Genomic DNA, 111,520 nt, shown 5'->3' on the forward strand with positions numbered 1-111,520 from the left:
GAAGCTCCAGGAGACATATCAAGTAGGGCGGGACACGTGAAATCCTGTCTGAAGATCGGGGGACCACCCCCGAAGGCTAAGTACTCCTTGCTGACCGATAGCGAACCAGTACCGTGAGGGAAAGGTGAAAAGCACCCCGACGAGGGGAGTGAAACAGTACCTGAAACCGGACGCCTACAAGCAGTCGGAGGGTCCATGAGACCTGACGGCGTACCTTTTGTATAATGGGTCAACGACTTGGTCTCACGAGCAAGCTTAAGCCGGTAGGTGGAGGCGCAGCGAAAGCGAGTCTTAAAAGGGCGTCGAGTTCGTGGGATCAGACCCGAAACCAGGTGATCTAGCCATGAGCAGGATGAAGTCAGGGTAACACCTGATGGAGGTCCGAACCAACACCCGTTGAAAAGGGTCTGGATGACTTGTGGCTAGGGGTGAAAGGCCAATCAAACCTGGAGATAGCTGGTTCTCCGCGAAAGCTATTTAGGTAGCGCCTCGGACGAATACCTCGGGGGGTAGAGCACTGCATGGATGATGGGGGCCCACAGCCTTACTGAGTCTAAGCAAACTCCGAATACCCGAGAGTACTATCCGGGAGACACACGGCGGGTGCTAACGTCCGTCGTGAAGAGGGAAACAACCCTGACCTGCAGCTAAGGCCCCCAATTCGTGGCTAAGTGGGAAAGCATGTGGGACGGCCAAAACAACCAGGAGGTTGGCTTAGAAGCAGCCATCCTTTAAAGATAGCGTAACAGCTCACTGGTCTAGATAAGCTGTCCTGCGGCGAAGATGTAACGGGGCTCAAGCCACGAGCCGAAGCTCAGGATGCACAGCAATGTGCGTGGTAGCGGAGCGTTCCGTGATATAGCTCATTGTGTGTTTATCGAACGCACCACCGGTCCGAACGAGGGCACTGCCCTCAAGTAGCGAAGCGGTAGGGCGCGCGGTAGCGCACACAAAGAGCTTTCTGTGAAGCCGGGCCGTAAGGCATCCGGTGGAGAGATCGGAAGCGAGAATGTTGACATGAGTAGCGACAAACAGGGTGAGAGACCCTGTCGCCGAAAGTCCAAGGGTTCCTGCTTAAAGCTAATCTGAGCAGGGTAAGCCGGCCCCTAAGGCGAGGCCGAAAGGCGTAGTCGATGGGAACCAGGTTAATATTCCTGGGCCAGGAGGATGTGACGGATCGCAGGTGTAGTTCGGTCTTATCGGATTGACCGGGCTGCTGAGCGGTCCCTGGAAATAGCCCTCCATCAGACCGTACCCCAAACCGACACAGGTGGACTGGTAGAGAATACCAAGGCGCTTGAGAGAACCACATCAAAGGAACTCGGCAAAATGCCTCCGTAAGTTCGCGAGAAGGAGGCCCCGTCTGTAGGCAACTATGGGCGGGGGGCACAAACCAGGGGGTGGCGACTGTTTACTTAAAACACAGGGCTGTGCGAAGCCGCAAGGCGACGTATACAGTCTGACGCCTGCCCGGTGCTGGAAGGTTAAAAGGAGGAGTGCAAGCTCCGAATTGAAGCCCCAGTAAACGGCGGCCGTAACTATAACGGTCCTAAGGTAGCGAAATTCCTTGTCGGGTAAGTTCCGACCTGCACGAATGGCGTAACGATCTCCCCGCTGTCTCTGATGTGGACTCAGCGAAATTGAACTGTGTGTCAAGATGCACACTTCCCGCGGTTAGACGGAAAGACCCCATGAACCTTTACTATAGCTTCGCACTGGCATCAGGATTGTGATGTGCAGGATAGGTGGTAGGCATCGAAGCGGGGACGCCAGTTCCCGTGGAGCCAACCTTGAGATACCACCCTTCGCCATCTTGATGTCTAACCGCGGCCCGTTATCCGGGTCCGGGACCCTGCGTGGTGGGTAGTTTGACTGGGGCGGTCGCCTCCCAAACAGTAACGGAGGCGCGCGATGGTGGGCTCAGACCGGTCGGAAATCGGTCGTCGAGTGCAATGGCAGAAGCCCGCCTGACTGCAAGACTGACAAGTCGAGCAGAGACGAAAGTCGGCCATAGTGATCCGGTGGTCCCGAGTGGAAGGGCCATCGCTCAACGGATAAAAGGTACTCTGGGGATAACAGGCTGATGATGCCCAAGAGTCCATATCGACGGCATCGTTTGGCACCTCGATGTCGGCTCATCTCATCCTGGGGCTGGAGCAGGTCCCAAGGGTATGGCTGTTCGCCATTTAAAGAGGTACGTGAGCTGGGTTTAGAACGTCGTGAGACAGTTCGGTCCCTATCTGCCGTGGGTGTAGGAGACTTGAGAAGAGTTGCCCCTAGTACGAGAGGACCGGGGTGAACGATCCACTGGTGGACCAGTTGTCGTGCCAACGGCAGTGCTGGGTAGCTATGATCGGACAGGATAACCGCTGAAGGCATCTAAGCGGGAAGCCCCCTTCAAAACAAGGTCTCCCTTGAGGGCCGTGGAAGACCACCACGTCGATAGGCCAGAGGTGTAAGCGCAGCAATGCGTTCAGCTGACTGGTACTAATTGCCCGATAGGCTTGATCTGACCCGGTAACAGCAAGGCTCAAAAGCCAACGCTCTACCCCAGATCAGAAGCAATAGACCCGGAACAAGCAAAAGCCTGATGTTGTCGTTTCTTCTCCGGTCTGGTGGCCATAGCACGAGCAAAACACCCGATCCCATCCCGAACTCGGCAGTTAAGTGCCGTCGCGCCAATGGTACTGCGTCTCAAGACGTGGGAGAGTAGGTCGCCGCCAGACCTGAAAAGAAACGAACATCCCTCCAAACGATACAAAACACCCGGACGCGGGGTGGAGCAGCCCGGTAGCTCGTCAGGCTCATAACCTGAAGGCCGCAGGTTCAAATCCTGCCCCCGCAACCAGAAAATGCAAGTATATCAACGCACTAGCCTCGCATATCGCGGGGCTTACTGCGTTCCGCTTCCAGCCGTGGAAGCACCGTGGAAGCAGATGAACCCAAGTCGTGCTTGTGGCAAGCCGGCCACGATCCGCGATTTTGCGAAATCGTCGGGCATCTGCTGTCGCGGGCAGGGGGCATCGCCTCAGCGCGCCGGATGGTAGGCGCCTGTTGCGGTCTTGGTGGCAAGGCCAAGGGCCGTCATGCTGTCCAAGAGCGGTTGCACCGATGCGGCGCGGGTGCGTTTAAAGGTGCGGGCGAGTTCTTCTGGCGTGGCTTGGCCCAAAGCCGCCAAGGTGTCGCGCACGGCGGATGCTTGTTCGGGCAGGGTCTTGGGCCAGTCGGGTTTGGTGGCGGTGGGGGCGGCCGTGTCGCCCAAGTCTAGCTTGCCGGATTGGGCCGTGCTGCCAGCGCCGGTGGGGTTTTGATAGTCGGGGCGCAGACAGCGGATCAGGCCTGCGTCTTCTTCGGCGGCGCGGGCGTGGTTCAGCGCAACAAGCCGGTGCAGGATTTGATCGTCGGTCAGATCGGCGGGCCAGCCGTAAGCTTCGGCCACGGCGCAATCTATGCGGCTGTGAATGTCGTGCAAGAGGCCGATCAGGCCATCGTCGTAAATCTGCTTGTCCCTGCCTTCGATCTTGGCCCCAGCGCGGCGCAGGTCGAGGACGTTATACATCTGCGTCAAGGTCAGCTTGGGATGCACCTTCTGGCGTTCCTTGCGGTGGGCATCAAGTTCTTCGCCCAAGGCCCGCAGCGTGACGGTTTGCGCCTCGGTGGGGGTCGGGAAAGGGAAGGGGTCGAAACAGCGGGTGCCGTTGTAAACGGAGTCATTACCGACACCAAGCCAGCCGCCAGCGGCGATGCTCCATTGGACATGGAAGCGACTGGACAGCACTGACAAAATCCACGCGTCGTCACAGGCGATGACCCGTAGTTTTTGATCCGGTAACAATGAACCCGGCAAAAAGCTAAATGTGCGGTGCTTCGAGGTTTCAACGGTTGCAATGAAACGCGAAAGCCCCTTCTGAGCATTTCTAAGGTCTAAATTGTTTCGGCGATGCAGCCACCACTTCTCGCGCAAGTCTTTGTCACGATTTGCGTCTCTAAGGGGTTTCACAGTGTCCAATAGCCACTGAAATACGGCGGGTGCCGCGTTTCTGAGTTCGGCTTCGGACATCGGAAACGCATCAATTACATAGCGATCTAGCTGGCCCGTGATAAGTTGTTTGCCATTGCTATAAGGACGTAACAGCGAATTTGGCAAATCGCTGTGCGGTGAAATCTTCCGTGCTGTTGCTTCGGATACAACCATCCCTTCGCCATGTGGAATGACGCCCATAAAGCAAAGCTGGTGATTGCTTTGCAACTTCTTGCAGCCAGAAATGTCCGCGCCAGCTTGTAGATTGGCGAATATCATTCCGCGCTGCATATCCAGCAATACGTCTCGACCCTCGCTAGCATCGGCGATTTTGCCTCGGACGCCACGATGAACAAACGCCCTTCGCCAACAATATTATAATCAGTGCGTCGATTTCAGCAATGATCATTGCTTCTCCGCTCATTGTTTCGGCGTTCTACCTACTATACGTGAGCGAACGAGATGCGGGCCACAAATACGGCCGCTATCTTCGCCAGCAGTTTGAAAGCATTGCCCAGCAAGAAAGCAGCTTTATATCTTGGGAGAGCTGGGTTGAACAGGAGCGCAGAGCAAACGATAATTATCGTTACGATGTCCAGAGAAGTTTGGCGATCTTTATCTTGATCGGCACCTACTATGCGATCGCTTGCGTGTTTGGCTCTTCTGCGCTTATTAAGATGCTATTTGTATCATCATCGGCAAGCAAGTTCGCTTGCCCTTTTATTGGATTAGGCTATCTTGGGTATGCATGGGCTGTTCTCAAGTATTCTCGTTCTATGCCAAAGCCGGTCAGAGACATGATACTTGACTAGGCGAGCATATTGGTTATCGATCCGGGGAGAGCTTTCCCTATTTCATAACTGGTACTTGGTGGAGGCAATTGCTGTGCGCTGATCGGACTGTCGCCTTGGCGCTATACTACAACCCCTGATCTGCCACCGCTAATTTTTGGCACACGAGCTATCCAGGCATATGCGAGCGACAGCACGCGGCTGCTTTGTCCTCCCGCTGCAACTCGCTCAAACGGCAGCTTAGAAGAGTTGCCCTGAAGAGGGCGACCGGCCGTTTAGGGCCGGGTGAACAGGTTGTCCCGAGCGCGCCTTCCCATACGCTACGGCCGCTTCCTGCGCATAGCGGACGCTCGCTGGTAGAGCGCAGTCGAAAAAGGATCCCGTGCGCAATACTGTGCCTCCGATGGGCAAGATCCGTCCTTCTCCCGCCTGCGGCTCCGGAGGTGGGCTCCAGCAGCACCTCCGGAGCCGCGGGTGCCTTCGGGGTTCAGGGGCGGAGCCCCAGCGAACGGCAGCGCGTGGGTAGGGGCCGCAGGGCCCGGACCGCGAGCTGGTTAGTGAGTTACTGACCCCCGCAGCCTCGCGTGCCGCCCCCCCCCGGATCTGACCGCCGTAGTCCCATCGAAGAATCTTCGCCCATTTTCTTCCGCGCTGGACGCGTCAGAGGAATCTCCCGGCCTCCCTTCCGGAGGCCCCCATGTCCGATCCCCGTCCCGTCGTCGCCCGCTGCGAGGGCATGTTCCCCGCCGACCTCGCCCGGTACGAGGCCCAACGCACCCGCAAGGGCGGCGACCTCGGGCACATCGACGCCAGCCGCTCGCACCTGAACCGGCCCCTTCTCGGCGAGGCCGACTGGGCGAAGCAGGCCATGGCGGAGATCGAGGCGATGCGCGCCGAGAACTACGCCGACGAGCTTGAAGCCCTCCAGCGCCGCGGCCGCAAGAAGGAGATCCAGAAGCGGATGGTCGAGGGGCCGAAGGATCCGTGGCGCGCGAGCCGCCACGGGCCGCTGCGCGAGATCATCCTGACCGCCCACAAGGACTGGTTCAACGAGATCGTGTTCGACGGCAACCGGATGGACTTCGCCGCCCGTGAGCGGGCATTCGAGGACCGCGCTGTCGCCTGGCTCCAGCAGACCTTCGGCGACGACATCGTCCACGCCCGCGCCGACCTCGACGAGACGACCTACCACATCCACGCCGTGCTGGTGCCGCGGGCGGTGGTGAAAGTGAACGGCGCGACGCGCCGGATGCTGCAGCCCTCGATCCACCCGCTGATCGAGGACTATGAGAAGCTGCAGGACAGCGTTGGCGCGTGGTTCTCGGCGATCGGCCTCGCGCGCGGGGAGAAGCGCGCCGAGGCGATCCGCGAGGCGGCGGCGAAGGGCGACCCGATCCCGAAGAAGCGGCACCACTGCCGCCCGAGCGACTGGCGCCGCCGGCAGGAGGCCGAGGTGATCCGGCAGCGGGCCGAGGTCGAGGCCCGGGAGGCCGCGACGGCGGAGACCGCAGCGGCGCTGGACGCACGACGCGCCGATCTCGCTCACCACGAAGAGCGGCTCGCGGCCGAGGATGCGCGCCTCAGTGCGGTTGCCGCGACTCGGCGGGCAGAGGCGGGGCGGCTCGATCACCGGGTGGAAGCCGTGGTCGCGCGGGAGACGGTCGCAGACGAGAGGATGGCCGAGGCCGACGCGGTGCTCGCCGTCGCGGAGGGGCCCGGCGCGGGCGCCTTTGACATCGACGACGCCGGGGGCACGCCCATGCTGACCGAGCGGCCGGAGAACCCCTCGCTGCTCGCCCGGCTGAAGCGCCCAGTCGCCGGATCCGACCGTGGCCGCGCCCGCGCGGTGGCGGCGCTGGGGGCCGCCTGGACGCGCCTGCGCAAGGCGGCCGGGGAGGCCGCGGAGGCCCGCCTCGCGCGCGAGCACGAGGACCTGCGCAAGGCCGACGAGGCGCTGCTCGAGGTCGCGCGGACGCTCCCCGAGACGGCACGCGAGCGCATCGCGCGGGCACGCCCGACGATCGCCCGCAGCCTCACCGGCATTGGCCTTACCCTGCGCCGCCTGCGCGGACGCGACGGGGGTGCGCAGCGGGATGAAAGCGGGACCGGAGAGAAATGAATCGCGTCCCAGCAGACGCTTGCACGAATTCCGCAGAAGACTCCAGCCACGCTCCCGCGAATTTCTCTTACCGGTCTTCTTCCGCCACTCTAGCACCGGCCTCTGGAAAAGCTGTGCGGCAACGCCTCGCGCCCTCAATCAATCGTTGAGGCCGTTCTTTCGCTTCGTCACGCAGGAACACCCACCTGGTCCACTGTGGCTACCGTTGCGCCAAGCTGGCCGGTGCGGCACGATGGTGTGCAATCGAGGGGGCAGAATGTCCGGCTGGTGGGATTGGGTAGAGAGCGTTGGCAAGACCTATAGTGGCACGATCACCGTACTGGCGCTAGCCGTCGGCTTTGTGGCGATGATCTTCGCTGGACTCGCGCTGCGCCCGAAGCGTGGCCCGAGCGAAATCGACCTTCTGCGGGACCACCACGGCTGGCGCAAGCGTCTGGACGACCTGAACCCCGACTGGGCCGACGCGTGGTTCGCCGGAATTGCAAGGTTCAGCGGCTTCGCCAGCCGACTTTATGGCGAAAGGTTGCTTTCATGGCGGGCGTTCGACAAGGCGCTGATGATCGCATTCCTCTACCCGATTGCCGCGTTGCTCCTGGGCTGGGCGCTGTTCGATGCCGGACGCTTGGGGGAGAGCGAGTTTCTGCCCGAGGGGCTCAAACTGTGGCGGCGGACGCTCTTGCTGGTGGCGATAGGGCTTGGCGCTGGCGTGATGTATCTGGTCGCTCAGCATTACGGTAAAATCGAGGCGGCGATAAGCCGGTACTTAATGCCGTTGCAGAAGAGGTTAGACAACCTGCCCGTTCTTCCATCGCAGGCGGGGGGATTTTCACTGCGTGTGCTGGCGGGATTGGCTCCATCCGCTGCCCTCGCCCTTGCCGCTTACTTCGCCGTTGCCGGTGCCGGTGCCGCTGCCGTTGGCGTTGCCCTTAGCGTTGCCGTTGCCGTTGCCGTTGCCGTTTGCGTTGGTGTTGTTGGTGCCGCAGTCGTAGTCCTCGTCATCGCGGGAGCCGTTGGTGTTGCCGCTGTCGTGGCCGGTGCCCTAACCTTTGCCGGTAACGACTTACTCACACCCCCTGCAACCGTCCTGCTCTTTCTTGGCTTCCTCCCAATTCTCAACGCGCTAGCCGATTTCCTCTCCATCGCAGCCACCCGTGCTTTTTTGCGCCACATCGCCCCCGGTCCTGCCCGCCCACACGGCGCCTCGCTCCTTGCGGTGTTGGCAGGTGTCCTGCTCGACTTGGTCATCGCCGCAACCTGCCTTCTGGGCCTGCTCTGGGCGATCACCGCCGGCCTCGATCTCTGGGCGCATATGCGCCCCGCCTCGCTGCCCTTCGACTGGCGAGCCTATAGGGCGAGCCTCTGCGCGGGCGATCTGGAGCGGGGAACGATGCTGTGGCTGATGCTGCTCACTACCCTCGCACCCACCGCAGTGCATCTGGCCACAGGGCTGGGCGCGGTGCTCACCCGCACTGCCAAGATCGACCGTGAAATCCACGCTCTGCTCGGCCCCGCCGCCGAAAAGCTCGAAGCGAAGCATGGTCACGGAGTGTGGGCCATCGACGAAACCCGGCGCGGCCCCGAAGTTCTGAGCGAGGACGACTTGCATAAGCTCGATCTGCTCTACGCCCGCAGGAGTTTTGACAGCAAAGTCGTTTTCGCGCTCCTCCTGCTGCTGACCATGGCCGTGCTAGTGGCGGCCGTTGCATGGCTGCTTACCCCAGCCGCGGCGACAATTTGTGCGAGCCTCCCCGCACCCGCTTGAGCGATGCGCAGACCTTGTTTTGGTCGTCAGCCAGTCCAAGGAGACTACCCGCTGACACGCGCGCCAAAACCACAGAGAGCGACGCCTACGGCCCCTGTCCGCTAACTGACTCTGACCACCAGCGAAACTCGATAGCTTCAGCTAACGGCCTGCTGCGCAGAGCATTTACGCGAGCCGCCGTGTGCCGACCGCACCAGCCTCGCCGCCTGGCGCGGGATGTTTGAATCGCATTTCACGCACATAGTCACGTTCGTGGCCCTCTCGGTTCACCCGGGTCGAGCTTTTCTGCATGTCGGATCCAATTGCGACCGTGCCCAAGCGGTAGCGGCGCTGGGTGCCGCCTGGATGCGCCGGCGCAGGTCGGCCAAGGACGCCGCAGGCCCGCCTTGCGCGCGAGCATATGACCCGCGCAAGGCCGACGAGGCGCTGGTGGCGCGGGCGCTTCCGGAGGCTGCACGCGAGCGCATAGCGTAGGGCGCGCTCGATGATCGCGCGCTGCCTCACCGGCATCGGCCTCACCCTGCGCCACCTCCGCGGACGCGATGGGGGTGCGCAGCAGGACGAAAGCGGGGCAGGAGAAAAATGAACCGTTTTGCTGCAGTGGTTTGCAAGAAACTTTGTGTTTTTTTGCCCTGAATTATTAGGCCTTCGAAAGGCTCAGATCCAAGTCATCCGCGCCCCGACGGAAGCGATCTTCCGGATTGGTGGCACGGACCGACAACGCCATGCACAGGAGCACCGAAATGGCCATCACCCAGAAGCTCGAAATCGTGTCGAGCAACGCTACCAAATCCGCCGCCGCCCGGCCCACCCGCCTTCGTCCGACAGCGGCCCCGCGATCCGCAACCTTGATGGTCGCAGGATGCTGCACCCCCCCCCAAGCCTGCGCTTCGCCCCCGTCGGAGATCACGCAGCGGCTCGTTGCGGCTTCATATCCCTTTCTCGATTCGAGCCTTCCGCGGCGAACTGAGTTTCATTCCCGGCTGGTTCAGCCGTTCTTCCGAACCCGTCCAGGCATAGGCCAGCAGGCAGGGCGACAGGTCACCCGTCGTGATCCGGTGTTCGAGGCCCGGCCGGTTCAAGATCAGGGACCCGGGCGCATGAACCGCGGCGTCGTTCTCGGACCAGGCCCCCGCGACCGAGATGTAACTCTCCTCGATGTCCTTGTGGCTGTGCTGCGGATAGGTCGTGCTCGGCGCAAAGAGCACGAAGCCCAGGATCAGTCTCTCGGCACAGATCGGGCCTCGCGGACCGAGGATTTCGCAATAGGCATATTTGCGCGCGAGTGCCTTCGGAACCTTCTCGTAGCCGTATTCCCAGGTGAGCCTGCCTGCGACACGGGCCAGCGCCCTCGACATGCCCTGGACGGCACCCCTTTCTCCAAGATCGAGCGCGCGGCCGAGGTGGGCCGTGACCGGCTTCACCTCGGGGGGGCGATCATTGACCGCCGGGTTCGCTTCAACGATCAACGCCAAGGAATCCCGCACCCGCTTGCGGTGAGTGCGGATCGGGCGGCTCCCCCCGTCCGAACCCTGACGGTAGAGCGCATCGAACTCGTGGAGAAGGTAAAGCCAGTCAGGGCAGTCGTTCAGACGCAGCTGTTCTACGCGTTCGGATAAGGAGTGCATACCGCGCTCTCTCGGCAGGTCAGGGGGTGACCGGAATGACGATGCGTCCTCGGACGGTCCCGTCAAGGAACTTCGGGGCGGTCTCGATGACCTCGGAGAAGGGCAGTTCGGTCGTCATCTCCTCGAGCTTTGCCGGATCGAGATCGCTGGCGAGCCGAGCCCAGGCCGCAAGGCGGTCGGTTTTCGGGCACATGACGCTGTCGACCCCGGCCAGGGTCATACCGCGCAGGATGAAGGGCGCCACCGACGCGGGCAGATCCATTCCCGCGGCAAGACCGCAGGCCGCGACGACGCCCCGGTATTTCATCATCGAGAGCATGTTCGCCAGCACCGTGCTGCCCGCAACATCGATGCCGCCGGCCCAACGCTCCTGCCCCAGCGGACGGACCTTGCCGGTCAGTTCGTTGCGGTCGATCACCGACGCGGCGCCCAGACCGCGCAGATACTCCGCCTCGGAGGCACGGCCGGTGACCGCAGCAACTTCGTAGCCCTTCGCGGCAAGAAGTGTCGTCGCAACGCTGCCGACACCGCCAGCGGCGCCGCTCACGACGATCTCGCCATTGCCGGGCACGACCCCGTGCCGCTCGAGCGCCAGAACGCAGAGCATGGCCGTATAGCCCGCCGTGCCGATCATCGCCGCCTGCCGCAAGTCGAGGGGCGCCGGCAGCGGAACCAGCCAGTCGCCGCGGACCCGTGCCCGTTCGGCCAGCCCGCCCCAGTGTTTTTCCCCCACGCCCCAGCCATTCAGGATGACCCGGTCGCCGGGCTTGAAATCGGCATGGCTGCTTTGTGCCACCGTGCCCGTGAAGTCGATGCCCGGCACCATGGGGAAGCGCCGCACGACCGGCGCCTTGCCGGTGATCGCCAGCGCGTCCTTGTAGTTCAAGGTCGAATAGGCGACGTCGACCAGAACGTCGCCCTCGGGCAGCTGGTCCTCGGCAAGCTCCGTCACCGAAACGGACTGCGTATCGTCGGATTTCTCTATCAGAACGGCTCTCACGGCCTTCTCCTTCGGTTATTCCTGTGTCCGGGTCACGAAATGGCGACCGAACGTCCGGGTGAAACTGTGCAGCGGGTCGGGCCGCAGCTCGAGCTTGGCGCGCAGGATCGCGCCCTCCCATCCGATCCAGAACGCCTCGGCAAGGGCGTCGGGGTCATGATCCGCGGACAGCTCTCCGCAGGCCTGCGCCTCCCGGAAGAGCTGCGCCGTGCGTCTCTGCCATGTCTCCAGAACCCCGATGAGCGCAGCGCGGAAGTCGTCGGGCAGCGCCCCCATCTCCTGGCCCAGGTTGCCGACGAGGCATCCGCGCCGGAAGCCGTGGCGGGCCATGCCCTCTTCGGCCATCCTGGTGAAGAGGCGCAGCCGTGCCAACGGCGCGAGGCTTCCATCGAGGAAAGCCTGATCCAGAAGCCTGGCGAAATAGGTGTCGTAAGCTTCGATGAGTGCCAGGCCGAAATCGGCCTTGTTGCGAAAGTAGTGATAGAAGCTCCCCTTGGGAACTCTTGCTGCCTTCAGGATCTCATCGACTCCGACCGAAGAATATCCCTTCTCGGTCAGATGTTCGAGGCCGGCGCGAATAAGGCTTTGATGAGCGAGGGACGCATCCGGAGCGCCACGCGGACGTCCGCGGCGGGGCTTCTGGGGAACCGATGGAGGGGTGTCTGTCAGAGGCATCCAGAAATAATAGACGGTATGGTCTATTAAATCAAGTGCGGTTGTGAAGCGCCTGCCTCTGCGGTGTAAGCTAAAGAAATATATAGATAATAAAGAAGCAGCGCGAGGTCGGGAAACACGCGGGTTCTGACTTGGTAGCGGTTCGCATGGTTGTGCTGACGGTGCCGATCGGCTCGGCCCTCGCCCGGTGGACAGAATGGGCCGCTCAGGCGAGCCTCCTGTCAAAGGCGAACCCGGCAGAAGGCGGTACATGGAGTTTTCGCCGATCACGGCCCCCGAGGATGGCAGCTGATCGATCCCGATCACCACCCATTCCCCGATGGATTCCGAGGGCCGGAAGCGACTGACGTGCCAGACTGGCTCGCCTTGCCGCCGCCGAGACCTTCGAGCCCGGAGGCGCCCTTGGTTCTGACTTGCAGGATCGCCGGGCGACCCCTACTTTCACGCCATCCTGCAATCGGAACTGCCATCGCCATGGACCTGACCCTCGCCGCATTCGCCCCTTCGATCCCGGTGCGAGAAGGTCTGCCCCATGCCTGCCTCCGTTTCCGTCTCCGGCCTGTCCTGGTCCACGCCTGACGACGCGCCCCTTCTTACCGACCTCAACCTGACTTTCGGCCCGGAGCGCACCGGCATCGTCGGGCGCAATGGCGCCGGCAAGAGCACCCTCCTTTACCTGATTTCGGGCGATCTCCCTCCCGCTTCGGGGCTGGTGCGCGTCACCGGTTCCATCGCGATGATGCGGCAGGAGGCGATGGAGCAGCCGGATGACATCATCGCCGATCTTTTCGGCGTGCGGCCTGCGCTTGAATTGCTCGACCGGGCGGAGGCAGGGCTTGCGGATGCCGATGACCTTGGCGATGCAGACTGGACCCTGCCCGCGCGGATGGAGGGGGCGCTCCTGCGCTGTGGTCTGTCGGTCGGGCCGAAGACACCGCTGGCAACGCTATCGGGCGGCCAGCGCAGCCGTGCCGCCCTCGCCGCCCTGATCCTTGCCGAGCCGGACTTTCTGTTGCTTGACGAACCGACGAACAATCTCGACCGGGACGGGCGCAAGGCGGTGATCGACCTCCTCCGCGGCTGGACAGGCGGGGCGATCGTCGCCAGCCATGATCGCGAGCTTCTGGAGGAAATGGACGCGATTGTCGAACTCACCTCGCTGGGGGCGACCCGGTACGGGGGGAGTTACAGCAATTTCCGGCAGCGCAAGGAAACCGAGTTGGACGCGGCTGCGCGTGACCTCGCACAGGCGGAGAAGACCCGCTCCGACGCAGCCCGGCGCGCGCAGCAGGCGAGCGAACGCAAGGCACGCAAGGACAGTGCCGGACACCGGGCGCGGACGAGGGGCGATCAGCCCAAGATCCTGATGGATGCCGCCAAGGGGCGGGCCGAGGCGTCTGGCGGTGCGGGTATGCGCCTGCGCGAGGCCCGGCGCGAAGCGGCAGATGAGGCGGTGTCCGCCGCCCGCGATAGGATCGAGATCCTGCAACCCTTGCGCATGGACATCCCCCCGACCGGCCTCGCGCCCGGCAAGACGGTGCTGCGACTGGAGAGAGTGACCGGCGGCCATGATCCGGATCATCCTTCGATCCGCGAGCTGTCGCTGACCGTGACCGGTCCCGAGCGCATTGTCATTGCGGGGCCGAATGGCAGCGGAAAGACGACGCTTCTGAAAGTCATCACCGGGCAGATCGCGCCGCAGAGTGGCCTCGTCGAGCTTTCGGTTCCATTCGCCCTGTTGGATCAGCATGTCCAGCTGATGGACCCGGCCCTGTCGCTGCGGGACAATTTCCGCCGTCTCAACCCCGTGGCCGATATCCATATCGCGCACGCGGCACTGGCCAGGTTCGGTTTTCGCGCGGGAGACGCCTTGCGTTGCGCGGGAGAGTTGAGCGGGGGCGAGCGTCTGCGCGCCGGTCTGGCCTGTGCCCTCGGAGTCGCCCCGCCGCCGCCGCTACTGATCCTGGACGAGCCGACCAATCATCTTGATCTGGATGGTATCGCAGCACTCGAGGCTGCGCTGGCTGCTTACGATGGGGCGGTTCTGGCGATCAGTCATGATGCGGCATTCCTTGGATCGCTCGCACCGGACAGAACGTTTGATCTCGCGGCATGACCTCCTTGTCCGCACTGCCGACCGCCACCCCGGCTGGCAGGACAAGGAGCGGCGACCGGGAGAAGACCAGGGTCGCTGCGGGCATCCCGAACGGACAGACCGCCAGAGCGGGCAGGGGAGACCCTTCGCAGGGGCGGAAAAGGGCTGGCCGGCCGAGACCGATTGGAAATCCGCGGCGGGCGGCGGGCTCGACCGGGCGGGAGTTCGCATGGTGGGGTAGGCTCGTCCCCGAGGGCCGCCCGCCGACAGTGATCCCTCTTTCGGCGACGTGCAGCAGGATTTCGAAGGCGGGCGGGTGGGGGCGCCGAATGCCGGACCGGGCCCCGACCACGATCCGGCCCACCCGGCTCGGCTGCGCCCCCACGGGATCGGCCTAGGCCGGCACGGCCACCCTCTGACCGTCGGCCCGGTGCAGGACCTCCATCCTCACCGAATAGATCTGTTGAAGCCGCTCGGCCGTCATCAGCTCGTCGGGCGGGCCTTCGAGGACGACCTGCCCCTGCTTCAGCGCGACGATGTGATCGCAGAACTGCGCGGCCATGTTCACCTCGTGCAGCACCACGACCACGCTGCGCCCCTCCTCGCGGCACATGGTGCGGACGAGGCGCATCACCTCGACGGCATGGGCGATGTCGAGTGCCGAGATCGGCTCGTCCAGAAGCAGCGTCGAGGCCTGCTGCGCCACCATCATCGCAAGCCACACCCGCTGGCGCTCGCCGCCCGAAAGCGTGTCGACCAGCCGCTCGGCAAAGCGCGCCACGCCGCATTCGGCCATCGCCCGTGCGACGATGATTTCGTCCCGCGGCCCGAAGCGGCCGAGTGCGCCGTGCCAGGGATAGCGGCCGAGCTCCACCAGCTCGCGCACCAGCATCCCCTCGGCAGGAGGCGTGGTCTGGGGCAGGAAGGCGAGGCGGCGGGCATAGTCGCGGGCGTTCCAGCCCGCCAGCGCGCGGCCCTCGAAGGCGACGGCGCCCCAGGCCTCGATCTGGCGCGCCAGCACCTTCAGCAGCGTCGACTTGCCCGAGCCGTTGTGTCCGATCAGGCCCGTGACCCGGCCCTGCGGCAGATCGAGGCTGATCCCTTCGAGCAGCCGCCGGCCGGGCACGTCGACGGAGAGATCTCGGATCGAGAAAAGGGTCATCGGTTGGCTCGCATCAGTAACCACAGAAGCCACGGCGCCCCGATGAGCGAGGCGAAGAGGCCGAGGGGCAGTTCGTAGGGAAAGCCCGCCACGCGCGCGCCAAAATCGGCCAAGAGCATGAGCAGGGCGCCGATCAGGGCCGCGCCGGTGACGTGATGGGCGGGGCGGGCCAGACCTGCGCGGCGCGCCATGTGCGGCGCCATGAGGCCCACGAAGCTGAGCGGGCCCACGAGCACGGTGGCCGCGCCGGTGGCGAGCCCCGCAAGAAGAATAAGCGCGACGCGGGCCCGCCGGAGCGGCAGGCCGAGGCCGCCCGCCACCCCGGGGCCGAGCGGCAGGATCGCGAGCCAGCGCGCCGTGGCGAGCGCCGCGGCCCAGAGTGTCAGCGCCACCGCGGCAAGAGCCAGCGCTCCGGGCATCAGCACCGCCGAGGACGAGCCGCTGAGCCAGGCCAGAACCGCCCAGGAGCGCGCGTCGCCCGAGGCCATCATCGCCGACAGCACCGCCGAGGCCAGCGCCGAGACCGCGATGCCGGCGAGGAGGATGCGCTCGGCCGGCATCTCGCGGCGCAGGAGATAGGCCGCGACCAGGGCCAGCGCGATCACGCCGCCCGCCATCGTTGCGCCGTGGAGCAGGGGTGCCGTCGGTGCCGCGACGAGATAGATCGCGAGGGCATAGCCCAGAGCCGCGCCGCCCGAAACGCCCAGAACCTCGGGCGAGGCCAGCGGGTTGCCCGTCAGCCGCTGCAGAAGCGCGCCTGCGGTGGCCAGCGCCGCGCCGGCCGAAGCGGCCGCGATGAGCCGGGGCAGGCGCATCGGCAGGAAATCCGCAAAGCTCTGCGTGTCGAGGATGACCCAGCCGCCCGGAACGCGGCCGATCCAGACCAGGGCCAGGGAAACCGCGACGAGCGTTGCCGCGAGCGCGAGGAGCACCGGTCGCGGACGGGCGAGGCGGACCGCGGGACCCTCGGCCGCCTCGGTGCCGGGCGGGGTGGAGCCGCGCAACCGCGGCAGGAGCCAGATCAGGAGCGGCCCGCCGATCAGCCCGGTGAGTGCGCCGGTCGGGAACATCTCGCCGCTTGCCCCCGCCACGGTGAGCACCACCCCGTCGCAGAGCGACAGGAGCAGCGCCCCGATCAGCGACGAGAGCATGAGCCGCTCCGGGATGGTCCGGGCGCCCAGACTGCGCGCGAGGGCCGGCCCCGCGAGGCCCACGAAGCCGATCAGACCGAGCTCGGCCGAGACCGACCCGGCGAGGATTACCGCCACCGCGATGCCCGCCAGCCGGACCGCCGCCACCCGGAGCCCGAGGCTCGCGGCGCCCTCGGCCCCGAGCGAGAGCACGCGGAGCGGACGCGCCAGAAGCGCCGCGGCAAGACCGCCTGACGCCAGCACCAGCGCCAGCGCCCGCACGCCCGACCAGTCCTGCTGCACCAGAGAACCGCCGTTCCAGATGACGAGCGACAGCAGATATTCGCCCTGCGCGAGGGTCAGGGCGGTGGCGATGGCGCTTGACGTGAGGCCCACCAGCATGCCCACGATCACCATCGTGACCGGCGCGAAGGCCCGCCGCGCGCCGACCGCCAGAACCAGCGCCGCCGCCAGCGCCGCCCCGGCCATGGCCACCGGCCAGCGCCCGTCGACGAGCAGGGTAGGCGCGAAGATGGTGGAGAGGACGAGGGCCAGTTGTGCACCCGACGAGATGCCGAGCGTGGTGGGATCGGCCACCGGGTTGCGCAGCACGGTCTGCAGGAGCGCGCCCGACAGGCCGAGCGCCGCTCCGGCCAGAAGCGCGACGGTTCCGCGCGGCATCAGGCCGAAGGCCAGCAGGATCTGCTCGAGGCTCATCGCCTCGGCCCGGAAGGGCAGGGATGGCCAGGAACCCGGGGGCAGGAGGCCCACCGCCGCCCAGGCCCAGAGCGCGGCCGCGAGGAGGCCCACGCCCGCCAGCGCCAGCTGCGCGGGGCGGCTCACAGCCGCAGCTCCGCGGGCCGGGTGAGCGCCGCGCCGAGCAGCCGGGCGAAGCGCAGCGCCGAGGGCAGGCCGCCGAAGGCATTGACCTCGGGCAGCTGATAGACCCGGCCGCCCCGCACCGCGGGCAGCGCCTGCCACAGCCTGGAGCGCGCGAGCCCCCGCCGCGCCTGCACCGGGATCTCGCCCGCGATCACCACGCGCGCCTCGGGCAGGCGCGCAAGCTCTTCGATCTGCACCGGGGCGAGAAAGCTGAACCGCGTCTGCCCCTCCCAGCCGTTCGCGAGGCCGAGCCGCGTCGCCACCGATCCGAACAGACTGTCGAAGCCGAAGGCGCGCAGATGGCGGGCGTCGCCGATATTGACGAGGCAGATCGGCCGGTCCGCCATCGGGGCCAGATCCGCGGCCACGGCATCGAACCGGGCCTCGGCCGCTTCCTCGGCCCGCAAGGCCGCGCCCGGATCGTCGATGGCGCGGGCCAGGTCGTGCAGCGCCGCGAAAGTCTTGGGCAGCGGCGGCTCGCCCCGGATGTAGAACGGCAGGTTCAGGACCGGGGCCAATTGCGTGAGGCGGGCCTCGTAGCGGGTGTAGTAGGGCGAGGTCAGGATGAGATCCGGGCGCACGAGCTGGAGCAGCTCGAAGTTCGGCGCGCCCCGCAGGCCCAGATCCACCACGCCCTCCGGCACCGGCGGCTCGGGCGCGTCCTTGCGGAAGCGGATCAGCTCGCAGGCGGCCACCGGCATGTGCCCGAGCGCGATGGCCGTCTCGAGCATGGCCCAGTCGATGGCGGCAAGGCGCGTCCCGGCCGGGGGAGCGGCCCGCAGGGACGAGGCCGCCGCCAGCGCGAGGCTGGCGGCGGCGAGGAAGCTCCGTCGGCTGAGGGCGCCGCCTCCTACCACTTGTAGCTGATCTTGGCCGAGATCGTCCGGCCCTCGCCGTAGTAGCAGCCGAAAGAGCCGCAGTTGGCGAGGTAGACCTCGTCGGACAGGTTGTTGAGGTTGATCGAGGCGTCCATGTTCTCGCGGCTGTAGCCCACGGCGAGGTCGAGCAGCGTCACGGACTCGAGCGAATAGAGGTTGGCCAGATCGCCCTCGCGCTCGCCGATGTAGCGCAGGCCGCCGCCGAGGCTCACGCCGTTGTCGAAGGCCTTGTCGAGCCAGAGGCTCGCCAGATGGCGCGGCGCGTTGGGCATCTCGTTGCCGTCGTTGGCGCCGCTCGGATCGACCTGCTCGGTGTCGTTGTAGGCGTAGCTTGCGCGCAGGTTCAGCCCCGGTGCCAGCTCGCCCACCGCGCCGAGTTCGAGGCCGGAGGACTTGACCTCGCCGACCTGACGACGGCCCTCGGCCCCGCCGAGATTCACCGTCAGGTTCTCCTGCCGCAGATCGTAGATCGCCGCGGTGAAGAGCGCGTTGAAGCTGTCGGGCTGATATTTCACGCCCAGCTCCCATTGCTTGCCGGTCGTCGGCTCCAGCTGCTCACCCGCGCCGTCCACGCCGATCTCCGGGTCGAAGGAGGTGGAGTAGTTGGCATAGACGAGCGCGCCGGGTGCGATCTCGTAGCCGAGGCCCGCGCGGCCCGACAGCGCCTTGTCCGACTGGTCGATCTCGCCTTCGCCCGCGAAGTTCGTGTAGGTGGTGCCCTCCTGCTTCGACCAGTCGTGGCGCAGCGCGAACGACCCGCGCCAGCGCCCGGCGGTGATCTCGTCCTGCGCATAGAGCCCGATCTGGGTCTGCGTCACGTCGGGCGTGCTGACATACCAGGGCGCGCCGGTGGGAACACCGCCATAGACAGGATTGCGCCAGTCGAGGTCCGTGACGCCGCCTTCGGCGTTGTAGAACTCGGTGACGGTGTCGGCATCGTATTTGCGCAGGTCGAGCCCGAAGAGCAGCTTGTGCTCCATGCCGCCGGTCAGCACCTCTCCGGCAAGCCGCGAATCGAGGCTCAGGCCGGTGGTGTTCTCGCGCTGATAGTTGGCGCCCCGGGTGATCCCGGTGCCGCTGGCGTCGATGCCGGTCACATAATGGCCGGTATATTCCCAGTCGAACTTCTCGTAGCGGAAGCCCTGGCTGAAGGTCCAGCCGCTGTCGAACTCGTGGCTCAGCTCGTAGCCGATGTTGAAGATCTGGCGGTCATGGTCGTCCCAGCCCGGCTCGCCGGTGTAGAGCTCGCGCAGATACTTGTCGTTCCCTTGCCCGGTGAGCGCGAAGGGAATGCCCGGCGGCGAAGTCGGCGCGTCGTCGGTATAGGAGGAGATGATGTCGAGCGTGGTGCGGTCGGTGGGCTTCCAGCGGGCGGCGAGGCCCAGATATCCGCGTTCGAGGCCGATCTCCTCCACCTGGCTCTCGTAGTCCTTGACGATCCCGGTCGCGCGGAACGAGAGCGTGTCGCTCACCGTGCGGTTCCAGTCGAAGAAGCTCTGGCGCGAGCCGTTGTCGTCGAGGCCGACGCCCAGTTCGCCGAAGTCGAAGCCCTGCGCGCGCTTCTGGACCTGGTTGATGATCCCGGCCGGCGAGCCCGCGCCATAGAGCGAGGAGTTGGGACCGTTCAGCACCTCGATCTGCTGCAGCGCGAAGGTCTCGTAGGCCGGGGCGCCCATGTAGCGCAGCTGCCGCAGGCCGTTGACATATTGCGAGCCGCGCGCCTCGAAGCCGCGGATGGTGGGGCTGTCGAAGCGCGGATCGACGCCGTAAGGGTCGCCGAGCACGCCCGGGCTGTAGCGCAGCGCCTGCCCGAGGGTTTCCGCGCCCTGATCCCTGATCTGCTCTGCCGTCACGACCGAGACCGACTGGGTCGTCTCGGCCACGGGCGTGTCGGATTTGGTGGCCGACTGGTTGTAGTCGGCCTTGTAGCCATCGGCCTGAGTGGTGACGTCGGTGGTGGCCGTGACCACGATCGCGTCGAGCTTGATCGCCTCCTGGGCGAAGAGGGCGGCCGGGGCCAGAGCAATGGTGCTCGCGCCTGCGAGCAGCATCGACCGGTGTTTCGTCTTCATGGGAGCCTCGCAAGACAGAGAGCAAATACTCACTCGCTTGAGCAGATGCTCTGGCTTGCTGGGGGCTGGATACAACTTTTCCCACGAGAGTCCAGCCCGTGGGCCGCCGGCACAGCCCCGGTGCCGGGCCTGTGCTCCTCCGGCAACGGCCGTCAGGGCTGCCGTCGGCACAGGGGAGAAACCGGAGGCGCGCAGGGGAAGGGGGAGGCCACCCGGATGCACCCTCCGCGCCCCGCGGGACGGGTGGCTGGTTCCGCGGATGAAAACCGTCTAGAAGCTGGCTTTCGCTTGTTCGATTGCTGTGAGGCCGCGTGACCCGTAAGCCCTTGACCCTGACCGGCAGCGCGCTCGCCGTTCTGCGTGCCCTTGTCGAGCGGGGCCCGTCGACACGTCCGCAGCTGGGGCAGGACCTCGGCCTCTCGCGGCCCACCATGTCGGCCGCCATGGCCGAGCTGATGGAAGCGGGTCTGGTCGAGCCGATCGGATCGGTGCAGGGCGGGATGGGCCGCCGGGCCGTCGAGTATCGGGTGGCCACCCATGCCGGGCATGTGATCGCGGTGGATGCCGGATCGACCCATATCCGTCTGCGGCTCTCGACGCTGGACCGCCGGCTGCTGCATGCGAGCCTGCATCCGCTTCCGAACAGCCAGTATTCGCTGACGCCCCAGATCAGCAGCGTTGTGGCCGATGCCGTGGCCGAGGCGCTGGAGAAGACGGAAGTCGACTGGGGCCCGCTGCTGGCCATGGTCATCGCCATCCCGACGCGGGTCGTGGGCCCTGAAGGGGATACCGCCGCCACCGATCAGGAAGTGATCTTCACGAATTTCACGCCGCCGCCGCAGGTCGACTGCACGCTGGTGAACAACGTGAACTGCGCCGCAGTGGCGGAATATCACTATGGTGCGGCGCGCGGTCATCAGACCTTCGCCTTCCTGCAGGTGGGGGTGAAGATCGGCTTGGGGCTCATGCTGAACGGCCAGATCCTGCCCGGCGTCAATGGCGCGGCGGGCGAGATCGGGCATATCACCTTTCCCTTCGCGCCGGGCCTGACCCCGGTGCCCGGCGAGGCGGAGCGCTACATCGGCACCGAGGCCTTCATGGCCCGGGTCCGGGCCGACTGGCCCAAGGGCTCGGGCCGGCCGCCGGCCGATACCTACGAGCTTCTGGCCCGTGCCGGCGAGGGCGACGCGGCCGCCCTGCGCCATGTCGAGGGCCATGCGGCCGAGATCGGGGCCGTGATCGCGATCTGTGTCAGCGTGATCGATCCGGGCCTCGTGGTGCTGGGCGGCGGCTACGGAGCCTCGCCCCTGCTCAGGCCCAAGGTGGAGGAGGTCGTCCGCCACCTCGCCTTCCCGGCCGAGATCACCACCAGCACTCTCGCGGCCGAGGCGACGGTTCTCGGGGCCGAACGTCTGGCCGTGGACCGCGCCGTCTCTGTCCTGCTCGGCCTGCCTGCCTGAACCCTCCGCGCGCTGCTCCGCAAGAAAAGGCTTGCTTGCCCGACTTAGTTTGTTAGGCTGCCTAATAATAAGGGTCAGCCGGCGAACGCGCTGACGGGGTCACGACAGGAGAGATCAATGACCATGAGGACAACCGCCGCCAGCCTCCTTGCGCTGGCCCTCGCCTCCGGCGGGACTGCGGCCGGCGCGCAGACCCTCGAATACTGGGTCTATTCCGATTTCGCGCAGGGTGAGGCGCTGGCGCTGCAGCAGGACTTCATCAAGGAATTCCAGGAGTCTCATCCGGGCGTGACGGTGAACATCGTCGGCAAGGGCGATGACGATCTGACCGCCGGTCAGATCGCGGGGGCGGCCAGCGGCAACCTGCCCGACGTGTTCATGAACGCGGTCGGCGTGGGCGCGCAGCTGGTCGATGTCGGCGCTCTGGCGAACATCCACGACAAGTGGATGGCCATGCCCGAGGAGTTCCGCGCCCAGTTCAACAAGGGTGCGGTCGAGAATTGCGCGCCCCGCCCCGAAGAGATGTACTGCATTCCCTACACCGGCTATGGCACGCTGCTGTTCCGCAACCTGACGGTGCTGGAAGAGGCCGGGATCGACACTTCCGCCCCGCCCGCCGACTGGGCCGACTGGCTGGCGCAGATGGAGAAGGTGAAGGCCGCGGGCAAGTTCGCCATTCCCGATCAGGCGCTGGTCTTCAACTCGATCGCCGAGATGTATGGCGTGACGGGCGATGTCTCGACCTGGGGCATCGACTGGGAGAGCAAGACCACGCGGATCGACCCGGCGGTGATGACCTCGGTGCTGGAGAAGTTCGTGGCGATGCAGCCGCTGACCTCGGGCACCAGCCGCAACGATCAGGCCACGAAGGATCTGTTCGTCACCAATCAGCTGGCTTTCCACACCATCGGTCCGTGGGTGAACCCGACCTATGTCGAGGCGGTCGAGAACTCGGGGCTGAAGTACGATTTCGTGCTGATGCCCGGCGAGACCGCCGACAAGCACGGCGGTATCAAGAACTTCGAGATCGTGGGCGTCGCCCCGGGCGAAAACCTCGATCTGGCCTTCGAATTCGCGACCTACATCACCGCCAAGGAGCAGATGGCCCGCTGGGCCAAGCTGCTGTCGCGCTACAATTCGAACGATGCCGCGATGGCCGAGGCCGATGTGGCAGCCCTGCCGCTGGTCGCCCGGTCGGTTGCGGCGGTCGAGGTGACGATGGATGTGAGCCCGCCCTATCTGATCCAGCCGGTTCCTGCCTGCTACCAGTCGACGGTGGTCGATTATGTGTCCGCCACCGCCGATGGCGAGTTCACGCCCGAAGAGGGGGCGGCGGAGATGATCGCCGAGCTGAACGACTGCCTCGCCGGCTGACCCCGTCCGAACCGAGCCCCCTGCCGCCCCGGCGGCGGGGGGCGCCCGACGCCCCGCCTCGGGGCGGATGCTCCTTCATGGGGAAACGATGCGAGTCCTGCGCCACCACCTGCCCCACTTCCTGATGATCGCACCGTTCCTCGTGCTGTTCGGCGCCTTCTTCCTCTATCCCATCCTCAGCGGGCTCTATTACAGCTTCCACGACTGGAACGGTGTGCGCGAGCCGGTCTATGTCGGGCTGGAAAACTACACGAGGCTGCTCGGATCGCGCGACTTCTCGCGCGCGATGTGGAACCTGTTCCAGTATATCGTCATCACGGTGCCGCTGGGGCTGACGGTCGCCTTCTGCCTTGCGCTGCTGGTCGACAGCTTCACCGGGCGCTGGGCCAACTTCTTCCGCAACGCCTATTTCCTGCCGGTGGTGCTGCCTGCCTTTCTGGCGGCGACGATCTGGCGCTGGATCTACGCGCCGAACTTCGGCCTCCTGAACATGATGCTGGGCTGGGTCGGGGCAGAACCCGTCAGCTTCCTCAATGACACGAGCACCATGCTCTATGCGCTGATCGCGGTGGATGTGTGGGTTTCGGCCGGCTTCAACATGGTCATCATCCTGGCGGGGCTGAAGAACATTCCCGCCGATCTCTACGAGGCCGCGCGGCTCGACGGCGCCAGCAAGCTGCAGCAGGTCATCCACATCACCCTTCCGATGCTGGCGCCGGTGCTGTTCTTCGTGCTCACCTATGCCGTCATCTCGGCCATGCAGGTCTTCGACACGCCCTGGCTGCTGACCGGTTCCTCCTTCTCCGAATATGGCGGACGTCGCGGGGCGCTGCTCTTCCCGGTCATGGACATGATGGGGCGTGCCTTCGGCGGCGTGCAGTTCGGCCTCGCCTCGGCCTACGGCTTCCTGCTGACCATCGCCATCATCGCCGTCACCGCCCTTCTCTTCGCGGTCCGCACATGGAGCAATCGCCGATGACTTCTGCAGCCGCTGCGCGGATTTCGGTCTGGACCGTCCTGAAATGGGCCATAGCCATCGCGATCGCCGTGATCACCATCTTTCCGATCTGGTGGATGATCAACGTGGTCTTCTCGCTGCCGGGCGAGCCGGTCGCCATCAACCCCCGGCTCTGGCCCACTTCGCTGTCGGCCGGGCTCGAGAAGATCGAGATGATCTTCACCCAGACGGGCTACCTGCGCGCCTACGGCATCTCGCTGGCCTATGCGCTGCTCACGATCCTCGGCGTCCTCTTCATAGGCTCGCTCGCGGCCTTCGAATTCGCCCTGTTCGACTTTCCGGCCAAGGGCCCGATCTTCGGCATCGTGATGCTGTCGCTGATGGTCCCCACCGCGGTGACCATCATCCCCACTTACCTGCTGACCTCGAACCTCGGCTGGCTGAACTCGCTGCAGGGGCTGGTCGTCCCCGGTCTCGCCTCGGCCTTCGGCCTGTTCATGCTGGTGCAGTTCATGCGCGCCATTCCGAAGGACATGATCGAGGCCGCGCGTCTGGATGGGGCCGGGCATTTCCAGATCTACTGGCATGTCGCGCTGCCGCTCTGCCGCAACGCGCTGGTCACGCTGGCCATCCTGACCTTCATGCAGACCTGGGGCAATTACATGTGGCCGCTGATCGTGACCACCTCGCCCGAGATGTACACGGTCGGGCAGGTCGTGGGCATGTTCAACGCCCCCCTCTCGCACCAGACGGTCGATGTCGTGATGACCGCCAACCTTCTCGCCGCCGTGCCGCCGCTGCTGTTCTTCCTCATCTTCCAGCGGAAGATCGTCGAGGGGATCGCGATGTCGGGCACCAAGGGCTGACCCGGAGCTAGACGAACCCATGGCCTTTCTAGAAATCAGATCCCTCTGCAAGAGCTTCGAGTCCTATCCCGTTCTCAAGGATATCGACCTGTCGATCGAGAAGGGAGAGTTCGTGGTCTTCGTGGGCCCCTCGGGCTGCGGGAAATCCACGCTGCTGCGCATGATCACCGGGCTCGAGACGCCCACCTCCGGCACCATCGCCATCGAGGACGAGGTCATCAACGACGTCGATCCCGCCCGGCGCGGCACCGCGATGGTGTTTCAGTCCTATGCGCTCTACCCGCATATGACGGTGTTCCAGAACATCTCCTTCGGGCTGCGCATGTCGCGCAAGCCCAAGGCCCTGATCCGCGAGCGGGTCGAGAAGGCCGCGGCCATCCTGCGGCTGGACAAGCTGCTCGACCGCAAGCCCGCCCAGCTGTCGGGCGGCCAGAAGCAGCGCGTCGCCATCGGGCGGGCCATCGTGCGCGAGCCGCGGGTCTTCCTGTTCGACGAGCCGCTCTCCAATCTGGATGCCGAGCTGCGCGTGCAGATGCGGGCCGAGCTTCTGGAACTGCACGAGCGCCTCGGCACCACGATGATCTATGTGACCCACGATCAGGTCGAGGCGATGACGCTGGCCGACAAGATGGTGGTGATGAGCGGCGGCAGGATCCAGCAATACGGCCGCCCGCTGGACCTCTATGACGATCCCGACAACAGGTTCGTGGCGGGGTTCGTGGGGTCGCCCAAGATGAACTTCCTGTCCGCCACCGTCACCTCGGCCGGAGCAGAGGGGCTGCGGGCCGATCTGGCGGCGGGCGGGGCGGCGGCGTTGCCCCTGACGGCGGCCCTCGCTCCGGGCGCCCGGATCGACATCGGGATCCGGCCCGAACAGCTCTCCGTGGTCCCGGCCGGCCAGGCACCGTCTGCCGATGCGGTCTCGGTCGCGGGTCGGGTCGCGCTGATCGAGGATCTGGGCGCGGAATCCTATCTGCATCTGCATCTGGCCGATGACAGCCGCATCGGCGTGCGGACGGCGCGTCACGCCGCACATCTGGGCGAAGAGGTGCGGGTTGCCGCCCCCGCCTCGGGCGTGCTCGTCTTCGACGAGGCCGGCGCGCGCCTGCGGGGCCGGGCATGAGCCTGACCGCATATTCCGAAGCGGCCGCTCCGGTGGTGGGCGTCGACATCGGCGGCACCAAGACCGAGATCCGTCTGGCGCGCCGGGACGGGACCCGGCTGGTCAAGCTGCGCGAGACGGTTCTGCCCAGCCACAGCTGGCGCGGGGCGTGCGTGGCCGAGGATGCCGCGAACTTGCTTGCGCAGGTGCATCTTCTGATCGGGGACGAGCCGATCGCGGCGCTCGGTGTGGGCGCGCATGGCTGCGACGACGATGGCGAATGCGAGGCCCTGGCCGCGGCCCTGCGGGCGCGCAGCCCCCTGCCGCTCAGGGTGGTGAACGATGCCGAACTGATGCCGCTGGCCATGGGCCGGGTGGGCCAGATCGGGCTGGTGGCGGGCACGGGCTCCATCGCCGTCTGCCGCGATGCCGAGGGGCGCATGATCTCGGCCGGCGGCTGGGGCTGGCTGATCGGCGACGACGGCAGCGCCGCGGGCCTCGTGCGCGAGGCGGCCCGCGCGGTGGCCGTGGCGCTCGATGCCGGCGCCACGACGGAGGATCCGCTGATCCGCCTGATGTATGCGTCGCTGGGCCAGCCCGACCTGCCGCGCCTCGGCAGCACGCTGGCAAGCCTCGGCTCGGCGGCCGCGATCGGCGCCCATGCCCCTGCGGTCTTCGATGCCTGCGACGAGGGTTCCCCCCTGGCCGCCGCCGTCATCCGGGCGGGGGCCGAGGCGCTGGCGGAGCTGGTCATGAACCTGCAGGTGCGGGGCAGCACCGCCTCGCATGTGGTGGCCGGCGGCAGCGTGATCGTCTCGCAGCCGCCGCTCTGGCGGGCCTTCGCCGCCGCCGTCGCGCAGCGGTCGGAGGGGCAGATCACCCCGCATCTCTTCAACGGTCATCCGGTCGAGGGGGCCTGCCGCCTCGCCGCCGATCTGGTGACGCCCGCCCTTTCCTGAGACATCGACAGCAGAGGAACTCACCCATGAGTTACAGATCCACCATCGCCCGCCAGCCCGAGGCGCTGGCCGACACCCATGCCACCGTTCTGGACCAGCTCGGCGCGGCAGACCTCTCGGGCCTGCTGCGACCGGTGATCGGCGTGACCGGCATCGGGGCGAGCTTTGCCGCCGCCGTCGTCGGGGCGGCCGAACTTCAGGCGCGGGGCCAGCGCGGTGTCGCGATCCGGGCCTGCGATCTGGCCGCGGGCCATGATCTGGCCGATACGCTGGTGGGCCTCTCTGCCGGCGGCCGCAGCATCGAGACGGTGACGGCCTTCCAGAAGCTGCCCTCGGCCAAGCGCATCGGCATCAGCCAGGACGGGGCGGGGCCGCTGGCGGGCGTGTCCGATTTCCACCTGACCATCCGGCAGGGCGCGGATGCGACGCCTTCCAGCGTCGGCTATACGGCGACGCTCCTCGGCATGGGGATGCTGTTCGACCGTCTGCTCGGCGCCGACGGCACCGGCTTTGCCGATCTGCCCGCCGTGGTCGAAGAGGTGCTCTCCCAAGCCGCGGACAAGATGGCGCGCATCGGCACGCAGTTCGCCGACCGCCGGGCGATCGATTGCGTCGGTGCGGGCGCGGCGCTCGGCACGGCCGACGGAGCCTCGCTGCTGATCCGCGAGGCGGCCCGGCTGCCCGCCTCGGCCTACGACACCCGGCATTACCTGCACGGGCCGCTGGAGGCCATGGATGCCACGACCGGCGTCCTGATCATCGGCGACGGCCGCGAGGTGGAGCTGGCCCGGCAGGTGGAGCGGATCGGCTGCCCGGTCGTCCTCGTGACCACCGACAGGTCGGTGCAGGATGGCGATGGCCTGACCGTGATCCATGTGCCGCGCCGCGACAATCTCATCGCGCAGGGCATCGTCGATATTCTTGCGCCGCAGCTGATCGCTGCGCAATTGTCCGATGCGGCGGGGCTGACGGATGTGAAATTCCGCTACCGCATGCAGGACACCAAGGTGAAGACCGACGCGGCGGCCTGAGCCGCTTCTCTCCCCGGCGGAACCACCGCCGGGGCCTTTCAGACAGGACCGATCATGACCATCATCGACGACTTCCGCTCGGACACCGTGACCCGCCCCGGCCCGGAGATGCGGGCCGCGATGGCTGCGGCCGATGTGGGCGATGCGGTCTATGACGATTGCCCCACCACCCTGCGGCTCGAGGCGGTGGCGGCGGAGCGGCTGGGCAAGGAGGCCTCCCTGTTCTTCCCGTCGGGCACCCAGTCCAACCTCGCCGCGATCATGGCGCACTGCGAGCGGGGCGACGAGTTTCTGGTCGGCCAGCAGGCCCATGCCTACCGGCATGAGGGCGGCGGGGCGGCGGTGCTGGGCTCGGTCCAGCCGCAGCCCCTGCCCAATGCCCCCGATGGCCGCATCTCGCTCGATGCGCTCCGCGAGGCGATCAAGCCCGACGACTTCCACTTCGCCCGCACCCGGCTTCTCGCACTGGAAAACACCTTCAACGGTCAGGTGCTGGATCCGGCCTATGTGCAGGCGGCGACGGCGCTGGCGCGGGACCATGGCCTTGCCACCCATCTGGATGGCGCGCGGCTGATGAATGCCGCCGTGGCGAGCGGGCAGTCCGCGGCCACGCTGGCCGCCCCCTTCGACACGGTCTCGCTCTGTCTCTCCAAGGGGCTCGGCGCGCCGGTCGGGTCGGTTCTGGCCGGTCCGCGCCTGGTGATCGAGCGCGCGCGCCGGATCCGCAAGATGCTGGGCGGCGGAATGCGGCAGACCGGCGTGCTGGCTGCCGCGGCCCTCCATGCGCTCGACCGGAATGTCGACCGGCTGGCCGAGGATCACGCCCGCGCGGCGCGGCTGGCCAAGGTTCTGTCCCGCTATCCCGCGCTGGGCTCCGGGCCCGTGCAGACCAACATGGTCTTCATGGCGCCGGACGGGATCGATGTCGCGTCCTTCAAGAGCTTTCTGTCGGCACGCGGCATTGCCATGGGCGGCGGCTACGGCGTCTTGCGCTGGGTCACGCATCTCGATCTGGACGACGCGGCCCTCACGCGCGTCGCCGAGGCCTGCGAAGCCTTCTTCGCCGGAGAGTGATCCGGCAGTCGCCCGGGCCAGCCCCCGACTCGCGCCAAATCCGCGCGCCCCGGTGTCGACGGTCGATCCGTCGGAGCGCCGAGGACGTCGCGTGGGTGTGTTTCGTCTCCCATGCAGGGCGACGCGCCAGCCTAAGGCCGTGAGGCCCGCCGGTCCGGCCCATGGCTGCGGTGCTGCCGAAGGCTCAGGCGCCGGGGCGGATCGGTGCGTAATGGATCTCGCCGCGGGGCAGGCGCAGGCTGCGCTCGGCGGTCTCGTCGGTGACCAGATGGCCGATCTCGTCGAGGCGGCAGATCGAGACCCGGCTTTCGGTGCCGATCTTCTCGGAGTGGCACAGCATGATGCAGTCGCGCGACCGCCGCATCATGGCGCGGGCGACCTCGGCCTCGTGCAGCGCGTAATCGGTGGCGCCGCGGTCGGCATGAAGCCCCACCGGCGAGATCACCGCGTAATCGGCGAGGAAGCGGTCGATCTCCGACAGGGTCATCTCGCCGTAGGTGGCGGGCACATCCGCATGGGGGCGGCCGCCCAGAAGCAGCGTGTCGCAGGTCTGGGCAGGGCCGGTGAGCCGGGCGATCTCGATCGAATTGGTGATGATCCGGAAGTCTCCCACCCGCGCGAGCGCCCGGGCGAAGGCACAGGTGGTGGTGCCCGCATCAATGAAGACGGTCGAGCCGCGCGGGATCAGCGTGGCGGCCAGCGCGCCGATGGCCGCCTTCTTGCCGGCATGGGCGACGAGCCGTTCGGAGAAGGCGGGCTCGGGGGCGATGTCGCGCTCGACCGCAGTGGCGCCGCCATGGACGCGCACCAGAACGCCCTCCTGCTCCATATCGAGAAGATCGCGGCGCACGGTCTCGCGCGAGACGTCGAACATCCGCGCCAGCTGGTTGGTGAAGACACGCCGCTCGACGGCCAGAAGCTCCAGAACCTTGGCATGTCTTTCGTAGGACTGCATCTGCGGCGGCCTCTCGTTACCTGCGACGGACCCTAGCAGGCTCCACCGGATTCGCCACGCGAATGTGGGAATTTTGTGGCATTCGGGACGCGATGTCGCGGAATCTGGCGAAATGCATGCGCATCGGCTGCGCGCCTACCGGCCAAACCCGCTCATTCCACAGGCTTTTTGCGAATTATGAGGGTTTGTGTGCGTTTTTCTTGACATAGGCCAAGCTGCTTGTGGAAGCTGGGGGCAGATCAGGGCGAAATGCAAGACCGAGGTTGGCACTTATGAGCGAATTGGGCGATGCTTTGCGTTTCGCGAATGACACGGCAGACGAGGCGCGCCGCATCGCGCTGAAGCATTTCCGTCAGGCGCTCGATGTCGAGAGCAAGGCCGATGACAGCCCCGTCACGCTGGCCGACCGCGCGGTCGAGGCGCTGATCCGCGACCGGATCATGGCGGCCTTTCCCAACCATGGCATCTTCGGCGAGGAAGAGGCGCCGCTCCGGCCCGACAGCGACCATCTCTGGGTCGTCGATCCGATCGACGGCACCAAGAGCTATGTCACGGGCAATCCGCTGTTCGGGGGGCTGATGGCCCTGCTGAAGGACGGGGCGCCCTGCCTCGGGCAGATCGACATGCCCGCTCTGGGCGAACGCTGGAGCGGGATCGAGGGGCAGGCCACCACCTTCAACGGCCGTCCCTGCCGCACCAGCGACTGCCGGGACCCGGCCGAGGCCTTCGCCTATACGACCGATCCCATGCTGTTCACGGGCGCCGATGCTCAGGTGCTCGAGATGCTGCGCCGGTCGGTGCGGATGCTGCGCTTCGGTGGCGATTGCTATGCCTATGCGCTGCTGGCCTCGGGGCACTGCGATCTGGTGCTGGAGACCGGGTTGCAGCCCTATGACTACCTGCCGCTGGTGCAGGTCATCCGCGGGGCGGGCGGCGTCATCACCGACTGGCAGGGGCAGGCGCTCGGCGTGGGCTCCGCAGGCGAGGTGCTGGCCGCGGCCACGCCCGAACTGCACCGCGCGATGCTGGACAGGATCGAGAGGCTGCGGGCCGGTCAGGCGGCCTGAAGGCAGCGATCCCGGATCAACCGGGGCCTGCCGTCATCACGACGAACGACAGACCAACAAGGAGTGCACGACATGGACAGACGGAGTTTCCTTCGATACGGCGCACTGGCGGGCACGGCCCTCGGCGCGGCGCGCATCAACCCCGACTTCTTCTTCAGCTCCGCCTTCGCGCAGGAGTCCCGCCCGCTGGTGTTCCTCTCGGCCGAGAACATCACCGGCAACTGGGACCCGACCGCGCATACGACGCTGTCGCAGACCAATATCGAGGGCTTCGTCATGGGTTATCTGACCCGGGCCCCGATGCGCCCGGAAGAGCCCGACAAGGTGGTCTATGAACTTGCGACCGAGATCACCGAGCTCGACGCCCACCGGCTGCAGATCAAGCTGCGCGACGGTGTCACCTTCCATGACGGCAAGCCCTTCACCGCCGAGGATGTGAAGGCGACCTTCGAATACGGCGCCAAGCTCGACCGCCCGAAACAGGTCTATCCGGGCGGCCCGGAGACCTTCTCCGTCGAGACGCCCGACGATCATACCGTGATCGTCGACACGTCGAAGGGCGGCTACGGCGCCTCGCTCTTCATCTTCCTGGCCTCCTATCTGCCGATCCTGTCGGCCAAGGACGTGGCCGAAGGCCCGAAGGGCCCGCTGTCGCAGCGGCTGAACGGCACCGGCCCGTTCCGCTTCGTCGAACAGCGCGGCAACGACACGGTGATGGAAGCCTACGACGGCTATTTCCGCGGCGCGCCGAAGGTCACCGGCGTCACCTTCTCGTTCGTGGGCGATGCGACGACGCGGATGCTGTCCCTGATGAACGGGCAGGCCGATGTCATCGAACGGCTGGAGCCTGAGCAGGTCGAAACCCTGCAGGCGCGCGACGACATCAAGATCTCGCGGCTGGTCTCGGTCGAGAACAAGTATCTGTGGTTCCGCTGCTCGAAGCCGCCCTTCGACGACTGGCGCGTGCGCAAGGCCGCCTGCCATGCCATCGATCGCAGCATGATCATGGAGATCATGGGGTCGGCGGGCGAGGCCTCGTCGAACTTCGTCTCGCCGATCAAGTTCGGCTATATCGATCTGGAGAACTACCCCGAATACAATCCCGAGGAATGCCAGCGCCTGCTGGCCGAAGCGGGCTACCCGAACGGCGAGGGCCTGCCCGAGCTGGAATATATCACCTCGACCGGCTTCTATCCCAAGACCAAGGAATATGGCGAGCTGATCGCGGCGCTTCTGCAGGAGCAGGGCTTCCCGGTCACGCTGAACGTGATGGAGGTCGCGGCCTGGAACGAGCGGCTCTACGACCGGCCGGGCGGCGGCCCGGGCCATATGGTCGATTGCGGCTGGTCCACCGGGTCTCCCGAGCCCGATCTGGTCCTGCGCACCCACTTCCACTCCACCGCCAAGCGGATCTGCGGCATCGTCGATCCCGAGATCGACGCCGCCCTCGATGCGGAGCGTGACGCGCCCTCGCTCGAGGCGCGCAAGGAGAGCCTGCAGACCAACCTGATGCCGATGCTGGCCGACAAGGCGCCGGCGCTGAGCCTCTTCACCTCGGTCCTGATCCACGGGATGCGAGCCAATGTGGAGGGACTGTTCATCTACCCGGATGGCCAGTCGGACGCCTCGCAGACCACGCTCGGCTGATCGGCCGGCCGGAGCCCCCCTGACGTCTCCGGGGGCTCCGGCCATCTACGGAACTGCCACGCATCCGGGAGCTTGCCGATGTTCATCCTACGATTCCTCGCGCGGCGACTGGGGCAGGGCGCGATCATCATCTTTCTGGTCTCTGCCCTGATCTTCACCCTGCTGCGCGTCGTTCCGGGCGATCCGGTCCGGCTGATGGTGGGAGGCATGGCCCCCGACACGCTGGTCGAGGAGATCGCGGCCGAGATGGGGCTGCGCGATCCGATCTACGTCCAGTTCGGCCGCTACATGGGGAAGGTGCTGCAGGGCGATCTGGGAGAGTCCTTCGTGCGGCCGGCCAGCGGTGCGGCCGTGGGCGGGGCGAGCTTCGACGACGCCACCCGCGGCGAGCGGGCCAAGGTGCTGGACCTGATCGCCGAAACCGCGCCGATGACGCTGCAGCTCGCGGTGCTGGCCATGGTGTTCGCGCTCATGGTGGGGGTGCCCATCGGCGTCTGGGGCGGGCTCTATCCCGGGCGGCTGCCCGACCGGCTGGCGCTCTATACCTCGTCGCTCTTCGTGAGCCTGCCCAACTTCTGGCTCGGGATCGTTCTGGCGCTGCTTCTGTCGGTGAAGCTGAACCTGCTGCCCGCCATCGGCTATCGCGGCTTTTCCTACACGATCCTGCCTGCGCTGGTGCTGGCGGTCGAGATCGCGCCCTTCATCATCCGCACCCTGACCGTCTCGGTCGCGGGCGTGATGGGCCAGACCTTCATCGACATCGCCCGGGTGCGAGGGCTGTCGCGCAACCAGATCGTCTTCCGCCATGCGCTGAAGAACTCGGCGGTGCCGCTGCTGAACCTGCTGGGCGTGCAGTTCTCGATGCTTCTGGGCGGTGTTCTCGTGATCGAGTTCATCTTCGACTATCCCGGCCTCGGCCTCCTGACCATCAATGCCGTGATGCAGCGCGACTTCCCGCTGATCCAGGGCATCGCAATCGTCACTGCCGCCGTCTTCGTCCTGATCAACATCGCCGTGGACCTTCTGGCCACCGCCATCGATCCGAGGCTCGATTACTGATGACCAGCACCGACCTGCCCCTCGCCATGGCCGTCCCCGCGACCGGGCGCCGCGTTTCCACCCGGATCTGGCAGACCGCCTTCGCCTCGGTCGAGTTCAGGATCGGGCTTGCCGTCTTCGTGCTGCTGCTGGCGGCGGCGCTGCTCTATCCGGAACTGAGCGGCATCGACCCGTCCAAGATGAACATCCGGGCCAAGCTGACCCCGCCCATCTTCATGGGCGAGGGCTGGAGCTGGGCGCATCCTCTGGGCACCGACCAGCTCGGCCGCGACATGCTGGCGCGCGCTCTGGTGGGGTTGCGTTATTCGCTGCTGATCGGGGTCTCGACCACGGTGCTCATGCTGCTCGCCGGCGCGATGATCGGCCTCTTCTCGGGTTATTTCGGCGGGCGCACCGATACCGTGCTGATGCGGCTGACCGATGCGCAGCTGTCGATCCCGATGATCATCCTCGCCATCACCATCCTCGGCGTGTCGCGGCCCACGATCCCTTCGATCATCCTCGTCCTCGGACTGGCGGGCTGGCCGGTCTATGCCCGGGTGATGCGCTCGACCGTGATGTCGGAGCGCCGGAAGGAATATGTGCGCGGCGCCATGGTGCTGGGGGCGACCGACCTGCGGATCATGTTCACCCTGCTTCTGCCGCTGGTGCTGCCGCCGATGGCCTTCGTGGCCGTGCTGGACATCGCGCGGATGATGATCTTCGAAAGCGTGCTGGGCTTTCTCGGCCTCGGCGTGCAGCCGCCCACGCCCACCTTCGGCAATGTCATCGCCGACGGGCGCAAGTATCTGATGAACGCCTGGTGGATCGCCACCATGCCCGGCGTCTTCCTGGTGCTGACCCTCACCAGCATCAACCTGATGGGGGCCGCGCTCGAACGCGCCCGGAACTCGATCTACGGAGGGGCGTGAGATGGCCTTGGACATGGGCGCGGCCCCCGAGACCCTGCTGAGCGTGCGCGGCCTGAGCGTCGCGGCCGGCGACAGGCCGATCCTGACCGACATCTCCTTCGATCTGGCGCCGCGCTCGATCCTGTCGGTGATCGGGGCCACCGGATCGGGCAAGACCGTGCTGGCCCGCGCGCTGGCCAGCTGGCTGTCGCCGCCGCTGCGGGTGACGGGCGGCAGGATCCTGTTCCGCGGTCGCGACCTCGTGGCCGATCCGGCCCATGCCCGCAGCCTCGCCGGGCGCGAGATCGCCTATGTCGGCGGCAATCCGGCCGGTGCGCTCGATCCCACCATGACGGTGGGGGCGCAGCTGGTGGAGAAGCTCCGCGCCGTCCGCCCCGACATGTCCGCCGACGAGGCCCGGAAAAAGGCGATCCGGCTGCTCGAGGCGGTGCATATCCCCTCGGCGCAGCGGCGCTTCCACGAATATCCGTTCCAGTATTCCGGCGGCATGATGCAGCGGGCGATGATCGTCGACGCGCTGATCTCGGATCCGGCGCTGCTGATCGCCGACAACATCACCCAGCCGCTGGATGTGACGGTCGCCGCGCAGATCCTCAAGCTGATGCGCGAACTGAATGCGCAGTTCTCGACGGCGATCCTCTTCATCTGCTCTTCGCTGCCCGTGGCCTGCGACGCCTCGGACGAGGTGATGGTGCTGCACGAGGGCCGGGTGGTCGAACGCCAGACCCCCGCCGCGCTGGTGGCAAGCCCCGGGCACACCTACACGCGCGAACTCATCGCGGAACTTCCCACGCTCTGGCAGGGCGGCGAGAACGGCGCGAGCCGGCCCACCGACCGGGAGCGGCGCGCGATCATGTCGGTCCGGGGGCTGGCCAAGGCCTACGAGGTTCGCGCGCGCGGGCAGGCCGGCATCTCGCGGGTGCAGGCGGTGCGCAATGTCGATTTCGACGTCTTTCCGGGCGACAATTTCGGCGTGGTGGGCGAATCCGGCTGCGGAAAATCCTCGCTGATGCGGCTTCTGACGGGGCTGGAGCGGCCGGATGCGGGCTCGGTCTTCTTCGAGGGCGAGAACGTGGGCGCCGCCAGCCCCAAGCGCCTGCGCGAGCTGCGCCGCAGGTTCCAGCTGGTGCTGCAGGATCCTTACGGTTGCCTGCCGCCGCAGTCGCCCATCGGGGCGATCCTCGAGGAGCCGCTGAAGATCCACCGGATCGGCAATGCGGCCGACCGGCGCGACCGCGCACGGGCGGTGATGGCCGAGGTGGGGCTGGATGACGGTCTCTACCGCTCGCTGCCCACCGGGCTTTCGGCCGGCCAGCGCCAGCGGCTGAATGTGGCCCGGGCGATGATCCTCGAGCCGCGGCTGCTCATCATGGACGAGACGCTCTCGGCGCTCGATCAGACCGAACAGGGCAAGCTCTTGGATTTGTTCGACAAGCTGCAGGCCCAGCACGGCTTCACCTACATCTTCATCTCGCATGACCTCACCATGGTGCGGCGGGTCTGCTCGCGGATCGCGGTGATGTATCTCGGCGAGACGGTGGAGGTCGCGCCCAACGAGCGGCTGTTCTTCGATCCGGGCCACCCCTACAGCCGCGCGCTTCTGTCGGCAGCCCCCACGCTCGAGGAGCGCCGCTACCGGCCGGAGGACTGCCTGCTCGAGGGCGAACCGCCGAGCCCCATCGACCTGCCCCCGGGTTGTGCCTTCGCCAGCCGCTGCCCGCACGCCTTCGACCGCTGCCGGATCGAGAATCCGGCGCTGCGCGCGCGGGGCGGTCATGCGCTGGCTGCCTGCTTCCTGAACCCCGAGCCCGACATCGGCCTGCACGAGACTGTCACGGAGACGCCCCATGTCTGAGACCCAGAGCCTTTCCCGCATCGACGCGGATCTTCTGAACGCGCTTATGGAGAAAGTGTCCGAGTTCGGCTCGACCGGCGACGGCGGCATCGACCGCCCGGCGCTGACCGACGCCCACCGGGACGCGCGCGACTGGTTCCGGTCCGAGCTCGAGGCGCGCGGCTATACCGTGCTCGTCGACGCGATCGGCAATCTCTTCGGGCGGATCGATCTGGCAGGCCCTGAGGCGCCGCTCGTGATGATCGGCTCGCATCTCGACAGCCAGCCCAGGGGCGGGCGCTTCGACGGCGCCTATGGGGTGATTGCCGCGCTCGCCGCCATCGAGACCTTCCGCCGCGATGGGGGCACGCCGCGCTGCAACTATGTCATCGCCGACTGGATGAACGAGGAGGGGGCACGGTTCCAGCCGAGCCTCCTCGGCTCGTCGGTCTTCGCGGGCCTCATCGAGCTCGACTGGGCGCTCGGGCGGCGCGACCGGGAGGGGCGGAGCGTGGGCGAGGAGCTGGTCCGCACCGGCTACAAGGGCACCGACGCGGCGCCGCGCCCGGATCTCTATCTCGAACTCCATATCGAGGGCGACGCCAAGATGGAGACGGCGGGCGCCCGGATCGCCCCGTTCCTGCGGCACTGGGGCGCGCTGAAGGTCCGGATCGAGGTCACGGGCGAGCAGAACCATACCGGCCCCACGCCGATGGAAGACCGCAAGGATGCGGTTCTGGGCGCGGCCTATATCATCGCCGAGGTGCGGCGGCTGGCGGATGTGGCCGAAGACACGCTCTTCACCTCAGTGGCGCGGGTCGACATCTCGCCCAATTCGCCGAACATCGTGCCGGGCAAGGCGGTCCTGTTCTGCGAGCTGCGCGCGCCCGAACCGGCGATGCTCGACTGGTCGGAGGCAAGCCTCCGCGCCGCTCTGCCCGCGCTCGCTGCGAAGGCCGCCACCCGCGCCGAGATCGTCTCGATCGACCGCCGACCGGCCGGGAAGTTCGACCCGCGCCTCGCCCGGCTGACCGAACGCGTGGCAGACGACTTCGGCCTGCCCCGGATGCAGCTCGACACGATCGGCGGCCATGACGCCGTGGCGCTGAACGCGATCCTGCCGAGCATCGTCTTCGCCGTGCCGTCGGTCGGTGGCGTGATCCACCGCAACGACGAATATACCAGCCCCGAGGATCTGGCGGCGGGCGGCGACGTGCTGACCGACATGGTCCGCCGCATCGACCGCGCGGGCGCCGATCTCGACCTCGCGCTCGGGGCGAATGCATGACGGGGGCGCTGGTCAGCAGCGAGATGATGGCCCGCGCCGCTGCGGCCGCAGGGCTGTCGGACGAGGCCGACCGCCCGGGGCCCGCGCCTCTGGCCTCGCCCAGCTATCTGGCCCTCGAAAGCGCCTCGATCCTGACCGACGGGGGCGTCTTTCTCAAGGTCATGCATCCCGAGATGCGGCAGGACTTCGACCTCGGGGCCGCCATGGCGCTGGCCCGGCAGGCGGGTGAGGCGGGGATCGGCCCGCGCGTTCTCTGGGCGGATCCCGCGCAGGGGGCCATCGCCATGGAGGCGCTGACCGAGGCCGGGGGCTGGCGGCGCGCGATGCAGGTCGATCTGCAGGAGGCGCCGGTGCTGGGCGCGGCCATGTCCGCGCTGAAGGCCCTCCATGCCACGCCCGCGCTTTCCTCGCGCTTCGATCCCTTCGCGCAGATCGACGGGCTGATCGCGGACTATTCCCGCCTTGGCGCGCCGCTGCCCGAGGATACGGGCTGGCTGCGTCGCCTGATCGGCGCGGCTGAGCCGGTGCTACGGACGGGGGCGGACCTTGCGCCCTGCCGCAACGATGGCGCGGCCTCGAACCTGATGCTGGGGCCGGGGGGTGCGGTGAGGCTCGTCGATTACGACCGGGCGGGCATGAACGACCCGCTCTACGACGTGGGGGCGCTGCTGGCCGAGACGACCGATTTCGAGCGCGAGATGCAGGCGGGCTTTGCTGCCTATGCGGGGGCCTTCGACGAGGTGGCCTTCGCCCGCGCCCGGCTCTGGTCCTTCGTCGACGACATGCTCCACGCGCTCTGGTCGCGGCTGAAGGCGCGGACCTCGGCCCGGGGCGGCGTCGAATGGCTGAAATACGGCGAATGGCGGCTGATGCGGCTGCGGATGGCGCTGAACCATCCGCAATACGAGCAGAAGATCCGGCTGGCGGGAGGGGCGGCATGACCAGAAAGACGCTGGGCGAGGCCTCGCATCCGATGGAAGAGGCCATCGAGGCGGTGATCCGCAAGGCGCCGCTGTTCCGGGGCGGGACGGGCATGGTCTATGGCCCGGTCTCGGGCGGGATCAGCAACGAGAACTGGCGCGTGACCGCCTCCGACGGCAGCGGCGACTGGTTCGTGAAGATCCCCGGCAACGGCACCGAGATGTTCATCGACCGCAAGGCGGCCTTCGAGGCCTCGCAGCGGGCGGCCGCCGCCGGGCTGGGCCCGCGCGTCTACGGCGATCTGGCGGAGGAGGGGGTCGAGATCAACGATTTCATGTCCGACCGCCGCCCCGCCACCCACAGCGACTTCGCCGAGCCCGCCAAGCGGCAGGCGGCGATGGCCGCCTATCGCACGCTGCACGGTCTCGCGCCGCTGACCGCGACCAAGACGGTCTTCGACATGATCGACGAACATGCGGCACAGGCGGCCGATCTCGGCGCGCCGCGCTTTCCCGACCATGACTGGATCACGCTGAACGAAGCCATGGCGCGCGAGGCGCTGACGGCCTCGGGGCTCGATCTCGTGCCCTGTTTCAACGACCCGATGCCGGGCAATTTCATGGTGGGGGCGGATGGGTCGATCCTGCTGATCGACTACGAATATGCCTCGATGAATGACCGCTGCTACGATTTCGGCCTGTTCTTCGGCGAGATGTTCTTCACGCCCGAGCAGGAGCTGGAGCTGATCGAGACCTATTTCGGCGATGTCCGGCCCGAGATCGTGTCGCGCGTCATCGTCCACAAGGCGCTGGCGGATGTGAAATGGGCGCTGTGGTCGATGGTTCAGCTGCGGGTCTCGCGGCTCGCCTTCGATTTCCACAAGTATGGCATGTGGAAGCTGATGCGGTTTCGCCAGATCACCGGCCATGCCGACTGGCCGAAACATCTGCGTACGGTCTGACCGGGCAGGACGGTTCCGATCCGGGTGCCACCGCCGGTCCGCAATCGGACCGCCCGTCCGCTGGTCGCGGAAACGGCACCCCGAGGCCGAGGTCGGCGCGATCCGGGATCGCTTCACATGCGCAAGATGGCGGGGTCCGATACCGTTCAGAAGGAAAGCCCGCTCAGGGCAAACGGGCGGTGCCGCGAGGGACTTTGGTGCGTGTGGCGGCGAAGATGACCTGTGGATGCCGATGGGAGAAGCCGGGCGCTCCGGTCCGGTAAGGTTCCTCAGGGCCATGCAGAGGAGCCGTCCTGCAGAAGGCGACGGTGGATGTTCCGGGTCCCGGTGCAGCGATCCGGCGACGCAAGGGGCATCCGGCTATGAACGAGGCCGTGCCGTCGAGCCCAGCCAGCCCCAGCCAGATCGGCCCTCAGGTTGCTGACCGGCCGCGGGCTGTTCTTCCCGTCTGCACGCGCCACGCGGGTCTGCCTCTCTCTCATCTGCATCATGCCTCGGTCTTCACCTTTCGGTCACCGGCGTGACGTAGAAGTCTGCGTCGAACGCAAGGGGAACATCTGCTATGGCGACTCTCGGGCAACGACGTCAGGATCCGATCTGCGACAGGTGTCCGAGCGGCAGGGGATGAGGCCATGCGCGCTCTGACCGAGGCGGAAATCTACGGCATTCTCCAGACCGCGATCCTGGCACAGGCCGCCGCGGAACGTCCGGATGAAGCGCGGTGGCTTCAGGCGCTTCTCACGCAGACAGCCCTGCCCTGCATGTCCCGGCTCCATCTGCCGGGACTGGCCTGGCTGACCCTGGCCGACGAGGTCTGACGGACGAGGCGCCGTGAGATGCAGCCGCGGTCCAGCGATAGGTCCGGAGGGGTCCTCAACGGATGCAGATCCGCCCGAGGAGGGCCGATCGGAACGATCAATGGGCCTGTTCAGCCCCGAAGGCGCATGACTCGGACGGCCGAAGGATTGGGCGGCGTGCAGGGCCTCGGTGACGGCGGGGTGACCATGGTGCGCCTTACAGGCGCCATCGCCGACCCGGTGCCGATCTCCCCGTCGTCGGTGATCCGGCCCGGCAGTTCGGATCCCCGCGCCATCCCGGGTTCGGCGCGGGAGGCCGGACTGCGCCGGAACCGCGCAGGCTGTCGTGGCTCTCCCGGGCGAAGCCGCCTCTTGGGCCTCCGTCACGCCATCTCGCCCTCCACCCACCAGCCGCCGGAGACGACCCCGCCCATCGCCTCGAAGAGCCAGATCCGTTCGCCCTCCTCCAGCTCCACCGCCCAGTAGTCCCGCGCGCCGCTGCGCCAGTCCGGCTCCTCCAGCCACCATTCCGGCAGGATCCGTTCGGGGCCCTCCGCCCGCACGATCCGCCGGTCGCGTCGGCGCCAGCAGACGCGGTGCGGAGGCGCGCCCACAACCTCGACCGGTTCGGGAGGGAACAGGATCAGCGGCCGCCGCCCCGGCGGCTCGGGCCAGGGGCCCGCCGCCTCCGACCAGGCCGCCGCGAGAACCAGCGCGGTTTTCGCGGGCACATGGCTCTCCGCAGGATGGAGACGCGTCACGCCCTCCGCCCCCAGCCGCGCCCCGAGCCTGCCCACGACATCCGCCAGAACCTCCGCCGGCCGCCCCGCCGGGCCACGCCCCTTGCCGGAGGCCACCGTCAGGAGTTCGGTCTCCACCGCCGAAAGCCGCAACATGTCGATGCCGAACCCGGCATCGATCTGGTCGATTTTCAGCGCGAGCAGCGGACGGATCCGCTCGGGCGCGCAGGTGGTATGGGCGAGGCCGACCTCCACGGCCGGCACCTGTCCGTCCGACCGGAAGGCCTGCAGCCGCACCCGCCGGGCGCCGCGCCCCTTCTCCTTCAGCCGGTCGCAGAGCGGTCCCAGCAGCCGGTCGAGCCCGGCCTCGACATCCTCGCGCAGGCCGATCGGATCGGGCAGGGTCAGCCGGACCGCGAAATGCAGCGGCGCCCCCGCAGGCGAGACCGGTTCCGGCTCGAGCCCGAGGGCCTGATCGATCCGTCGGGTCACCTCTTGGCCGAAGCGGCGGGCGAGGGAGGCGCGCGGCAGGTCGAGGAGATCGCCCACCCGGCGCAGGCCGAGCCGCGCCAGCGACTGGACGGTGCCCTCCGACAGCCGCAGGGCCGCGACCGGCAGCGGCTCCAGCGCGGCCCGCAACGCGCCCGGGGCCGAGATCAGGCCGAGAGGGCCCCCGCTCGGCGGGGCGAAGGTCCGCCGCCGGGACGCGCGGGAGCGGGTGGCATGAGCCTCCTGCTCAATGGCATCGCCGTTCAGGTTGCCCTGTAGTGCCCGCCCGGCATGGCGCGCCAGCGCCCAGGCCGCGCCCGGCGTGTCGGCCACCGCGGCCCGCACCGTGAGGCCCAGCCCCGCACAATCCGCCTCCACCACGCCCAGCACCTTCTCCTCGCCGCCGAAGAGATGGGCGCAGCCGGTCAGGTCGATCATCAGGCCGGCCGGAGGCTCTTCGGCCACCCAGGGAGAGAATTTTCCCGCCCAACGCCGCAGGGCGGCCAGGAAGGCGGCCTCGCTGGCCGGATCCTCTGACGCGGTCATGAGATGGGGGCAGATCGCGGTGGCGTCGCGAAGGCCCTGGCCAGGGCCGAGCCCCAGCGTCTCGGCCTCGGCCGAGACGGAGACCAGCACCTGCGCGCCCTGCCGGTCGCCCACCACGGCGAAGGGCGGCGGCAGGGTGTCCTTCCGCCGCCGCAAGAGCCGCTCGGCCCCCAGCCGGGGAAACCAGAGAGAGAGAATCCGTCGCCGCGCCATGTATGGTTCCTGTTTCGTTCAGGATAGCTCAGGCGTGGCAGCGGAGTCGAGTCACCGAAAAAGTAGAAGGGGCCTAATGAAGCCCGAGCGATCGGCGGAGAGTGCTTGTCCGCCTCTGCCTCAGAGCGGGGCCGGCTGCAAAGTTTGCAGCGAAGGCAGTCCTGTCCGCGGCAGCGCCGGCGAGCGGGGGCTCGATGTCCCCCGAGCCGGCTCCTTCCGGCCGGTCAGCCGCAGGCCAGCCGCACGATCCGGCCCGCCTCGTTCGTTTCGACCGTCAGCCGGGCCGGGCTGAAGTCCATCGTCACCATATCCCCCGGACGCACGACGCGCACCGGCTGGGTGAAGCGGATCGTCTCGAGAACCTCGGCCGGCTGCCCCACGAGCCCGGTCAGCCGGACGGCGCCGCAGCTGTCGGTGGGCAGGACGATCTCGGGTTCCTTCCTGCCGCAGGCGGTCAGGCTGGCGGCGGCGGCGAGGAGAAGCAGGGTGCGGCGCATGTCGAAAGTCTCCGGTCGAACGGCGCGCAAGCTAGTCGCCCCGGCCGCGCGAGACAAGGCGGGCCGCGGCCGCGCCGATGACGCCTCCGTGAGGGAAGCGCCGCTTCCCCCGGCGCCGTCCCCTCCGCCGCCGCGTCCCGGGAGTTTCGGCCTTTCGCGCGGGCCGCGTTTCGGGCAGGAAGGGGAAAACAGGAGCGATCATGTCCGACCCCCGCGCCCCCCGCCTCTGCGTGCTGATCGACGCGGACAACGTGCCCGCCAACTATGCGGAAGCGATCTTCGAGGAGATCGCGGCGCTGGGCGAGGCCTCGGTGCGGCGGATCTACGGCGACTGGTCGGCCATGCGGCTCAATGCCTGGGCGAAGAAGGTGGCGGCCCTCGGGCTCGTCGCCGATCAGCAGTTCTCCAACACCAAGGGCAAGAACGCCTCCGACATCGGTCTCGTGATCTCGGCCATGGACTTCCTCCATTCCGGCCTCTTCGACGGGTTCGTGCTGGTGTCTTCCGACAGCGACTTCACCCGCCTCGCCGCCCGGATCCGCGAGCAGGGGCTCGATGTCTACGGCATCGGCGAGAAGAAGACGCCCGAGGCCTTCCGCATGGCCTGCAAGCGGTTCATCTATGTCGAGAACCTCGGCTCGGATGAGCCGCCCGCACGCGAGCCGCGCCCGGCGGACGAGCCGCAGCAGCCGCCCGCGCAGCGCGGCCGCGAGAAGGAAGAGCCGATGAAGGCGATCCCGCTGATCGCCGCCGCCATGCGGGCCATCGATCCCGAGGGCGAATGGTACAGTCTGGGCCAGATCGGCCAGTTCATCACCCAGGCCAACCCGGACTTCGACACCCGGACCTACGGCTCGGCCAAGCTCTCCGACCTCATCAAGAAGATCAGCCGGTTCGAGGTGAAGCCGGGTCCCGGCGGGCAGCTTCTCGCCCGCGACATCGCCTGAGCCGCAAGGGCGCCGCCGCATCCAAGGAAGCGGCTCCCCGACAGGCCTGAGGGCAGGGGCCGGCCACGCCGCTGCCGTCCTTGACCCCTGCCGCGCATCGTCTAGGGTGCGCGGCATTCCGCCACTCAAAGGAGCAACGCCATGGCCCAGCGTCTTCACCTCGTCTTCGGGGGCGAGCTTGCCAGCCCCACGAAGAATGTCTTCAAGGATGTGAAGGCCATCCATATCGTCGGCATGTTCCCGGACTATGCCTCGGCCTTCGCCGCCTGGAAAGCCGAGGCGCAGCGGACCGTCGACGATGCGCATGTGCGGTATTTCATCGCCCATCTCCATCGCCTGCGCGACGAGGAGCAGCCGGCCTCGGCCACCGAGGAACTCGGGAACTGACGCGACACACCATGGCGAACGCCTTCGGCCTCTCGCTCGGGACTGCCTTGCGGCGTGACCCCGCCGAGGGGCCGGTGCGGCCTCAGCGCCCGCTCGGGCGGCTGATCTGGCTGCATGCGCCGACGCGCGACTCGGCCCGGCCCATGGCCGAGCTGGGCCGGCGGATCATCCTCGACGAGGGCTTTCCGGTACTGCTCACCACCCATGTCCCTGTGAGTTCGGGCGGCATCCTCATCGTGCAGCCGCCCCCGCCCGACACGCCAGCCGCCGTCGCGGCCTTCCTCGACCACTGGCGGCCCGATGCGGCCTTCATGGCCGAGGGCGAGCTTCGGCCGAGCCTCATCAACTCGGCCTTCGACCGGAACGTGCCGCTCGCGCTGGTCGATGGTGCGGCCCCGCGCATCCTGCCCGGCCGCGAGAGCTGGTGGCCGGGGCAGATGCGCAACCTCCTTGCCAAGTTCCGCCACATCTTCACCCTCGACGAGGCCGCCGCCCGCGCCTTCCGCAAGGCCGGAAGCTCCTCGCACGTCACGCAGGTGGCGGGCCGGCTCGAGGAGGGCAGCCTCGCGCTGCCCTGCACCGAGGCCGAGCGCGCCGCGTTGGCGCGGCTTCTCGCCCCCCGGCAGGTGTGGCTCGCCGCGGGCCTTCCCATCGAGGAAGAGGCCGCCGCCATCGCCGCGCATCACGCGGCGCTCAAGCTCGCGCACCGGATGCTGCTGATCGTCGTGCCGCAGGAGCCCGACCGCGCCGCCGCTTTCGCCGCGCGCTGCGAGGCCGAGGGCTGGAAGGTCGCCCGCCGCGCCGCCGACGAGGAGCCGGACGCCGACACCGAGGTCTTCGTGGCCGACGGCATGGCGGAGCTCGGCCTCTGGTATCGGCTGGCGCCGGTGACATGGCTCGGCGGCAGCCTCAGCGTGGGCTGCGTGCTGGACCCGCTCGAGGCGGCCTCGCTCGGTTCGGCCCTGATCCACGGCCCCCATTTCGGCCCGCATGGCGCGACGCTGGCCCGGCTCTCGGCGGCGCGCGCCTCCCTTCCCGTGGCCTCGGCCCGCGGCCTCGCAGAGGCGCTGGCGGATCTGCTCGCCCCGGATCGGGTGGCGCGGCTGGCCCATGCCGGCTGGGCCGTGGCCTCGGAAGGAACCGAGGTCACCGACCGGATGGTGGCGCTCGCCGGACGCCTCGTCGAGCGGGAGGCCTGATGCGCCCGCCCGCCTTCTGGTTCACCCCGCCGGACAGTCCCGCTCTCGCGGCCCGGCTGCTCGCTCCGCTCGGGCAGGCCTATGCCGCGGCCACCGCGCGCAGGCTCAGGGCACCCGGCCATCGCGCCGGTGTGCCGGTGATCTGCATCGGCAATCTCAATGCGGGCGGCACCGGCAAGACGCCCACGGCCATCGCGCTGATGCAGCGGCTCGCGGCGCGCGGGATCGAGGCCCATGTCGTCTCGCGCGGCTATGGCGGGCGGCTCGAGGGGCCGGTCGAGGTCGATGCGCGCCGCCACCGCGCGGCCGATGTGGGCGACGAGCCGCTCCTGCTCGCGGCCTTCGGGCGCGCCTGGGTTGCGCGCGACCGGGCGGCGGGCGTGCGGGCGGCCGAGGCTGCGGGGGCGCAGGCGATCCTGCTCGACGACGGCTTCCAGAACCCGTCCGTGGTCAAGGATCTCTCGCTCATCGTGGTCGATGCGGCGGTGGGCTTCGGCAATGGCCGCTGCCTGCCCGCGGGCCCGCTGCGCGAGCCGGTCGAGGCGGGCCTTGCCCGTGCGGACCTGCTCCTTTCCATCGGCGGGCCCGAGGCGCAGCGGCGCTTCGCGACCGACTGGCCCGCGTTGCCGGTGCCGCGCCTGACGGGGCGGCTCGCGACGCTCCAGATGGGGATGGACTGGCAGGGCGCGCGGGTGCTGGCCTTCGCCGGTATCGGGCGGCCCGAGAAGTTCTTCGCCTCGCTCCGCGCCGAAGGCGCCGAGCTTCTGCGCGCCGAGGCGCTCGACGATCACCAGCCCTTGGGCGAGGCGCTGATGAAGCGGCTCGAGATCGAAGCGATGGCCCTCGGGGCGCAGCTCGTCACCACCGAGAAGGATGCGGTGCGCCTGCCGCCCTCGTTCCGGCAGAAGGTGCTGACCCTGCCGGTCCGGCTCGAATTCGATGACGCAACGGCGCTCGACGCGGCCCTCGACCGGCTGGGTCTCGCGGCCCGGAGCTGAGCGGGCTGCCTCATTCCGGGCCGTCCTGCCGCTACGGCAGCCGGATCAATGCCGCCGTCTCCTCGATCAAAGACACCGTGCCGCCCGCACGGGCGCGGCCCGAAGCTGGAGCATCCACCGCGTCCTGCACTCGCGATAAGGACGGATCGGTATCGTCGGCTGCAAGCGGACAACGGGCACCGGGCGGTCGCGCTCCTTGAGAGAGGAGGCGAGGGACGGCCTGCCTAGTCCTGATCCGCCGGTTCGCCCAGCACCTCGGCCCGATGCTCGCCGAGCCGCGGGGCGGGGCGGGCGAGGGCCAGCTCCGCCTCGGAGAAGCGAAAGGGAGAGCGCACGCCCGGCACGCCGCCGGGGGCGATCTGCATGCCGCGATGGCGGATCTGCGGATCGGCGAAGACTTCGGCCATGTCGTTGATCGGGCCCGCAGGCACGCCCTCGGCCTCGCAGGCGGCCAGAAGCTCCGCCTTCCGCCAGCCCGAGGTGACAGCTGTCAACGCGCGCGTCAGCTCGGCCCGGTTCGCCACCCGGTCGGCATTGGTGAGGAACGCGGGCGCCGTGGCCAGCCCCGGCAGGCCCAGAAGCGTGCAGAGCCTGCGATATTGCGCGTCGTTGCCGGTCGCGATGATGATCCAGCCGTCGGCGCAATCGAAGACCGCATAGGGCGCGAGGTTCGGATGTTCGTTGCCCATCTTCCGCGGCGCGACGCCGGTCGCGAGGTAGTTCATCGCCTGATTGGCCATGATGCCCGCGGCCACATCCATCAGCGCCATGTCCACCTGCTGCCCGCGCCCCGTGCCCGCGCGCTGGTGCAGGGCGGCGAGAATGGCGGTGGCGGCATAGATCCCGGTGAAGATGTCGGTCACCGCCACGCCCACCTTCTGCGGCTGGCCCTCGGCCGCGCCGGTGACGCTCATCAGCCCCGCCATGCCCTGGATGATGAAATCGTAGCCCGCCCGGTGCGCGTAGGGGCCGTCCTGCCCGAAGCCCGTGATCGAGCAATAGACGAGCCGCGGGTTCACCTTCTGCAGAGACGGCCAGTCGAGCCCGTATTTCGCGAGCCCGCCCACCTTGAAATTCTCGATCACCACATCGGCATCGGCCACGAGCCGCCGGACGGTCTCCTGCCCCTCGGGCGTGCGGAAATCGGCCGTCACCGACCTCTTGCCGCGGTTGGCCGCGTGGAAATAGGCGGCCGAGCGGTCGCCCTCGCGCTCGATAAAGGGCGGGCCCCAGCGGCGGGTATCGTCGCCTTCCGGGGCCTCGACCTTGACGACATCCGCGCCGAGGTCCGCCAGCACCTGCCCGGCCCATGGGCCGGCCAAAATCCGGGCCAGTTCGACGACCCGGATCCCGGCAAGCGGCGCGCTCATCCCTTGGCGAGCTCCGCGTCGATGATCTTCTTCAGCTCCTCGTAGCTCATGTTCGAGTGTTTGGTGCCGTTGATGATGAGCGAGGGCGTGGCGGTGATGTCGTCGGCCTGACTGTTCTTCTGGAAGGCCGCGACCATCGCCTCGGCCTTGGCCTGATCGTTCATGCAGGCGTCGAGCGCCGCATCGTCGAGCCCTGCTGTCTTGCCGATCTTGCGCAGGTTGGTGGCCACCTGCGCCGGGTCGTTCGTCACCCATTCCTTCTGCTGTTCGAAGATCAGGTCGGCGATGCCGAAATAGCGCATCTCGCCGCCGCAGCGCGCGACCATCGCGGCCCAGAGGCCGTAGCGGTCGAAATAGACCTCGCGGAAGGTGAAGCGCACCTTGCCCGTGTCGATATAGTCGCGCTTGAGGGGCGTCAGCACCTCCTTCTCGAAATTCGCGCAATGGGGGCAGGTGAAGGAGGCATATTCCACGATCGTGACCGGCGCATCCTCGGCGCCCATGGACATGTCCTCGACCGCCGCCGTGGTCTGGGCCGCACCGGCTTCCTGAGCCGAGGCCGCCATCGGGGGCAGCTGCGTCTGCCCGGCGTCGCGGCTGCCGTTCCAGAGGGCCACGCCCGCGACCGTCGTGAGTGCCAGCGCCGCCAGCCCGAGTTTCTTGACCATTCCGTGCCTCTTCATGCTTTTGAGCGTGATAGGAAATTCTGGGCGAGCCGTTCGAGGGCCGCCTTCAGCCCCTCGTCCTGCACCCCGTCCGCGGTCTCGGCCGCCCGCGCCTTGACCGCCGGATCGACGGGCCGCGGCGTCGGGGGCGCGGGATCGAACAGGGCCTGACCTTCGGCGAAGCCCGAGGGCGCCGTCTGGGTGAGCGTGATCCGATGGATCGCCGCATAGCCGTAGCAGGCATTCACCCGCTCCTTCAGCGCCGGCAGCTGCATCTGCACCAGTGGCGCATGGGCCGAGGAGACGAGGATGGTGAGGGTCGCCCCGAAGCCCTCGCGCGCGCCGTAGCCCACCTTCACCGGCCGGGTGATCCGCGCGAGATCCTCGCCCGCCACCTCGGGCCAGTGGGTGAGCAGCCGCGTGACCGCAAAGCCCCGCTTTTCGCCGGCCTTGCGGATACGGTCCTGCAGCAGGCCCGACGCGGCCTCGAACCCGCGCATCCGGCGGTTCGGCTTGGCAGGCGGAGGGGCGGGGGCTCGGGTCATCTGTTCATTCCTGATCGCGCGCCTATCTTAGGCGCCGCGCCGGGGGGCGCCAGAGCCGCGTTGCAGGAGGGAGCATAAAGATTGCGTGACACCGACGAAAGCCCGGACGCCGGGGACATCTCCGCCCGGCTTCTGGCCTGGTACGACCGGCACGCGCGGGTCATGCCCTGGCGGGTGGGCCCGGCCGAGCGGCGCGCGGGGCACAGGCCCGATCCCTACCGGGTCTGGCTGTCCGAGATCATGCTCCAGCAGACGACGGTGGCCGCGGTGCGCGATTATTTCCGCCGCTTCACCGACCGCTGGCCGGATGTGGAGGCGCTGGCCGCCGCGCCGGATGCCGATGTCATGGCCGAATGGGCGGGCCTTGGCTATTACGCGCGGGCGCGCAACCTGTTGAAGGGCGCGCGGGCGGTGGTGGCGCTGCACGGCGGACGCTTTCCCGAGACGCGGGACGGTCTTCTCTCGCTGCCGGGGGTCGGGCCCTATACGGCCGCGGCGGTGGCCTCGATCGCCTTCGACGAACCCGCGACCGTGGTCGACGGCAATGTCGAGCGCGTGGTCTCGCGCCTCTTCGCGGTCGAGACGCCGCTGCCCGCGGCCAAGCCCGAGCTCACGCGGCTCGCCGCCACCCTCACCCCGCAGGTGCGGCCGGGGGATCATGCGCAGGCGATGATGGATCTCGGCGCCACGATCTGCACGCCGCGAAAGCCCGTCTGCAGCCTCTGCCCGCTCAGGCCCGATTGCGAGGGCCACCGCGCGGGCCTCGAGGCGGAGCTGCCGCGCAAGGCGCCGAAGGCGGAAAAGCCCGTGCGCGAGGGCAGGCTCTGGATCGCGGTCCGCGCCGACGGGGCGGTGCTGCTCGAGACCCGGCCCGAGCGCGGGATGCTCGGCGGCATGCTGGGCTGGCCCGGCACCGACTGGGACCGGAGCGGCGGGCCCGCGGGCGCGCCGCTCGAGGCCGACTGGCGAGAGACGGGGGTCGAGGTGCGCCACACCTTCACCCACTTCCACCTGCGGCTCGAGGTGCTGGTGGCCCAAGTGGCCGAAGCGGCGCTCCCCGCCCGCGGGAGCTTCGTGCCCCGTGCGGATTTCCGGCCCGCGGCCCTTCCGACCCTGATGCGCAAGGGCTGGTCCGTTGCCGCAGCGGCGATCCGTCACCCGACCGGGGAGGAGCGACTCGCATAGGCTCGCGCGCATCGACAGTAGCAAGTGGAGTTGTGAAATGGTTTCTGCTCCGGACGTCGTGAAGCCGAACCCGCCACCCATCGCGCATCTCAAGCGCGCGCTGCCCTTCGCGATCCCGTTCGCGACCGTGCCCCTCGCCCTGATCGGCGCCGCCCAAGGCGGCTGGACGGTCCTGCTGTTGCCCCTGTTCGTCTGGGGGCTCTTCGACCTGCTCGACCTCGCTCTGGGCCCGGACCCGAGAAACGAGGATCCCGCCACCGAGAAGAAGGACCTGTTCTGGTTCCGGCTCCTTTCCCTGATCTGGGTGCCGCTCCAGCTTCTCACGGTCTTCGGGCTGGTCTTCCATGTGAGCCACGCGGCCCATCTCGGCCTGATCGAGAAGATCGGCCTCTTCATCGGCATCGGTGCGATGACCGGCAGCGTGGGCCTCGTCCATGCGCACGAGCTCATCCACCGCAACAGCCGGCTCGAGCGCGGGCTGGGCGACCTCCTGCTCGCCAGCGTGCTCTACAGCCATTTCCGCACCCTGCATCTCAGGGTGCACCATCTTCTCGTGGGGACCGCCGAGGATCCCGCGACCGCCCGCTTCGGCGAGGATTTCCCGACCTACCTCCAGCGCGCCCTGACCGAAGGGCACCGGCGCGCCTGGGAGACCGAGGTGGGCCTTCTCGCGCGCACCGGCCGTCCGCCGCAGGCGCTGAGAAACCCGTTCTGGATCTATGGCGTGCTGCAGTTCGCCATGATCGTGGCCGCTCTGGTCCTGGGAGGGGCGCAGGGGCTTCTCCTGTTCCTCGTGCAGGCCTTCGTCGCGGTCTGCCAGCTCGAACTGATGGGCTATGTCGCGCATTACGGGCTGACCCGCCGCCTCCTGCCCGACGGCACGCCGGAGCCCGTCCAGCCGCATCACAGCTGGAACGCGCCGCAGAAGGCCTCGGGTTGGCTGCTTCTGAACCTCGGGCGCCATTCGGACCACCATGCCCGGCCCGACCGGCGCTATCCGCTGCTTCAGGCCCTGCCCGCGGCCGAGGCCCCGCAGCTTCCCCATGGCTACCCGGCGATGGCGGCCATGGCGCTCGTCCCGAAACTCTGGCACCGCCGGATGGACCTGCGCGTGCTCGACTGGCGGCAGGCCCGCTATCCCGACATCGAGGACTGGACGCCCTACGGTTCGGGCGCGGGAGCCGCCGCCGATGCGGCGCCGCCGCTGCCCGAAACGGTGGCGGCTGAAACCCCGGTCGCGCCGGTTGTGCCTCCGGCTTCGGAGGTGCCCGAGGCTCCTGCCGCCGAGCGCAGGCCCGAGACGGTGTGAGATCCCGGCCCCCGCCGCGCTGGCGGGGGCCTCAACCGAACCTTCCCCCGCTGAAGACGAGCGGCCACATGAAAAGACCCCGCCGTGAGGACACGGCGAGGAAGTGGTGCCGCGGCGCAGGACCAGCGGCACAGTCGGACGAAATCCGAAAGGGATCAGTTGGGGCGCGGGTCTTCCATCTCCGCCCGGATCTGCTGGCGCAGGATGTCGATGGGGATCATCTTCCCCTCGCGCTTGTAGCACCAGTAGGTCCAGCCGTTGCAGGAGGGCGCGCCTTCCAGCGCGGCGCCGACCTGATGGATCGAGCCCTTCACATCGTTGCCGATCAGCGTGCCGTCGGCGCGCACCTTCGCCTTGTGGCGGTTGTTCATCGAATAGAGCTCTTCGCCCGGGCGCAGCATCCCGCGCTCGACCAGCTGGCCGAAGGGCACCCGCGGCTCGGCCCGCTTCGAGCCGGAGACTTCGAGCGCCGAAGCGTCGTAGCGGCGCACGCGCGACAGCCGCTCGGCCGCGATCCTGCGGTAGCTCTCTTCGCGCTCGATGCCGATGAAGTCGCGGCCGAGCATCTTGGCCACCGCGCCGGTCGTGCCGGTGCCGAAGAACGGGTCAAGCACCACATCGCCCGGATTGGTCGTGGCGACCATCACCCGGTGCAGGAGCGCCTCGGGCTTCTGGGTCGGGTGGGCCTTGTCGCCCTGCTCGTCCTTCAGCCGCTCATGGCCGGTGCAGATCGGGATCACCCAGTCCGAGCGCATCTGCACGCCCTCGTTCAGGGCCTTTAGCGCCTCGTAATTGAAGGTGTATTTGCTGGCTTCCTGCTTCGAGGCCCAGATCAGCGTCTCGTGCGCGTTGGTCAGCCGCTTGCCCTTGAAGTTCGGCATCGGGTTCGACTTGCGCCAGACCACATCGTTCAGGATCCAGAACCCCTGGTCCTGAAGCGCGGCGCCCACGCGGAAGATGTTGTGATAGCTGCCGATGACCCAGATCGCGCCGTTGGGCTTCAGCAGCCGCCGGGCGGCCGCGAGCCATTCGCGGGTGAACTGGTCATAGACCGAGAAGCTCGAGAACTGGTCCCAGTGGTCGTCCACCGCATCCACCCGGCTGTTGTCGGGCCGGTGCAGGTCGCCGCGGAGCTGCAGGTTGTAGGGCGGATCGGCGAAGATCAGGTCGACCGAACATTCGGGCAGGGACCGCATCGTCTCGATGCAATCGCCCGCAAGGATCTGGTTCAGCGGAAGCACCGGGGCCTCCGTCGTCTTGGTCTTGGTCGCCATTCTCTGCCTCTGCCGCCGGCATTCATTCGCCGTTCTATGGGGACAAAGGATGAGTCATCGGCGAATCGCCGTCAAATTCTTTTTTGAATCAAGGGCTTATGGAAGCCTCTTGATACAAGATATTGTGGACGGGTTTGAACGAACGCCTATGGTGAGGGGTCGGGCCAAGATTTAGAAGAGCCTGAAGATGATCCTTCGTCCCGTATCCCGCGTTGGTGCGCCAGCCGTAGCCGGGGTGCTGTTGCTCCAAATCCACCATGATCCGGTCGCGGGCGACCTTGGCCACGATCGAGGCCGCGGCGATCGAGAGACAGAGCGCATCGCCCTTCACGATGGCCCGGCAGCGGTGGCCGAGACCCTTGGGCACCATATGCCCGTCGATCAGCGCGAAGTCGGGCCGCGAGGGCAGGCCCGCCAGCGCCCGCCCCATGGCGAGGTGGCTTGCCTGAAGGATGTTGAGCCGGTCGATCTCCTCGACCGACGCATGGGCGATCGAGACCTCGGCCACGGTGTGGATCTCGGCGGCAAGCATCTCGCGCCGCGGGGCGGTCAGCTTCTTGCTGTCGTTCAGCCCTTCGGGGATGCGTCCGGGGAAGAGGCGCACGGCGGCGGCCGTCACCGGGCCCGCGAGCGGGCCGCGCCCCACCTCGTCGACGCCGACGACACAGGTGAAGCCTTCGGCAAGGGCGGCGGTCTCGTGGGTCCAGTCGGGGCAGGTGATTTCCATGCCCGACCATTAGCCCGCCGGCCGGCGGGCCGGAAGGCGGAAAGAGGCGGTTGGGGAGGCCGCGGCGTGATCCGAGCCTTGCGGGGTGGGGGCGGAAGGGGACCGGACTTCCGCCCCCGGGCTGCCGGGCATCCGGGGGGAGACGCCCGGGCAGGTCAGCTGCGGAAGCCGTTGCGCGCAAGGCAGCCCGCATCGAAGGCGGCGCGGCCGCTGCGCGTGACGATCAGGCACTCCCGGGGCAGGTCGCGCAGCACGGGCCGCGGCGGGCCCTCGCGGCGCGGGCCGCGGTCATGATGCTCGGACCAGCGGCGCCAGTCCTCCCAGGCGCGGCGGTCGTCCCAGGGGTGGTGATCCCCGTGCGCATGCCGTGGCCCGTCGGCGCGATGCCGCGGGACGGGGATCTCCTGCGGCGGCGGATAGATCCGGCCCCAGGCGGCGGGACGGTCGTGACCCTCGCCGGGCACCACGGGACGGGTCCAGGGCAGGGTGACGGGCCGGTCCCCGGCCGAGACGAAGGGGAGGGGCGCCCCGGTTTGCGACCATGCCGCCGAGGGCAGCAGGGGGGCCGCGCAGATCAGCGCCGCGGCGAGCGAATGCGGAAGGCGTCCGAACGGGATCATGCTGTCCTCGCTGTTGGGGGCCGCGGCGGGTGGGCCCGCGGCCGGAGTGAAGATGTCCGCCCGGCCCCGAGCGTCGAGGCCGGATGGGCGGTCGAGGCGACGGGGCCACGCCCGGGTCCGGCGAGCCGGGAGGGCTACAGGAGGCCCGCGTCGGTGCCGTCGGAAGGCCCGGTCGGCAGAGGGCGCCGGACGATGGGGAGAGGCTGGACTTCGAGGCCCGGAGAGGCAATATCAGCCCGCGGAAAGGGCATGACCGGCCCATGATAGGAGATATCGAAGGCCCGGGACGGGGTCGGACATTGATTATCACTCACGCCCTCCCCATGATCGGCGCAAGAGAAACCCGGAGCAGTTCCATGAGACTTTCCGTCCTGCTGGCCGCGCTCGCGCTGGGATCCGCGCTGGCCGCGCCGGTCGAGGCTGCCTGCTTTGCCGATTACAAGGCCAAGCAGGACCGCCCCCTGCGCCTGCATTACGGCGTGGCGAAGGTTCCGGACGGGGCCTGCAACCGCAAGGGCGCCACGCGCGTTCTGAAGCCGCGCCTGCAGCAGGCAGGCTGGACGCTCCTGAACGTCCTCTCGACGTTCGGACCCGAGGGACTGGACGAAAGGAAAGCGAGTGCGGGAAGCTACTTCCTCCGCTACTGACGCGCTCAGAGCCGGCAACCGCGTGGTGGCCGGCGGCATCTCGGCCATCGTGCTGATCCTCGCCGCCGCCGCCGTGTTTCTCTTCCTCAACCTGCCCGATGCCGACGCGTTCAACGCGCGGGTCGAGCGGCTGTTCGTCGAGGTGGATGCGCTGCGCTCGGGGCCCGAGATCCGGCTGCTCGAGATCCTCGCCCAGTCCGGCACCACCTTCTCGGAGGTGCTGGCGAGTTACCGCACGGTGATCTTCGTGCTGCTCGTCTTCTCGACCTCGCTTCTGGTGGCCGCGCTGGTGCTGCTCGTCACCATCGTGGCGCTGAACCGGCGGATGTCGGCGATCCAGCGCTCGGGGATCCAGGTGGCATCGCTGATGATCAGCCGCGAGAGCCGGTCGGTCTTCATCAACGACATGGAATTCAGCCTGACCGAGGCCGCCATCGAGACGCTCTCGGTGCTGGCCGAGGCCCGGATGGACGATGACATGCTGTCGGGAGCGCAGATCGAGGCGGTGATCTCGGGCAAGAACGTGACCGACTGCGACGAGGCCGCGGGCGCCACGCGCGTGAAGCGGCTGCGCGACGCGCTGGGCAACCAGCTCGTGAGCGAACTGCTCGTCAAGACCGTCGCGCGCCGCGGCTACATGCTGGCGGTGGAGAAGGACGTCATCCGCATGGTCTGAGGCGCGTCCTTCCATGGGCGCACCCTCAGGTCTTCGGCTCGACCTCTTCGGGTTGGAGATCGTAGGCCGTGCCGTCGATGGTGACGCGCAGGGCCTCCATCCGGTTCGCGCCATCCGCGGCGCGGAGGCCGAGGACATGCACCGCCACCCCGGGTTGCGCCGTCTCGGCATCGAGGCCGGCCCGCTCCATCCGCTCGGGCTCGCCGAGGTCGATGATCCAGCGCGCGCCGTCGGGGGCCAGCAGCTCGAGCTGCGGCGGCGGCGTCATCGAGATCGACTGCAGCTCGCCCGTCACCTGCGCCTTCTGCTCCCCTGTCTGGGATCCGCCCTCCTGGGCGAAGGCTGCGGTGGTGGCGAGGACGGCGGCAAGGGCCAGTCCGAGGCGGGGAAAGGTCATGGCGGTTCTCCGTTCTGGGTTCTTCCCCAACGTCCGAAACGCGCCTTCGGGTCGCCCCGCGGCCATCACGGGTTCTTGAGCGGAACGGCTGGAGCCGAAAAATGTGCGCGCAGGCCCGGCTGTCATGTCTGCGCCGCAAAAGCCTTGCATCAGGGGGGGGGTGGCCCTATACGCCCCCGTTCTTCCTTCTCGCGGGGGGTCTCATGATCCAGACACCTTACTATCTGATCGACGCGGACAGGCTGCGGCAGAACATGGCGGTCGTGGACCGGCTGCGGCAGGCCTCGGGAGCGAAGGCGCTTCTGGCGCTGAAATGCTTCGCCACCTGGCCCGCCTTCGAGCATATGCGCGACCATATGGACGGCACGACCTCCTCGTCGCTCTACGAGCTGCGGCTCGGGCGCGAGAAGTTCGGCAAGGAGACTCACGCCTATTCGGTGGCCTGGCCCGATCACGAGATCGACGAGGCCGTGGGTTATGCCGACAAGATCATCTTCAACTCGGTGGGCCAGCTCGCGCGCTTCCGCAACCGCACCGGGGGCATCGCCCGCGGGCTGCGGCTGAACCCGGGGCTCTCGACCTCGGGCTTCGACCTGGCCGATCCGGCGCGGCCCTTCTCGCGGTTGGGCGAATGGAGCGCGGAGAAGATCGAGGCGGTGCTGCCCGACATCTCGGGCGTGATGATCCATTACAATTGCGAGAATGCCGATGTCGACCTGTTCGAACGGCAGCTCTCCGAGATCGAGGGCCGCTTCGGCGCGATCCTCGACCGGCTGGACTGGGTGAGCCTCGGCGGCGGCATCCATTTCACGGGCGAGGGCTATCCGGTGGACCGGCTGGCCGCGCGGCTGAAGGCCTTCGCCGCGGCGCATGGGGTGCAGGTCTATCTCGAGCCGGGCGAGGCCGCGATCACGCGCTCGGCCACGCTCGAGGTGACGGTGCTGGACCTGCTCGACAACGGCAAGCAGCTGGCCATCGTGGACAGCTCGGTCGAGGCGCACATGCTGGATCTGCTGATCTACCGGCAGTCGGCCAAGGTTGAACCCGACGCCGGAGATCATAGCTACATGGTCTGCGGCAAGTCCTGCCTTGCGGGGGACATCTTCGGCGAGTTCCGGTTCGCCCAGCCGCTGCAGGTGGGCGACCGCCTCTCCATCGCGGATGCCGCGGGCTACACGATGGTGAAGAAGAACTGGTTCAACGGGGTGAAGATGCCCTCGATCGTGATCCGCGAGCCCGACGGATCGCTGCGCGTGGCGCGCGAGTTCGGCTATGGCGACTATGCCTCGAGCCTCGGCTGAGGCGCTTCCCTCTGTCCTGGAAGGAGACGGTTCGAAGTGAAGAAGAACGTGTTGATCATCGGTGCCGGCGGCGTCGCACAGGTGGTGGCGCACAAATGCGCGCAGAACAATGACGTGCTGGGCGACCTGCACATCGCTTCGCGCACGGTCTCGAAATGCGAGGCGATCATCGCCTCGGTGCACGAGAAGGGCGCGATGAAGGTGGCGGGCCGGTTCGAGCCGCATGCGGTCGATGCGACGGACACGGCCGCGGTGGCGGCGCTGATCCGCGGGACCGGCGCGGAGATCGTGATCAACGTGGGCTCCGCCTTCGTCAACATGCCCGTGCTCGAGGCCTGTCTGGAGACCGGCGCCGCCTACATGGATACGGCGATCCACGAGGATCCGGCGAAGATCTGCGAGACGCCGCCGTGGTACGGCAACTACGAATGGAAGCGGCGCGAGCGCTGCGCCGAGGCGGGTGTCACCGCGATCCTGGGCGTGGGCTTCGACCCGGGGGTGGTGAACGCCTATGCGCGGCTGGCGGCGGACGAGTACCTCGACGAGGTGCGCTCGATCGACATCGTCGACATCAACGCGGGCAGCCACGGGCGCTGGTTCTCGACCAACTTCGATCCGGAGATCAATTTCCGCGAATTCACCGGGACGGTCTATTCCTGGCAGAACGGCGACTGGCAGTCGAACCGCATGTTCGAGGTGGGGCAGGAGTTCGACCTGCCGGTGGTGGGCAAGCAGCAGGCCTACATGACCGGCCATGACGAGGTCCATTCGCTGGCGGCCAACTATCCGCAGGCGGACGTGCGCTTCTGGATGGGGTTCTCGGACCATTACATCAATGTCTTTACCGTGCTGAAGAATCTCGGGCTTCTGTCCGAGAAGCCGGTCAGGACCGCCGAGGGGCTCGAGGTCGTGCCGCTGAAGGTGGTGAAGGCCGTGCTGCCCGATCCGTCCTCGCTCGCGCCCGACTATACCGGCAAGACCTGCATCGGCGATATCGTGAAGGGGACGAAGGACGGCCAGCCCGCCGAGGTCTTCATCTACAACGTGGCCGACCATGCCGAGGCCTATGCCGAAGTGGGCTCGCAGGGGATTTCCTACACCGCGGGCGTGCCGCCGGTGGCGGCGGCGATCCTCGTGGCCGAGGGCACCTGGGATGTGAGGAAGATGGCCAATGTCGAGGAGCTGGATCCGAAGCCCTTCCTCGCGCTGCTGAACCGGATGGGGCTGCCCACGCGGATCAAGGATGCGGCGGGGGATCGGGCGCTCGAGTTCTGAGCTTTCCCTCATGATCGGATCGGGCCCGGTCGCTTCGGCGGCGGGCCTTTCTCTTGGGCAACCCGCCGGGGCTCTGCCCCGGACCCCGGGATATTTGGGCAGAGTGAAAGGCGGACGGGCGCGGCGGTCTGCGGTGGCTCAAACGGCTCTCAGCAGGAAGCCTGCGCCCGGGGGGCTCGGACGGCTCGGCAGTCAGGCGGTTCTGCGGCGGCGGATGGGATCGGCGAGAAGGCGCAGGCCGTTCAGGACCACGAGGACGGTGCCGCCTTCGTGGCCGATGACCGCGAGCGGCAAGGGCAGATCGAGGAAGAGACCGGAGAGGACGAGGGTCACCATCGCGCCCATCGCGAAGACGAGGTTCTGGCGGATGATCCGGGCCGTCCGCCGCGACAGCCGGTGCGCAAGGGCGAGCCGGCCGATGTCCTCGGACAGAAGCGCCACGTCGGCCGCCTGAAGCGCCACTTCGGAGCCCGCGGCCCCCATGGCGATCCCCACATCGGCGCGGGCCAGCGCTGCGGCATCGTTGACCCCGTCACCCACGAAGGCCACTCTGCCCTGGGCAGCGAGCTCGGCCACGATGCGGACCTTGTCCTCGGGCAGGAGGTCGGCCCGGATCTCGTCGGGCCCGATCCCGAGGCCGGCGCCGATCCGGTCGGCCACGGCGCGGCGGTCGCCGGTCAGCATGGCGATGCGCCGGACGCCCGACTGCCGGAGGGCGGCGATGCCGGGGCCCGCACTGTCTCGCGGCCGGTCGGCCACGGTGAGGGCGCCCAGAAGCCGCGCGCCGCGGCCGAGGAGCACCAGCGTCTCGGCGCCGCGGTGCAGGGCCGAGACCGAGGCGGAGGGTTCGGCGGGCGTGCTGCGCGCGCCCATCCGCGCGGCCAGTCGGGCATTGCCGGCCCAGATCATGCCCTCGTCATCCACCCCCACCATGCCTTCGCCGGGCACGGCCCGCGCCTCGCGCACGGGGAAGGGCTGCAGGCCCCGCGCCTCGGCCGCGCGGCGGATCGCATCGGCGATCGGATGTTCGGAATGGGCCTCGAGCCCCGCGAGACGGGTGAGGAAGGCGTCGCGGTCTCCGTCGCAGGCGATCTCCACCACTTCCTGCCGGCCGGTGGTCAGGGTGCCGGTCTTGTCGAAGGCGAAGCTCTCGACCCGCGCCAGCGTCTCGAGCGCGGCCCCGCCCTTGAAGAGGACGCCGCCCCGGGCCGCCGCCGAGAGGGCGGAGAGGATCGCCGCCGGGACCGAGATCACGATGGCGCAGGGGCTCGCGGCCACGAGGAGGGTCGCTGCCCGGTAGAGCGCATCGTCCCAGGCGCGGCCCGCCCAGAGGAAGCCCAGGAGCGCCAGGATCGAACCCGCCAGAACCGCCACCGTATAGCGCTGGCCGAACCATTCGGAGAAGCGCTCCGAGGGCGCGCGCGCCGCCTGCGCTTCGGTGACGAGCGCGATCATCCGCGCGACGGTGCTTTCCGCCAGCGGGCGGCGCACCTCGACCTCGAGAACGCCGTGGAGGTTCACGGTCGCCTCGAAGACGGCGGCACCGCGGCTCTTGGCCACGGGGACGGATTCGCCGGTGATGGTGGATTCGTCGATGGAGCCCTCGCCCTCGACCACCACCCCGTCCACCGGGACGCGCGCGCCGGGGCGGAGCACGACGACATCGCCCGGACGCAGATCCTCGACTGCGACCTCCTCGGTGCCTGCTTCCGTGCGCCGCAGCGTGCGGTCGGGGCGAAGTTCCATCAGCGCCTCGATGGCCCGGCGGGCGCGGCCCATGGCGCGCTGTTCGAGGGTGGTGGAAAAGCTGAAGAGGGTGAGAAGCACCGCCCCCTCCATCGCGGCCCCCACGGCGGCGGCGGCGAGGGCCGCAATGACCATCAGGAGGTCGATGTCGAGCTCGTGCTCCTGCCAGAGGGCCTTGAGCGCGCGGATGGCCGCCGGCACCCCGCCTGCGAGGAAGACGAGAAGCAACGCCCCCGCCTCGACGGCGGGCCAGGGGGCTTCGGCCGTCCCGATCCCCCAGCGCACCACGGCCGCTGCGAACATTCCGACGAGGGTGAGGCCTGTCAGGATCAGGGGCGCGCGGTCGTCGGTCATCGGGCTCATCCGTGGCTCTGTGGCTGCCACGGACATCGCGCATCGTCCGGCGTCTGTCGCGCGCGAACGACTCGCAGGGGGCGAAGCGCGTCAAGTTGCCTCGCCCCCTGCGTCTCAGGGCTTGTTCTGAGGGTCTTCCGGGGTCTGTCCCGGCTGCTTCTGCGATCGGTGAGGCCCGGTCTCGCCCGGATCCTCGCGGTCCTTGCCGGCCGGGTCGATCTGCTGGTGGCGCTGGTCCACCACGTTGCTGTCGCGCCTGCGGTCGTGCGGCGCCGATTTGCTGTCATCCGTCATGGCATCCTCCTTTCCGCGGAAACCGCTCAGACGCTCGTCCGTTCCGCCTCCTCGCGAAAGCGCCGCGTCTCGAGCGCGGCGGCCATGAGCGTCCGGGTGTAGGCCTCCTGCGGACGGTCGAAGATGTCGGCGGTCTGGCCCTCCTCGACGATGCGGCCCTCCTTCATCACGAGGATATAGTCGGCCAGCGCCCGGACTACGGCGAGGTCGTGGCTGATGAAGAGGTAGGAGAGCCCGTGCCGCGCCTGCAGGTCGCGCAGCAGGTCCACGATCTGCTTCTGCACCGACCGGTCGAGGGCCGAGGTCGGCTCGTCCAGAACAATCACCCTGGGCTTCAGGATCATCGACCGAGCGATGGCGATGCGCTGGCGCTGGCCGCCTGAAAACTCGTGCGGGTAGCGGTTGCGCATCGCGGGGCTGAGGCCCACCTCGGCCAGCGCCGCGCCCGCGCGGCGGTCGCGCTCGCGGGTGGAAAGGTCCGGCTCGTGGATCTTGAGGCCTTCGGTGATGATCCGCCCCACGGTCATCCGCGGCGAGAGCGAGCCGAACGGATCCTGGAAGACGAGCTGCATCCGGCGTCGCAGCGGGCGCATCTCGGCCGCATCGCGGGCGAGCTCGCGCCCCTCGAAGGTCACAAGGCCCGCCGAGGGCAGGAGCCGCAGGAGCGCGCGCCCGAGGGTGGACTTGCCCGACCCGGATTCGCCCACCACCCCGATGGTCTGGCCCTGCCGCAGCCGGACCGACACGCCGTCCACGGCGCGCAGCTCGTTCGGCGCCTCGAAGAGGCCGCCGCCGCTCGAGAAGACCACCTCGACGTTGCGGCCCTCCATCAGCACCGGCGCCGTCTCGGGCGGCGGCGCCTTCGTCCCCTCGGGCTCGGCATCGAGCAGCATCCGCGTGTAGGGATGCGACGGCGCCTCGAACAGCGCCGCGGTCTCGCCGGTCTCGACCACCTCGCCCGCCTGCATCACATAGACCCGGTCGGCGAAGCGCTGCACGATGCCGAGGTCATGGGTGATGAAGAGGATCGCCATGCCGAGCCGCTTCTGCAGATCGGCGAGCAGGGTCAGGATCTGCGCCTGAATCGTCACGTCGAGCGCGGTGGTGGGCTCGTCGGCGATCAGGATGTCGGGATCGCAGGCGAGCGCCATGGCGATCATCACCCGCTGGCGCTGCCCGCCCGACAGTTCGTGCGGATAGCTGTCGATCCGCCGCTCGGGCTCGGGGATGCCCACGAGGCGCAAAAGCTCGACGATCCGGGGCCGCGCCTCGCGCTTCGAGAGCCCGCGGTGGAAGCGCAGCGGCTCGGCCAGCTGGTCGCCGATCCGGTAGAGCGGGTCGAGCGAGGTCATCGGCTCCTGGAAGATCATGGTGATCTTGTCGCCGCGCACCTTGTTCAGCTCGCGCTCGGACAGGCCGATAAGCTCGCGCCCGCGGTAGAGGGCCGAGCCGGTGGCCCGGCCGTTCTGCGCCAGAAGCCCCATCAGCGCCATGGTGGTCTGGCTCTTGCCCGAGCCGGATTCGCCCACGATGGCCACGGTTTCGCCGGGCATCACCGAGAGGTCGATCCCGCGCACGGCCTGAACCTCGCCGTCATTGGTCTGGAAGGCGACCCGGAGGCCCTTCACATCGAGAACGGGCTCCATCTCAGCGGTCCTTCGGGTCGAGGCTGTCGCGCAATCCGTCGCCGAGGAAGTTCAGCGCGAACAGGATCGCGGTCAGCGTGAGGGCGGGCCAGATCAGAAGCCACGGCGCGCCGCGCATGTTGGCGGCCCCTTCCGAGATCAGGAGGCCCAGCGAGGTCAGCGGTTCCTGCACACCGAGGCCGAGGAACGAGAGCAGGCTCTCGAGCAGGATGGCCTTGGGCACGAGAAGCGTCACGAAGACGATCACCGGCCCGAGCGTGTTCGGCACCACATGGCGCATGAGGATGCCCGCGCGCGTGGCGCCGAGCGCCTCGGCCGCCTGCACGAATTCCTGCCGCTTGAGGCTGAGGGTCTGGCCGCGCACGATCCGCGCCATGTCGAGCCATTCGGTCGCGCCGATGGCGATGAAGATGATGACGAGGTTTCGCCCGAAGAAGACCACGAGCAGGATCACGAAGAAGATGAACGGCAGCGAATAGAGCACGTCCACGATCCGCATCATCACATTGTCCACCCGCCCGCCGAGATAGCCCGAGATGGCCCCGTAGGTGACGCCCAGCAGAAGCGCCATGGCCGAGGCCAGCAGGCCGATGGCGAGCGAGATCCGGACGCCGATGAAGATGCGCGACATGAGGTCCCGCCCCACCGCATCGGTGCCGAAGAGGAAATAGAGCTGCTCCACATCGGCCGAGAGCGTGCCGCTCAACCCGTCGGGCGCGAGGTCGAGCCGCGGATTGATGAAGAGGTCCGAGCGCTGGAAGTAGCGTAGGATACGGTCGTCGATGGGGTCCTCGTCCTCGATCCGGACGGAGACGGTGCCGTTCTCCAGCACGGGCGCGCCCTCGATCCGGGCGCGGGCCATGGTGCGCTCGAAGCTCGGGATCACCACGTCGGCCCGCGGATAGGGCTCGAGGCTGGCCGGGGCGCGCACGAACTGCGGATAGACCCGCGTGTAGTCGTGCGGCGAGAGCATCGGGCCGAAGATGCCGACGAGACCCAGGAAGGCCAGCACCAGTGCCGAGGCGACGGCGGCGCGGTTCCTGCGCAGCCGGATCCAGGCATCCTGCCAGAGCGAGCGGCCGACGATGGCTTCGGGCTGGGGCGAGGGCGTGCCCGGTGTGGGAATGGGCATCTCAGTCATAGCGCACCCGCGGGTCGAGGAGCGTGTAGAGCAGGTCCACGATCAGGTTGAAGAGCAGGATGAAGAGGGCAATGACCACCACGGTCCCCATCACGAGCGTGTAGTCGCGTCCGAGCGCGCCCTGCACGAAGTAGCGTCCGATGCCGGGCAGGCCGAAGATCGTCTCGACCACGACCGAGCCGGTCAGGAGACCCGCGGCCGTGGGGCCGAGATAGCTCACCGCCGGCAGCATGGCCGCGCGCAACGCGTGCTTCACCACCACCGTCCGGGCGGGCAGGCCATAGGCGCGGGCGGTGCGGACATGGTTCGAGCGCAGCGCCTCGATGGTCGCGCCCCGCACGAGGCGCGCGATCACCGCCACCTGCGGCAGGGCGAGCGTCACCACCGGCAGCACCCAGTAGGTGGGATCGGAGGATGACCAGCCGCCGGCCGGCAGCCAGCGCAGGATCACCCCGAAGAAGAGGCTCAGAAGCGGGGCCACCACGAAGTTCGGCGTGGTGATGCCGAAGGTCGCGAGCCCCACGATCGTATAGTCGAGCCAGGAATTCTGCCTCAGCGCGGCGATGGCGCCGAGGATCGTGCCGATCGCCACCGCGAGCGAGATGGCAAGGCCGCCCAGCAGCATCGAGATCGGCAGGCCGGAGGCGAAGAGGTCGTTCACGGTGAAATCGCGCTTCGTGAACGAAGGGCCGAGGTCGCCCTGCATCAGGTTGCCCATGTAGGTCAGATATTGCGACCAGAGCGAGCCATCGAGGTTATAGGCCCGCTTGAGGTTCTCCATGATGAGCGGATCGAGCGGCCGTTCGAGGTCGAACGGGCCCCCGGGCGCAAGCCGGATCATGAAGAAGGTGAGGGTGACGATGATGAAGACGGTCGGGACGGCCGAGGCGAGCCGTCGCAGCGTGTAGCGAAGCATGGAACAAGCCCTCGCAAAGGGGGACGCGGATCACGGGACCCGCGCCCCGGAACAGGTTACTCGGCGAGCGAGAGCCAGCGGGTGAGGTGGACGTCGGGCAGGTTGTCCGCGTAGCCCTGCACCTTGCCGGACACGAGCGCCCGCGAGGAATAGGTCAGCAGCGGGATCGCCGGCACCTCGTCGAGCAGGATCGTCTCGGCATCGGCCATGATCTGCGCGCGCTGCCCGAGATCCTGCGTGACGGCCGCCTTGTCCATCAGCGCGTCGTATTCGGCATTCTCCCAGCGCGGATAGTTGAAGGGCACGCCGCCCTCGAACAGGAACAGGAAGTTCTGCGGGTCGGAATAGTCGCCGATCCAGCCCGCGCGCACGATGTCGTAGGCGCCGCCTTCCTTCAGGTAGTTGAAGTAGTTCGTGCCTTCCATCTCGTTCAGCGTCGCGTTGATGCCGATGTTCTTCAGCATGTCGGCGATGGCCGTCATCGTGTTCCGGTGGTTCTCGGACGAGTTGTAGGAGAGTTGCACGGTGAGGCTGCCCTCGGCCACGCCCGCTTCCTCGAGCAGCGCCTTGGCCTTGTCCTCGCGGTCGAGCAGATCCTCGTCGGCATAGTCGAGCGCGGGCGGGGTCTCGACATAGTTCGAGATGCCCGGAGGCACCATCGAATAGCCGGGCAGCATCGTTTCCTGCCAGACCTCCTCGGCGATGAAGTCACGATCCAGCACCATCGAGATCGCCTGCCGCACCCGCTTGTCCTTCAGCGGGCTGCCGTCGGCGCCCTTCACCGGCAGGTAGTAGGTGCCGAGGTAGGGCGCGATATGCAGCTCGTCCTTCAGGTTCTCGCGCATGTAGGCCATCTGTTCGGCCGGAACGTCGGTGCACATCTGCACCTCGCCCGCCTCGAAGCGGCGCAGACAGGCCGAGCGGTCCTCGAAGGGCACCCATTCCACGCGGTCGATGGCCACATTGGCCGCATCGTGGAAATGCTCGTTCTTCTCCATCACGATGCGGTCGTTGGGCACGAAGCTGACCAGCTTGTAGGCGCCGTTCGTGACCATCACGCCGGGCTTGGTGAAGTTCGACCCTTCCGCCTCGACGGTCGCCCGGTGCATCGGCAGCGAGGACTGGTGCGTCAGGAGTTCGAGGAAATAGGGCGTGGGCGCGTTCAGGGTGAACTTCAGCGTGTGCGCGTCCACCGCCTCGACGCCCAGCTCCTCGGGCTGCTTGGCGCCGGTGGCGACGGCCTCCGCATTGGCGATCGGGTAGAGGATGTTGGCATAGACCGCCGCCGTCGCCGGGGTCATGATGCGCCGCAGGGCAAAGACGAAATCCTCGGCCACGACGGGATCTCCGTTCGACCACTTCGCATCGTCGCGGAGCTTGAAGGTGTAGGTGAGACCGTCCTCCGAGATCTCCCAGCTTTCCGCCACGCCGGGCACGACCTTCGCCTGCGCGTCCTGCACCACGAGCCCCTCGTAGAGGTCGTTCATGATCCTGCTCTCGGCGACGGTCGAGGTCAGGTGATGGTCGAGCGTCGCAGGGTCGGTGTCGTTGCCGCGGACGATGGTCACCTGAGCCGCGGCCATGCCTGCCGTGCCGGCCATCAGCGCCAGCGCGCAGGCGCCGGCTCGGAGCGAGAAGAGTGTCATGAAAGGATCCTCCTGTTGCCTTCTGGTTGCGCAAATCCTTCCGCACGTTTCGCCGCAGCCGGAAGCCCGTGTGCCGCGACGGCACCGGTGCATGAGCGATTTCTTGCCGGTTGCGGGCGGAACGGCCGTCGGACGGGGCGGTTCCGTGCGTGCGGCGGCCTGCGCAAAAGTCTCTGAGGGAGAAGAAGCCTCACCGCGCGCCGGTTGTCACTGCGACAGGGTGCGTCCTTCCTGCAACCTCAGGTGGTTGTGCAGGTCTGTGGCGGCGATCTCGGCCTGTGCCATGGCCACGGAGATCTGGTTCAGCCCCGTCACCACGTCGCCCGCGGCCCAGACTCCGGGGACGTCCGTGCGCTGATGGGTATCGGTGCAGACCCGCCTGTCCGGCAGGAGCGCGAGGCCGACGTGGTGCGCGAGGCCAGTCTGCGGCTCGACGCCGGGCCCGGCTCAGACCGCGTCGAACCGCTCTTTCCCGCCGTCCGGGCAGCCGAGCGTCACGCCGCGCCCGGGCTCGGGCGCGATCCCCGGCCGGCCGCGCATCCGCGAGAGACGTTCGGCCCGGCGGGTGCCCTTGGGCAGGGCCGGAGGGTTGGGCGACCGCGGGATCAGCGAGGCGCGGCTCTGTCCGCCGCCGAGGAGGAGCACGCTGATGGCGGCGGTCAGGCCCGCGGGGCCGGTGCCCACGAGGATGCAGGCGAACCTTGGCTGCCTCCGTTGACGGTCTCCGCGGGATCTTCGCGCAACAGCTGCGGCCGCCCGGCGTTCCGACGCAAAATTTTCATCTTGCATGGAACGATGCCGCTCTTACACGTTGACCCTGCGACACAGCAGGAGAGAGCCGGATGATCGCGACCGACGATCCGTTGCAGGACCGCCCGCGGGCGGGGGTTCAGGATCGGACGGACGAGAGGCTGGCGGGCGCGGTACGGGTGATGGCCTGCGAGGCGGCGCCGCTCGAGGCGGCCGACCCCCCGGCCGAGGGTGCGATCCTCAGGCTCGAGCGCGATCCGCGGCACCCTTTCGCCTCGGGGGCGGTGCTGCTTCTCGATGAGGCCGGGCGCGCCGTGGCGCAGCTCTCGACCCTGCCGGTGCGGATGCTGGCCGCACTTCTCGACAATGGCTGCGAGAGTTTTGCGCTCGTCGAGCGGACGGGCCCGCGCGTGTCGGTGGGCATCCACCTCGCCGCGCCCGTCTGGGGTTAGGCCGAGCACCTTCACGAAAAGAGCCGCCGGCCCGGGGGGCGGCGGCTCTGATGGCGCGGGGGCCTCGCGTCAGCTCCGCGGCTTCTTCGGCGGCGTGAAGCGACGGCTCGTGTCGGACGCCTCGGCGCGAGGCTTGCGCGGGGCATCCTTCTTGCCGAAGTCCTTCTTGAAGCCCGAGCGGGCGGGCCGCTCGGCCGCGCCTTCGGCCCGGGGCTTCGCCGGGCGGTCCTCGCGCGCCTTGAAGCCGCCGGCCTTGGCGGGACGGTCGTCGGCGCTGCGGGCCGGGCGGGCGCGGGGCCCGTCGCCTTCGGCCCGGACGGGCTTGCCGTGCGACTTGAAGCCGGCCGCGCGGGGGGCATCCTCGCCCCGCGGCTTGTAGGGCCGCGGGCCTTCGTCGTCGCGCTTGCCGCGCGGCGCCGCATCGCCATGGGACTTGTAGCCCGCCGACCGCGAGGCGGTGCCGCCGTGCGACTTGAAGCCTGCCGAGCGGCCGGCCGCTGCCGGACGCGCCGGACGCTCGTCCGAGGACCGCCTGGGCTTGCGGCCCTCGTCTTCGGCCGCGCTCTCGCGACGGGGCCGCGGGGCGTCGTTCATGTCACGCTTCGCGAACGGCGCGCCGTCCTCGCGGCGCGGCCGGGGCGCCCGCTCGGGGCGGTCGTCCGGGGTCCAGCCGCCACGGGCCTCGCCCGGATCTTCCTCGACGAAGCGCGAGGGCTTGGGCTGGTAGGGCGCCTTCTCGCGCCGGGGCGCCTCGTCCCGGGCGCGGGGGGCGCGCTCGGCGAACGGCTTGCGCGGCGCGCGTTCGGGGCGCTCCAGCATGGGCTCGCCGTCGAGGCGCACCATGCCCACGCCCGCCTCGATCTCGAGCGCGGCGCCGAACTTCCCAGCGGCCGCCTTCGCGATCTGGACGAAGGTCTGCTCCTGCTGGACGCGGATGGCGCCGATCTCGTTCTTGGTCACGCCGCCCGCCTCGCAGATCTTGGGCAGCAGCCAGCGCGCCTCGGCCCGGCCGGTGTGGCCGACGGCCACCGCATACCAGACCGCCTCGCCGAACTCGCCCCGCTCGCGCGGCGCGCGCTGCGAGGGCTCCGGCGGGGCCAGATCCTGCAGCACCTCGGGCGCCGAGCGCCCCTCGCGCCACAGTCGGACGAAGGCCGCCGACATCTGCGCCGGGCCGAACCGTTCGAGCAGCTTCTCGGCCAGCGGCATCTCGTCGGACAGATCCTGCCCCAGCACCGGATGCTCGAGCAGCCGCGCGTCGTCGCGCTCCTGCACCTCGTCGGCCGATGGCGGCTTGCCCCAGTCGGCCACGAGCTTCGCGCCGGTCAGAAGCCGCTGCGCCTTGCGCACTTCGGACGGCGCCGCGATCAGCACCGACACGCCCTTGGAGCCAGCACGGCCGGTCCGGCCCGAGCGGTGGAGCAGCGTCTCGGAGTTGGTGGGCAGATCGGCGTGGATCACGAGCTCGAGCCCCGGAAGGTCGATGCCGCGCGCGGCCACGTCGGTCGCGATACAGACCCGGGCGCGCCCGTCGCGCAGCGCCTGCAGCGCATGGGTCCGCTCCTGCTGCGAGAGTTCGCCCGAGAGCGCCACGACCTGAAAGCCGCGGTTGCCCATCCGCGCGAGCAGATGGTTCACCGCTAGCCGCGTCTTGCAGAAGACGATGGCCGAGGGCGCCTCGTAGAAGCGCAGCACGTTGAAGATCGCATGTTCCTTGTCGCGCGCGCTGACGGTCAGGGCGCGATATTCGATGTCGGCATGCTGCTTGCGCTCGCCCGCGGTCTGGATGCGGACGGCGTCCTGCTGGAATTCCTTGGCGAGCGCCTCGATCTCCTTCGGCACGGTGGCCGAGAACATCAGCGTGCGCCGCTCTTCCGGGGCCGAGCCCAGGATGAACTCCAGATCCTCGCGGAAGCCGAGGTCGAGCATCTCGTCGGCCTCGTCCAGCACCACGGCGCGCAGGCCGGAGAGGTCGAGCGAGCCGCGCTCGATATGGTCGCGCAGGCGGCCGGGGGTGCCCACGACGATATGGGCGCCGCGGTCGAGCGCGCGCCGCTCGGTGCGGTAGTCCATGCCGCCCACGCAGGTGGCGATATGGGCGCCGGCCTCGCCATAGAGCCAGCCCAGCTCGCGGGCGACTTGAAGCGCCAGCTCGCGGGTGGGCGCGATGGCGAGCGCGATCGGCGTGTCCGCGAACAGGAGCCGGTCGGCCCCCTGCAGGATCTGGTCGGCGATGGCGATGCCGAAGGCCACGGTCTTGCCCGAGCCGGTCTGGGCCGAGACGAGCGCATCGCGCCCGGCCACGCCTTCGGCGAGCACCGCCTCCTGAACCGGAGTGAGGGACTCGTAGCCCTTGGCGGCAAGCGCCGCGGCCAGCGGCGCGGCAATATCAGTTTGGGTCATGTATCTGCCAAATGGGGGACGCGCAGCGGCGCCCGGGTTGACGGCCAACCTTCTCCCATCGCGGCCAGGCCTCCTCGCCCGCCGTCCCGAGGTTCCGGGCCGTCCGGGGGCTCTACAGGATTCGGCCCACGCTGTATAGGCGGTTGACGGCATACCGACCGGTTGGTACGTTAAGGCCCTGGGGGATGCAATGACGACAGGCGACGGACGCAGCCGGCTTCTTGCCGCGGCCACGCGGTTGATCCGCACGCAGGGCTTCGCCGCGACCTCGGTCGAGGCGATCTGCCGCGAGGCCGGCGTGACGAAGGGGGCCTTCTTCCACCACTTCCCCAGCAAGGAGGCGCTGGGCGTGGCGGCGGCGGAGGCCTGGTCGGACGTCACCGGGCGCCTCTTTGCCGAGGCGCCCTACCATCGGCCCGCGGATCCGCTGGATCGCGTGCTGGCCTATATCGACTTCCGCCGCGCGCTCGTGGCGGGCGAGATCGCCGACTACACCTGCCTCGTGGGCACGCTGGTTCAGGAGGCCTATGGCTCGGACCCGATCCGGGCCGCCTGCGGGGCGAGCATCCTCGGCCATGCGGGCACGCTCGAGGCCGACATGGCCGCGGCGGCCGAGGCGCGCGGGGTGGCGGATGTGGATCCGGCGAGCCTCGCACGTCACACGCAGGCGGTGCTGCAGGGCGCCTTCATCCTCGCCAAGGCCGGCGGGGGCGCCGCCGCGGTGGAGGAGGCTCTCGACCATTTGAAGCGGTATCTGCGGTTGCTGTTCGCGAACCCCGGCGCGTCCGGGGCCTGATCCCGGCGGCGGAAGGCCTCCGGGGAAGCCCGAGCCCTGCGGGGCCATCCAGAGGAGGAGAGTTCCATGCCCTATGTCGACGGATTCGTCTGCGCCGTCCCGGTCGAGAACCGGCAGAAATACATCGACCATGCGCTGTTCGCGGCCCGGAAGTTCAAGGAACTGGGGGCGCTGCAGGTGGTGGAATGCTGGGGCGACGATGTGCCCGAGGGCAAGCTCACCTCGTTCCGCATGGCGGTGAAGCAGGAGGAGGGCGAGGCGGCCATCTTCTCCTGGGTGGTCTGGCCCTCGAAGGAGGTGCGCAACGCGGCCTGGCAGAAGATGATGGAAGACACCGAGATGGCGGGCATGGAGATGCCGTTCGATGGCAAGCGGATGATCTACGGCGGCTTCGAGCAGGTCGTGGAGGTCTGACATGGGCGGCTTCGTCTGGCACGAGCTGACGACGGCCGACCCGGACGGGGCGGCGGCCTTCTACGGCCGCCTCCTCGGATGGGAAGCCGAGACCTTCCCCAGCAGCGCACCGCCTTACCTCGTCCTGAAGGCGGCGGGCGTGGGCGTCGCGGGCCTCTGCGCCGCGAAGGCGCCCCAGCCTGCGGGCTGGATCGGTTATCTCCATGTCGCCGATGTGGAGGAGGCCTGCCGCCGGGCCGAGGCCGCGGGTGGCACTGCCGTGGCTCCGGCCGAGGAGATGGAGGGCATCGGGCGCATGCAACTGATGCGTGACCCGGACGGCGTGCCCTTCGTTCTGATGACCCCCGCCCCGCGCGAGGCTCCGCCCCGGCCGCCCGAGGGCACGACGGGCCTCTCGGTCTGGGACGAGCATTACGGCGCGGATGTGGAGCGCAGCTTCGCCTTCTATGCGGGCCTTGCCGGCTGGACGAAGGACAGCGCGATGGACATGGGCGAGATGGGCACCTACCAGATGGTCGCCGCCGGAGGCCGTGCCATCGCAGGGCTGATGCGCGCGCCCGAGGCGATGGGGCCGCGGTGGCTCGCCTATTTCAACGTGCCCTCCGTCACCGGCGCGATGGAAGAGGCGGAGCGCCTCGGCGGTCGGCCCTTCTTCGGCCCGCAGGAGGTGCCGGGCGCCATGTGGATCGCGCAGATCCTCGATCCGCAGGGGCATCCGTTCGGGATCGTCGGGCCGAAGGGCTGAACCGGGCCGGGGAGGGCGGCGGAAAAGGCGCGCTCCCGCCCGGCTTTGCGGGGCAGAGCGCCGGTTTGCCTCTTGGCCTTTGGCAGACCGGCGCGCATATAGGGTCACCACGTCAGACGGAGGATGAACCCATGCTCGGATTCGGTGACAAGCCCGCGAACGGCGCCGCTCCGCAGGGCGACCTTGTGAAGGATACGTCCGAAGCGACCTTCATGCAGGATGTAATCGACGCCAGCCGCGATGTGCCGGTGATCGTCGATTTCTGGGCCCCCTGGTGCGGCCCCTGCAAGACCCTCGGACCTGCACTCGAGGCCGCCGTCACGGCCGCCAAGGGCAAGGTGCGCATGGTCAAGGTCAACGTGGACGAGAACCAGATGATCGCGGCGCAGCTGCGCATCCAGTCGATCCCGACCGTCTATGCCTTCTTCCAGGGCCAGCCGGTCGACGGCTTCCAGGGGGCGCTGCCGCCCTCGGAAGTGAAGAAGTTCGTGGAGAAGATCGCGGCGATGGGCGGCGACGACGGCCTGGCGGATGCGCTGGCCGCGGCCGAGGAGATGCTGGCCGAGGGCGCGGTCGTCGATGCGCTCGAGACCTTTGCGGCCATCCTCGGCGAGGAGCCGGAGAATGCCGCGGCCTATGCGGGCCTGATCCGCTGCCATCTCGCCTCGGGCGACCTCGATCAAGCCGAGGCCTATGCCGCCGCGGCGCCCGCGGCCATTGCCAAGGCCAAGGAGATCGAGGGCGCCCGCGCGCAGATCGAACTGGCGCGGCAGGCCGCCAAGGCGGGGCCGGTGACCGAGCTCAGCCGGGCGGTCGAGGCCGATCCCGCGAACCATCAGGCCCGGTTCGATCTGGCGCTCGCGCTCCATGCCTCGGGCCAGATCGACGAGGCGGTGGATCAGCTGCTCGAGCTGTTCCGGCGCGACCGGGAGTGGAACGAGGGCGCGGCGCGGACCCAGCTCTTCACCATCTTCGACGCGCTGAAGCCCACCGATCCGATCGTTCTGAAAGGACGCCGCCGGCTCTCCTCGATGATATTTGCCTGATCGATGGGGCGGGCTAGTTCAGAGCCCATGATCAAGCAGGCCGACCTCCCCAACGTGATCCCCGTGTTCCCGCTGCCGGGCGCTCTGCTCCTGCCGCGGGCGCGTCTGCCGCTGCATATCTTCGAGCCGCGCTATCTGCAGATGCTCGACGACACGCTGAAGACGCCGAACCGGCTGATCGGCATGGTGCAGCCGCGCGACGTGCCGGGCGGCGCCGAAAAGCGGCTCCATGCCATCGGCTGCGCGGGCCGGCTCACCGGCTTTTCCGAGACCGAGGACGGCCGCTACATGATCACCCTCTCGGGCATCTCGCGCTTTCGCGTGATCTCGGAGGTGCAGGGATTCACGCCCTACCGCCGCTGCACCGTGGACTGGGCCGACTTCTCGCGGGATCTGGGGCCCGCCGAGACGGATGCGGGCTTCCGGCGCGAGGCCTTCCTCGACCTGCTCGGGCGCTATTTCACGGCGATGGAGCTTTCGACCGATTGGGGCAGCCTGCGCGAGGCCGAGGAGGAATTGCTGATCAATTCGCTCTCGATGCTCTGCCCCTTCGACCCCGAGGACAAGCAGGCGCTGCTCGAGGCGCCGTCGCTCGAGACACGGCGCGAGACGCTGGTCACGTTGATAGAATTCGCCCTCCGGGGCGGCACTGGTGAAGAGGTGATGCAATGACCGGGACCACTCTGTTCGACCGCCGGATGCTCGAGGCGCTTGTCTGCCCCGTGACGCAGGCGGGACTGGCCTACGATGCCGACCGGCAGGAGCTGATCTCGAAACAGGCGCGGCTCGCCTTCCCGATCCGCGACGGGATCCCGATCATGCTGGTGTCGGAAGCGCGCGAGCTCTGAGCCGCGAGGTCAGGCGCCGGCCGCCGGGGGCTGTCTGCCCCCGGACCCCCGAGGGTATTTGGGCAGAGTGAAAGGCTCAGATCGGGCGGCCCTGCAGCAGCCGCGGCAGGTCGCCCGAGAGGCCGGCCGCCTGCCGGATGAAGCCGCGGCGCAGGCCGGGCAGGGCGTTCACGATCCCCATGCTGAGGTCGCGCCCCGCGCGCATCACCGGGTTGTCGTTCGAGAACAGGCGGTTGACCATGTCCATGCCGAGGGCGAGCGCCGTCGCGTCGAAGCGGCGCCACTGCTGGTAGCGGTCGAGGACGAGCGGGCTGCCCACATCCTCGCCGCGGCGGGCGGCGAGCGTCAGCACTTCGGCCAGCGCCGCCACGTCCCTCAGCCCGAGGTTCAGACCCTGGCCCGCGATCGGATGGACGCCATGCGCCGCATCGCCCACCAGCGCCACCCGCGGCGCCACGAAGCTGTGGGCGAGCGAGAGCGAGAGAGGATAGGTGAAGCGGTCGCCCGCGAGCCGGATCGAGCCCAGGAAATCGCCGAACCGCGGGCGGAGGGCGCCGAGATAGTCGGCGTCGGGCAGGCGCTGGATCCCGGCCGCGGCGGCGTCGCTCTCGCTCCAGACGATGGAGGAGCGGTGACCGCCCGGCAGCGGCAGGATCGCGAGCGGGCCGCCGGGCAGGAAATATTGCCAGGCGGTGCCCTCGTGCGGGCGCTCGTGCTCGATGGCCGTGACGAGGGCGGTTTGTCCGTAGCCCCAGCCGCTGCGCCGGATCCCCGCGCGGCGCGCCGTGCCGCTCTGCCGGCCGTCGCAGCCGACGAGGAGACGGCCCGAGAGCTGCGCCCCGGTCGAGAGCGTGACGGTGACGCCCTGAGGGCCCACCTCCTGCGCCTCGACGGTGGTGCCCGAGACGAGCCGTATGCGCGGCTCGGCTTCGAGTGCCGCGAGGAAGGCCGCATAGAGGAAGCGGTCCTCGAGCAGGTAGCCCATCGGACCCTCCTCGATCTCGGCATGGTCGAAGGCCAGCACGAAGGGCGAGGGGCCGCCTGCGGTGGTGCCGTCGGCGGTCACCACCCGGAGGATCGGCTGGGCCTGCGATGCGAGCCCGTCCCAGAGGCCGAGCGCCGCGAGCAGCCGCTTCGAGGCCAGCGCCAGCGCATAGGCGCGGCCGTCGAAGCCAGGCTCTGCGCGCTGCGGCGCGGGGCGCCCGTCCACGACCGTGACGGAAAAGCCGTTGCGCGCCAGCGCGAGGGCGAGGGCGGGGCCGTTCAGCCCGCCTCCGGCGATCAGGATGTCGGCAGCTTGGGTCATGGGGCCAATATGGCCGGCGTCACGGGATTGTCCAGCCGGCGCGGCACGGTTACCGTCGCGGCGCGGGACAGGGAGAGCGCGATGGATCGGCTTTGGATGACGGCGGCGGAGCTGGGGCGGGGCATCGAGGCCGGCAGGATCCATCCGGTCGAGCTGGCCGAGGCCTTTCTCGCCGCCGCAGCCGACCACCCGGAGGGGACACGCATCTATGCGCGGCTCTGCCCGACGAGGGCCCGCACCGAGGCGATGGCCGCGGCGGAGCGGGCGAAGCGCGGCCTGCGCCGGGGGCCGCTCGACGGGGTGCCGGTCTCGTGGAAGGATCTGTTCGACACGGCGGGCGTCGCCACCGAGGCGGGCTCGGCGCTGCTGAAGGGCCGGGTGCCGGCAGAGGACGCCGCGGTGCTGGGCACCGCCACGCTGGGCGGGCTCGTCTGCCTCGGCAAGACCCACATGTCCGAGCTGGCCTTCTCGGGGCTGGGCCTCAATCCGGTGACGGCGACGCCGCCCTGCGTGAACGATCCGGCGGCGGTGGCGGGCGGATCCTCTTCGGGGGCGGCGGCCTCGGTGGCATTCGGGCTTGCGCCGGCGGCCATCGGCTCGGACACCGGCGGCTCGGTGCGCATTCCCGCGGCCTGGAACGACCTCGCGGGGCTCAAGACCACGGCCGGCCGGCTTTCGCTGGCGGGCACGGTGCCGCTCGCCGCGCGGTTCGACACGGTGGGTCCGCTGGCGCGGACGGTCGAGGATTGCGCCCTGCTTCTCGCCATGCTCGAGGGCGGGCGCCCGGCAGACCTGGGCGGCGCCTCGCTGGCCGGGCGGCGGTTCCTCGTGCTCGAGACGCTGGCGCTCGAGGATCTGCGCGAGGCGCCGGCGCGGGGGTTCGAGGAGGCGGTCGCGCGCCTGGCCCGGGCCGGGGCCCGGATCGAGCGGGGGACCGCGCCCGAAGTAGTCGAGGCCATGGCGATGGCGGGCCCGCTCTTCACAGGCGAGGCCTATGCCACCTGGGCCGAGGTGATCGAGGGGGCGCCCGATCTCATGTTCCCGCGGATCCTCGAGCGGTTCCGCTCGGGCGCGTCGATCACGGCGGTGGAGTTCGTGACCGCATGGCAGCGGCTGGAGGCCCTGCGGGCCGCCTGGGCTGCGCGCACGGCGGGCTATGACGCGGTGCTCGTGCCGACCTCGCCCATCCTGCCCCCCGATGCGGAGCGGCTTCTGACCGACGAGAGCTACTATGTCGGCGAGAATCTCCTCGCGCTCCGCAACACCCGGATCGCCAACCTGATGGGGCTTCCCGCCCTGACCCTGCCCACGGGCCAGCCCTCGTGCGGGATCTCGCTCATGGGGCAGCCCATGGGCGAGGAACGCCTGCTGCGCTTGGGCGCCGCCGCCGAACGGGCATTGGGCTGACCGGCGAAAAAGCCACAACGCGGGGCGGGCGGGAGGGGCCCCGGCCTTTTTCTGGACCCTCCGGGAAGTTGCCGCTATCTTGCGACAAACGGGGCGATACGACCCCGATCACGAGGCAGTCAATGGCATTTCCCGAGCGGTTTTCGAACCTGCCAGATTACGCATTTCCGCGTCTGCGGAAGCTGCTCGACCCGCATGCGCCGGGCGGCGAGCCCGTGGCCATGACCATCGGCGAGCCGAAGCACCCGATGCCCGAGTTCGTCGGGCCGGTGCTGGCCGAGTCGCTGGCGGGGTTCGGGCTCTATCCTCCGAACGACGGCACGCCCGAGCTGCTGTCCGCCATCGGCGGCTGGCTGAAGCGGCGCTACCGGGTCGATCTCGGTCCCGAGCGGATCATGGTGCTGAACGGCACCCGCGAGGGGCTGTTCAACGCGGCTCTGGCGCTCGTGCCCGAGACGAAGCGGGGCGCCCGTCCGGTCGTGCTGATGCCCAACCCCTTCTACCAGGTCTATGCGATGGCGGCGCTCGCGCTCGGGGCCGAGCCGGTCTATGTGCCGGCGCTGGCCTCGAACGGCTTCCTGCCCGACTATGCGAGCCTGCCTGCCGAGATCCTCGAGCGGACGGCGCTGGCCTATCTCTGCTCGCCCGCCAATCCGCAGGGCTCGGTCGCCTCGCGCGATTACTGGGCGGGGCTGATGGATCTGGCCGAGACCCACGATTTCCGGCTCTTCGCCGACGAATGCTATGCCGAGATCTGGCGCACCGCGCCGCCGGCGGGGGCGCTCGAGGTGGCGGATGCGACGGGGGCGGACCCCGAGCGGATCTTCGCCTTCCACTCGCTGTCCAAACGGTCGAACCTGCCGGGCCTGCGCTCGGGCTTCGTCGCGGGCGGACCCGAGGGCATTGCCCGGATCCGGCAGCTGCGCGCCTTCGCGGGCGCGCCGCTGCCTCTGCCGGTGCAGCGCGTCTCGGAACGCGCCTGGGCCGACGAGACGCATGTCGAGGCGAACCGGGCGCTCTATCAGGAGAAATTCCGCATCGCGGACGAGGTCTTCTCGGGCCTGCAGGGCTATATGGGCCCCGAGGGAGGCTTCTTCCTCTGGCTGCCCGTGCCCGACGGCGAAGAGGCGGCGCTGAAGCTCTGGACCGAGACGGGGGTGCGGGTGCTGCCCGGCGCCTATCTCGCCCGCGAGGTCGGCGGCGAAAATCCCGGAAAGGGCTACATCAGGGTCGCCATGGTGGCCCCCAAGGACGAAATGCAGCGCGGGCTGGTGCGGCTCCGCGACTGCCTTTACGGGTGAGGACGGTAGCATGGCATCCTATCACGCACGGCAGCGCGACCCGCTTCTGGATCAGAACATGCAGGCGATGCTGGAGCGCCGGGGCCGCGAACTGCTGGGCATCGGCCTGCTGATCGTGGCCTTTCTCTTCATGCTCATCCTCGGCACCTATTCGCCCGAGGATCCGGGCTGGATGGTGGCCACCGACGAGCCCGCGCAGAATGCGCTGGGGCGCATCGGCGCCGCGATCTCCTCGACGCTCATGATCATCGCGGGCAAGGGCTCGTGGGGTCTGCCCATCGTGGCGGGCGCCTGGGGCGCGCGCTTCCTCCTGCACCGCGGCGAGGAGCGGGCGCTGGGCCGGATCGTCTTCGCGGTCATTGCCATCGCGCTCGGCTCGATCTATGCCGCGACCCACGTGCCGGGGTCGGAATGGACCCATTCCTTCGGGCTCGGCGGCCTCTTCGGCGATACCGTGCTGGGCGCGCTTCTCGAGATCCTCCCCCTGCCCGCAGCCTACGGGCTCAAGCTTTTGTCGCTGCTCGTGGGCGGCGGGCTCGTCGCCATGGGCCTCTTCGTCTGCGGCTTCGACCTGCGCGAGCTCCGGCAGGTGACGCAGTTCCTGCTGGTCGGGCTGGTCGTGACCTACAACGCCGCGCTGCAGCTGGCCGGCCGCGGGTCGGTGCAGGCCGCGCAGCTCATGCAGGAGAAGATCCGCGCCCATCGCGAAGGCCGCGCCGCGGTCGATGCCGCCGCCGTCCGGGGCGAGGCGCGTGCCGAGGCGATGCCGCGCCCGCGCAGCCGCTTCCGCGAGCCCGAGCCCGAGCCGGAACCCGCGCCCCGCATGGGCTTCCTGAGCCGCCTGCGGGCGCAGGCCCCCGAGGACGATCCGGAGCCCGTCATCGAAGAGGCCGCCTGGGGCCGTCCGGCCACCCTGCGCGCCGATACCACCCGCCCCGCCGCGCTGCGCTCGGAAGGGCTGCGGGCAGAGCCGCGCCATGTCGAGCCTGCACCGGCTCCCGCCCAGCCCCGCACCGGCCTTCTGGCCCGGATGCCGCAGATCATCCGCCGCGTCACCGATCCCGAGGCCGAGCTGGTCGAGCACGCCCTGTCGGATGCGGCCGCAAATGCGGAAGGCCCGACCGAAGACCGCATCAAGGCCCGCATCAATGACGTGATCCGCTCGCGGGTGCGCCAGTCGACGGGGCCGCTCTCGCCCATCGCCGCGGCCATCGCCCGGCGCGAGCCGCCGATGGCGCGCCGCCGCTCGGGCCCCGCGCCGATGGTGGCGACCCGCCGCGCGCCGATGGAGCTGCCGCCGGAACCGCCGGTGGTGGCGGGCGCCGGAGAGAAGATCCGCTTCGCCTCGGGCATGGTCGCCTCGCGCATGCCGGGCGCCGCGACCGCGCGCCTCGCGGTGAGCGCGCTCGAGGCCGATGCGGCCCCCGCCCATGCGCCGCGGCTGATGGCCGAGGCCTACGATGCCTATGAGGCCTGCGAGACGGGTGAGCCGATCCTGACCGCGCGCGAGCAGCTGGCCTATGCCGACGAGGACGAGGCCGCCGCCTATGACGAGGCCTATGCCGCGGAGGAAGAGGTCGAGAGCTACGCCGCCGAGGAAGCCGCCTGGCTTCCGCACGAGGATTTCGACGACAGCACCGACTGGGCGCCCGAACCCGCGGCGCCCGCGGCCCCCATGATGGCCCCCGCGATGGCCCCGAAACCCGCCGCGGCGCCCGCGGCCCGCGCCCCGGCCGTCCGCCCGCCCGAAGCGCAGCCGAAGCCGCGCTTCGAGGAGCAGGAGACCCATTACGAACTGCCGCCGCTCTCGCTTCTGGCCTGCCCCTCGACCATCGTGCGCAACACGCTGTCGGTCGATGCGCTGAAGGAAAATGCGCGGATGCTCGAGTCCGTGCTCGAGGATTACGGCGTGAAAGGCGAGATCGTGGACGCTCAGGCGGGCCCGGTCGTCACGCTCTACGAACTCGAACCGGCGCCGGGCCTCAAGGCCAGCCGCGTGATCGGTCTGGCCGACGACATCGCCCGCTCGATGTCGGCGCTTTCGGCGCGCGTCTCGACTGTGCCGGGCCGGACTGTGATCGGGATCGAACTGCCGAACGTCAGCCGCGAGAAGGTGATCCTGCGCGAGATCCTCGCGGCGCGCGACTTCGGCGACAGCTCGATGCGGCTGCCGCTCGCGCTCGGCAAGGACATCGCCGGCCGTCCCGTGGTGGCGAACCTCGCCAAGATGCCCCACCTGCTGATCGCCGGGACCACCGGCTCGGGCAAGTCGGTGGCGATCAACACGATGATCCTGTCGCTCCTCTACAAACTCACGCCCGAGGAATGCCGGCTCATCATGATCGACCCGAAGATGCTGGAACTGAGCGTCTACGACGGGATCCCGCACCTCCTCTCGCCGGTCGTGACCGATCCGAAGAAGGCGGTCGTCGCCCTCAAATGGGTCGTGGGCGAGATGGAAGAGCGCTACCGCAAGATGTCGAAGCTCGGCGTCCGCAACATCGAGGGCTACAACGGCCGCGTGTCCGAGGCGCTCGAGAAGGGCGAGATGTTCAAGCGGACGATCCAGACCGGCTTCGACGAGGATACGGGCGAGCCGGTGTTCGAGACCGAGGATCTCCAGCCCGTGCGCCTGCCCTTCATCGTGGTGGTCGTGGACGAGATGGCCGACCTGATGATGGTGGCGGGCAAGGAGATCGAGGCCTGCATCCAGCGCCTCGCGCAGATGGCGCGGGCCTCGGGCATCCACCTCATCATGGCCACGCAGCGCCCCTCGGTCGATGTCATCACCGGCACGATCAAGGCGAACTTCCCCACCCGGATCAGCTTCCAGGTCACCTCCAAGATCGACAGCCGCACCATCCTCGGCGAGCAGGGGGCCGAGCAGCTCCTCGGCATGGGCGACATGCTCTACATGGCGGGCGGGGCGAAGATCACCCGGATCCACGGCCCCTTCGTCTCGGACGAGGAAGTCGAGGAGATCGTGAACCATCTGAAGAGCTTCGGGCCGCCGAAATACATGTCGGGCGTGGTCGAAGGCCCCGAGGACGACCGCGCGGACGATATCGACGCGGTGCTGGGCCTCGGCGGCAACACCGACTCCGAGGATGCGCTCTACGATCAGGCGGTGGCCATCGTGGCCAAGGACCGCAAATGCTCGACCTCCTACATCCAGCGCAAGCTGGGCATCGGCTACAACAAGGCCGCGCGCCTCGTCGAGCAGATGGAGGAACAGGGCGTGGTGACGGCCGCGAACCATGTGGGCAAGCGCGAGATCCTTCTGCCCGAGCAGTGAGGCGTGGGCGCTCCGGGATGGGGCGCCTCTCGCAGCGGACGGAACCGGGCCGCTCCGCGCGGCTTGGTCCTGTCCCGGCCGCCCGGCCGGAAGAGTGAAACCTTTCTCGCCGCAACGTGAAGGCGGCGGGGATGCGCAGTCCCCGGGGAGCCCCTAGCTTCATCACCATGAAACCGATGCGTCTGATCCTCGCGCCTCTGGCGTTCCTCGCCCTCGCGCTGCCTGCGGCAGCCGAGAAGATCCCGCTCTCCGCGCTCTCGTCCTATCTCAACGGGCTGAGCACGGCCGAGGCCGATTTCACTCAGGTGAATGCGGACGGCTCGGTCTCGACCGGGCGCATCTTCATCAAGCGGCCCGGCCGCGTGCGCTTCGAATATGCGCCGCCGGAGAAGAGCCTCGTGGTGGCAGGCGGCGGGCAGGTGGCGATCTTCGACGCCAAGTCGAACCAGCCGCCCGAGCAATATCCGCTGAGCCGCACGCCGCTGAGCCTGATCCTCGCCCAGAACATCGACCTCGGGCGGGCAAAGATGGTGGTGGGGCACCGCGAGGACAAGAACACCACCCGCGTCGTGGCGCAGGATCCGGCGCACCCGGAATATGGCACGATCGAGATGGTCTTCACCGCGAATCCGGTGGCGCTGCGCCAGTGGGTCATCACCGACGATGCGGGCAATCAGACGACGGTGATCCTCGGCGCCATGGCGCAGGGCCGCAATCTTCCGGCCTCGCTCTTCAGCATCCAGTCCGAAGCGGCCAAGCGCAGCCGCTGAGGGCCTCGCCTGAACCGCCCCACAAGCGGGGCGCGGGAGCGTCCCGCGCCCAATTTTCCGTCAGCGGCGGCAGGAGGTGAGCTGCGCGCGGTAGCGCTGCTCCCGGTCGCCCACCCGCTGCGCCACGGCCAGAAGCCAGGGCTTCGCATTGTGGCTTCCGCGGGAATAGCCGGTGCGGCCCTCGTGATAGGCGAGATACTGGTTGGTCGCATCCCACTTCGGGATGCCGAGGCGGCGGGTCGTGCCGTCCATGTACCAGCCCATGAAGTCGGTCGCATCCTCGATGCGGTCCCGGCGGGCGCGGCGCTTGCGGCGCTCGTCCATATATTCCTCCCAGGTGCCGTCGAGCGCCTGGCTGTAGCCGTAGGCCGAGCTCTGCCGGCCCATGGGGATGATCCCCAGAAGGAACTGATGCGGTGTGCGCGCATTGCCGACGAACTTCGATTCCTGATGAATCGTGGCCATCTGCACCGAGACCGGGATGCCCCAGCGGCGCTCCGTGGCCTTCATGGCCCGGTAATATTGCGGCCGTTCCGCGACGATGCTGCAGGCATTCTCCAGATCGCGGGGGGGGGAATACCGTCCGCCGCCGCAGGAAGCCAGGAACACCAGCAGTATGGCCGCGCGGAGAAGTCTGCTCATCTGCCCCTCGCGTCTTCTGTTTTGTCCGCAGGATAGGCGAAATGAGACAGAGGGGAAATGGTCCCGCGGCCATGGCTCTTCAGAAAAACGCGAGATTGCGGAACTGTCGCGGGTTCCCGCCATTGATGTCACGGTGAAAACTCGAGTGCCGCACGGCCTTTGCGGGCAGGCAGCGGCAGATATGGGCACATACCGTTTCCTCCCCATGCACGCGTCGTGGTGGACAAATGGATGGCAGCCGGAATAATGGAGTGGTCAGGGGTGCGGGACATGCTCAAGACACAGGCGAAATATCATCTGGGACAGGTGCTCCGTCATCGGAAGCATCCGTTCCGCGGCGTGGTCTTCGACGTGGACGCGATGTTCGCCAACACCGAGGAATGGTATGACGCCATCCCCGAGGAGAGCCGTCCCTCGCGCGACCAGCCCTTCTATCACCTGCTGGCCGAGAACGATCAGAGCTATTACGTGGCCTATGTCTCCGAGCAGAACCTCGTGCCCGACGACACGGGCGAGCCGGTCGAGCATCCCGATCTGGCCGAACTCTTCGGCGAGTTCGAGGATGGCCGCTACCCGTTGCAGTTCCAACTGAACTGAGCCGCGCCGCCTCTCCGGACGGCGCCGGCCCTTCCCGCCTTCAGTAGCCTAATGCGCAGCCGTCCTTCCGCGGATCGGAGGCGCCGACCAGCACCCCGTCCTCGCCGATGAGAATGGCCTGCGCGCCGCCGATGGGCTCGTGCGGCACGCGGACATCGTGGCCCATGGCGGCCAGTTCGGCCCTCACACGCTCGTCATAGCCGCGCTCGACCAGCATCCCGTCCGGCCCCGAGAAAGAGCGGGGCGCGTCGATGGCCTCCTGCGGATCCATCCCGAAGTCGACGAGATTCGAGACGAAGCGCGCATGGCCCGCGGGCTGGTAGGCGCCGCCCATGACGCCGAAGGGCACGATCACCCGGCCCTCGCGGCGGATCATCCCGGGAATGATCGTGTGCATGGGCCGCTTGCCGCCCATCGCCTCATTGGCATGGCCCTTCGTCAGGCAGAAGCCCGCCCCGCGGTTCTGGAAGTTGATCCCGAACCGGGCCGAGGCGAGGCCCGAGCCGAAGCTGTGATAGACCGAATAGATCAGCGACACCGCCATCCGGTCGCGGTCGACCACGGTCAGATAGACGGTGTCGCGATGCACGGCCTCGGAGAGCGGAGCCGCCTCGGGCATGGCCCGCGTGGGGTCGATCAGCGCGGCCAACCGCTCGGCCGTCTGCGGCGACAGCATGTGGTCGAGCCGCCGCACATGGTCGGGATCGGCGAGGAAGCGGTTGCGCGCGTCATAGGCGAGTTTCGCGGCCTCGGCCTCGAGATGCGCGCGTGCGGTGCCGAACGGGTCCATGCCCGCCACATCGAAGTGGGACAGGATGTTCAGCATTAGAATGGCAGTGGCGCCCTGACCGTTCGGCGGGTGCTCGACCAGCTCCACGCCCTTGTAGGTGCCCGAAATCGGCTCGCCGTAGGTGCAGGCGGTTGCCGCGAAATCCTCGAGCATGTGCGTGCCGCCCACCGAGCGGAGCGAGGTCACCATATCCTCGGCCACCTCGCCCTCGTAGAAGCCCGCGCGGCCCTGCTGGGCGATTCGGCGCAGGACCTCGGCCTGGCCGGCGGCCCGGAAGATCTGGCCGGCGCGCGGGGCGGCCCCGTCGACGAGGTAATATTGCCGCGCGGCTCCCTGCAGCTTCTCTTCGGCCAGGGCCCAGTCGAAGGCCGTGCGGGGCGCGACCGGCACGCCCTCCTCGGCATATTGGATGGCGGGGGCGAGGACCTGCGCCAGTTCGAGATTGCCCCAGTCCGCCGAGAGGCGGCAGAAGGCATCCACGGCGCCCGGAACGGTCACCGCCTCGGGTCCGTGCAGCGGCACCGTCGCGTGGCCCTTCTCGCGCATCAGCGCGGCCGAAAGGCCCGCAGGCGCGCGGCCCGAGCCGTTCAGCGCCACGATCCTGTCCTCTCCGGGCGGTTTCAGAAGCACGAAGCAGTCGCCGCCGATCCCGGTCATCTGCGGCTCGCAGATGCCCAGAAGCACCGCGGCCGCAATGGCTGCATCGGCCGCGTTGCCGCCCGCCTGCAGGATGTCGATGGCGACCTTGGAGGCGAGCGGGTGGGAGGTGGCACAGAGACCGTTGCCGGCATAGACGGCCGAGCGGCCCGGTAGATGGAAATCGCGCATGTCATCCTCCTGATCGGGGAGGAGCCTAGAAGCGTGCGACACATTTTCCAAGGGAGGAACCTCGGCGCCGGAACCGGGTGGGGGACACGGCCCCGCCGCCGAGGGAAGCGGTCAACCGCTACAGGCCCGACCTTCACAGTCGCCTGGGGCGGATTCGCAGCCGGATTCGGGCGAAATTGCGGTTCTCGGGCAGCGGCATGGCTCTGGCGCCGCGAGGCAGGTGCGGGCGACACGGAAGCTCAGGCGGTTGACCCCGTCCTCGTGGCAGTAGCGGAGTTCCTCGGCCAGCGCCCGGATCAGCATCCAGCCGAAGCCGCCCTCGCGCAGCGACAGGACCGGGCAGGGCAGGCCGGGCCGCGCTTCGGGCCCCGCCCCCGGCATCGGTCGCCCGCGGTCGGCCACCTCGCAGGAAAGCTGCCCGCGCCTGAGGTCGAGGGCCACCTCGACCGGCCCCGAGCGACCCGCATAGGCATATTCGGTGCAGTTGTTCAGGACCTCGGCCAGCAGGATCTGCGCCGCATCCCGCGTTTCCGAGGGTAGGGCGCGCAGCGGCGGACAATCCGCGAGCTCGGCCAGGGCCGCGCGCACGGCGAGGGGACGGCTGTCGAGGCGGAGGCCATAGGAGGCGGAGGCCGGGTCTCCCTCAGAGGGCATCGCTCACCCGCTCGTGGATCGTGAAGACCCGGTCCATCCGCGTGAGCCGGAATACCTTGCGCACGACGGGGCCCAGAGCCGCGAGCTCGAGCCTGCGGTCGGGGCCGAGCAGTTTCATCACGGCCACCACCGCGCCGAGCCCGCTGCTGTCGAGAAAGGTCACGCACGACAGATCGAGCAGCACCCGAGAGGCGGGCGTATCGACCAACTCGCGCATCCGGTCCTTGAACTCGATGGCCGCCGCAGCGTCGATCCGCTCTTCCTGCACGCGCACCACCAGCAGGTCACCCCGCACTTCCGTCTCTAGATCCATGGGCTGCTCCCCTGTCCGCGGCATAGGCTAGGGCGCCTTCGTTGACATCCGGTAAGCGGCTGCCTTCCGTTCCGCTGCCCGTGCTTCTAATCTGCAGCTTTGGCACCCGGAGGCTCCATGGATTACGACCAGCTCGACCAGACGATCGAGGCGCTCTGCCACGGCGAGCAGGACACGGTGGCGCTGATGGCCACGGTCGCCTGCGAGATCCACCATGCCCATCCGCTGTCGGACTGGACCGGCTTCTACCGCGTCACCGGGCCGGAGCTTCTGAAGATCGGACCCTATCAGGGCGCGCACGGCTGCCTCGTCATTCCCTTCTCCCGCGGGGTCTGCGGCGCAGCGGCGCGGACAGGCCGGATCCAGCTCGTGCCGGACGTCGAGGCCTTCCCCGATCACATCGCCTGCTCCTCGACCACGCGCTCCGAGATCGTGCTGCCGGTCCGCAACGGCGAGGGGTGGCTGCTGGGCGTGCTCGATCTCGACAGCAACACGCCCGCGGCCTTCACCGAGGAGGATGCCGCGCGTCTTCAGGCGCTGCTCGACCGCACCTTCCGCGACGCGGTCTGATGCGGGGAGGGCTGCCTCTGCGGCGCCGTGGCCTTCGAGGCAAACCGAGAGATGCCGCCCGTCGTGCCCTGCCATTGCACCCAGTGCCGGAAATGGTCCGGCCACTTCTGGGCGGCAACCTCGGTCGCCATGGCCGATTTCCGGCTGGTCCGCGACGAGGGCCTACGCTGGTTCCGCGCCTCGGACACAGCAAGTCGCGGCTTCTGCGCCCTTTGCGGCTCGAGCCTTTCCTGGAAGCCCGACGGCCGCGACCGCATGAGCTTTTCGCCCGGAGCGGTCGACGGGCCGACGGGTCTCGCGACGGGCCATCACATCTTCATGGACGAGGCGGGCGACTATTGCCGCGTGAGTGACGGCACGCCGCACTATCCCGGAGACGACGAGGCCTGAGCCCGCCGTCGCCTCTCACTCCGAGACGAACTTGTTGAACCGGCTCTGCCCGCCATCCTTCGTCTTTTCCTGATGCAGGAAGGACAGTTTGTTCTCGTCGAAGATCCGGAAGAACTCGTCCCAGTCGATCCGGGTCAGGCTGTCCTCGGGCTCGCCGAAGTCGATGCGCAGGATGCCGCCCTTTCCGCCGGTCTCGACCTTGGCGGGGTGGCCGTCGCGGGCCTCGGCCCATTTGCGGATCTTGTCGTGGTCGCGGGTGGTGGTGGCTTCGGTCATGGTGGTCTCCCGATGGACTTCGGGCAAGGAAGCCCGGGCCGAGGGCGATTGTTCCCGTGCGCGGCCTCGGCTATGGGGCAGGGATGACCGATCTCTATGCCCCGCCGGATGTTCCCCTCTCGCTGATCCATCACGATGCGCAGATCGTGGTGGTGGACAAGCCTGCGGGCCTTCTGTCGGTGCCGGGCAAGGGCGAGGACAAGGCCGACTGCCTGATCGAGCGGCTGAGGGGCGTCTTCCCCGAGATTCTGCTGGTGCATCGGCTCGACCGCGACACGTCGGGGGTCATGGTCTTCGCGCTGACCAAGGCCGCGCAGGGCGCGCTCGGCCAGCAGTTCGAGAAGCGGCAGACGAAGAAGATCTATGTGGCGCGCGTCGCGGGCCGGCTCGAGCCGCGCGAGGGGCGGGTGGACCTGCCGCTCTGCGTCGACTGGCCGAACCGGCCGAAGCAGCATGTGGATCCCGAGAACGGCCGCCCGGCGCAGACCGATTGGCGCGTCGTGAAATACCTGCCGAAGGAGACGCGGGTGCGGCTGATGCCGGTCACGGGCCGCAGCCACCAGCTCCGGGTGCATATGGCCGAGACGGGGCACCCGATTCTCGGCGATGCGCTCTATGCCGAGGGGGCGGCGCGCGACTTCCCGCGGCTCATGCTCCATGCCGAGAGCCTGCGGGTGCGCCACCCCGACACGGGCAAGAGCCTTACCTACAGCGCGCCCTGTCCCTTCTGAGCGGGCAGCCAGCCGGTGGCCAGCACGCTTTCCCAGTCGGGCCGGCCGTAGCGGCCGGCGAGGCGGGCGGCCCGGTCGTGGTCGTAGGGGATCTGGCGGAAGGTCACGCGCCAGTCCCCGCCCTTGCTGTCGAGGATCGCGTAGCAGGCGGCCGGCGTGCCGGACTCGACCCGGTGCGGCACCGGCGCGTCATCCTCGTAGCCCGGGCAGCCGACCGAGCCCGGATTGACCACGAGCCGCCCGTCGGGCAGCCGCACCGACCGCGCGAGATGGGTATGGCCGCAAAGGATCAGCCGCTCGGTTATGCCGTCCGCGAAGCGCGAAATGCGCTCGAGCGGGCTCGGCGCCACATGGCCCTCGGGCGTGACGTGATGCAGCCAGTAGATCAGGTCCGAGCCCGGCGTCGCATGGCAGAGGAAGGCGCCGGCCTCGACCCGCGTCGCCGGAAGGGCCGCCAGCCAGTCCCGCTGCGCCGCCGAGAGCCGCGGCCGCGCGTCGGTCTCCCAGACGGTGCCGCCCTCCGGCTCCACCAGCCAGCGGTCATGGTTGCCCCGCACCGCAGGCCAGTTTGCCTCCATCAGCAGGTCCGCCGTCCGCTCGACCTCCAGCGGGCCGGAGAGGCAGTCGCCCAGATTGACCACGAGGTCGGGCGACTGAAGGGCGAGGTCCGCCCTCACCGCTTCCAGCGCATCGGCATTGCCGTGGATGTCGGCGAGGACGGCGAGCCTCATTCGGCGGCCAGCGCCTCGGCCTCGGGATCCCAGCCCGAGATGGCCTTGACCTCGAGGAATTCCTCGATGCCCCAGACGCCGCCCTCGCGCGCCCGGCCCGAGGCCTTGACGCCGCCGAACGGGGCGCCCGCGCCGCGCGACTTGCCGTTCATCTCGACCATGCCCGAGCGGAGGCGGCGGGCAAGGCGGTTGCGCCGCGCCCCGTCCTCGCTCTGGACATAGTTCGTCAGGCCGTAGGGCGTGTCGTTGGCGATCCGCACCGCCTCTTCCTCGGTCTCGAACGGCAGGATCGACAGGACCGGCCCGAAGATCTCCTCTCGCTCGATGGTCATGCCGGGGGTCACGTCGGCAAAGACGGTGGGCCGCACGAAGAAGCCGCGATTGAGCCCGTCGGGTCGGCCAAGGCCGCCCGCCACCAGCCGGGCGCCCTCGTCGATGCCCTTCTGGATGTAGGACTGGATCTGCTCGAACTGGCGCTTGTTCACCACCGGCCCGATATGGGGCCCTTCCTCATGCGCCGAGGCCACGCGGGTCTTCGCCGCCACCTCGGCCGCGATCTCGACGGCGCGATCATAGAGTGGCCGCTCGACCAGCATCCGGGTCGGGGCGTTGCAGCTCTGGCCCGAGTTGTTGAAACAGTGCTTCACGCCCCGCTCGACCGCGCGCTCGTCGGCATCGGCGAAGATCAGGTTCGCGCCCTTGCCGCCGAGCTCCAGCGTCACGCGCTTGAGCGACTCGGCCGCAGCCTTCGAGATCGCGCGGCCCGCGCGGGTCGAGCCGGTGAAGGAGATCATCTCGACATCCGGGTGCGAGGAGAGCTGCGTGCCCACGCCAGCGCCGTCGCCGTTCACGAGGTTGAAGACGCCCGCGGGCAGGCCTGCATCATGGACGAATTCGGCGAAGAGGAGCGAGGAGAGCGGCGCCTCCTCCGAGGGTTTCAGCACGCAGGTGCAGCCCGCGAGCAGCGCCGGGATGACCTTCAGCGTCACCTGATTCATCGGCCAGTTCCAGGGCGTGATGAGGCCCACCACGCCGATCGGCTCGAGCGCGATCCGGTCGTTCGGCGCATGCGGGCCGAGCGGGCGCACCCATTCGATCTCCTCGAAGGCCTTGAGGAAGTTCGTCAGGTGCCACGGCAGGCAGGGCGCCTGACTGTTCCGCGCAAGGTCGATGGGCGCCCCCATCTCGAGGCTGATCGCCTGCGCCATCTCTTCCTTGCGCGCCTCATATTGCGCGAGGATGCCCTTCACGAGGCGCAGCCGCTCGGCGGGCGGCGTGGCGGCCCAGCCCTCGAAGGCGGCTTTCGCCGCGGCCACCGCCGCATCCGTATCCGCCTGATCGCCGAGCGAGATCACCGCGCAGGCCTCTTCCGTCGACGGGTCGATGACCTCGCAGTCCCGCGCCTCGGCCGGAGCGGTCCAGCCCCCGTTGATGTAGAAGTCGCGTTTCTCGATCATGGCATCCTCCTTGAACCTTGCGGGGAAGGTGGCACCCCGCAGGCGCCTCGTCCAGCGCGATCCCGGCGGGTTGATCCGAAATGATCCCCGACAGAGATGTCTTTAGCGAGGAGGAGGCACGGAGACGGTGAGCGTGATCCTGCCCGCGGCCGAAGTCGCAGGAGGCAGGGACTCCCTGACCAGCGCGGAAAACCGGAGGCGCCACCGGGCCGCGCTCTGGGGCAGACGGCCTCTGCCGCGGCTCACGTCCTGCAGCGGGCCTCGGCCGGGGAGGTTTCCGCAGGGCGCGGACCATGCGAAGTCGGTCCGGGGGGGCGCAATCGGTGTCGTTCGAGGAGAGCGATCTTGCAGGTCAGCGCGCTTGGCGTCGCCATCCGCATGAGCCGATCGAAACGTGCGCCGGCAGAGGGAGGCTGCCGATGTCCGAGGTCTTGCGCTGAAAGATGCAGGGAGGGGAGAAGTGGTGCCGGTGAAGGGACTCGAACCCCCGACCCCATCATTACGAATGACGTGCTCTACCAGCTGAGCTACACCGGCACTTCTCGGACAGGACCGCGGGGCGGTCCGGTCGATCGCGGCTCCGGTCAAGAGGCTGGAGAGCCTTGCCTTTTCCGGGGATCCGGGCGCCCGGCGGCTGGTCCGCCTGCGCCCGATCCGGCGATGTTGCGGGGCTTCTAGCAAAGTCCCGCGGCGGTGGGTAGCCCTATTTTGTGCTGGGCTCAACCGCTTTTTCGTCGATCACATCCTCGTCCATGGGATCGGCCGGCCGCGCCGCGGGCGCGCCCACGATCAGCGGCAGAAGCTCGGTTCCCGTGGCGCTCGGCGTCGACTTCTGCGTGGGCTCGCGCCAGCTCAGCGTGTCGAAGCCGCCGCAGTTGTCGCAGATCGGCGCCCAGGTCGCATGGACCGTCTGGCAGTTGTCGCAGCACCATTGCGGGCCGCGCGGCGCCGTCAGCGCGCGCGCCAGCCAGCCGCGGACCACAGCCTCGTCCCCGCCCTCGCCGCGCTCGACCGCCGCCATGATGGTCAGCGCCCGCTGCGTCGGATGACGCGCCACGATGTCGCCCAGAGCACGCCGGGCACCCGGGAAATCCTCGGCCGCCAGCGACAGTTCGGCGATCAGCATCCGCGTCTCGTCGTGATCGGGATGGATCGCGGTCAGGGTGCGGAACCGCTTGAGCCGTTCGGCCGGCGTCTCGTCCGGCTCGATCTCGGCGAAGGCTGCCGCGAGATCGGGATGCGGCTCGGCCTCCCAGGCCTTCTTCAGAACGCGCGTGGCATATTTCTTGTTGCCCTGCGCGAGATAGCTGCGCGCCGCCATCGCCGCGGCCGGGATCAGGTCGGGCGACTGCTTGTTGGCGAGGATCGCCGCTTCGCGCGCCTCGATCGAGGCATTCTCGTCGAACACGTCCTTGGCGGTCTGCAGCGCCAGCACCGCATCGCGCCGCTTGTAGACCGCCTTCGGCAGCGCGCCCGACTTCATCTTGGCGGAGAGCGTGCTGCGCGCGCCCGACCAGTCGTGCAGATCGGCCTGCAGCTTCAGCAGGATGTCCTGCGTCTCGGAGTGCTTGGGGTTGATCTCGAAGGCCTTCTGCGCCAGCGCCAGCGCCGTATCGGTGTCGCCCTCGTCCAGCTTCTGCTTCAGCAGCCCCCGGACGCCCACGAAGCGGGTGCGCTCATCCTCGAGGAGCAGCTTGTAGGATTCCTGCGCCCGGCGCGAATCGCCCGCCTGCTGCGCGGCCTGCGCGTTCAGCAGCGTGGTCATCGCGTTCTGGCCGAGGTATTTCCGCGCCTTTGCCGCGCGGGACATGGCGGTGCGCGGCTCGCCCGCGGCCAGCGCCATCATCCCTTCCGAAAGCGCGCGCAGGCCCTTCTGCTCGCGCGAGCGGTCGAAGTAGCGCGAGACGGCGGTCTCGTCCCCGTTCAGGAAGCGCAGCACCGCGAAGAGGAAGCCCACGATCTTCAGGAACAGCCAGACCGCGAGGATCAGGAGCAACGCCGCGATCACCGCCTGCAGCGGCCCGAGGTTGAGCTCGAGATCGCCCACCGCCAGCCGCAGCGCGCCGCCGCTCTCCATGAGCTGCGAGGCGCCGAAGGTGAGCGCGACCACGAGGGCCACGAAAATCAGGATCTTGATCAAGGACCAAAGCATGGAACCGGCCTCACTTCCCTTCCGCGGCTGCGGCGAGAGCCGCGACGGCGTCGATTGCCTCAATGCGTTTGCGCACGGCGTCGGTCCAGCCGGCCATGGCCTGCTGCCCCTCGGGCGGCAGCGCCGCGACCTCGTCGAGCGCCTTCTGCAGGTCGCCCGCCCGGACGGCGGCCTCGGCCCGCGACAGGACGGCGTCGGGTCCGTCACCCGCCCGCGGCGCGAGCGAGCGCACACCGGCTTCGGAGAGCAGGAAGGCCTGCGCCCGCGAGGTCCAGCTGTCGCCCATGGTGGCGCGGCGCGAGACGGCCAGCGCCTCGCGGGCGGCGGCGGGGAACTCGTCCTCGAGCGTGTCGAGGGTCGGAATGCCGCCCTCGGCATGGGCGGAGAGCGCCTCGGGCACGGTCACGCCCTTGGCGGTCAGCTCGTCGAGCGGCGCGCGGTAGGTCTGACCCGCGTCGATGGCGGCCTGGACCTGCGCCAGCGCGGCGGCGGTCACGGCCGCCTGCGCCTGCGCCTCGGCCTCTGCCTTGAGGTCGGCCGCGGCCTTCTCGGCCTCGGCGATCCGCGCTTGAGCCTCGGCCTGCGCATCGCTGACGGCCGAGCCGGAGGCTTCGGCGATCTGGGTGCGGAGCGCCTCGATCTCGGCCATCAGCGCGCCCGTGTCGGCACCCGGGGCACCGCCCTCGGCGGGGGCCGTGGCCAGCTGCGCCTCGAGCTCGGCCACGCGCGCTTCGGCGGCGGCGGCGCGATCCTGGGCCGCGGTCAGCTCTTCGGCCGAGGGACCCGCTGCGGGGGCGGGTTCGGGGGCTGGCCGCTCGGACGCTGCGGCGAGCTCGGCGCGCAGCTGCTCGATCTCGCGCTGCTGGGCCGTCGACTGTGCGGTCTGGCCGTAGTTCGCAAGCGGCCAGTCCGGCTGGGCGTGGCGCGAATAGGCGAAGCCGCCGGCGGCGCCCGCGATGCCGCCAAGAAGCAGCAGGACGACGCCCGCGGGCCCGCCCGAGCTGCGTTGCGGCTCGGTCTTGCGGGGCGGCGGTGGCGGCGCTGCGGGCGCTTCTTCCGGCGGATCGAAGCGCTCGGGCTCCGTGGCGGGCGGCATTTCGGCCATGAGTTCCGCCTCGTCGGGCAGGGCGCGCTCGCTGTCGGGGCCTGCCGCGCTCAGCGGAGCGGGGTCCGCATCGACCGGGGCGGCCGGAGGCGCAGGTTCTCCCGCAGCCGCAGGCTCGACGGGTTCCGGCGTGGACAGGGTCTGGGGGTCGGGTGCATCACCGTCCCGTTTCTTCTCACCAGCTTCGCGGGACTCCGGTTCTGACATCGCCGTGCCTTCCAGTTTTTCAGGTGTTTTGTGACCGAAGTCACCCTAGCTGCTGCGGCGGGATGCCTCAAGCATCTGCCTCTGCGTCAAGTAGCGCCTTGACCGCCTGAAGGAGCGCCTCGGCATCGGGGCGGGCCGCCACCGAGAGCCGCGCGACGGGCAGGGCGGCCGCGGCCTCGGCCACGGCGGGGCTCATCGCCGCGACCCAGAGCGGGCCGGTGCCGCCGATGCGGGCCAGTTCCTGTGCGAGAAGCCGCGCGGTCCGGGGCGAGAAGAGCGGGGCGATCACCGGGGCGCCGTCCGTGAGGAGGGCCCGGGCCTCGGACGAGAGCGGCTGCGGGCGCTGGTCGTAGACCACGGCCTCGGCCGCGGTAAGTCCGGCCGCAGCGAGCCTTGGGGCCACCTCGCCCCGGCTCTCGGCCCCCCGCAGATGCAGGAGGGGGCCCGGCTCGTCTGCGGCGAGGATGGCCGCGATCAGCCGCTCGGCATCGCCCTCGGCCGAGTGCGCCGCAAGGCCCGCGGCCTCGGCGGCGCGTGCCGTGCGGTTGCCCACGCACCAGGCGCGGCGGACATCCGACAGTTCGGGCGCGGCGAGGCGCCGGTAGCCCTCGACCCCGGTTTCGGAGGTGAAGATCAGGGCGTCCGGCCGGAGCGGGATCGCGGGCACGAGAAAGGCCGGCACCATCAGCGGCGAGGTCACCAGCCGCACGGGCCCCAGCGCCTCGGCCGGCGCCGCGGCAAAGCGCGCGCCCTGCGCCTCGGGGCGGGTCAGAAGCACGGCCGGAACAAGGGGGCGGGATTGTGGGACCATGAGCAAGGTGTTACCTGCGGTCAGATCCGTCGGCAACGGCGCCCCCCGTCGCATGCAGCAGGTTGCATCCAGATGTCCCGTCCGCTCACCTTTCTCGGCATCGAGAGCAGCTGTGACGACACCGCGGCGGCCGTGGTGCGCGCGGAGGGCACGCGGGCGGAGATCCTCTCTTCGGTGGTGGACGGGCAGACGGCGCTGCATGCGGCCTTCGGCGGCGTGGTGCCCGAGATCGCGGCCCGTGCCCATGCCGAACGGCTGGACCTCTGCGTCGAACGCGCGCTGGAGGAGGCGGGCCTCGGACTGCGCGACCTCGACGGGATCGCGGTGACGGCGGGGCCGGGGCTGATCGGCGGCGTTCTGTCGGGCGTCATGCTGGCCAAGGGGCTTGCGGCGGGCACCGGCCTGCCGCTCGTGGGGGTGAACCATCTGGCGGGCCACGCGCTCACGCCGCGGCTGACGGACGGGCTCGCCTTCCCTTATCTCATGCTTCTGGTGTCGGGTGGGCATTGCCAGTTCCTGATCGCGCGTGGAGCGGAAGAGTTTTCGCGCCTCGGAGGTTCCATCGACGATGCGCCGGGCGAGGCTTTCGACAAGACGGCGAAGCTGCTGGGCCTGCCGCAGCCGGGCGGGCCTTCGGTCGAGGCCGAGGCGGCAGCGGGCGATCCGCGCCGCTTCGCCTTTCCACGGCCGATGCTCGACCGGCCGGGCTGCGACATGTCCTTCTCGGGGCTGAAGACCGCGCTTCTGCGGGCGCGCGACGGGCTCGTGGCCGAGAAGGGCGGGCTCACGCGGGCCGACCGGGCCGACCTCTGCGCGGGCTTTCAGGCCGCGGTGGTCGAGGTGCTGGCCGAAAAGACCCGCCGCGCGCTGGCGGTCTATGCGGCCGAGGGCGCGGCCGAGCCCGCGCTGGCCGTGGCGGGCGGGGTCGCGGCCAACGGGCCGATCCGGGCGGCGCTGACCCGCGTGGCCGAGGCGGCAGGCGTGCGCTTCCTCGCCCCGCCGCTCCGGCTCTGCACCGACAATGCGGCGATGATCGCCTGGGCCGGGATTGAGCGGTTCCGCGCCGGCGGCCGCGACGGGATGGAGCTGTCCGCCCGCCCGCGCTGGCCGCTCGACCGCAGCGCGCCGGCGCTGATCGGCTCGGGCAGGAAGGGGGCCAAGGCATGATCGGCATTCTGGGCGCAGGCGCCTTCGGCACGGCGCTGGCGGTGACGCTCGGACGCGAGCAGCCGGTGACGCTCTGGGCACGCGGCGGCACGCCCCGGCTCGCCGTCGATCTGCCGGAGCAGGTCCAGCTCACCGCCGATTTCGGCGAGGCGCTGGCCGGGACGGTGCTGCTGGCGGTGCCCATGCAGGCCCTCGGAGGGCTTTTGCGGGCCGAGGCCGCGCGGCTTCAGGGACGCGCGCTTGTCGCCTGCTGCAAGGGCGTCGACCTCGCCACCGGCCTCGGCCCGACGGGGCTCATTGCCGAGGCCTGTCCGGGCAGCCCCGCCGCCATCCTCACGGGCCCGAGCTTCGCGGCCGACATCGCCCGCGGGCTGCCAACGGCGCTAACGCTCGCCACCCAGGACGAGGCCGCAGGCGAGGCCCTGCAGCGCCAGCTGTCGACCGCGGCGCTGCGGCTCTACCGGACGACCGACACGGTGGGGGCCGAGCTCGGCGGGGCGCTGAAGAACGTGATCGCCATCGCCGCGGGCGTGGTGATCGGCGCGGGCCTCGGCCAGTCGGCGCGGGCCGCGCTGATGACGCGGGGCTATGCCGAGATGCAGCGGCTGGCGCTCGCGCTCGGCGCCCGGCCCGAGACGCTGGCCGGCCTTTCGGGCTTGGGCGATCTGGTCCTGACCTGCACCTCGGACCAGTCGCGGAACTTCCGCTACGGCCAGGCGCTCGGCGCGGGCGCGGCGTTCGATGGCAGCGTGACCGTCGAGGGCCGCGCGACGGCCCGCGCGGTGGTCGATCTCGCCGTCCGCCACGGGATCGACATGCCGATCGCCGCCATGGTCGATGCGCTCGTCGAGGGGCGCGTGACCCTGCCGCAGGCCATCCAGTCCCTTTTGTCCCGCCCCCTGAAACAGGAGTAGCCCATGCGCGTGGCCCTCATCTGCACCGACAAGGCCGGTGCGCTCCAGACCCGGCTCGACAATCGCTCGGCCCATCTGGCCTATATCGCCGAAACCGGCGTGGTCGAGATGGCGGGCCCGTTCCTGAGCCCCGAGGGGCAGATGACCGGCTCGCTCGTGGTGCTCGAGGTGGGATCGCTGGCCGAGGCCGAGGCCTGGGCCGCAGGCGATCCCTATGCGCAGGCCGGCCTCTTCGAGAGCGTCGCCATCTCCGAGTGGAAGAAGGTGGTGGGCTGATGGCCTGCTGGCTGTTCAAGTCCGAACCCGACGCCTGGTCCTGGGATCAGCAGGTGGCGAAGGGCGCCGAAGGCGAGGAATGGACGGGCGTGCGCAACTATCAGGCGCGCAATCACATGCGGGCGATGCAGCTCGGCGACCGCGGCTTCTTCTACCATTCCAACATCGGCAAGGAGGTGGTGGGGATCGTCGAGGTCTGCGGCCTCTCCGCGCCCGATTCCACCGCCGACGATCCGCGCTGGGACTGCGTGACGGTCCGCGCGGTCGAGCCGCTGCCGAAGCCCGTGACGCTCGAGGCGATCAAGGCCGAGCCGCGGCTGGCCGGGATGGTGCTCGTGACCAACTCCCGCCTCTCGGTCCAGCCGGTGAGCGAGGCGGAATGGCGCACGATCTGCGAGATGGGCGGTCTCTGAGGCGATCGGTAACGGAAATGGAGGATCCCACCCCAGCAGGGACCCTCCATCCACCCCACATGCGCCCACCCGGCCCTCATGTGTCCTGAACAGTCCCCGGGGCATCCTGCCCGCAAGGGACAAGCTAGCCCGACTCGCAGGCCGGGCGCAAAGGCCAAGCTCCAGGCATTCGACTCGAATGCCCCCGAGCGCGCCGCACCCCCATCCGCTCAAAAGGGATATTTCTCCCCCTGCGACCACGCCCGATCTGGCAGAGGCGCGCAGTGCAGGGGATAGTGCCGCGACAGTTCCAAGGAGGAGCGGCGGCATGAGCGCCTATCTGAAATCCCACCCGACCCACGACGGCTTCTTCGGCCCCTACGGAGGCGCCATGCTGCCGCCTCCGCTCGAGCCCCATTTCGCCGCCATCCGCGAGGCCTATGGCCGGATCTCGAAATCGGCCGATTTCATCGCCGAGCTGCGCTACATTCGCAAGCATTTCCAGGGCCGGCCCACGCCGGTCTCCCACCTGAAGAACCTCTCGGCGCTCTGCGGCGGCGCCCAGATCTATGCCAAGCGCGAGGATCTGAACCACACCGGCGCGCACAAGCTGAACCACTGCATGGCCGAGGGGCTGCTCGCCCGCTTCATGGGCAAGACCAAGCTGATGGCCGAGACCGGCGCGGGCCAGCACGGCGTGGCGCTGGCCACGGCCGCGGCCTATTTCGGCATGGAATGCGAGATCCACATGGGCGAGATCGACATCGCCAAGGAGGCGCCGAACGTCACGCGCATGAAGCTGCTGGGCGCCACGGTGGTGCCGGTGGGCTTCGGCGGCCGCTCGCTGAAGGAAGCGGTCGACAGCTGCTTCCAGAGCTACCTCGCCCAGGCCGATACGGCGCTCTTCGCCATCGGCTCGGTCGTGGGGCCGCATCCGTTCCCGATGATGGTGCGCGACTTCCAGCATGTGGTGGGGGTCGAGGCGCGCGAGCAGTTCCTCGAAATGACGGGCGAGCTGCCCGACATGGTGGCAGCCTGCGTGGGCGGCGGATCGAATGCGATGGGGATCTTCTCGGGCTTCCTCGACGACGAGGTGGCGCTCTACGGGATCGAGCCCTGCGGCACCTCCTCGAAGCTCGGCGACCATGCGGCGACGATCGCTTACGGCGAAGACGGCGACATCCACGGCTTCCGCACCATGGTGCTGAAGGATGCCGAGGGCAATCCGGCGCCGGTCCATACCGTGGCCTCCGGCCTCGACTACCCGGGCGTCGGCCCCGAACATGCCTTCCTGCACCGTTCCGGGCGCGTGACCTATACCGGCGCCGACGACCGCGAGGCGCTCGCGGCCTTCTTCGCCCTCTCGCGCCACGAGGGCATCATCCCCGCCCTCGAAAGCGCCCATGCCGTGGCCTTCGCCATGCGCGAGGCGAAGGCCCATCCGGGCAAGTCGATCCTCGTCAACCTCTCGGGGCGCGGCGACAAGGACATCGACTACGTCACCCAGACCTTCGGCTTCGGCGAGACCGCCTGACGCGGCGCCCGCTTTCACTCTGCCCAAATATCCCGCGGGGGAGTCCGGCCCCCCGGGGCCGGGCGGGGGGCGCGCAGCCCCCCCTCCTGCCGCCGCGCCGACCTCAGCAGAAAGGGCCGCCGGTTTCCCGACGGCCCCTTCCGAACCCGCGACCGCGGTCAGTAGCGGTAATGCTCGGCCTTGAACGGCCCCTCGACCTTCACGCCGATATAGTCGGCCTGCTCGGGGCGCAGCTCGGTCAGTTTCACGCCGATCTTCTTCAGATGCAGCCGCGCCACCTTCTCGTCGAGCGCCTTGGGCAGGATATAGACGCCCGGCTGGTAGTCCGCGCCCTTGGTCCAGAGCTCGATCTGCGCCAGCACCTGGTTGGTGAAGGAGGCCGACATCACGAAGGACGGGTGGCCGGTTGCATTGCCGAGATTCAGGAGCCGCCCCTCGGACAGCAGGATGATCCGGCTGCCCGAGGGCATCTCGATCATGTCCACCTGGTCCTTGATGTTGGTCCATTTGTGGTTCTTCAGCGCGGCGACCTGGATCTCATTGTCGAAATGGCCGATGTTGCCGACGATCGCCATGTCCTTCATCTCGCGCATGTGCTCGATGCGGATCACGTCGCGGTTGCCGGTGGTGGTGATGAAGATGTCGGCGTCCTGCACCACATCCTCGAGCACCACGACCTCGAACCCGTCCATGGCCGCCTGCAGCGCGCAGATCGGATCGACTTCGGTCACCTTCACGCGGGCGCCGGCGCCCCGCAGGCTGGCGGCCGAGCCCTTGCCCACGTCGCCATAGCCGCAGACCACGGCGACCTTGCCCGCCATCATCACGTCGGTCGCGCGGCGGATGCCGTCCACGAGCGATTCCTTGCAGCCGTACTTGTTGTCGAACTTCGACTTGGTGACGCTGTCGTTCACGTTGATCGCCGGGAAGGGCAGCAGGCCCTTCTTGTGCAGGTCGTAGAGGCGGTGGACGCCCGTGGTGGTCTCTTCCGAGACGCCCTTGATCGCGTCGCGCTGCTTCGTGAACCAGCCGGGCGTCTCGGCCATTCGCTTGCGGATCTGGTTGAAGAGGCAGACCTCCTCATCCGACTGCGGCACGGCGATGAGGTCGGTCTCGCCCGCCTCGACCCGCGCGCCGAGCAGGATGTAGAGCGTGGCGTCCCCGCCGTCGTCGAGGATCATGTTGCAGGTGCCGTCGGCGAACTGGAAGATCTTGTCGGTATAGGCCCAGTAGTCCTCGAGCGTCTCGCCCTTGATCGCGAAGACCGGAACGCCCGAGGCGGCGATGGCGGCCGCCGCATGGTCCTGGGTCGAGAAGATGTTGCACGAGGCCCAGCGGACATCGGCGCCGAGCGCCACCAGCGTCTCGATCAGCACCGCGGTCTGGACGGTCATGTGCAGCGAGCCCGCGATGCGCGCCCCCTTGAGGGGTTTGGAGGCGCCGAACTCCTCGCGCAGAGCCATCAGGCCCGGCATCTCGGTTTCGGCGATGTCCAGTTCCTTGCGCCCGAAGTCGGCGAGCGATAGATCCTTGACGATGAAATCGGCCATGGGCTTTCGGCTCCTGATCACTAAATCGGCCCTGCCTTAGCATCGACGCAGGATCGGAGCAATCCGCGCGCCCTGCGGCTTTCGAAGCAATCCGGGCCAGAGAGGAATGGGCAATCGTGGGGATGACTGTGGAGGCGTCGCGTCCGGCGCGGTCCCGGCAGGCGGTGATCTTCTGCTACAACGCGGGCTATCTGCCCTTCGCGCTCCATGCCGCCGAGCGGATCGACCGGCTGACGCCCGGACGCGCCTTCGACATCTGCATCTGCCATGGCGAAGAGCCGATCCTTGTCCCGGACAGCCTCTCGCGGCTCGACGTCCGGCTGATCCGGATCGACACCACCGGCGTCTTCACCGGGCTGCGGCTCGATCCGGGGCGGACCCACGATGTCTATCTGCGGCTTGCGCTGCCGCAGGCATTGGCCGCCGACTATGACCGGATCCTGTATCTCGACGCCGACATTTTCGTGCAGGGCGGCGATTTCACCGCACTCCTCGGTCTCGACCTCGGAAATCATCCGCTGGGCGCCGTCCGTGACAATATCCAATGGCGCACGCCCGAGCGCCGCGCCGAACAGTTCCGCCGGCTCGGCATCCCGGCGGCTCCCTATTTCAATGCCGGCCTCCTCTTGATGGATGTGGCGCGCTACAACGAAATGAACCTCCTCGACCGGTGTGTCGAACTCGGTCGGCGCGAGGCCTCCCGGATGATCCGGCACGACCAGAACCTTTACAATGCCGTCCTCCGCGGCGATTGGGCCGAACTCAGCCCGATGTGGAACTGGCAATATTCCTGGTCGGCGCGCCTGTTCGAGGCGATGCGCTATCCGCATATCGTTCACTTCATCGGGACGCTGAAACCCTGGGCGGATCGGAAAGGCCACTATTCGCCGCGGTTCGCCCAAAGCTACGACCGGTTCATCGCCGATCACTTCCCGGACCGGCCGCGCAATCCGGTGAGCGGCGGGCTCTCGCCCGATTCACGCATGATGCGAAGGATGCTGGTGAAGCATTTCCTGTCGTCGTCAAAACTTGCGCGTTATCTGGACCGCTTTCCGTCCGACCTGACGGTGATCCGGTGAAACGGGCCTGGCAGCGGATGCTTTCGGGGCGGCGGCTCGATCTGCTCGACCCGACGCCCGTGGACATCGAGATCGAGGACATCGCCCACGGTCTGGCCTTCGTGGCGCGCTGGAACGGGCAGACCCGCGGGGACTTCGCCTTTTCCGTGGCCGAACATTCGCTGCTGGTCGAGGAGATCCTGGGGCGCTGTCAACCCAGGGTTCAGACGCGCTGGCGGCTCGCCGCGCTGCTGCACGATGCGCCGGAATATGTCATCGGAGACATGATCAGCCCGGTGAAGGACGCCATCGGCGCGCAATACGGCGATCTGGACGCGCGGCTCACGGCGGCCATCCACCTCCGGTTCGGATTGCCCGCGCAATTGCCGCTTCAGGTGAAGCGCGACATCAAGAAGGCGGATCGGATCTCGGCCTGGCTCGAAGCGGTGCAGATCGCGGGATTTACCGAGGCCGAGGCAACGCGCTTCTTCGGTCGGCCGGCCGAAGCCGTTCTCGACGGGCTGGAAATCCGCCTGAGGCCGCCGGTTGAGGTGCGGGCGGCCTATACCGCCCGGCACCAGGAGCTTCTGTCGGCGCTCTAGCGCGCCCGACGTCAGATCGCCATGCTCTCGGCGGGCTTCCCCGACTTGATCGCAGCCTCGAACCAGCGCGGCTTGCGCCCGCGGCCGGACCAGGTATCCGAAGGGTTTTCAGGATTGGCGTATTTCGGTTGAGCGGCGGCGCGCCGTTTGGTCGCTGCGGTTCCCGTCAGTTCCGAAAGGGAGAAGCCGAGTTCACGGGCCTTTTCTTCCAGTTCGGCCAGCGCGTCCCGCTTCCGGCGGTCCTCGTAGGTCGAGATCGCTTTTGCCACCTGGGCCTGAAGCGACTTCAGTTCCTTGAGGCTCATGGAGTCGAGATCGATATCCATTCATTCTTCCCGTTAAAACGAACTATCCCCCAATTCATTTTACGGTTTCGTAAAAAGGTCAATCCGGTCGCTTGAGAAATTCCGCATTTATCCGTCTGTCGATCGAGGAATTTTAGGGATCCATTGCACTTTCGGGTAGTCGAATGCCCTTTGCCGATGCCGGCCCCCCTCCGCCTGCCAATGAAAAAGGCGGCAGGCCCTCGGCCGCCGCCCTCGTTCCGCCGGTGCGACTGGTTCAGCGCGGGCTGCGCTTCGCCAGGATGCGCTGCAGCGTCCGCCGGTGCATGTTGAGCCTCCGGGCGGTCTCCGAGACATTGCGGTCGCACATTTCGTAGATTCGCTGGATGTGCTCCCACCGCACGCGGTCGGCCGACATCGGATTTTCCGGCGGCGGCGGCAGGCTCTCGCCCTTGGCCAGCAGCGCGTGCGTCACCTCGTTGGCGTCGGCGGGCTTGGACAGGTAGTCCGTGGCGCCGATCTTCACGGCGGCGACCGCCGTCGCAATGGCGCCGTAGCCCGTCAGCACCACGATGCGGCAATCGGGCCGGCGCTCGCGCAGCACCTCGACCACGTCGAGCCCGTTGCCGTCCTCGAGCCGCAGGTCCACCACTGCATAGGCCGGCGGGCGCGCCTGGGCGATCGCCTTGCCTTCCGCGACGCTCTGTGCCGTTTCGAGAACGAAACCCCGCTTCTCCATCGCCTTGGCAAGCCGCTTCAGGAAGGGCTCGTCATCGTCCACGAGAAGCAGGGACCTGTCGGCCCCGAGTTCGAATACCAGATCCTCAGCCATGATTGTCGCCCATCTGCTTTCCCCTGGATGCTTGATAGGACTTCTGCGCCCGAGCGTCAAAGGAAGTTGACACATGGCTGTCATTCGCGAAGCACGAAATTCGCTCGGCGATCTGTTCGGGCGTGTCTTCGCGCTTGAAGAAGTCGACGAAGCCCGTGCCGGGCAGCATGAAGTAGGTGAAGGTCGAATGGTCGATGAGGTAATAGTCGTCGTCGGACTCCTGCACCCGGTAGAAGGTCTTGTAGGCCTGTGAGGCGGCCTTCACCTGGGCCTCGGTGCCGGTCAGCGCGATCGTGTCGGGATGGATCGCCTCGGCGAAGAACTTCAGCTGTTCGGGCGTGTCGCGCTTGGGATCGATCGAGATGAAGACCGGCGTGACCTCGATGCCCCATTCCGTCAGGATGTCCACGGCCTGCGCATTGCGCGCCATGTCGAAGGGGCAGACGTCGGGGCAGAAGGTATAGCCGAAATAGACGAGCGAGGGCTTTGCCAGAACCTCGCGGTCGGTCACGGTGCGGCCCTCCTGATCGACCAGCGTGAAGGGCCCGCCGATGGCGCCGCCCGCCACCTGATTGGCGCCGCAACCGGCGAACCGCTCTTCGGATCTGCCGAGGAAGACCCACGCCGCCGAGCCCGCAAGAAGTGCTGCGATGGCCGCCGCCGCGACCCCGGCATAGAGCTTCGTCATCAGATGATCCTCCTGCTTGCGGTTGCCGATTGATCCCGCGGGCACGGCAACCTAACAAGGTTCCGATACAGGCAAAGTGACATGAGCTGCAATGATACTCGGTCCCGACGGCATTCTGAACCGTGACACCCGCGGCGACTGGGTGCGACTGCGCACCCTGATCCTCCTGCGCTGGATGGCGGTGGCGGGGCAGCTCGCCGCCATCGTCGTGACCGACTGGTATCTGGGGGTCCGCCTGCCGATGGGGCTCTGCTTCATGGCCGTCGGCGCCTCGGTCATCGCGAACGTGATCGCGACCTTCGTCTTCCCGCAGAACCGCCGCCTGACCGAGTTCCAGGCGCTGATGATCCTGCTCTTCGACCTTACGCAGCTGTCGTTCCTGCTGTTCCTGACCGGGGGGCTCACCAACCCGTTCGCGCTGCTGATCCTCGCGCCCGTCACCATCTCGGCGCTCGCGCTCGAGCTGCGCACGACCGTCATTCTCGGGGCCATCGCGATCGGTCTGCTGACCTTCACGGCCTATTTCCACCTGCCGCTGATCCTCGCCGACGGGTCGAGCCTGTCCGTCCCGCGCATGTTCGAATTCGGCTTCTGGCTCGCCATCGTCATCGGCATCCTGTTCCTCGGCCTCTATTCCCGGCGCGTCGCCATCGAGATCCGTTCGATGTCGGATGCGCTTCTGGCCACGCAGATGGCGCTCGACCGCGAGCAGAAGCTGACGGATCTGGGTGGGGTGGTGGCCGCGGCCGCGCACGAGCTCGGCACGCCGCTGGCCACGATCAAGCTGGTGAGCTCGGAGCTTGCCGAGGAGCTTTCCGAGCAGCCCGCGCTGCGCGACGATGCGGAGCTGATCCGCGAGCAGGCCGACCGCTGCCGCGACATCCTCCGCTCGATGGGCCGGGCCGGGAAGGACGATCTTCAGATGCGGCAGGCGCCCTTGGGCGAGGTGCTGCGCGAGGCCGCCGAGCCCCATGTCGGGCGCGGCAAGCGGGTCGAGTTCGACCTCTACCCCAGCCGCGGCGGCGACGAGCGCCAGCCGGTGATCCTGCGCCGTCCCGAGGTGATCCACGGGCTGCGCAACCTCATTCAGAATGCCGTCGATTTCGCCCGCTCCACGGTCTGGATCGACGGCGAATGGACGGGAGACCGGATCGCGATCCGGATTGTGGACGATGGCGAGGGCTATCCGCCCGCGATCATCGGCCGCATCGGCGATCCCTTCGTGCGGCAGCGCCGCGCCGAGGAAAGCCAGTCGCGCCGGCCGGGCTATGAGGGCATGGGCCTCGGGCTCTTCATCGCCAAGACGCTTCTGGAGCGGTCCGGTGCCGAACTGAGCTTTGCCAATGCCGCCGATCCGTTCCTGCGGAGCCACGAGCGGCCCGAACGCTGCGGCGCCATCGTCGAGGTGATCTGGCCGGTCGACAGGCTGGTGGTGGTCCGCAACGCGCCCTTGGGCGAGAACGTCCTGATCCAGACCTGATCCGGCGCCGGATGCCGCGTCCGACCTTCCCGGGGGCGGCCGCCCCGGCATTCGGGCTCCATTAACGGCCCCTTAACCTTCCTCTCGGCAAGCTGTCCCGCAGGGCTTGCGACAGGGGAAGATCGGATGACGTTCGATTGGCCGCTCGCACTGGGGCTGATCCTGACCGCGGTCGCGGCGGCTTCTGCCGCCGTGGTTCTGGCGGGCCTTCTGCAAACCCGCGCAGGCCGGCGGCCCGAGGGCGTCTTCTCGGATTCGCAGGCCGGCACGGTCTTCCTCTTCGACGGCGAGACGCTGCTCGACGCCACGCCCGGCGCCCGCGCGATCCTCGCGCTCTCGCCCGCGCGCGGCGGGCCCTGGCTTCGGCTCTTGGCCTATCTCGTGCCGCGCTTTCCCGATCTCGAGGCGCGCCTGTCGCGGCTGGCGAGAGACGGGCGCTTCACGCTCGCCTCCGCGGCCGAGGGCGAGCCGCTTCTCCTGATGGCCGAGATGCGTGGAGGCATCACGCGGCTCACCATCGACGACCCGTCCAGCGCCGAGCGGCCCCGGTTGGACCATCTGTCGCAGCGGGCGCTCGCCGAAGAGCTCGACCAGTTGCGCGCGACGGTGGCGCAGGCGCCGCTGATGATGTGGCGCGAGAGCGCCGGGGGCGAGGTGATCTGGGCCAATGCCGCCTATCTGCGCGAGGCCGCCAAGCGGCTTCCGCCCGACCGGGACCTGAGCTGGCCGCTCCCCCGTCTCTTCGACCGCGCAGCCTCGGCTCAGGGCGCCCCGCGCCAGCGCCAGAGGATCGAGGTCAAGGGCGTCGACCGGTGGTTCGATCTCGAGAGCTTCGCCGACCCGGCCGGACGGCTCCTCTTCGCCCTTCCCGCCGATGCGGCGGTTCAGGCCGAGGCCACCCTGCGCGACTTCATGCAGACCCTGGCCAAGACCTTTGCCCATCTGCCCATCGGGCTTGCGATCTTCGACCAGCACCGCAAGCTTGCGCTCTTCAATCCCGCGCTCCTCGACCTCACCGGCCTGCCGCCCGACATGCTGGCGCTGCAACCTTCGCTGTTTTCCTTCCTCGAGGCGCTGCGGGACCGGCAGATGATCCCCGAACCCAAGGACTATCCGAGCTGGCGCCGCCAGATCCTCGAGCTCGAGAAGGCGGCGGCGAGCGGGCTCTATGCCGAGACCTGGAGCCTGCCCTCGGGCCAGACCTACCGCGTGATTGGGCGGCCGCATCCGAACGGGGCGCTGGCGCTGATGTTCGAGGACATCTCGACCGAGATGACGCGGACCCGCCGCTATCGGGCCGATCTGGAGCTCGGGCAGGCGGTGGTGGATGCGATGGAGGATGCGATCGCCGTCTTCTCGCCCGCGGGCGATCTCGTGATGACGAACGCGGCCTACGGGGCCCTCTGGGGCCACGATCCGGTGGAAACCGTGGGCGGGGGCGCCGCCGTGCAGCTCTGCGAGCAGTGGCGCGCGCGCAGCAGCCCCTCGCCGATCTGGGTCGAGGCCGAGCGTTTCCTCGCCGCGCTCGGCCCGCGCGACCCCTGGTCGGGCGAGATCCGGCTCGAGGACGGCCGTCTTGTCTCCTGCCGCTTCGCGCCCCTGACCGGCGGCGCGACCCTCGTTCTCTTCCGCATCCTCGATGTCCCCGCCGCGGAGGCGGCCGATCCTGCGAGCCTGCGCATGGCCTGACGGCCGCCCCGGGCGGGAGCGCCGGCAGGCCGGGTTGCGGTCCGACAGCTGGCCGGGCATGAGAAAATGGCCTGTGCCGCGCGGGACGCGGACGGCCGGTCGTGACTGCGCAGATGGGGCAGGAGCACCGCGCAGGCGGGCACGATGGCGCGGCCGGCGGAGCGGCCCGGCGCGCCGCCGCCCGTGCGATCCCGCGGCAGCCCGGCCGATCGATACTGCGGGACTCCGGGGCGGGGCTGCGCCGTGGATCCGCCTCCCCTTGCGCCGGGGCGCGGCTCTGGGCATGGTCGCGGCCATGCCGGATCCCGTCCCGCTCCTTCTCGCGCTCGCCTCGGAAGAGGATACCGCCCGTCTGGGCGCGGCCCTCGCCCGCCTCCTGCGGCCGGGCGACGTGCTTCTGCTCGAGGGGCCCATCGGTGCGGGCAAGACCCATCTCGCCCGCGCGCTGATCCGCGCGGCGCTGGGGCACGAGGAGGAGGTGCCCTCGCCCACCTTCACGCTGGTCCAGACCTACGAGGCGCCGGGGCACGAGATCTGGCACGCCGATCTCTACCGGCTGACCCATCCCGACGAGGTGCTGGAACTGGGGCTCGAGGCGGCCTTCGCGACGGCCGTCTGCCTCGTCGAATGGCCGGACCGGCTGGGCGACCTCGCCCCGCCCGGCGCGCTCCGCCTGCGGCTCGAGGCCGAGGGCGAAGGCCGACGCGCGACCCTGTCGGGCGGACGACCGGGCCTTCTCGCGGAGCTGTCGGAGGCGTGGCATGGCTGATCCGGCGCCCTCCGACCGCGCTGCGCAGGCGGCGGCCTTTCTCGCGCAAGCGGGCTGGGGCGCGGCCGAGCGGCGCCATCTGGCAGGCGACGCCTCGGACCGGAGTTACGAGCGGCTGCGGCGGGGCGCGGAGACCGCCGTCCTGATGGACGCCCCGCCCGGCAGGGGCGACGATCCGGCGGCCTTCGTGGCCATCGGGGCCCATCTCGGCGGGCTGGGCCTCTCGCCGCCCGCCGTGCTGGCGCAGGATCTCGCGAACGGCTTCCTGCTTCTCGAGGATCTGGGCGACGGGCTCTTCGCCCGGCTGCTGGAACGCGCTGGCGCGGACGAGGCGGATCTCTACGCTGCGGCGACCGATGTGCTGGTCCATCTCCAGCGCGCGCCCGCGCCCGCAGGCCTGCCAGACCTCTCGGCGGCCGACTGGGCCCGCGCCGCGGCGATGGCGCCCGACTGGTATGCGCGCGCGGCCACCGGGGCGGCCCCCGATGCCGCGCGCGTCACGACCCTGCTCGAGGAGGCGCTGCTCCGCCATGCCGACGGGCCGCGCGTGCTGATCCTGCGGGACTATCACGCCGAGAACCTGCTCTGGCTGCCCGGCCGCGCGGGCCTCGCGCGGGTGGGGCTCCTCGACTTCCAGCTCGCCCAGATGGGCCAGCCGGGCTACGATCTGGTCTCGCTCCTGCAGGATGCGCGCCGCGACGTGCCCGAGCCGGTCGAGCGCGCCATGATCGCCCGCTTCGCCGCGGCCACGGGCGCCGAGCCGCAGGCCTTCGGGGCCGCCTATGCGGTTCTCGGCGCGCAGCGGGCGCTGCGCATCCTCGGCATCTTCGCCCGGCTCTGCCTCGTGGCGGGCAAGCCCGGCTATGTCGCGCTGATCCCGCGGGTCTGGGGCCAGCTCTGGCGCAATCTCGGCCACCCCGCGCTCGCGCCGCTGGCGGCCGAGTGCCGCGCCCTCCTGCCGGAGCCCGCTCCGGCCGTTCTGGAAAGGATCCGCGCGCAATGCGGCCGGATGCGGTGATGATCTTCGCGGCAGGCTTCGGGACGCGCATGGGCGCCCTGACCGCCACCCGGCCGAAACCGATGATCGAGGTCGCGGGCCGGCCGCTGATCGATCACGCGCTGGCGCTGGCCGAGGCGGCCGGCATTTCGCGCATCGTGGCCAACACCCATTACCTGCCCGAAAGCCTGACCGCGCATCTGGCAGGCCGCGCCCTCGTCTCGCACGAGGAGGAGATCCTCGAGACCGGCGGCGGGCTCTGCCGGGCGCTGCCGCTTCTGGGAGAGGGGCCGGTCTATACGTTGAACAGCGACGCGGTCTGGACCGGAGAGAACCCGCTCGATGAGCTGGCAGCGGGCTGGCGCGAGGGGATGGAGGCGCTCCTTCTGCTCGCGCCCTCGGGCTGCGCGCCGGGCGATTTCACCATGGATGCGGCGGGCCGTCTCGCCCGGGCGCGGGGCGCGCCGGGTTACACCTATCTCGGCGCCCAGATCCTGCGGACCGACCGGCTCGCCGGGGTCGCCGAGGCCAAGTTCTCGCTCAATCTGGTCTGGGACGCGATGATCGCCGCGGGCACGGCCCATGGCCTGATCCATCGCGGCGGATGGTGCGACGTGGGGCGGCCCGAAGGGATCGCCGCGGCCGAGGCGATGCTCGCCAATGTTTGACACACCTGGCCCCCGCCTCTTCGGCCTGCCCCCGGGCGTGGACTTTCCCGCAGCGCTGGTGCGTGGCCTTCGCGCGCGCATGGCAGGGGCCGCGCCCGAGGCGATGGCGCGGGTCGAGCTCTACGTCAACACGCAGCGGATGCGGCGGCGGGTCACCGACCTGATGACGGCCGAGGGCGCGGGCTTCCTGCCGCGCATCCGCCTCGTGACCGAGCTGCCGCCGGTGCCGGGTCTGCCGGCCCCGGTCCCGCCGCTGCGCCGCAGGCTCGAGCTTGCGCAGCTCGTGGCCCGGCTGATCGAGGCGCAGCCCGACATCGCGCCGCGCTCGGCGCTCTTCGACCTGTCGGACAGCCTCGCCGAGCTCATCGACGAGATGCAGGGCGAGGGCGTGCCGCCCGAGGCCATCGCGCGGCTCGATGTGGCCGACCATTCGGCGCACTGGCAGCGGACGCAGGCCTTCATGGCGATCGTGGCGCCGATGTTCGGCGCGGACGCGCCCGATGCGCAGGCGCTGGCGCGGATGGCGGTCGAGCGGATCGCGGCGCGCTGGGCCGAGGCGCCGCCCGATCACCCGGTGATCGTCGCGGGCTCGACCGGCTCGCGCGGCACGACCAGCCTCTTCATGCAGGCGGTGGCGCGGCTGCCGCAGGGCGCGCTCGTGCTGCCCGGCTTCGACTTCGACCTGCCCGCCGCGGTCTGGGAGGGGATGGACGACGCGCTGACCGCCGAGGATCATCCGCAGTTCCGCTTTCATCGGCTGATGGGCCTCGTGGGCGCAGGCCCCGCCGAGGTCGGCCGCTGGACCGACGAGATCCCGCCCAGCCCGGCGCGCAACCGGCTGATCTCGCTCTCGCTCCGGCCGGCGCCCGTCACCGATCAGTGGCTGACCGAGGGCCGGCACCTCACCGGGCTTGCCGAGGCCGCGCGCGGCATGACGCTGATCGAGGCGCCGGGGCCGCGGGCCGAGGCGCTGGCAGTGGCGATGATCCTGAGGAAGGCCGCCGAGGAGGGTCGCCGCGCGGCGCTCATCACCTCGGACCGGGGGCTCACGCGGCAGGTGGCGGCGGCGCTCGACCGCTGGGGGATCGTGCCGGACGATTCCGCGGGCAAGCCGCTCGCGCTCTCGGCGCCGGGGCGCTTCCTGCGCCATGTGGCCCGGCTCTTCGGCCGGCGGCTGACCGGGGAGACGCTGCTCACGCTGCTGAAGCACCCGCTGACGGCGACCGGCGCGGACCGCGGCAACCACCTGCGCTGGACGCGGGATCTGGAGCTGCACCTGCGGCGGAAGGGGCCGCCCTTCCCGGCGGCGGCCGATCTGGCGCTCTGGGCCGGAACGCGGCCCGCGGACGGGGTGGCGGACTGGGCGCGCTGGCTGGGCGGACTGATCGAGGGGCTGGACGCGGCAGGCCCGCGCCCGCTCGCCGATCATGTGGCCGCGCATCTCGCGCTGGCCGAGGCGCTGGCCACGGGGCCTGCGGGCGACACCACGGGCGAGCTCTGGCTGAAGGAGGCCGGCGAGGCCGCGCGCGCCGCCGTCGAGGAGCTCCGCCGCGAGGCGCCGCACGGGGGCGAGCTGACGCCGGCCGATTACACCGACCTCTTCGACGCGATCCTCGCGCGTGGCGAGGTGCGCGAGGCCGTGCAGGCCCGGCCCGACCTGATGATCTGGGGCACGCTCGAGGCGCGCGTGCAGGGGGCCGATCTCGTGATCCTCGGCGGGCTGAACGACGGGACATGGCCGCAGCTGCCGCCGCCCGACCCGTGGCTCAACCGGCAGATGCGGCTGAAGGCCGGGCTTCTCCTGCCTGAGCGGCGGATCGGCCTGTCGGCGCACGATTACAGTCAGGCGGTGGCCGCGCCCGAGGTGGTGCTGACCCGCGCCACCCGAGATGCCGAGGCCGAGACGGTGCCCTCGCGCTGGCTGAACCGCCTGATGAACCTGATGAGCGGGCTGAAGGCGGGCGGAGGGCCCGAGGCTCTGGCCGGGATGCGCGCGCGCGGCCGCGACTGGCTGGACCTCGCCGCGGCGCTGGAGCAGCCCGCGACGCCGGTGCCGCTCGCCACGCGGCCCGCGCCGCAGCCTCCTGTCCCGGCCCGGCCCGACCGGCTGGCCGTCACGGGCATCCGCAAGCTGATCCGGGATCCCTATGCGGTCTATGCCCGCCATATCCTGCGGCTCTATCCGCTCGACCCGCTGCACCGGGCGCCGGATGCGCGGCTGCGCGGCTCGATCCTGCACCGCATCCTCGAGGCCTTCGTGAAGGACCGCGCGCCGGGGAGCGACCGACCAACCGAGCGCGCGCGCCTGATGCGGATCGCGGAGGCGGTGCTGGCCGAGGAGGTGCCCTGGCCCGCGGCCCGGGCGCTCTGGCTCGCGCGGCTCGACCGGGCTGCCGCCTTCTTCCTCGAGACCGAGGCGGCCCATGCCGGCACCCCGGTCGTGCTGGAGGAGGAGGGGCGGGTGGATCTGACCCCCCTGCGCTTCACGCTGACCGCGAAGCCCGACCGGATCGACGTCCTGCCGGACGGGCGGCTCCATATCCTCGACTACAAGACCGGCACGCCGCCCACCAAGAAGCAGCAGGAGCAGTTCGACAAGCAGCT

At 68.9% G+C, this 111,520-nt stretch carries 100 protein-coding genes, 2 tRNA genes, 2 rRNA genes and 2 pseudogenes (2 of these 106 cut by a window edge); 62 read left to right on the top strand and 44 right to left on the bottom strand.

Annotated features, from left to right (window positions below):
• The 3 genes from RSP_RS00020 to RSP_RS00030 form a co-directional block, all read left to right on the top strand.
• Positions 1–2,512 (top strand): 23S ribosomal RNA (locus RSP_RS00020); it begins 372 nt to the left of the window's first position.
• Positions 2,513–2,611: 99 nt separating this feature from the next.
• Positions 2,612–2,726 (top strand): 5S ribosomal RNA (rrf, locus tag RSP_RS00025).
• A gap of 45 nt (positions 2,727–2,771) precedes the next feature.
• Positions 2,772–2,848: transfer RNA gene (locus tag RSP_RS00030), tRNA-Met, on the top strand.
• Positions 2,849–3,028: 180 nt separating this feature from the next.
• On the opposite strand, the gene RSP_RS00035 is transcribed toward RSP_RS00030, so the two are convergent.
• Positions 3,029–4,300, bottom strand: a complete 1,272-nt coding sequence (locus tag RSP_RS00035; protein WP_147175754.1) for a type IIL restriction-modification enzyme MmeI — start codon at positions 4,298–4,300, stop codon at positions 3,029–3,031.
• A 122-nt stretch (positions 4,301–4,422) separates the two neighbouring features.
• Here RSP_RS00035 and RSP_RS00040 point away from each other — a divergent pair, with 122 nt between their 5' ends.
• The 3 genes from RSP_RS00040 (at position 4,423) to RSP_RS00050 (ending at position 8,693) form a co-directional block, all read left to right on the top strand.
• Complete coding sequence (locus tag RSP_RS00040; RefSeq protein ID WP_011336730.1) at positions 4,423–4,833, top strand: hypothetical protein; 411 nt, start codon at positions 4,423–4,425, stop codon at positions 4,831–4,833.
• Between the two features lie 676 nt (positions 4,834–5,509).
• On the top strand, positions 5,510–6,931 hold the full coding sequence (locus RSP_RS00045) for a plasmid recombination protein (RefSeq protein ID WP_011336731.1): 1,422 nt from the start codon (positions 5,510–5,512) through the stop codon (positions 6,929–6,931).
• A 256-nt stretch (positions 6,932–7,187) separates the two neighbouring features.
• Positions 7,188–8,693, top strand: coding sequence for a hypothetical protein (locus tag RSP_RS00050; RefSeq protein WP_011336732.1), 1,506 nt, complete (start codon positions 7,188–7,190; stop codon positions 8,691–8,693).
• 640 nt (positions 8,694–9,333) lie between these two features.
• Here the strand turns inward: RSP_RS00050 and RSP_RS00055 are convergent.
• The 4 genes from RSP_RS00055 to acuR are packed head-to-tail and all read right to left on the bottom strand — an operon-like array spanning position 9,334 to position 11,996.
• Positions 9,334–9,603 carry a hypothetical protein gene (locus RSP_RS00055; RefSeq protein ID WP_017140022.1) on the bottom strand — a complete coding sequence of 90 codons (270 nt, stop codon included), beginning with the start codon at positions 9,601–9,603 and terminating at the stop codon, positions 9,334–9,336.
• Positions 9,604–9,622: 19 nt separating this feature from the next.
• Positions 9,623–10,321 (bottom strand): dimethylsulfonioproprionate lyase family protein, encoded by a 699-nt coding sequence (locus RSP_RS00060; RefSeq protein ID WP_011336734.1) that lies wholly within the window; start codon positions 10,319–10,321, stop codon positions 9,623–9,625.
• Between the two features lie 19 nt (positions 10,322–10,340).
• The gene (gene acuI / locus RSP_RS00065; RefSeq protein ID WP_011336735.1) at positions 10,341–11,321 is read right to left on the bottom strand and encodes an acrylyl-CoA reductase (NADPH); all 981 of its coding nucleotides are present in this window, start codon (positions 11,319–11,321) and stop codon (positions 10,341–10,343) included.
• 15 nt (positions 11,322–11,336) lie between these two features.
• Positions 11,337–11,996, bottom strand: coding sequence for an acrylate utilization transcriptional regulator AcuR (acuR, locus tag RSP_RS00070; RefSeq protein ID WP_011336736.1), 660 nt, complete (start codon positions 11,994–11,996; stop codon positions 11,337–11,339).
• A gap of 532 nt (positions 11,997–12,528) precedes the next feature.
• Here acuR and RSP_RS00075 point away from each other — a divergent pair.
• Entirely contained in the window at positions 12,529–14,112 is a 1,584-nt protein-coding gene (locus RSP_RS00075; protein WP_011336737.1) for an ABC-F family ATP-binding cassette domain-containing protein, read from the top strand.
• Positions 14,113–14,485: 373 nt separating this feature from the next.
• Here the strand turns inward: RSP_RS00075 and RSP_RS00080 are convergent, their stop codons facing one another.
• From RSP_RS00080 to RSP_RS00095, 4 genes are read right to left on the bottom strand one after another with little or no spacing between them, the layout of a single operon-like run.
• Positions 14,486–15,253, bottom strand: coding sequence for an ABC transporter ATP-binding protein (locus RSP_RS00080; RefSeq protein WP_011336738.1), 768 nt, complete (start codon positions 15,251–15,253; stop codon positions 14,486–14,488).
• Positions 15,250–17,226: a Fe(3+)-hydroxamate ABC transporter permease FhuB gene (gene fhuB, locus RSP_RS00085; protein WP_011336739.1), complete on the bottom strand. Its 1,977-nt coding sequence runs from the start codon at positions 17,224–17,226 to the stop codon at positions 15,250–15,252. Before fhuB ends, RSP_RS00080 begins: the two co-directional genes overlap by 4 nt.
• On the bottom strand, positions 17,223–18,122 hold the full coding sequence (locus tag RSP_RS00090; protein ID WP_011336740.1) for an iron-siderophore ABC transporter substrate-binding protein: 900 nt from the start codon (positions 18,120–18,122) through the stop codon (positions 17,223–17,225). The genes fhuB and RSP_RS00090 overlap by 4 nt, the downstream gene beginning before the upstream one ends.
• On the bottom strand, positions 18,116–20,215 hold the full coding sequence (locus RSP_RS00095; protein ID WP_011336741.1) for a TonB-dependent receptor: 2,100 nt from the start codon (positions 20,213–20,215) through the stop codon (positions 18,116–18,118). Before RSP_RS00095 ends, RSP_RS00090 begins: the two co-directional genes overlap by 7 nt.
• Positions 20,216–20,541: 326 nt before the next feature.
• Here RSP_RS00095 and RSP_RS00100 point away from each other — a divergent pair, with 326 nt between their 5' ends.
• From RSP_RS00100 to ltaE, 8 genes are all read left to right on the top strand, one after another.
• The gene (locus RSP_RS00100) at positions 20,542–21,675 is read left to right on the top strand and encodes an ROK family transcriptional regulator (protein ID WP_017140024.1); all 1,134 of its coding nucleotides are present in this window, start codon (positions 20,542–20,544) and stop codon (positions 21,673–21,675) included.
• Positions 21,676–21,792: 117 nt separating this feature from the next.
• Positions 21,793–23,049 (top strand): ABC transporter substrate-binding protein, encoded by a 1,257-nt coding sequence (locus tag RSP_RS00105; protein ID WP_011336743.1) that lies wholly within the window; start codon positions 21,793–21,795, stop codon positions 23,047–23,049.
• A gap of 88 nt (positions 23,050–23,137) precedes the next feature.
• Positions 23,138–24,028 (top strand): carbohydrate ABC transporter permease, encoded by an 891-nt coding sequence (locus tag RSP_RS00110; protein ID WP_002722079.1) that lies wholly within the window; start codon positions 23,138–23,140, stop codon positions 24,026–24,028.
• Positions 24,025–24,873, top strand: coding sequence for a carbohydrate ABC transporter permease (locus RSP_RS00115; protein WP_002722082.1), 849 nt, complete (start codon positions 24,025–24,027; stop codon positions 24,871–24,873). Before RSP_RS00110 ends, RSP_RS00115 begins: the two co-directional genes overlap by 4 nt.
• Positions 24,874–24,892: 19 nt before the next feature.
• Entirely contained in the window at positions 24,893–25,996 is a 1,104-nt protein-coding gene (locus tag RSP_RS00120) for an ABC transporter ATP-binding protein (protein ID WP_011336745.1), read from the top strand.
• Positions 25,993–26,934: an N-acetylglucosamine kinase gene (locus RSP_RS00125; RefSeq protein WP_011336746.1), complete on the top strand. Its 942-nt coding sequence runs from the start codon at positions 25,993–25,995 to the stop codon at positions 26,932–26,934. Before RSP_RS00120 ends, RSP_RS00125 begins: the two co-directional genes overlap by 4 nt.
• A gap of 26 nt (positions 26,935–26,960) precedes the next feature.
• Positions 26,961–27,965: an SIS domain-containing protein gene (locus tag RSP_RS00130; protein ID WP_011336747.1), complete on the top strand. Its 1,005-nt coding sequence runs from the start codon at positions 26,961–26,963 to the stop codon at positions 27,963–27,965.
• 54 nt (positions 27,966–28,019) lie between these two features.
• A complete protein-coding gene (ltaE, locus tag RSP_RS00135; protein WP_011336748.1) occupies positions 28,020–29,039 on the top strand; it encodes a low-specificity L-threonine aldolase in 1,020 nt (339 codons plus the stop codon).
• A 184-nt stretch (positions 29,040–29,223) separates the two neighbouring features.
• On the opposite strand, the gene RSP_RS00140 is transcribed toward ltaE, so the two are convergent.
• Positions 29,224–29,994, bottom strand: a complete 771-nt coding sequence (locus tag RSP_RS00140; RefSeq protein ID WP_011336749.1) for a DeoR/GlpR family DNA-binding transcription regulator — start codon at positions 29,992–29,994, stop codon at positions 29,224–29,226.
• A gap of 272 nt (positions 29,995–30,266) precedes the next feature.
• On the opposite strand from RSP_RS00140, the gene RSP_RS00145 reads away from it, so the two are divergent.
• The 9 genes from RSP_RS00145 (at position 30,267) to RSP_RS00185 (ending at position 40,500) form a co-directional block, all read left to right on the top strand.
• Entirely contained in the window at positions 30,267–31,061 is a 795-nt protein-coding gene (locus tag RSP_RS00145; RefSeq protein ID WP_011336750.1) for an inositol monophosphatase family protein, read from the top strand.
• A gap of 72 nt (positions 31,062–31,133) precedes the next feature.
• A complete protein-coding gene (locus RSP_RS00150) occupies positions 31,134–32,708 on the top strand; it encodes an ABC transporter substrate-binding protein (protein WP_009562511.1) in 1,575 nt (524 codons plus the stop codon).
• A 78-nt stretch (positions 32,709–32,786) separates the two neighbouring features.
• The gene (locus RSP_RS00155; protein ID WP_002722098.1) at positions 32,787–33,767 is read left to right on the top strand and encodes an ABC transporter permease; all 981 of its coding nucleotides are present in this window, start codon (positions 32,787–32,789) and stop codon (positions 33,765–33,767) included.
• Positions 33,767–34,678 carry an ABC transporter permease gene (locus tag RSP_RS00160; protein ID WP_011336751.1) on the top strand — a complete coding sequence of 304 codons (912 nt, stop codon included), beginning with the start codon at positions 33,767–33,769 and terminating at the stop codon, positions 34,676–34,678. The genes RSP_RS00155 and RSP_RS00160 overlap by 1 nt, the downstream gene beginning before the upstream one ends.
• A 1-nt stretch (position 34,679) precedes the next feature.
• Positions 34,680–36,533 carry an ABC transporter ATP-binding protein gene (locus RSP_RS00165; protein WP_011336752.1) on the top strand — a complete coding sequence of 618 codons (1,854 nt, stop codon included), beginning with the start codon at positions 34,680–34,682 and terminating at the stop codon, positions 36,531–36,533.
• Positions 36,526–37,800 carry a Zn-dependent hydrolase gene (locus tag RSP_RS00170; protein WP_011336753.1) on the top strand — a complete coding sequence of 425 codons (1,275 nt, stop codon included), beginning with the start codon at positions 36,526–36,528 and terminating at the stop codon, positions 37,798–37,800. The genes RSP_RS00165 and RSP_RS00170 overlap by 8 nt, the downstream gene beginning before the upstream one ends.
• Complete coding sequence (locus RSP_RS00175; protein WP_011336754.1) at positions 37,797–38,741, top strand: phosphotransferase; 945 nt, start codon at positions 37,797–37,799, stop codon at positions 38,739–38,741. The genes RSP_RS00170 and RSP_RS00175 overlap by 4 nt, the downstream gene beginning before the upstream one ends.
• Positions 38,738–39,682 (top strand): choline/ethanolamine kinase family protein, encoded by a 945-nt coding sequence (locus RSP_RS00180; RefSeq protein WP_011336755.1) that lies wholly within the window; start codon positions 38,738–38,740, stop codon positions 39,680–39,682. Before RSP_RS00175 ends, RSP_RS00180 begins: the two co-directional genes overlap by 4 nt.
• A 632-nt stretch (positions 39,683–40,314) precedes the next feature.
• Entirely contained in the window at positions 40,315–40,500 is a 186-nt protein-coding gene (locus RSP_RS00185; protein WP_017140025.1) for a hypothetical protein, read from the top strand.
• A 362-nt stretch (positions 40,501–40,862) separates the two neighbouring features.
• Here the strand turns inward: RSP_RS00185 and RSP_RS00190 are convergent, their stop codons facing one another.
• Together RSP_RS00190 and RSP_RS00195 are read right to left on the bottom strand one after the other, a co-directional pair.
• Positions 40,863–42,467 (bottom strand): Y-family DNA polymerase, encoded by a 1,605-nt coding sequence (locus tag RSP_RS00190; RefSeq protein ID WP_011336756.1) that lies wholly within the window; start codon positions 42,465–42,467, stop codon positions 40,863–40,865.
• Positions 42,468–42,691: 224 nt separating this feature from the next.
• Positions 42,692–42,964, bottom strand: coding sequence for an I78 family peptidase inhibitor (locus tag RSP_RS00195; RefSeq protein WP_002722114.1), 273 nt, complete (start codon positions 42,962–42,964; stop codon positions 42,692–42,694).
• Positions 42,965–43,164: 200 nt separating this feature from the next.
• On the opposite strand from RSP_RS00195, the gene RSP_RS00200 reads away from it, so the two are divergent.
• The 4 genes from RSP_RS00200 (at position 43,165) to lpxK (ending at position 46,495) form a co-directional block, all read left to right on the top strand.
• Positions 43,165–43,911 carry an NYN domain-containing protein gene (locus RSP_RS00200; RefSeq protein WP_002722115.1) on the top strand — a complete coding sequence of 249 codons (747 nt, stop codon included), beginning with the start codon at positions 43,165–43,167 and terminating at the stop codon, positions 43,909–43,911.
• Between the two features lie 141 nt (positions 43,912–44,052).
• Positions 44,053–44,298, top strand: a complete 246-nt coding sequence (locus tag RSP_RS00205) for a DUF4170 domain-containing protein (protein ID WP_002722116.1) — start codon at positions 44,053–44,055, stop codon at positions 44,296–44,298.
• A gap of 11 nt (positions 44,299–44,309) precedes the next feature.
• Complete coding sequence (locus RSP_RS00210; protein ID WP_011336757.1) at positions 44,310–45,497, top strand: 3-deoxy-D-manno-octulosonic acid transferase; 1,188 nt, start codon at positions 44,310–44,312, stop codon at positions 45,495–45,497.
• Entirely contained in the window at positions 45,497–46,495 is a 999-nt protein-coding gene (lpxK, locus tag RSP_RS00215; RefSeq protein ID WP_011336758.1) for a tetraacyldisaccharide 4'-kinase, read from the top strand. The genes RSP_RS00210 and lpxK overlap by 1 nt, the downstream gene beginning before the upstream one ends.
• A 224-nt stretch (positions 46,496–46,719) precedes the next feature.
• Here the strand turns inward: lpxK and RSP_RS00220 are convergent, their stop codons facing one another.
• The 3 genes from RSP_RS00220 to RSP_RS00230 are packed head-to-tail and all read right to left on the bottom strand — an operon-like array spanning position 46,720 to position 49,075.
• A complete protein-coding gene (locus RSP_RS00220) occupies positions 46,720–47,865 on the bottom strand; it encodes a CaiB/BaiF CoA transferase family protein (RefSeq protein WP_011336759.1) in 1,146 nt (381 codons plus the stop codon).
• Positions 47,862–48,533 (bottom strand): DsbA family protein, encoded by a 672-nt coding sequence (locus tag RSP_RS00225; protein ID WP_011840178.1) that lies wholly within the window; start codon positions 48,531–48,533, stop codon positions 47,862–47,864. The genes RSP_RS00220 and RSP_RS00225 overlap by 4 nt, the downstream gene beginning before the upstream one ends.
• Positions 48,534–48,544: 11 nt before the next feature.
• Positions 48,545–49,075, bottom strand: coding sequence for a DUF721 domain-containing protein (locus RSP_RS00230; protein ID WP_011336761.1), 531 nt, complete (start codon positions 49,073–49,075; stop codon positions 48,545–48,547).
• Positions 49,076–49,156: 81 nt separating this feature from the next.
• Here RSP_RS00230 and mutY point away from each other — a divergent pair, with 81 nt between their 5' ends.
• Both mutY and RSP_RS00240 read left to right on the top strand, forming a co-directional pair.
• Entirely contained in the window at positions 49,157–50,260 is a 1,104-nt protein-coding gene (gene mutY, locus RSP_RS00235; RefSeq protein ID WP_011336762.1) for an A/G-specific adenine glycosylase, read from the top strand.
• 37 nt (positions 50,261–50,297) lie between these two features.
• On the top strand, positions 50,298–51,569 hold the full coding sequence (locus RSP_RS00240) for an alkane 1-monooxygenase (RefSeq protein ID WP_011336763.1): 1,272 nt from the start codon (positions 50,298–50,300) through the stop codon (positions 51,567–51,569).
• 155 nt (positions 51,570–51,724) lie between these two features.
• On the opposite strand, the gene RSP_RS00245 is transcribed toward RSP_RS00240, so the two are convergent.
• The 3 genes from RSP_RS00245 to RSP_RS00255 all read right to left on the bottom strand — a co-directional run bounded on the left by RSP_RS00245 (position 51,725) and on the right by RSP_RS00255 (position 54,190).
• Positions 51,725–52,843 carry a site-specific DNA-methyltransferase gene (locus tag RSP_RS00245; protein ID WP_002722128.1) on the bottom strand — a complete coding sequence of 373 codons (1,119 nt, stop codon included), beginning with the start codon at positions 52,841–52,843 and terminating at the stop codon, positions 51,725–51,727.
• 88 nt (positions 52,844–52,931) lie between these two features.
• Positions 52,932–53,570 (bottom strand): ribonuclease HII, encoded by a 639-nt coding sequence (locus tag RSP_RS00250; RefSeq protein ID WP_002722129.1) that lies wholly within the window; start codon positions 53,568–53,570, stop codon positions 52,932–52,934.
• Between the two features lie 155 nt (positions 53,571–53,725).
• Complete coding sequence (locus RSP_RS00255; protein WP_011336764.1) at positions 53,726–54,190, bottom strand: hypothetical protein; 465 nt, start codon at positions 54,188–54,190, stop codon at positions 53,726–53,728.
• Positions 54,191–54,546: 356 nt separating this feature from the next.
• Here RSP_RS00255 and RSP_RS00260 point away from each other — a divergent pair, with 356 nt between their 5' ends.
• A complete protein-coding gene (locus tag RSP_RS00260) occupies positions 54,547–54,837 on the top strand; it encodes a hypothetical protein (RefSeq protein WP_002722131.1) in 291 nt (96 codons plus the stop codon).
• The gene (locus tag RSP_RS00265) at positions 54,809–55,513 is read left to right on the top strand and encodes a winged helix-turn-helix domain-containing protein (protein WP_011336766.1); all 705 of its coding nucleotides are present in this window, start codon (positions 54,809–54,811) and stop codon (positions 55,511–55,513) included. Before RSP_RS00260 ends, RSP_RS00265 begins: the two co-directional genes overlap by 29 nt.
• A 25-nt stretch (positions 55,514–55,538) precedes the next feature.
• Here RSP_RS00265 and RSP_RS00270 read toward each other — a convergent pair whose 3' ends face one another.
• Positions 55,539–55,910 (bottom strand): hypothetical protein, encoded by a 372-nt coding sequence (locus RSP_RS00270; protein WP_011336767.1) that lies wholly within the window; start codon positions 55,908–55,910, stop codon positions 55,539–55,541.
• Between the two features lie 203 nt (positions 55,911–56,113).
• Between RSP_RS00270 and nspC the strand changes: the two genes are divergently transcribed.
• Together nspC and RSP_RS00280 are read left to right on the top strand one after the other, a co-directional pair.
• Positions 56,114–57,211, top strand: a complete 1,098-nt coding sequence (gene nspC / locus RSP_RS00275) for a carboxynorspermidine decarboxylase (RefSeq protein ID WP_011336768.1) — start codon at positions 56,114–56,116, stop codon at positions 57,209–57,211.
• 36 nt (positions 57,212–57,247) lie between these two features.
• Positions 57,248–58,486 (top strand): saccharopine dehydrogenase family protein, encoded by a 1,239-nt coding sequence (locus RSP_RS00280; protein WP_011336769.1) that lies wholly within the window; start codon positions 57,248–57,250, stop codon positions 58,484–58,486.
• A gap of 192 nt (positions 58,487–58,678) precedes the next feature.
• Here RSP_RS00280 and RSP_RS00285 read toward each other — a convergent pair whose 3' ends face one another.
• The 8 genes and pseudogenes from RSP_RS00285 to RSP_RS22360 form a co-directional block, all read right to left on the bottom strand.
• Positions 58,679–60,622, bottom strand: a complete 1,944-nt coding sequence (locus tag RSP_RS00285; protein ID WP_011336770.1) for a heavy metal translocating P-type ATPase — start codon at positions 60,620–60,622, stop codon at positions 58,679–58,681.
• A gap of 78 nt (positions 60,623–60,700) precedes the next feature.
• Positions 60,701–60,880: a hypothetical protein gene (locus RSP_RS00290; RefSeq protein ID WP_011336771.1), complete on the bottom strand. Its 180-nt coding sequence runs from the start codon at positions 60,878–60,880 to the stop codon at positions 60,701–60,703.
• A gap of 26 nt (positions 60,881–60,906) precedes the next feature.
• The gene (locus RSP_RS00295; protein WP_011336772.1) at positions 60,907–62,526 is read right to left on the bottom strand and encodes an ABC transporter ATP-binding protein; all 1,620 of its coding nucleotides are present in this window, start codon (positions 62,524–62,526) and stop codon (positions 60,907–60,909) included.
• A gap of 1 nt (position 62,527) precedes the next feature.
• The gene (locus RSP_RS00300; protein WP_002722143.1) at positions 62,528–63,667 is read right to left on the bottom strand and encodes an ABC transporter permease; all 1,140 of its coding nucleotides are present in this window, start codon (positions 63,665–63,667) and stop codon (positions 62,528–62,530) included.
• Positions 63,660–64,583 carry an ABC transporter permease subunit gene (locus tag RSP_RS00305; RefSeq protein ID WP_011336773.1) on the bottom strand — a complete coding sequence of 308 codons (924 nt, stop codon included), beginning with the start codon at positions 64,581–64,583 and terminating at the stop codon, positions 63,660–63,662. Before RSP_RS00305 ends, RSP_RS00300 begins: the two co-directional genes overlap by 8 nt.
• Before the next feature lie 56 nt (positions 64,584–64,639).
• Complete coding sequence (locus RSP_RS00310; protein WP_011336774.1) at positions 64,640–66,229, bottom strand: peptide ABC transporter substrate-binding protein; 1,590 nt, start codon at positions 66,227–66,229, stop codon at positions 64,640–64,642.
• Positions 66,230–66,436: 207 nt separating this feature from the next.
• Positions 66,437–66,655: pseudogene (locus RSP_RS22355) on the bottom strand (FAD-dependent oxidoreductase); the annotation flags it as partial.
• A gap of 21 nt (positions 66,656–66,676) precedes the next feature.
• Entirely contained in the window at positions 66,677–66,913 is a 237-nt protein-coding gene (locus RSP_RS22360; RefSeq protein WP_017140027.1) for a hypothetical protein, read from the bottom strand.
• A 158-nt stretch (positions 66,914–67,071) separates the two neighbouring features.
• On the opposite strand from RSP_RS22360, the gene RSP_RS00320 reads away from it, so the two are divergent.
• The gene (locus RSP_RS00320; RefSeq protein ID WP_011336775.1) at positions 67,072–67,431 is read left to right on the top strand and encodes a hypothetical protein; all 360 of its coding nucleotides are present in this window, start codon (positions 67,072–67,074) and stop codon (positions 67,429–67,431) included.
• Between the two features lie 69 nt (positions 67,432–67,500).
• On the opposite strand, the gene RSP_RS00325 is transcribed toward RSP_RS00320, so the two are convergent.
• Positions 67,501–69,834, bottom strand: coding sequence for a DEAD/DEAH box helicase (locus RSP_RS00325; protein WP_017140028.1), 2,334 nt, complete (start codon positions 69,832–69,834; stop codon positions 67,501–67,503).
• A 190-nt stretch (positions 69,835–70,024) separates the two neighbouring features.
• On the opposite strand from RSP_RS00325, the gene RSP_RS00330 reads away from it, so the two are divergent.
• The 6 genes from RSP_RS00330 (at position 70,025) to RSP_RS00355 (ending at position 73,683) form a co-directional block, all read left to right on the top strand.
• Positions 70,025–70,630, top strand: a complete 606-nt coding sequence (locus RSP_RS00330; protein WP_011336778.1) for a TetR/AcrR family transcriptional regulator — start codon at positions 70,025–70,027, stop codon at positions 70,628–70,630.
• Positions 70,631–70,696: 66 nt separating this feature from the next.
• Entirely contained in the window at positions 70,697–71,044 is a 348-nt protein-coding gene (locus RSP_RS00335; RefSeq protein ID WP_002722157.1) for a DUF1428 domain-containing protein, read from the top strand.
• A gap of 1 nt (position 71,045) precedes the next feature.
• Positions 71,046–71,789, top strand: coding sequence for a VOC family protein (locus tag RSP_RS00340; RefSeq protein ID WP_011336779.1), 744 nt, complete (start codon positions 71,046–71,048; stop codon positions 71,787–71,789).
• Positions 71,790–71,920: 131 nt separating this feature from the next.
• The gene (gene trxA / locus RSP_RS00345) at positions 71,921–72,835 is read left to right on the top strand and encodes a thioredoxin (RefSeq protein ID WP_011336780.1); all 915 of its coding nucleotides are present in this window, start codon (positions 71,921–71,923) and stop codon (positions 72,833–72,835) included.
• Positions 72,836–72,862: 27 nt separating this feature from the next.
• Complete coding sequence (locus tag RSP_RS00350; RefSeq protein ID WP_029534491.1) at positions 72,863–73,507, top strand: LON peptidase substrate-binding domain-containing protein; 645 nt, start codon at positions 72,863–72,865, stop codon at positions 73,505–73,507.
• Positions 73,504–73,683 (top strand): Trm112 family protein, encoded by a 180-nt coding sequence (locus RSP_RS00355; RefSeq protein ID WP_002722161.1) that lies wholly within the window; start codon positions 73,504–73,506, stop codon positions 73,681–73,683. Before RSP_RS00350 ends, RSP_RS00355 begins: the two co-directional genes overlap by 4 nt.
• 76 nt (positions 73,684–73,759) lie before the next feature.
• Here RSP_RS00355 and RSP_RS00360 read toward each other — a convergent pair whose 3' ends face one another.
• The gene (locus tag RSP_RS00360) at positions 73,760–74,989 is read right to left on the bottom strand and encodes an FAD-dependent monooxygenase (RefSeq protein WP_011336782.1); all 1,230 of its coding nucleotides are present in this window, start codon (positions 74,987–74,989) and stop codon (positions 73,760–73,762) included.
• 81 nt (positions 74,990–75,070) lie between these two features.
• Here RSP_RS00360 and RSP_RS00365 point away from each other — a divergent pair, with 81 nt between their 5' ends.
• The 4 genes from RSP_RS00365 to RSP_RS00380 all read left to right on the top strand — a co-directional run bounded on the left by RSP_RS00365 (position 75,071) and on the right by RSP_RS00380 (position 81,762).
• Positions 75,071–76,396: an amidase gene (locus RSP_RS00365; protein WP_017140029.1), complete on the top strand. Its 1,326-nt coding sequence runs from the start codon at positions 75,071–75,073 to the stop codon at positions 76,394–76,396.
• A gap of 122 nt (positions 76,397–76,518) precedes the next feature.
• Positions 76,519–77,697, top strand: a complete 1,179-nt coding sequence (locus tag RSP_RS00370) for an aminotransferase class I/II-fold pyridoxal phosphate-dependent enzyme (RefSeq protein WP_011336784.1) — start codon at positions 76,519–76,521, stop codon at positions 77,695–77,697.
• 10 nt (positions 77,698–77,707) lie between these two features.
• Complete coding sequence (locus RSP_RS00375) at positions 77,708–80,992, top strand: DNA translocase FtsK (protein WP_011336785.1); 3,285 nt, start codon at positions 77,708–77,710, stop codon at positions 80,990–80,992.
• Between the two features lie 131 nt (positions 80,993–81,123).
• Positions 81,124–81,762 carry a LolA family protein gene (locus RSP_RS00380; protein ID WP_011336786.1) on the top strand — a complete coding sequence of 213 codons (639 nt, stop codon included), beginning with the start codon at positions 81,124–81,126 and terminating at the stop codon, positions 81,760–81,762.
• 60 nt (positions 81,763–81,822) lie between these two features.
• Here RSP_RS00380 and RSP_RS00385 read toward each other — a convergent pair whose 3' ends face one another.
• On the bottom strand, positions 81,823–82,404 hold the full coding sequence (locus RSP_RS00385; RefSeq protein WP_002722170.1) for a transglycosylase SLT domain-containing protein: 582 nt from the start codon (positions 82,402–82,404) through the stop codon (positions 81,823–81,825).
• Positions 82,405–82,674: 270 nt separating this feature from the next.
• On the opposite strand from RSP_RS00385, the gene hspQ reads away from it, so the two are divergent.
• A complete protein-coding gene (gene hspQ, locus RSP_RS00390) occupies positions 82,675–83,001 on the top strand; it encodes a heat shock protein HspQ (protein ID WP_002722172.1) in 327 nt (108 codons plus the stop codon).
• Between the two features lie 40 nt (positions 83,002–83,041).
• Here the strand turns inward: hspQ and RSP_RS00395 are convergent, their stop codons facing one another.
• The 3 genes from RSP_RS00395 to RSP_RS00405 form a co-directional block, all read right to left on the bottom strand.
• Positions 83,042–84,619 (bottom strand): gamma-glutamyltransferase family protein, encoded by a 1,578-nt coding sequence (locus tag RSP_RS00395; RefSeq protein WP_011336788.1) that lies wholly within the window; start codon positions 84,617–84,619, stop codon positions 83,042–83,044.
• Positions 84,620–84,730: 111 nt separating this feature from the next.
• Positions 84,731–85,273, bottom strand: a complete 543-nt coding sequence (locus RSP_RS00400) for an ATP-binding protein (RefSeq protein WP_011336789.1) — start codon at positions 85,271–85,273, stop codon at positions 84,731–84,733.
• A complete protein-coding gene (locus tag RSP_RS00405; RefSeq protein ID WP_017140031.1) occupies positions 85,263–85,586 on the bottom strand; it encodes an STAS domain-containing protein in 324 nt (107 codons plus the stop codon). The genes RSP_RS00400 and RSP_RS00405 overlap by 11 nt, the downstream gene beginning before the upstream one ends.
• A gap of 117 nt (positions 85,587–85,703) precedes the next feature.
• Between RSP_RS00405 and RSP_RS00410 the strand changes: the two genes are divergently transcribed.
• Positions 85,704–86,156, top strand: a complete 453-nt coding sequence (locus RSP_RS00410) for a GAF domain-containing protein (RefSeq protein ID WP_011336791.1) — start codon at positions 85,704–85,706, stop codon at positions 86,154–86,156.
• Positions 86,157–86,168: 12 nt separating this feature from the next.
• Positions 86,169–86,546 (top strand): annotated as a pseudogene (locus RSP_RS00415) (GFA family protein); the annotation flags it as partial.
• A gap of 15 nt (positions 86,547–86,561) precedes the next feature.
• Here RSP_RS00415 and RSP_RS00420 read toward each other — a convergent pair.
• Entirely contained in the window at positions 86,562–86,822 is a 261-nt protein-coding gene (locus tag RSP_RS00420; protein WP_011336793.1) for a hypothetical protein, read from the bottom strand.
• A gap of 83 nt (positions 86,823–86,905) precedes the next feature.
• Here RSP_RS00420 and RSP_RS00425 point away from each other — a divergent pair, with 83 nt between their 5' ends.
• Positions 86,906–87,553: an RluA family pseudouridine synthase gene (locus RSP_RS00425; RefSeq protein ID WP_002722188.1), complete on the top strand. Its 648-nt coding sequence runs from the start codon at positions 86,906–86,908 to the stop codon at positions 87,551–87,553.
• Here RSP_RS00425 and RSP_RS00430 read toward each other — a convergent pair.
• From RSP_RS00430 to RSP_RS00455, 6 genes are all read right to left on the bottom strand, one after another.
• The gene (locus tag RSP_RS00430) at positions 87,529–88,284 is read right to left on the bottom strand and encodes a metallophosphoesterase family protein (RefSeq protein ID WP_011336794.1); all 756 of its coding nucleotides are present in this window, start codon (positions 88,282–88,284) and stop codon (positions 87,529–87,531) included. The two genes, RSP_RS00425 and RSP_RS00430, sit on opposite strands and share 25 nt — an antisense overlap.
• Positions 88,281–89,741, bottom strand: coding sequence for an aldehyde dehydrogenase family protein (locus tag RSP_RS00435; RefSeq protein WP_011336795.1), 1,461 nt, complete (start codon positions 89,739–89,741; stop codon positions 88,281–88,283). Before RSP_RS00435 ends, RSP_RS00430 begins: the two co-directional genes overlap by 4 nt.
• Before the next feature lie 461 nt (positions 89,742–90,202).
• Positions 90,203–90,278: transfer RNA gene (locus RSP_RS00440), tRNA-Thr, on the bottom strand.
• Positions 90,279–90,444: 166 nt separating this feature from the next.
• Positions 90,445–91,893 (bottom strand): heme biosynthesis protein HemY, encoded by a 1,449-nt coding sequence (locus RSP_RS00445; RefSeq protein WP_011336796.1) that lies wholly within the window; start codon positions 91,891–91,893, stop codon positions 90,445–90,447.
• A 10-nt stretch (positions 91,894–91,903) separates the two neighbouring features.
• Positions 91,904–93,205, bottom strand: a complete 1,302-nt coding sequence (locus RSP_RS00450; RefSeq protein WP_011336797.1) for a COG4223 family protein — start codon at positions 93,203–93,205, stop codon at positions 91,904–91,906.
• Positions 93,206–93,272: 67 nt separating this feature from the next.
• Positions 93,273–94,016 carry a uroporphyrinogen-III synthase gene (locus RSP_RS00455; RefSeq protein ID WP_011336798.1) on the bottom strand — a complete coding sequence of 248 codons (744 nt, stop codon included), beginning with the start codon at positions 94,014–94,016 and terminating at the stop codon, positions 93,273–93,275.
• A gap of 72 nt (positions 94,017–94,088) precedes the next feature.
• Here RSP_RS00455 and tsaD point away from each other — a divergent pair, with 72 nt between their 5' ends.
• The 5 genes from tsaD to trpB all read left to right on the top strand — a co-directional run bounded on the left by tsaD (position 94,089) and on the right by trpB (position 98,299).
• Positions 94,089–95,183, top strand: a complete 1,095-nt coding sequence (gene tsaD / locus RSP_RS00460; RefSeq protein ID WP_011336799.1) for a tRNA (adenosine(37)-N6)-threonylcarbamoyltransferase complex transferase subunit TsaD — start codon at positions 94,089–94,091, stop codon at positions 95,181–95,183.
• A complete protein-coding gene (locus RSP_RS00465) occupies positions 95,180–96,097 on the top strand; it encodes an NAD(P)H-dependent glycerol-3-phosphate dehydrogenase (protein ID WP_011336800.1) in 918 nt (305 codons plus the stop codon). Before tsaD ends, RSP_RS00465 begins: the two co-directional genes overlap by 4 nt.
• Before the next feature lie 3 nt (positions 96,098–96,100).
• A complete protein-coding gene (locus RSP_RS00470) occupies positions 96,101–96,373 on the top strand; it encodes a YciI family protein (protein WP_009562580.1) in 273 nt (90 codons plus the stop codon).
• Complete coding sequence (locus RSP_RS00475; protein ID WP_011336801.1) at positions 96,373–96,786, top strand: EVE domain-containing protein; 414 nt, start codon at positions 96,373–96,375, stop codon at positions 96,784–96,786. The genes RSP_RS00470 and RSP_RS00475 overlap by 1 nt, the downstream gene beginning before the upstream one ends.
• Before the next feature lie 307 nt (positions 96,787–97,093).
• The gene (trpB, locus tag RSP_RS00485) at positions 97,094–98,299 is read left to right on the top strand and encodes a tryptophan synthase subunit beta (RefSeq protein ID WP_002722206.1); all 1,206 of its coding nucleotides are present in this window, start codon (positions 97,094–97,096) and stop codon (positions 98,297–98,299) included.
• Between the two features lie 158 nt (positions 98,300–98,457).
• Here the strand turns inward: trpB and ahcY are convergent, their stop codons facing one another.
• Positions 98,458–99,849 (bottom strand): adenosylhomocysteinase, encoded by a 1,392-nt coding sequence (ahcY, locus tag RSP_RS00490; protein ID WP_002722208.1) that lies wholly within the window; start codon positions 99,847–99,849, stop codon positions 98,458–98,460.
• Positions 99,850–99,971: 122 nt separating this feature from the next.
• Between ahcY and RSP_RS00495 the strand changes: the two genes are divergently transcribed.
• On the top strand, positions 99,972–100,928 hold the full coding sequence (locus RSP_RS00495; RefSeq protein WP_011336802.1) for a glycosyltransferase family 8 protein: 957 nt from the start codon (positions 99,972–99,974) through the stop codon (positions 100,926–100,928).
• Between the two features lie 17 nt (positions 100,929–100,945).
• Positions 100,946–101,509, top strand: coding sequence for an HD domain-containing protein (locus RSP_RS00500; RefSeq protein ID WP_015921750.1), 564 nt, complete (start codon positions 100,946–100,948; stop codon positions 101,507–101,509).
• A gap of 11 nt (positions 101,510–101,520) precedes the next feature.
• Here the strand turns inward: RSP_RS00500 and RSP_RS00505 are convergent, their stop codons facing one another.
• The 3 genes from RSP_RS00505 to RSP_RS00515 form a co-directional block, all read right to left on the bottom strand.
• Positions 101,521–101,835: an H-NS histone family protein gene (locus RSP_RS00505; RefSeq protein WP_002722219.1), complete on the bottom strand. Its 315-nt coding sequence runs from the start codon at positions 101,833–101,835 to the stop codon at positions 101,521–101,523.
• A 235-nt stretch (positions 101,836–102,070) separates the two neighbouring features.
• Positions 102,071–102,625 (bottom strand): ActR/PrrA/RegA family redox response regulator transcription factor, encoded by a 555-nt coding sequence (locus RSP_RS00510; RefSeq protein ID WP_002722225.1) that lies wholly within the window; start codon positions 102,623–102,625, stop codon positions 102,071–102,073.
• On the bottom strand, positions 102,618–103,313 hold the full coding sequence (locus RSP_RS00515; protein ID WP_002722229.1) for an SCO family protein: 696 nt from the start codon (positions 103,311–103,313) through the stop codon (positions 102,618–102,620). The genes RSP_RS00510 and RSP_RS00515 overlap by 8 nt, the downstream gene beginning before the upstream one ends.
• Positions 103,314–103,404: 91 nt before the next feature.
• Here RSP_RS00515 and regB point away from each other — a divergent pair, with 91 nt between their 5' ends.
• The 6 genes from regB to addB form a co-directional block, all read left to right on the top strand.
• Positions 103,405–104,793 carry a sensor histidine kinase RegB gene (gene regB, locus RSP_RS00520; protein WP_002722232.1) on the top strand — a complete coding sequence of 463 codons (1,389 nt, stop codon included), beginning with the start codon at positions 103,405–103,407 and terminating at the stop codon, positions 104,791–104,793.
• A 126-nt stretch (positions 104,794–104,919) separates the two neighbouring features.
• Positions 104,920–106,482 carry a PAS-domain containing protein gene (locus tag RSP_RS00525; RefSeq protein WP_011336803.1) on the top strand — a complete coding sequence of 521 codons (1,563 nt, stop codon included), beginning with the start codon at positions 104,920–104,922 and terminating at the stop codon, positions 106,480–106,482.
• 283 nt (positions 106,483–106,765) lie between these two features.
• Entirely contained in the window at positions 106,766–107,251 is a 486-nt protein-coding gene (gene tsaE / locus RSP_RS00530) for a tRNA (adenosine(37)-N6)-threonylcarbamoyltransferase complex ATPase subunit type 1 TsaE (RefSeq protein ID WP_011336804.1), read from the top strand.
• A complete protein-coding gene (locus tag RSP_RS00535) occupies positions 107,244–108,269 on the top strand; it encodes an aminoglycoside phosphotransferase family protein (RefSeq protein ID WP_011336805.1) in 1,026 nt (341 codons plus the stop codon). The genes tsaE and RSP_RS00535 overlap by 8 nt, the downstream gene beginning before the upstream one ends.
• Positions 108,251–108,916, top strand: coding sequence for a nucleotidyltransferase family protein (locus RSP_RS00540; RefSeq protein WP_011336806.1), 666 nt, complete (start codon positions 108,251–108,253; stop codon positions 108,914–108,916). The genes RSP_RS00535 and RSP_RS00540 overlap by 19 nt, the downstream gene beginning before the upstream one ends.
• Positions 108,909–111,520 carry the 5' portion of a double-strand break repair protein AddB gene (gene addB, locus RSP_RS00545; protein WP_011336807.1) on the top strand. 382 nt of this gene lie beyond the right edge of the window, so 2,612 of the gene's 2,994 nt are visible here — the first part of the coding sequence; its start codon is at positions 108,909–108,911; its stop codon lies off the right edge, out of view. The genes RSP_RS00540 and addB overlap by 8 nt, the downstream gene beginning before the upstream one ends.

The organism is Cereibacter sphaeroides 2.4.1 (assembly GCF_000012905.2).
Classification (GTDB): Bacteria; Pseudomonadota; Alphaproteobacteria; order Rhodobacterales; family Rhodobacteraceae; genus Cereibacter_A; species Cereibacter_A sphaeroides.

What these genes read in the sequence shown, in the direction of transcription:
- RSP_RS00035 (WP_147175754.1), bottom strand. Translation starts at nt 4,300, where the DNA reads ATGATATTCGCCAATCTACAAGCTGGCGCGGACATTTCTGGCTGCAAG.
- RSP_RS00040 (WP_011336730.1), top strand. Translation starts at nt 4,423, where the DNA reads ATGATCATTGCTTCTCCGCTCATTGTTTCGGCGTTCTACCTACTATAC.
- RSP_RS00045 (WP_011336731.1), top strand. Translation starts at nt 5,510, where the DNA reads ATGTCCGATCCCCGTCCCGTCGTCGCCCGCTGCGAGGGCATGTTCCCC.
- RSP_RS00050 (WP_011336732.1), top strand. Translation starts at nt 7,188, where the DNA reads ATGTCCGGCTGGTGGGATTGGGTAGAGAGCGTTGGCAAGACCTATAGT.
- RSP_RS00060 (WP_011336734.1), bottom strand. Translation starts at nt 10,321, where the DNA reads ATGCACTCCTTATCCGAACGCGTAGAACAGCTGCGTCTGAACGACTGC.
- acuR (WP_011336736.1), bottom strand. Translation starts at nt 11,996, where the DNA reads ATGCCTCTGACAGACACCCCTCCATCGGTTCCCCAGAAGCCCCGCCGC.
- RSP_RS00075 (WP_011336737.1), top strand. Translation starts at nt 12,529, where the DNA reads ATGCCTGCCTCCGTTTCCGTCTCCGGCCTGTCCTGGTCCACGCCTGAC.
- RSP_RS00080 (WP_011336738.1), bottom strand. Translation starts at nt 15,253, where the DNA reads ATGACCCTTTTCTCGATCCGAGATCTCTCCGTCGACGTGCCCGGCCGG.
- RSP_RS00095 (WP_011336741.1), bottom strand. Translation starts at nt 20,215, where the DNA reads ATGAAGACGAAACACCGGTCGATGCTGCTCGCAGGCGCGAGCACCATT.
- RSP_RS00105 (WP_011336743.1), top strand. Translation starts at nt 21,793, where the DNA reads ATGACCATGAGGACAACCGCCGCCAGCCTCCTTGCGCTGGCCCTCGCC.
- RSP_RS00110 (WP_002722079.1), top strand. Translation starts at nt 23,138, where the DNA reads ATGCGAGTCCTGCGCCACCACCTGCCCCACTTCCTGATGATCGCACCG.
- RSP_RS00115 (WP_002722082.1), top strand. Translation starts at nt 24,025, where the DNA reads ATGACTTCTGCAGCCGCTGCGCGGATTTCGGTCTGGACCGTCCTGAAA.
- RSP_RS00120 (WP_011336745.1), top strand. Translation starts at nt 24,893, where the DNA reads ATGGCCTTTCTAGAAATCAGATCCCTCTGCAAGAGCTTCGAGTCCTAT.
- RSP_RS00125 (WP_011336746.1), top strand. Translation starts at nt 25,993, where the DNA reads ATGAGCCTGACCGCATATTCCGAAGCGGCCGCTCCGGTGGTGGGCGTC.
- RSP_RS00130 (WP_011336747.1), top strand. Translation starts at nt 26,961, where the DNA reads ATGAGTTACAGATCCACCATCGCCCGCCAGCCCGAGGCGCTGGCCGAC.
- ltaE (WP_011336748.1), top strand. Translation starts at nt 28,020, where the DNA reads ATGACCATCATCGACGACTTCCGCTCGGACACCGTGACCCGCCCCGGC.
- RSP_RS00140 (WP_011336749.1), bottom strand. Translation starts at nt 29,994, where the DNA reads ATGCAGTCCTACGAAAGACATGCCAAGGTTCTGGAGCTTCTGGCCGTC.
- RSP_RS00145 (WP_011336750.1), top strand. Translation starts at nt 30,267, where the DNA reads ATGAGCGAATTGGGCGATGCTTTGCGTTTCGCGAATGACACGGCAGAC.
- RSP_RS00150 (WP_009562511.1), top strand. Translation starts at nt 31,134, where the DNA reads ATGGACAGACGGAGTTTCCTTCGATACGGCGCACTGGCGGGCACGGCC.
- RSP_RS00155 (WP_002722098.1), top strand. Translation starts at nt 32,787, where the DNA reads ATGTTCATCCTACGATTCCTCGCGCGGCGACTGGGGCAGGGCGCGATC.
- RSP_RS00160 (WP_011336751.1), top strand. Translation starts at nt 33,767, where the DNA reads ATGACCAGCACCGACCTGCCCCTCGCCATGGCCGTCCCCGCGACCGGG.
- RSP_RS00165 (WP_011336752.1), top strand. Translation starts at nt 34,680, where the DNA reads ATGGCCTTGGACATGGGCGCGGCCCCCGAGACCCTGCTGAGCGTGCGC.
- RSP_RS00170 (WP_011336753.1), top strand. Translation starts at nt 36,526, where the DNA reads ATGTCTGAGACCCAGAGCCTTTCCCGCATCGACGCGGATCTTCTGAAC.
- RSP_RS00175 (WP_011336754.1), top strand. Translation starts at nt 37,797, where the DNA reads ATGACGGGGGCGCTGGTCAGCAGCGAGATGATGGCCCGCGCCGCTGCG.
- RSP_RS00180 (WP_011336755.1), top strand. Translation starts at nt 38,738, where the DNA reads ATGACCAGAAAGACGCTGGGCGAGGCCTCGCATCCGATGGAAGAGGCC.
- RSP_RS00185 (WP_017140025.1), top strand. Translation starts at nt 40,315, where the DNA reads ATGCGCGCTCTGACCGAGGCGGAAATCTACGGCATTCTCCAGACCGCG.
- RSP_RS00190 (WP_011336756.1), bottom strand. Translation starts at nt 42,467, where the DNA reads ATGGCGCGGCGACGGATTCTCTCTCTCTGGTTTCCCCGGCTGGGGGCC.
- RSP_RS00195 (WP_002722114.1), bottom strand. Translation starts at nt 42,964, where the DNA reads ATGCGCCGCACCCTGCTTCTCCTCGCCGCCGCCGCCAGCCTGACCGCC.
- RSP_RS00200 (WP_002722115.1), top strand. Translation starts at nt 43,165, where the DNA reads ATGTCCGACCCCCGCGCCCCCCGCCTCTGCGTGCTGATCGACGCGGAC.
- RSP_RS00205 (WP_002722116.1), top strand. Translation starts at nt 44,053, where the DNA reads ATGGCCCAGCGTCTTCACCTCGTCTTCGGGGGCGAGCTTGCCAGCCCC.
- RSP_RS00210 (WP_011336757.1), top strand. Translation starts at nt 44,310, where the DNA reads ATGGCGAACGCCTTCGGCCTCTCGCTCGGGACTGCCTTGCGGCGTGAC.
- lpxK (WP_011336758.1), top strand. Translation starts at nt 45,497, where the DNA reads ATGCGCCCGCCCGCCTTCTGGTTCACCCCGCCGGACAGTCCCGCTCTC.
- RSP_RS00220 (WP_011336759.1), bottom strand. Translation starts at nt 47,865, where the DNA reads ATGAGCGCGCCGCTTGCCGGGATCCGGGTCGTCGAACTGGCCCGGATT.
- RSP_RS00225 (WP_011840178.1), bottom strand. Translation starts at nt 48,533, where the DNA reads ATGGTCAAGAAACTCGGGCTGGCGGCGCTGGCACTCACGACGGTCGCG.
- RSP_RS00230 (WP_011336761.1), bottom strand. Translation starts at nt 49,075, where the DNA reads ATGACCCGAGCCCCCGCCCCTCCGCCTGCCAAGCCGAACCGCCGGATG.
- RSP_RS00240 (WP_011336763.1), top strand. Translation starts at nt 50,298, where the DNA reads ATGGTTTCTGCTCCGGACGTCGTGAAGCCGAACCCGCCACCCATCGCG.
- RSP_RS00245 (WP_002722128.1), bottom strand. Translation starts at nt 52,843, where the DNA reads ATGGCGACCAAGACCAAGACGACGGAGGCCCCGGTGCTTCCGCTGAAC.
- RSP_RS00250 (WP_002722129.1), bottom strand. Translation starts at nt 53,570, where the DNA reads ATGGAAATCACCTGCCCCGACTGGACCCACGAGACCGCCGCCCTTGCC.
- RSP_RS00255 (WP_011336764.1), bottom strand. Translation starts at nt 54,190, where the DNA reads ATGATCCCGTTCGGACGCCTTCCGCATTCGCTCGCCGCGGCGCTGATC.
- RSP_RS00260 (WP_002722131.1), top strand. Translation starts at nt 54,547, where the DNA reads ATGAGACTTTCCGTCCTGCTGGCCGCGCTCGCGCTGGGATCCGCGCTG.
- RSP_RS00270 (WP_011336767.1), bottom strand. Translation starts at nt 55,910, where the DNA reads ATGACCTTTCCCCGCCTCGGACTGGCCCTTGCCGCCGTCCTCGCCACC.
- nspC (WP_011336768.1), top strand. Translation starts at nt 56,114, where the DNA reads ATGATCCAGACACCTTACTATCTGATCGACGCGGACAGGCTGCGGCAG.
- RSP_RS00285 (WP_011336770.1), bottom strand. Translation starts at nt 60,622, where the DNA reads ATGTCCGTGGCAGCCACAGAGCCACGGATGAGCCCGATGACCGACGAC.
- RSP_RS00290 (WP_011336771.1), bottom strand. Translation starts at nt 60,880, where the DNA reads ATGACGGATGACAGCAAATCGGCGCCGCACGACCGCAGGCGCGACAGC.
- RSP_RS00295 (WP_011336772.1), bottom strand. Translation starts at nt 62,526, where the DNA reads ATGGAGCCCGTTCTCGATGTGAAGGGCCTCCGGGTCGCCTTCCAGACC.
- RSP_RS00300 (WP_002722143.1), bottom strand. Translation starts at nt 63,667, where the DNA reads ATGACTGAGATGCCCATTCCCACACCGGGCACGCCCTCGCCCCAGCCC.
- RSP_RS00305 (WP_011336773.1), bottom strand. Translation starts at nt 64,583, where the DNA reads ATGCTTCGCTACACGCTGCGACGGCTCGCCTCGGCCGTCCCGACCGTC.
- RSP_RS00310 (WP_011336774.1), bottom strand. Translation starts at nt 66,229, where the DNA reads ATGACACTCTTCTCGCTCCGAGCCGGCGCCTGCGCGCTGGCGCTGATG.
- RSP_RS00320 (WP_011336775.1), top strand. Translation starts at nt 67,072, where the DNA reads ATGATCGCGACCGACGATCCGTTGCAGGACCGCCCGCGGGCGGGGGTT.
- RSP_RS00325 (WP_017140028.1), bottom strand. Translation starts at nt 69,834, where the DNA reads ATGACCCAAACTGATATTGCCGCGCCGCTGGCCGCGGCGCTTGCCGCC.
- RSP_RS00330 (WP_011336778.1), top strand. Translation starts at nt 70,025, where the DNA reads ATGACGACAGGCGACGGACGCAGCCGGCTTCTTGCCGCGGCCACGCGG.
- RSP_RS00335 (WP_002722157.1), top strand. Translation starts at nt 70,697, where the DNA reads ATGCCCTATGTCGACGGATTCGTCTGCGCCGTCCCGGTCGAGAACCGG.
- RSP_RS00340 (WP_011336779.1), top strand. Translation starts at nt 71,046, where the DNA reads ATGGGCGGCTTCGTCTGGCACGAGCTGACGACGGCCGACCCGGACGGG.
- trxA (WP_011336780.1), top strand. Translation starts at nt 71,921, where the DNA reads ATGCTCGGATTCGGTGACAAGCCCGCGAACGGCGCCGCTCCGCAGGGC.
- RSP_RS00350 (WP_029534491.1), top strand. Translation starts at nt 72,863, where the DNA reads ATGATCAAGCAGGCCGACCTCCCCAACGTGATCCCCGTGTTCCCGCTG.
- RSP_RS00355 (WP_002722161.1), top strand. Translation starts at nt 73,504, where the DNA reads ATGACCGGGACCACTCTGTTCGACCGCCGGATGCTCGAGGCGCTTGTC.
- RSP_RS00360 (WP_011336782.1), bottom strand. Translation starts at nt 74,989, where the DNA reads ATGACCCAAGCTGCCGACATCCTGATCGCCGGAGGCGGGCTGAACGGC.
- RSP_RS00365 (WP_017140029.1), top strand. Translation starts at nt 75,071, where the DNA reads ATGGATCGGCTTTGGATGACGGCGGCGGAGCTGGGGCGGGGCATCGAG.
- RSP_RS00370 (WP_011336784.1), top strand. Translation starts at nt 76,519, where the DNA reads ATGGCATTTCCCGAGCGGTTTTCGAACCTGCCAGATTACGCATTTCCG.
- RSP_RS00375 (WP_011336785.1), top strand. Translation starts at nt 77,708, where the DNA reads ATGGCATCCTATCACGCACGGCAGCGCGACCCGCTTCTGGATCAGAAC.
- RSP_RS00380 (WP_011336786.1), top strand. Translation starts at nt 81,124, where the DNA reads ATGCGCAGTCCCCGGGGAGCCCCTAGCTTCATCACCATGAAACCGATG.
- RSP_RS00385 (WP_002722170.1), bottom strand. Translation starts at nt 82,404, where the DNA reads ATGAGCAGACTTCTCCGCGCGGCCATACTGCTGGTGTTCCTGGCTTCC.
- hspQ (WP_002722172.1), top strand. Translation starts at nt 82,675, where the DNA reads ATGCTCAAGACACAGGCGAAATATCATCTGGGACAGGTGCTCCGTCAT.
- RSP_RS00395 (WP_011336788.1), bottom strand. Translation starts at nt 84,619, where the DNA reads ATGCGCGATTTCCATCTACCGGGCCGCTCGGCCGTCTATGCCGGCAAC.
- RSP_RS00400 (WP_011336789.1), bottom strand. Translation starts at nt 85,273, where the DNA reads ATGCCCTCTGAGGGAGACCCGGCCTCCGCCTCCTATGGCCTCCGCCTC.
- RSP_RS00405 (WP_017140031.1), bottom strand. Translation starts at nt 85,586, where the DNA reads ATGGATCTAGAGACGGAAGTGCGGGGTGACCTGCTGGTGGTGCGCGTG.
- RSP_RS00410 (WP_011336791.1), top strand. Translation starts at nt 85,704, where the DNA reads ATGGATTACGACCAGCTCGACCAGACGATCGAGGCGCTCTGCCACGGC.
- RSP_RS00420 (WP_011336793.1), bottom strand. Translation starts at nt 86,822, where the DNA reads ATGACCGAAGCCACCACCACCCGCGACCACGACAAGATCCGCAAATGG.
- RSP_RS00425 (WP_002722188.1), top strand. Translation starts at nt 86,906, where the DNA reads ATGACCGATCTCTATGCCCCGCCGGATGTTCCCCTCTCGCTGATCCAT.
- RSP_RS00430 (WP_011336794.1), bottom strand. Translation starts at nt 88,284, where the DNA reads ATGAGGCTCGCCGTCCTCGCCGACATCCACGGCAATGCCGATGCGCTG.
- RSP_RS00435 (WP_011336795.1), bottom strand. Translation starts at nt 89,741, where the DNA reads ATGATCGAGAAACGCGACTTCTACATCAACGGGGGCTGGACCGCTCCG.
- RSP_RS00445 (WP_011336796.1), bottom strand. Translation starts at nt 91,893, where the DNA reads ATGCTTTGGTCCTTGATCAAGATCCTGATTTTCGTGGCCCTCGTGGTC.
- RSP_RS00450 (WP_011336797.1), bottom strand. Translation starts at nt 93,205, where the DNA reads ATGTCAGAACCGGAGTCCCGCGAAGCTGGTGAGAAGAAACGGGACGGT.
- RSP_RS00455 (WP_011336798.1), bottom strand. Translation starts at nt 94,016, where the DNA reads ATGGTCCCACAATCCCGCCCCCTTGTTCCGGCCGTGCTTCTGACCCGC.
- tsaD (WP_011336799.1), top strand. Translation starts at nt 94,089, where the DNA reads ATGTCCCGTCCGCTCACCTTTCTCGGCATCGAGAGCAGCTGTGACGAC.
- RSP_RS00465 (WP_011336800.1), top strand. Translation starts at nt 95,180, where the DNA reads ATGATCGGCATTCTGGGCGCAGGCGCCTTCGGCACGGCGCTGGCGGTG.
- RSP_RS00470 (WP_009562580.1), top strand. Translation starts at nt 96,101, where the DNA reads ATGCGCGTGGCCCTCATCTGCACCGACAAGGCCGGTGCGCTCCAGACC.
- RSP_RS00475 (WP_011336801.1), top strand. Translation starts at nt 96,373, where the DNA reads ATGGCCTGCTGGCTGTTCAAGTCCGAACCCGACGCCTGGTCCTGGGAT.
- trpB (WP_002722206.1), top strand. Translation starts at nt 97,094, where the DNA reads ATGAGCGCCTATCTGAAATCCCACCCGACCCACGACGGCTTCTTCGGC.
- ahcY (WP_002722208.1), bottom strand. Translation starts at nt 99,849, where the DNA reads ATGGCCGATTTCATCGTCAAGGATCTATCGCTCGCCGACTTCGGGCGC.
- RSP_RS00495 (WP_011336802.1), top strand. Translation starts at nt 99,972, where the DNA reads ATGACTGTGGAGGCGTCGCGTCCGGCGCGGTCCCGGCAGGCGGTGATC.
- RSP_RS00500 (WP_015921750.1), top strand. Translation starts at nt 100,946, where the DNA reads ATGCTTTCGGGGCGGCGGCTCGATCTGCTCGACCCGACGCCCGTGGAC.
- RSP_RS00505 (WP_002722219.1), bottom strand. Translation starts at nt 101,835, where the DNA reads ATGGATATCGATCTCGACTCCATGAGCCTCAAGGAACTGAAGTCGCTT.
- RSP_RS00510 (WP_002722225.1), bottom strand. Translation starts at nt 102,625, where the DNA reads ATGGCTGAGGATCTGGTATTCGAACTCGGGGCCGACAGGTCCCTGCTT.
- RSP_RS00515 (WP_002722229.1), bottom strand. Translation starts at nt 103,313, where the DNA reads ATGACGAAGCTCTATGCCGGGGTCGCGGCGGCGGCCATCGCAGCACTT.
- regB (WP_002722232.1), top strand. Translation starts at nt 103,405, where the DNA reads ATGATACTCGGTCCCGACGGCATTCTGAACCGTGACACCCGCGGCGAC.
- RSP_RS00525 (WP_011336803.1), top strand. Translation starts at nt 104,920, where the DNA reads ATGACGTTCGATTGGCCGCTCGCACTGGGGCTGATCCTGACCGCGGTC.
- tsaE (WP_011336804.1), top strand. Translation starts at nt 106,766, where the DNA reads ATGGTCGCGGCCATGCCGGATCCCGTCCCGCTCCTTCTCGCGCTCGCC.
- RSP_RS00535 (WP_011336805.1), top strand. Translation starts at nt 107,244, where the DNA reads ATGGCTGATCCGGCGCCCTCCGACCGCGCTGCGCAGGCGGCGGCCTTT.
- RSP_RS00540 (WP_011336806.1), top strand. Translation starts at nt 108,251, where the DNA reads ATGCGGCCGGATGCGGTGATGATCTTCGCGGCAGGCTTCGGGACGCGC.